This is a genomic window from Psychrobacter sp. T6-6, from assembly GCF_052258185.1.
Taxonomy (GTDB): domain Bacteria; phylum Pseudomonadota; class Gammaproteobacteria; order Pseudomonadales; family Moraxellaceae; genus Psychrobacter.
In genome coordinates this window covers 57,672-173,014 of sequence record NZ_JBQQEX010000003.1, presented here as the reverse complement: position 1 = coordinate 173,014, position 115,343 = coordinate 57,672, and the positions used below count along the sequence as shown (strand labels likewise).

101 protein-coding genes, 1 tRNA gene and 1 pseudogene (2 of these 103 cut by a window edge) are annotated in these 115,343 nt (G+C 43.4%); 47 read left to right on the top strand and 56 right to left on the bottom strand.

Going from position 1 to position 115,343, the window contains the following annotated elements; genetic code table 11:
- Window positions 1-465, bottom strand: the 5' portion of a protein-coding gene (locus tag ACTXGL_RS06640) for a UPF0149 family protein (RefSeq protein ID WP_443525711.1). 189 nt of this gene lie to the left of the window's left edge; 465 of the gene's 654 nt are visible here — the first part of the coding sequence; it begins with the start codon at window positions 463-465; the stop codon falls past the left edge of the window.
- 212 nt (window positions 466-677) lie between these two features.
- Between ACTXGL_RS06640 and ACTXGL_RS06635 the strand changes: the two genes are divergently transcribed.
- Complete coding sequence (locus tag ACTXGL_RS06635; RefSeq protein WP_319051389.1) at window positions 678-1,118, top strand: hypothetical protein; 441 nt, start codon at window positions 678-680, stop codon at window positions 1,116-1,118.
- A 106-nt stretch (window positions 1,119-1,224) separates the two neighbouring features.
- On the top strand, window positions 1,225-1,686 hold the full coding sequence (locus ACTXGL_RS06630) for a cell division protein ZapA (protein WP_443525709.1): 462 nt from the start codon (window positions 1,225-1,227) through the stop codon (window positions 1,684-1,686).
- An 86-nt stretch (window positions 1,687-1,772) separates the two neighbouring features.
- Here ACTXGL_RS06630 and ACTXGL_RS06625 read toward each other — a convergent pair whose 3' ends face one another.
- From ACTXGL_RS06625 to ACTXGL_RS06610, 4 genes are all read right to left on the bottom strand, one after another.
- Entirely contained in the window at window positions 1,773-2,081 is a 309-nt protein-coding gene (locus ACTXGL_RS06625) for a hypothetical protein (protein WP_443525707.1), read from the bottom strand.
- Window positions 2,082-2,357: 276 nt separating this feature from the next.
- On the bottom strand, window positions 2,358-4,451 hold the full coding sequence (gene glyS / locus ACTXGL_RS06620; RefSeq protein WP_443525705.1) for a glycine--tRNA ligase subunit beta: 2,094 nt from the start codon (window positions 4,449-4,451) through the stop codon (window positions 2,358-2,360).
- A gap of 9 nt (window positions 4,452-4,460) precedes the next feature.
- Window positions 4,461-5,423, bottom strand: coding sequence for a glycine--tRNA ligase subunit alpha (gene glyQ, locus ACTXGL_RS06615; protein ID WP_443526048.1), 963 nt, complete (start codon window positions 5,421-5,423; stop codon window positions 4,461-4,463).
- Between the two features lie 481 nt (window positions 5,424-5,904).
- Window positions 5,905-6,117 carry a PspC domain-containing protein gene (locus tag ACTXGL_RS06610; RefSeq protein WP_443525704.1) on the bottom strand — a complete coding sequence of 71 codons (213 nt, stop codon included), beginning with the start codon at window positions 6,115-6,117 and terminating at the stop codon, window positions 5,905-5,907.
- A 609-nt stretch (window positions 6,118-6,726) separates the two neighbouring features.
- On the opposite strand from ACTXGL_RS06610, the gene nadR reads away from it, so the two are divergent.
- The 3 genes from nadR (at window position 6,727) to ACTXGL_RS06595 (ending at window position 9,313) form a co-directional block, all read left to right on the top strand.
- Window positions 6,727-7,791, top strand: coding sequence for a multifunctional transcriptional regulator/nicotinamide-nucleotide adenylyltransferase/ribosylnicotinamide kinase NadR (gene nadR, locus ACTXGL_RS06605; protein ID WP_443525703.1), 1,065 nt, complete (start codon window positions 6,727-6,729; stop codon window positions 7,789-7,791).
- Between the two features lie 109 nt (window positions 7,792-7,900).
- Window positions 7,901-8,632 carry a nicotinamide riboside transporter PnuC gene (pnuC, locus tag ACTXGL_RS06600; protein WP_443525701.1) on the top strand — a complete coding sequence of 244 codons (732 nt, stop codon included), beginning with the start codon at window positions 7,901-7,903 and terminating at the stop codon, window positions 8,630-8,632.
- 243 nt (window positions 8,633-8,875) lie between these two features.
- Window positions 8,876-9,313, top strand: a complete 438-nt coding sequence (locus ACTXGL_RS06595; protein ID WP_443525699.1) for an Mpo1 family 2-hydroxy fatty acid dioxygenase — start codon at window positions 8,876-8,878, stop codon at window positions 9,311-9,313.
- Window positions 9,314-9,490: 177 nt separating this feature from the next.
- On the opposite strand, the gene ACTXGL_RS06590 is transcribed toward ACTXGL_RS06595, so the two are convergent.
- The 3 genes from ACTXGL_RS06590 to ACTXGL_RS06580 form a co-directional block, all read right to left on the bottom strand.
- Window positions 9,491-10,102 (bottom strand): nitroreductase family protein, encoded by a 612-nt coding sequence (locus ACTXGL_RS06590; RefSeq protein WP_443525698.1) that lies wholly within the window; start codon window positions 10,100-10,102, stop codon window positions 9,491-9,493.
- Between the two features lie 148 nt (window positions 10,103-10,250).
- The gene (locus ACTXGL_RS06585; RefSeq protein ID WP_443525697.1) at window positions 10,251-11,201 is read right to left on the bottom strand and encodes a pirin family protein; all 951 of its coding nucleotides are present in this window, start codon (window positions 11,199-11,201) and stop codon (window positions 10,251-10,253) included.
- 89 nt (window positions 11,202-11,290) lie between these two features.
- Window positions 11,291-12,004 carry a pirin family protein gene (locus tag ACTXGL_RS06580; RefSeq protein WP_443525695.1) on the bottom strand — a complete coding sequence of 238 codons (714 nt, stop codon included), beginning with the start codon at window positions 12,002-12,004 and terminating at the stop codon, window positions 11,291-11,293.
- A 159-nt stretch (window positions 12,005-12,163) separates the two neighbouring features.
- Between ACTXGL_RS06580 and ACTXGL_RS06575 the strand changes: the two genes are divergently transcribed.
- Window positions 12,164-13,069, top strand: a complete 906-nt coding sequence (locus tag ACTXGL_RS06575; RefSeq protein ID WP_443525693.1) for a LysR family transcriptional regulator — start codon at window positions 12,164-12,166, stop codon at window positions 13,067-13,069.
- A 27-nt stretch (window positions 13,070-13,096) separates the two neighbouring features.
- Here ACTXGL_RS06575 and ACTXGL_RS06570 read toward each other — a convergent pair whose 3' ends face one another.
- Window positions 13,097-14,500 (bottom strand): Na+/H+ antiporter NhaC family protein, encoded by a 1,404-nt coding sequence (locus ACTXGL_RS06570; RefSeq protein ID WP_443525692.1) that lies wholly within the window; start codon window positions 14,498-14,500, stop codon window positions 13,097-13,099.
- A gap of 223 nt (window positions 14,501-14,723) precedes the next feature.
- A tRNA-Gly gene (locus ACTXGL_RS06565) sits at window positions 14,724-14,798 on the bottom strand.
- A gap of 563 nt (window positions 14,799-15,361) precedes the next feature.
- On the opposite strand from ACTXGL_RS06565, the gene ACTXGL_RS06560 reads away from it, so the two are divergent.
- The 4 genes from ACTXGL_RS06560 (at window position 15,362) to ACTXGL_RS06545 (ending at window position 17,706) form a co-directional block, all read left to right on the top strand.
- The gene (locus tag ACTXGL_RS06560; protein WP_443525690.1) at window positions 15,362-16,174 is read left to right on the top strand and encodes a M48 family metallopeptidase; all 813 of its coding nucleotides are present in this window, start codon (window positions 15,362-15,364) and stop codon (window positions 16,172-16,174) included.
- A 266-nt stretch (window positions 16,175-16,440) separates the two neighbouring features.
- Window positions 16,441-16,761, top strand: coding sequence for a BolA family protein (locus tag ACTXGL_RS06555; RefSeq protein ID WP_443525689.1), 321 nt, complete (start codon window positions 16,441-16,443; stop codon window positions 16,759-16,761).
- 74 nt (window positions 16,762-16,835) lie between these two features.
- Window positions 16,836-17,195: a SirB2 family protein gene (locus tag ACTXGL_RS06550; RefSeq protein ID WP_443525688.1), complete on the top strand. Its 360-nt coding sequence runs from the start codon at window positions 16,836-16,838 to the stop codon at window positions 17,193-17,195.
- A gap of 109 nt (window positions 17,196-17,304) precedes the next feature.
- Complete coding sequence (locus ACTXGL_RS06545; RefSeq protein ID WP_443525687.1) at window positions 17,305-17,706, top strand: hypothetical protein; 402 nt, start codon at window positions 17,305-17,307, stop codon at window positions 17,704-17,706.
- Between the two features lie 140 nt (window positions 17,707-17,846).
- On the opposite strand, the gene trxA is transcribed toward ACTXGL_RS06545, so the two are convergent.
- The 3 genes from trxA to ACTXGL_RS06530 all read right to left on the bottom strand — a co-directional run bounded on the left by trxA (window position 17,847) and on the right by ACTXGL_RS06530 (window position 20,025).
- Window positions 17,847-18,284 (bottom strand): thioredoxin, encoded by a 438-nt coding sequence (gene trxA / locus ACTXGL_RS06540; protein ID WP_443525686.1) that lies wholly within the window; start codon window positions 18,282-18,284, stop codon window positions 17,847-17,849.
- Window positions 18,285-18,414: 130 nt separating this feature from the next.
- A complete protein-coding gene (locus ACTXGL_RS06535; RefSeq protein ID WP_443525685.1) occupies window positions 18,415-19,035 on the bottom strand; it encodes a class I SAM-dependent methyltransferase in 621 nt (206 codons plus the stop codon).
- A 117-nt stretch (window positions 19,036-19,152) separates the two neighbouring features.
- Window positions 19,153-20,025, bottom strand: coding sequence for an MBL fold metallo-hydrolase (locus ACTXGL_RS06530; RefSeq protein WP_443525684.1), 873 nt, complete (start codon window positions 20,023-20,025; stop codon window positions 19,153-19,155).
- Window positions 20,026-20,322: 297 nt separating this feature from the next.
- Between ACTXGL_RS06530 and ACTXGL_RS06525 the strand changes: the two genes are divergently transcribed.
- The 6 genes from ACTXGL_RS06525 (at window position 20,323) to ACTXGL_RS06500 (ending at window position 25,630) form a co-directional block, all read left to right on the top strand.
- Window positions 20,323-20,685: an ArsR/SmtB family transcription factor gene (locus tag ACTXGL_RS06525; RefSeq protein ID WP_319050881.1), complete on the top strand. Its 363-nt coding sequence runs from the start codon at window positions 20,323-20,325 to the stop codon at window positions 20,683-20,685.
- A 54-nt stretch (window positions 20,686-20,739) separates the two neighbouring features.
- Window positions 20,740-22,449: a SulP family inorganic anion transporter gene (locus ACTXGL_RS06520; RefSeq protein ID WP_443525682.1), complete on the top strand. Its 1,710-nt coding sequence runs from the start codon at window positions 20,740-20,742 to the stop codon at window positions 22,447-22,449.
- A gap of 258 nt (window positions 22,450-22,707) precedes the next feature.
- Window positions 22,708-23,034, top strand: a complete 327-nt coding sequence (locus ACTXGL_RS06515; RefSeq protein ID WP_319050883.1) for a protein tyrosine phosphatase family protein — start codon at window positions 22,708-22,710, stop codon at window positions 23,032-23,034.
- Window positions 23,035-23,101: 67 nt separating this feature from the next.
- The gene (locus ACTXGL_RS06510; protein ID WP_443525681.1) at window positions 23,102-23,434 is read left to right on the top strand and encodes a protein tyrosine phosphatase family protein; all 333 of its coding nucleotides are present in this window, start codon (window positions 23,102-23,104) and stop codon (window positions 23,432-23,434) included.
- A 398-nt stretch (window positions 23,435-23,832) separates the two neighbouring features.
- The gene (locus tag ACTXGL_RS06505) at window positions 23,833-24,690 is read left to right on the top strand and encodes a bile acid:sodium symporter family protein (RefSeq protein WP_443525679.1); all 858 of its coding nucleotides are present in this window, start codon (window positions 23,833-23,835) and stop codon (window positions 24,688-24,690) included.
- Window positions 24,691-24,868: 178 nt separating this feature from the next.
- Entirely contained in the window at window positions 24,869-25,630 is a 762-nt protein-coding gene (locus ACTXGL_RS06500) for a glutathione S-transferase family protein (protein WP_443525678.1), read from the top strand.
- A 107-nt stretch (window positions 25,631-25,737) separates the two neighbouring features.
- Here the strand turns inward: ACTXGL_RS06500 and ACTXGL_RS06495 are convergent, their stop codons facing one another.
- On the bottom strand, window positions 25,738-27,186 hold the full coding sequence (locus tag ACTXGL_RS06495; protein WP_443525676.1) for an alanine/glycine:cation symporter family protein: 1,449 nt from the start codon (window positions 27,184-27,186) through the stop codon (window positions 25,738-25,740).
- 293 nt (window positions 27,187-27,479) lie between these two features.
- Complete coding sequence (gene ahpF, locus ACTXGL_RS06490) at window positions 27,480-29,054, bottom strand: alkyl hydroperoxide reductase subunit F (protein WP_443525674.1); 1,575 nt, start codon at window positions 29,052-29,054, stop codon at window positions 27,480-27,482.
- Between the two features lie 360 nt (window positions 29,055-29,414).
- Between ahpF and ACTXGL_RS06485 the strand changes: the two genes are divergently transcribed.
- On the top strand, window positions 29,415-29,663 hold the full coding sequence (locus ACTXGL_RS06485; protein ID WP_443525672.1) for a YdcH family protein: 249 nt from the start codon (window positions 29,415-29,417) through the stop codon (window positions 29,661-29,663).
- A 187-nt stretch (window positions 29,664-29,850) separates the two neighbouring features.
- Here the strand turns inward: ACTXGL_RS06485 and ahpC are convergent, their stop codons facing one another.
- Window positions 29,851-30,417 (bottom strand): alkyl hydroperoxide reductase subunit C, encoded by a 567-nt coding sequence (ahpC, locus tag ACTXGL_RS06480; RefSeq protein WP_319050890.1) that lies wholly within the window; start codon window positions 30,415-30,417, stop codon window positions 29,851-29,853.
- A 267-nt stretch (window positions 30,418-30,684) separates the two neighbouring features.
- On the opposite strand from ahpC, the gene ACTXGL_RS06475 reads away from it, so the two are divergent.
- Window positions 30,685-31,599 (top strand): hydrogen peroxide-inducible genes activator, encoded by a 915-nt coding sequence (locus ACTXGL_RS06475; RefSeq protein ID WP_443525670.1) that lies wholly within the window; start codon window positions 30,685-30,687, stop codon window positions 31,597-31,599.
- A 39-nt stretch (window positions 31,600-31,638) separates the two neighbouring features.
- Window positions 31,639-32,310 (top strand): HD domain-containing protein, encoded by a 672-nt coding sequence (locus ACTXGL_RS06470; protein WP_443525669.1) that lies wholly within the window; start codon window positions 31,639-31,641, stop codon window positions 32,308-32,310.
- On the opposite strand, the gene ACTXGL_RS06465 is transcribed toward ACTXGL_RS06470, so the two are convergent.
- The 7 genes from ACTXGL_RS06465 to ACTXGL_RS06435 all read right to left on the bottom strand — a co-directional run bounded on the left by ACTXGL_RS06465 (window position 32,288) and on the right by ACTXGL_RS06435 (window position 41,201).
- The gene (locus ACTXGL_RS06465; protein ID WP_443525668.1) at window positions 32,288-32,890 is read right to left on the bottom strand and encodes a methyltransferase domain-containing protein; all 603 of its coding nucleotides are present in this window, start codon (window positions 32,888-32,890) and stop codon (window positions 32,288-32,290) included. The two genes, ACTXGL_RS06470 and ACTXGL_RS06465, sit on opposite strands and share 23 nt — an antisense overlap.
- Before the next feature lie 206 nt (window positions 32,891-33,096).
- Complete coding sequence (locus tag ACTXGL_RS06460; protein WP_443525666.1) at window positions 33,097-33,723, bottom strand: M48 family metallopeptidase; 627 nt, start codon at window positions 33,721-33,723, stop codon at window positions 33,097-33,099.
- Between the two features lie 173 nt (window positions 33,724-33,896).
- A complete protein-coding gene (locus ACTXGL_RS06455; RefSeq protein ID WP_443525664.1) occupies window positions 33,897-35,453 on the bottom strand; it encodes a DUF1513 domain-containing protein in 1,557 nt (518 codons plus the stop codon).
- A 3-nt stretch (window positions 35,454-35,456) separates the two neighbouring features.
- Window positions 35,457-36,608, bottom strand: coding sequence for an imelysin family protein (locus ACTXGL_RS06450; protein WP_443525663.1), 1,152 nt, complete (start codon window positions 36,606-36,608; stop codon window positions 35,457-35,459).
- A 93-nt stretch (window positions 36,609-36,701) separates the two neighbouring features.
- Entirely contained in the window at window positions 36,702-38,327 is a 1,626-nt protein-coding gene (locus tag ACTXGL_RS06445) for a di-heme oxidoreductase family protein (protein ID WP_443525662.1), read from the bottom strand.
- A gap of 358 nt (window positions 38,328-38,685) precedes the next feature.
- Window positions 38,686-40,143, bottom strand: a complete 1,458-nt coding sequence (locus ACTXGL_RS06440) for an imelysin family protein (protein WP_443525660.1) — start codon at window positions 40,141-40,143, stop codon at window positions 38,686-38,688.
- 401 nt (window positions 40,144-40,544) lie between these two features.
- On the bottom strand, window positions 40,545-41,201 hold the full coding sequence (locus tag ACTXGL_RS06435) for an OmpA family protein (protein WP_319050898.1): 657 nt from the start codon (window positions 41,199-41,201) through the stop codon (window positions 40,545-40,547).
- Window positions 41,202-41,724: 523 nt separating this feature from the next.
- On the opposite strand from ACTXGL_RS06435, the gene ACTXGL_RS06430 reads away from it, so the two are divergent.
- The 5 genes from ACTXGL_RS06430 (at window position 41,725) to minE (ending at window position 46,576) form a co-directional block, all read left to right on the top strand.
- Window positions 41,725-42,690: an acyltransferase gene (locus tag ACTXGL_RS06430; protein WP_443525657.1), complete on the top strand. Its 966-nt coding sequence runs from the start codon at window positions 41,725-41,727 to the stop codon at window positions 42,688-42,690.
- A 374-nt stretch (window positions 42,691-43,064) separates the two neighbouring features.
- Complete coding sequence (locus tag ACTXGL_RS06425) at window positions 43,065-44,150, top strand: hypothetical protein (protein ID WP_443525655.1); 1,086 nt, start codon at window positions 43,065-43,067, stop codon at window positions 44,148-44,150.
- A gap of 80 nt (window positions 44,151-44,230) precedes the next feature.
- Window positions 44,231-45,064, top strand: coding sequence for a septum site-determining protein MinC (minC, locus tag ACTXGL_RS06420; RefSeq protein WP_443525654.1), 834 nt, complete (start codon window positions 44,231-44,233; stop codon window positions 45,062-45,064).
- A gap of 406 nt (window positions 45,065-45,470) precedes the next feature.
- Window positions 45,471-46,283, top strand: coding sequence for a septum site-determining protein MinD (minD, locus tag ACTXGL_RS06415; RefSeq protein ID WP_319050904.1), 813 nt, complete (start codon window positions 45,471-45,473; stop codon window positions 46,281-46,283).
- A gap of 2 nt (window positions 46,284-46,285) precedes the next feature.
- A complete protein-coding gene (gene minE / locus ACTXGL_RS06410; protein ID WP_319050905.1) occupies window positions 46,286-46,576 on the top strand; it encodes a cell division topological specificity factor MinE in 291 nt (96 codons plus the stop codon).
- Window positions 46,577-46,766: 190 nt separating this feature from the next.
- Here the strand turns inward: minE and ACTXGL_RS06405 are convergent, their stop codons facing one another.
- From ACTXGL_RS06405 to pilG, 9 genes and pseudogenes are all read right to left on the bottom strand, one after another.
- The gene (locus ACTXGL_RS06405; protein ID WP_443525653.1) at window positions 46,767-47,288 is read right to left on the bottom strand and encodes a cytochrome b; all 522 of its coding nucleotides are present in this window, start codon (window positions 47,286-47,288) and stop codon (window positions 46,767-46,769) included.
- 145 nt (window positions 47,289-47,433) lie between these two features.
- Window positions 47,434-47,931 carry a hypothetical protein gene (locus tag ACTXGL_RS06400; RefSeq protein ID WP_443525652.1) on the bottom strand — a complete coding sequence of 166 codons (498 nt, stop codon included), beginning with the start codon at window positions 47,929-47,931 and terminating at the stop codon, window positions 47,434-47,436.
- Between the two features lie 13 nt (window positions 47,932-47,944).
- Window positions 47,945-48,949 carry a chemotaxis protein CheB gene (locus ACTXGL_RS06395; protein WP_443525651.1) on the bottom strand — a complete coding sequence of 335 codons (1,005 nt, stop codon included), beginning with the start codon at window positions 48,947-48,949 and terminating at the stop codon, window positions 47,945-47,947.
- Window positions 48,939-55,886: an Hpt domain-containing protein gene (locus tag ACTXGL_RS06390; RefSeq protein WP_443525650.1), complete on the bottom strand. Its 6,948-nt coding sequence runs from the start codon at window positions 55,884-55,886 to the stop codon at window positions 48,939-48,941. Before ACTXGL_RS06390 ends, ACTXGL_RS06395 begins: the two co-directional genes overlap by 11 nt.
- Before the next feature lie 30 nt (window positions 55,887-55,916).
- On the bottom strand, window positions 55,917-56,855 hold the full coding sequence (locus ACTXGL_RS06385; RefSeq protein WP_443525649.1) for a CheR family methyltransferase: 939 nt from the start codon (window positions 56,853-56,855) through the stop codon (window positions 55,917-55,919).
- Between the two features lie 116 nt (window positions 56,856-56,971).
- Window positions 56,972-58,033, bottom strand: a pseudogene (locus tag ACTXGL_RS06380) (methyl-accepting chemotaxis protein); the annotation flags it as partial.
- 528 nt (window positions 58,034-58,561) lie between these two features.
- On the bottom strand, window positions 58,562-59,092 hold the full coding sequence (locus tag ACTXGL_RS06375) for a chemotaxis protein CheW (RefSeq protein WP_443525647.1): 531 nt from the start codon (window positions 59,090-59,092) through the stop codon (window positions 58,562-58,564).
- A gap of 3 nt (window positions 59,093-59,095) precedes the next feature.
- Window positions 59,096-59,458, bottom strand: a complete 363-nt coding sequence (locus ACTXGL_RS06370) for a response regulator (protein WP_319050912.1) — start codon at window positions 59,456-59,458, stop codon at window positions 59,096-59,098.
- 170 nt (window positions 59,459-59,628) lie between these two features.
- Complete coding sequence (gene pilG / locus ACTXGL_RS06365) at window positions 59,629-60,006, bottom strand: twitching motility response regulator PilG (protein WP_114701589.1); 378 nt, start codon at window positions 60,004-60,006, stop codon at window positions 59,629-59,631.
- Window positions 60,007-60,704: 698 nt separating this feature from the next.
- Between pilG and ACTXGL_RS06360 the strand changes: the two genes are divergently transcribed.
- The 7 genes from ACTXGL_RS06360 (at window position 60,705) to ACTXGL_RS06330 (ending at window position 69,383) form a co-directional block, all read left to right on the top strand.
- The gene (locus tag ACTXGL_RS06360; protein WP_443525646.1) at window positions 60,705-61,982 is read left to right on the top strand and encodes an efflux RND transporter periplasmic adaptor subunit; all 1,278 of its coding nucleotides are present in this window, start codon (window positions 60,705-60,707) and stop codon (window positions 61,980-61,982) included.
- 292 nt (window positions 61,983-62,274) lie between these two features.
- The gene (locus tag ACTXGL_RS06355; protein WP_058025471.1) at window positions 62,275-62,997 is read left to right on the top strand and encodes a response regulator transcription factor; all 723 of its coding nucleotides are present in this window, start codon (window positions 62,275-62,277) and stop codon (window positions 62,995-62,997) included.
- An 81-nt stretch (window positions 62,998-63,078) separates the two neighbouring features.
- Window positions 63,079-65,232 (top strand): ATP-binding protein, encoded by a 2,154-nt coding sequence (locus ACTXGL_RS06350; RefSeq protein ID WP_443525644.1) that lies wholly within the window; start codon window positions 63,079-63,081, stop codon window positions 65,230-65,232.
- Window positions 65,233-65,486: 254 nt separating this feature from the next.
- Complete coding sequence (locus tag ACTXGL_RS06345) at window positions 65,487-66,257, top strand: methionine ABC transporter ATP-binding protein (RefSeq protein ID WP_443525642.1); 771 nt, start codon at window positions 65,487-65,489, stop codon at window positions 66,255-66,257.
- A gap of 19 nt (window positions 66,258-66,276) precedes the next feature.
- Window positions 66,277-66,963 carry a methionine ABC transporter permease gene (locus ACTXGL_RS06340; protein ID WP_443525641.1) on the top strand — a complete coding sequence of 229 codons (687 nt, stop codon included), beginning with the start codon at window positions 66,277-66,279 and terminating at the stop codon, window positions 66,961-66,963.
- Between the two features lie 167 nt (window positions 66,964-67,130).
- Window positions 67,131-68,096, top strand: a complete 966-nt coding sequence (locus ACTXGL_RS06335) for a MetQ/NlpA family ABC transporter substrate-binding protein (RefSeq protein WP_443525639.1) — start codon at window positions 67,131-67,133, stop codon at window positions 68,094-68,096.
- A 438-nt stretch (window positions 68,097-68,534) separates the two neighbouring features.
- Entirely contained in the window at window positions 68,535-69,383 is an 849-nt protein-coding gene (locus ACTXGL_RS06330) for an aldo/keto reductase (protein ID WP_443525638.1), read from the top strand.
- A gap of 109 nt (window positions 69,384-69,492) precedes the next feature.
- Here the strand turns inward: ACTXGL_RS06330 and ccmE are convergent, their stop codons facing one another.
- The 5 genes from ccmE to ccmA form a co-directional block, all read right to left on the bottom strand.
- A complete protein-coding gene (gene ccmE, locus ACTXGL_RS06325) occupies window positions 69,493-69,993 on the bottom strand; it encodes a cytochrome c maturation protein CcmE (RefSeq protein WP_443525636.1) in 501 nt (166 codons plus the stop codon).
- A gap of 260 nt (window positions 69,994-70,253) precedes the next feature.
- Window positions 70,254-70,475, bottom strand: coding sequence for a heme exporter protein CcmD (gene ccmD, locus ACTXGL_RS06320; protein WP_319050921.1), 222 nt, complete (start codon window positions 70,473-70,475; stop codon window positions 70,254-70,256).
- 16 nt (window positions 70,476-70,491) lie between these two features.
- Entirely contained in the window at window positions 70,492-71,280 is a 789-nt protein-coding gene (ccmC, locus tag ACTXGL_RS06315; protein WP_319050922.1) for a heme ABC transporter permease CcmC, read from the bottom strand.
- A gap of 205 nt (window positions 71,281-71,485) precedes the next feature.
- Window positions 71,486-72,232: a heme exporter protein CcmB gene (locus tag ACTXGL_RS06310; RefSeq protein ID WP_372863650.1), complete on the bottom strand. Its 747-nt coding sequence runs from the start codon at window positions 72,230-72,232 to the stop codon at window positions 71,486-71,488.
- Between the two features lie 45 nt (window positions 72,233-72,277).
- Window positions 72,278-72,907, bottom strand: coding sequence for a heme ABC exporter ATP-binding protein CcmA (ccmA, locus tag ACTXGL_RS06305; protein ID WP_443525634.1), 630 nt, complete (start codon window positions 72,905-72,907; stop codon window positions 72,278-72,280).
- 161 nt (window positions 72,908-73,068) lie between these two features.
- Between ccmA and ACTXGL_RS06300 the strand changes: the two genes are divergently transcribed.
- The 4 genes from ACTXGL_RS06300 to ACTXGL_RS06285 all read left to right on the top strand — a co-directional run bounded on the left by ACTXGL_RS06300 (window position 73,069) and on the right by ACTXGL_RS06285 (window position 76,329).
- Window positions 73,069-74,136, top strand: a complete 1,068-nt coding sequence (locus tag ACTXGL_RS06300) for a hypothetical protein (protein ID WP_443525633.1) — start codon at window positions 73,069-73,071, stop codon at window positions 74,134-74,136.
- Between the two features lie 55 nt (window positions 74,137-74,191).
- Window positions 74,192-75,034 carry a type III secretion system chaperone family protein gene (locus tag ACTXGL_RS06295; protein WP_443525632.1) on the top strand — a complete coding sequence of 281 codons (843 nt, stop codon included), beginning with the start codon at window positions 74,192-74,194 and terminating at the stop codon, window positions 75,032-75,034.
- Window positions 75,035-75,180: 146 nt separating this feature from the next.
- Window positions 75,181-76,110 carry a histone deacetylase family protein gene (locus ACTXGL_RS06290; protein ID WP_443525631.1) on the top strand — a complete coding sequence of 310 codons (930 nt, stop codon included), beginning with the start codon at window positions 75,181-75,183 and terminating at the stop codon, window positions 76,108-76,110.
- A 12-nt stretch (window positions 76,111-76,122) separates the two neighbouring features.
- Entirely contained in the window at window positions 76,123-76,329 is a 207-nt protein-coding gene (locus ACTXGL_RS06285) for a DUF2905 domain-containing protein (protein WP_319050928.1), read from the top strand.
- A gap of 165 nt (window positions 76,330-76,494) precedes the next feature.
- On the opposite strand, the gene ACTXGL_RS06280 is transcribed toward ACTXGL_RS06285, so the two are convergent.
- Both ACTXGL_RS06280 and coaBC read right to left on the bottom strand, forming a co-directional pair.
- The gene (locus ACTXGL_RS06280) at window positions 76,495-77,277 is read right to left on the bottom strand and encodes a TSUP family transporter (RefSeq protein WP_443525629.1); all 783 of its coding nucleotides are present in this window, start codon (window positions 77,275-77,277) and stop codon (window positions 76,495-76,497) included.
- A gap of 57 nt (window positions 77,278-77,334) precedes the next feature.
- A complete protein-coding gene (gene coaBC, locus ACTXGL_RS06275; RefSeq protein ID WP_443525627.1) occupies window positions 77,335-78,744 on the bottom strand; it encodes a bifunctional phosphopantothenoylcysteine decarboxylase/phosphopantothenate--cysteine ligase CoaBC in 1,410 nt (469 codons plus the stop codon).
- Window positions 78,745-78,986: 242 nt separating this feature from the next.
- Here coaBC and radC point away from each other — a divergent pair, with 242 nt between their 5' ends.
- The 3 genes from radC to ACTXGL_RS06260 all read left to right on the top strand — a co-directional run bounded on the left by radC (window position 78,987) and on the right by ACTXGL_RS06260 (window position 84,835).
- Window positions 78,987-79,670 carry a RadC family protein gene (gene radC, locus ACTXGL_RS06270; protein ID WP_443525626.1) on the top strand — a complete coding sequence of 228 codons (684 nt, stop codon included), beginning with the start codon at window positions 78,987-78,989 and terminating at the stop codon, window positions 79,668-79,670.
- Between the two features lie 360 nt (window positions 79,671-80,030).
- Entirely contained in the window at window positions 80,031-82,961 is a 2,931-nt protein-coding gene (locus ACTXGL_RS06265) for an acyl-CoA dehydrogenase (RefSeq protein ID WP_443525625.1), read from the top strand.
- Between the two features lie 497 nt (window positions 82,962-83,458).
- Window positions 83,459-84,835, top strand: a complete 1,377-nt coding sequence (locus ACTXGL_RS06260) for a dicarboxylate/amino acid:cation symporter (RefSeq protein WP_319050933.1) — start codon at window positions 83,459-83,461, stop codon at window positions 84,833-84,835.
- Between the two features lie 96 nt (window positions 84,836-84,931).
- Here ACTXGL_RS06260 and ACTXGL_RS06255 read toward each other — a convergent pair whose 3' ends face one another.
- The gene (locus tag ACTXGL_RS06255; protein WP_443525624.1) at window positions 84,932-85,687 is read right to left on the bottom strand and encodes a TSUP family transporter; all 756 of its coding nucleotides are present in this window, start codon (window positions 85,685-85,687) and stop codon (window positions 84,932-84,934) included.
- Window positions 85,688-86,164: 477 nt separating this feature from the next.
- On the opposite strand from ACTXGL_RS06255, the gene nhaA reads away from it, so the two are divergent.
- The gene (gene nhaA / locus ACTXGL_RS06250) at window positions 86,165-87,367 is read left to right on the top strand and encodes a Na+/H+ antiporter NhaA (RefSeq protein ID WP_319050935.1); all 1,203 of its coding nucleotides are present in this window, start codon (window positions 86,165-86,167) and stop codon (window positions 87,365-87,367) included.
- Between the two features lie 442 nt (window positions 87,368-87,809).
- The gene (locus tag ACTXGL_RS06245) at window positions 87,810-89,150 is read left to right on the top strand and encodes an oxygenase MpaB family protein (protein ID WP_443525623.1); all 1,341 of its coding nucleotides are present in this window, start codon (window positions 87,810-87,812) and stop codon (window positions 89,148-89,150) included.
- Between the two features lie 147 nt (window positions 89,151-89,297).
- On the opposite strand, the gene ACTXGL_RS06240 is transcribed toward ACTXGL_RS06245, so the two are convergent.
- Complete coding sequence (locus ACTXGL_RS06240; protein ID WP_443525622.1) at window positions 89,298-90,032, bottom strand: NUDIX hydrolase; 735 nt, start codon at window positions 90,030-90,032, stop codon at window positions 89,298-89,300.
- A gap of 345 nt (window positions 90,033-90,377) precedes the next feature.
- Here ACTXGL_RS06240 and ACTXGL_RS06235 point away from each other — a divergent pair, with 345 nt between their 5' ends.
- Entirely contained in the window at window positions 90,378-90,941 is a 564-nt protein-coding gene (locus ACTXGL_RS06235) for an NUDIX hydrolase (RefSeq protein WP_443525621.1), read from the top strand.
- Between the two features lie 71 nt (window positions 90,942-91,012).
- Here the strand turns inward: ACTXGL_RS06235 and ACTXGL_RS06230 are convergent, their stop codons facing one another.
- Window positions 91,013-94,093: an insulinase family protein gene (locus tag ACTXGL_RS06230; protein WP_443525620.1), complete on the bottom strand. Its 3,081-nt coding sequence runs from the start codon at window positions 94,091-94,093 to the stop codon at window positions 91,013-91,015.
- 331 nt (window positions 94,094-94,424) lie between these two features.
- On the opposite strand from ACTXGL_RS06230, the gene ACTXGL_RS06225 reads away from it, so the two are divergent.
- The gene (locus ACTXGL_RS06225) at window positions 94,425-94,886 is read left to right on the top strand and encodes a universal stress protein (RefSeq protein WP_443525619.1); all 462 of its coding nucleotides are present in this window, start codon (window positions 94,425-94,427) and stop codon (window positions 94,884-94,886) included.
- Window positions 94,887-95,027: 141 nt separating this feature from the next.
- A complete protein-coding gene (locus tag ACTXGL_RS06220; protein WP_057761630.1) occupies window positions 95,028-95,489 on the top strand; it encodes a universal stress protein in 462 nt (153 codons plus the stop codon).
- Between the two features lie 102 nt (window positions 95,490-95,591).
- Here the strand turns inward: ACTXGL_RS06220 and ACTXGL_RS06215 are convergent, their stop codons facing one another.
- Window positions 95,592-96,527: a LysR substrate-binding domain-containing protein gene (locus ACTXGL_RS06215; protein ID WP_443525618.1), complete on the bottom strand. Its 936-nt coding sequence runs from the start codon at window positions 96,525-96,527 to the stop codon at window positions 95,592-95,594.
- 246 nt (window positions 96,528-96,773) lie between these two features.
- Here ACTXGL_RS06215 and ACTXGL_RS06210 point away from each other — a divergent pair, with 246 nt between their 5' ends.
- Complete coding sequence (locus ACTXGL_RS06210; RefSeq protein ID WP_443525617.1) at window positions 96,774-97,898, top strand: YeiH family protein; 1,125 nt, start codon at window positions 96,774-96,776, stop codon at window positions 97,896-97,898.
- A gap of 194 nt (window positions 97,899-98,092) precedes the next feature.
- Here ACTXGL_RS06210 and ACTXGL_RS06205 read toward each other — a convergent pair whose 3' ends face one another.
- The 3 genes from ACTXGL_RS06205 to ACTXGL_RS06195 form a co-directional block, all read right to left on the bottom strand.
- Window positions 98,093-98,302, bottom strand: coding sequence for a cold-shock protein (locus ACTXGL_RS06205; RefSeq protein ID WP_045453470.1), 210 nt, complete (start codon window positions 98,300-98,302; stop codon window positions 98,093-98,095).
- Between the two features lie 232 nt (window positions 98,303-98,534).
- Window positions 98,535-98,957 carry a YbaN family protein gene (locus ACTXGL_RS06200; protein WP_443525616.1) on the bottom strand — a complete coding sequence of 141 codons (423 nt, stop codon included), beginning with the start codon at window positions 98,955-98,957 and terminating at the stop codon, window positions 98,535-98,537.
- Window positions 98,958-99,298: 341 nt separating this feature from the next.
- Window positions 99,299-100,246: a DUF2971 domain-containing protein gene (locus ACTXGL_RS06195; protein WP_443525615.1), complete on the bottom strand. Its 948-nt coding sequence runs from the start codon at window positions 100,244-100,246 to the stop codon at window positions 99,299-99,301.
- A 637-nt stretch (window positions 100,247-100,883) separates the two neighbouring features.
- On the opposite strand from ACTXGL_RS06195, the gene ACTXGL_RS06190 reads away from it, so the two are divergent.
- Window positions 100,884-101,780, top strand: a complete 897-nt coding sequence (locus tag ACTXGL_RS06190) for an ABC transporter substrate-binding protein (RefSeq protein ID WP_443525614.1) — start codon at window positions 100,884-100,886, stop codon at window positions 101,778-101,780.
- A gap of 89 nt (window positions 101,781-101,869) precedes the next feature.
- On the opposite strand, the gene ACTXGL_RS06185 is transcribed toward ACTXGL_RS06190, so the two are convergent.
- The 4 genes from ACTXGL_RS06185 to ACTXGL_RS06170 form a co-directional block, all read right to left on the bottom strand.
- Window positions 101,870-102,001: a hypothetical protein gene (locus ACTXGL_RS06185; protein ID WP_265088134.1), complete on the bottom strand. Its 132-nt coding sequence runs from the start codon at window positions 101,999-102,001 to the stop codon at window positions 101,870-101,872.
- 122 nt (window positions 102,002-102,123) lie between these two features.
- Complete coding sequence (locus ACTXGL_RS06180) at window positions 102,124-103,104, bottom strand: DUF4435 domain-containing protein (RefSeq protein ID WP_443525613.1); 981 nt, start codon at window positions 103,102-103,104, stop codon at window positions 102,124-102,126.
- A 3-nt stretch (window positions 103,105-103,107) separates the two neighbouring features.
- Window positions 103,108-104,454 carry an AAA family ATPase gene (locus tag ACTXGL_RS06175; protein WP_443525612.1) on the bottom strand — a complete coding sequence of 449 codons (1,347 nt, stop codon included), beginning with the start codon at window positions 104,452-104,454 and terminating at the stop codon, window positions 103,108-103,110.
- A 578-nt stretch (window positions 104,455-105,032) separates the two neighbouring features.
- Window positions 105,033-107,966 (bottom strand): valine--tRNA ligase, encoded by a 2,934-nt coding sequence (locus tag ACTXGL_RS06170; protein ID WP_443525611.1) that lies wholly within the window; start codon window positions 107,964-107,966, stop codon window positions 105,033-105,035.
- Window positions 107,967-108,278: 312 nt separating this feature from the next.
- Between ACTXGL_RS06170 and ACTXGL_RS06165 the strand changes: the two genes are divergently transcribed.
- Complete coding sequence (locus tag ACTXGL_RS06165; RefSeq protein WP_443525610.1) at window positions 108,279-109,445, top strand: formate/nitrite transporter family protein; 1,167 nt, start codon at window positions 108,279-108,281, stop codon at window positions 109,443-109,445.
- A 167-nt stretch (window positions 109,446-109,612) separates the two neighbouring features.
- Here ACTXGL_RS06165 and ACTXGL_RS06160 read toward each other — a convergent pair whose 3' ends face one another.
- The 6 genes from ACTXGL_RS06160 to ACTXGL_RS06135 form a co-directional block, all read right to left on the bottom strand.
- Complete coding sequence (locus ACTXGL_RS06160) at window positions 109,613-110,536, bottom strand: bile acid:sodium symporter family protein (protein WP_443525609.1); 924 nt, start codon at window positions 110,534-110,536, stop codon at window positions 109,613-109,615.
- A gap of 422 nt (window positions 110,537-110,958) precedes the next feature.
- Window positions 110,959-111,456, bottom strand: a complete 498-nt coding sequence (locus ACTXGL_RS06155; protein WP_443525608.1) for a YbjQ family protein — start codon at window positions 111,454-111,456, stop codon at window positions 110,959-110,961.
- A gap of 76 nt (window positions 111,457-111,532) precedes the next feature.
- On the bottom strand, window positions 111,533-111,967 hold the full coding sequence (locus ACTXGL_RS06150) for a YbjQ family protein (protein ID WP_443525607.1): 435 nt from the start codon (window positions 111,965-111,967) through the stop codon (window positions 111,533-111,535).
- A gap of 158 nt (window positions 111,968-112,125) precedes the next feature.
- Window positions 112,126-112,683 carry a YecA/YgfB family protein gene (locus ACTXGL_RS06145; RefSeq protein WP_319050953.1) on the bottom strand — a complete coding sequence of 186 codons (558 nt, stop codon included), beginning with the start codon at window positions 112,681-112,683 and terminating at the stop codon, window positions 112,126-112,128.
- A gap of 264 nt (window positions 112,684-112,947) precedes the next feature.
- Complete coding sequence (locus ACTXGL_RS06140) at window positions 112,948-113,184, bottom strand: PA3496 family putative envelope integrity protein (RefSeq protein WP_057761656.1); 237 nt, start codon at window positions 113,182-113,184, stop codon at window positions 112,948-112,950.
- A 175-nt stretch (window positions 113,185-113,359) separates the two neighbouring features.
- Window positions 113,360-114,790 (bottom strand): hypothetical protein, encoded by a 1,431-nt coding sequence (locus ACTXGL_RS06135; RefSeq protein ID WP_443525605.1) that lies wholly within the window; start codon window positions 114,788-114,790, stop codon window positions 113,360-113,362.
- Between the two features lie 399 nt (window positions 114,791-115,189).
- Between ACTXGL_RS06135 and serB the strand changes: the two genes are divergently transcribed.
- On the top strand, window positions 115,190-115,343 hold the beginning of the coding sequence (serB, locus tag ACTXGL_RS06130) for a phosphoserine phosphatase SerB (protein WP_443525604.1). Its footprint extends 1,034 nt past the window's final position; 154 of the gene's 1,188 nt are visible here — the first part of the coding sequence; the start codon lies at window positions 115,190-115,192; the stop codon falls past the right edge of the window.

The window sequence follows — 115,343 nt, the reverse complement described above, 5'->3', positions numbered from 1 at the left end:
ATAAAGATAAGACTCTTCCCCACCTTCGAAGTCTTCGTCTTCCTCTAAACGAATCGCCCCAATCTTAGCCAAATCTGAGAGCATCTCGTTCTCTTCACTGGTCAAACCGCAATCGGTAATACCAAAACCGGTCATAAACCCGTTCGACCACTGTTTCAATGCCATCACGCGCTCGTACAAATCATGTTCATCATCAGGGATAAGCGGCATGTACGCATAGGCATCATCTTTGTCTTTTAACTGAAACACGGTGTCCTCTGCTTCTTCTGCCAACAAGGTCAATGCAGCCTCTGGTAGTGGTGCAAAGCTCAGCTCTTCGAACACCTTTGCCCATGTCGATTCGTCAGGTGCATTACAAGCGGTCATAAGCCCTGTCATCAAGCCATGCACTTCGCTGATGGACACATCAGTCCAGTCATCAAAAGCAGTCAGCCAAGTATTCCAGCCAGAAATATTATCGTTCATAACAGATGTCCTAGTAATTGAGTATGACTCATAAAATAAAAAGAAACTCGATAAAATGTCGGGGACAGATTACCGGTAAATAAAAGTAAAAAGACCAAATCTCGTGCTTGTAATTACTTTGTTGATATAGATATTATGCGGTCACCTATGGCATTATTAAATGCAGCGAACAAAATTCATTCACGCTTACTTGTTAAGGATAAAAACTGACTATGTATGATCAACTTAGAATATTAGAAAAAATGGTACTAGACATCAAAAAACAGTATCAGCTTGTCAGTGCTGAACTTAGCAGCCTAAAACAAAACCCTGTTACTGATGCAAAAGAAGTCACCGCCCTAAAGACTCAGCTTGATAGTAGCCATAGCGAACGTGATGGAGCCAAAAAACAACTGAATGATCTCGACAAACGCTATCAAAGTCTCGCTGAAGCGCATCATATGATCGGTGAAGAACAAGACAAGCTGCAAAAACAAATCAGCCAACTACAACAACAAAACAGCGAGCTGCAAAAACATAATAATGAACTAAAGCAGCAGTACAGCGATATCAAACATCAAAACAGTGAGCTACAAAAGAAAAATCAGCTGGCAGCTGAGCGCACGCAAGTGGTATTACAACGCCTAACTCGTATCGATCAGGCAGAGGGCTAATTCACCCTCTAGTAGAGGTAGCATGCAAAGAGATACTGTTTGTCAAACTGCCACTTGTTATATCTCACATCACTCATTTCACTGACCAGACATTGTAGGATTTATCATGACCGATGACCAAAGCAAATCAATAGAAAAGCAGCCAAAAAACAACCCAACACCGCACTCTCAAGCACCAAGCAAAGGATTGCCAGCCCAAAAATCAGCTCAAGCAGGGACCGCCGCCTCAAGTACAGTAGCGAAAGCCAATACCAAGACAACGAATACACCTGAACCACAAATCAAAAAAGTAGATATTGCGATTGCAGGGGTTACCTACCCTATTTTTTGTCCTGTACATGAGCAAGAAGAGCTACTATCAGCGGTTTCTTATATAAACAACTATGCACTTGACCTAAAAAGAGAAGCGCCAAGCTTGAGTCAAGAAAGCATACTAGTACTGTGCTGCTTGAACTTATACGAAAAAATCCATGCCAATCAGAGAAGCGATGAAGATCGCCTGCAACACGAGAAACAATCACAAGCATTGCTAAATAAAATCATGAAAGATGCACACTCGATTTTATAAACTGATAGATAATGTATAGTAGCGCTTAGGACATGACGACTAAGCGCTTTTTTATGCGACCAAGCATTGCTCTGTCATGACCCTAATTATGAGTAAGGCTGATAGGTTTTGCCCGCATGGAAATCCGCCTGATGCTCATAATTGCAAAAAAACAACTCCTGACTGCCTGCAATATCAGCTGCTGTATCACCATCGCTAGTTGTTCCTAAGCTAGGCTTAGTTTCAAGTACGCCGCGATATTCAGCCAAACTATGACCGCAAAAATTGCACTGTCGCGGTGTGGTGATATCTCCTTCTTGTGGCATCATGCTTTTGGGTGCTCGTGGGTACATAAACTTATAAAAAGCCCACATTGACGCCCAAATAATGAGAATGACAATAATAACGGCAAACACGGCTGTGCTCCTTTGATTACGGATAAGCGTGATGGCTATCAAAAGCAACCAAGCTAATAGCTGTACAAAAACTGGCTACGCTAATGACTGTTTCATACGCTTTGGTAACGTAAATTTTACCGTCAATAATGGTAATGGCACAATGCCTTTACCGTTTAATTACCATTGACCGTAGGTAACAACCCATGACAATAGAAAATGACGCTGGTCTATAACCACAAAAAACTGGCCACATTGAGCCAGTTTTTATCAAAATCTACGATTAAAGATTAACCGCTACAGCTGTAACTCACTGATATCAGCTACAGTCAAGAACAGCGCGCGAACCTGCTTTAATAGTGCCAAGCGGTTATTCTTCAATGTTGCATCGTCGCTATTGACCATGACATTATCAAAGAACTGTGTCAGTGGCTCATCTAAGCTCGCTAATGTCTGCAATACTTGGGTGTAGTCTGCTTGCTCAAGCAACGGTTGTACCCTCGTCTGTGCTTGCTTCACATTTGCATATAGATTTTGCTCAGCAGGCTCAGACAATAGCGCTTCATCAACCGTGTCAGCAACCTCGGTTTCTGACTTGGCCAATATGTTGGCTACCCGCTTATTAGAGTCAGCCAACATCGACGCTTGTGACATCTCGCTAAATGCTTGTACGGCACGGATACGCTGATCAAAATCGAGCGGCATATGCGGATTAATCGCTTGCACTGCCTGAATCGTATCAACGCTGACGCCTTGCTCTGTATACATCGCACGATAGCGCGAGTTTAAGAACGCCATGACCTGAGTAAAGGTATCGCCCATCTTAGCAATCTTGCTGCCTTCGGCATTGCTATAGGCTTTGATCGCCTGCTCAACGAGCGCTACCAAATTAATCGGCAACTGCTTTTCAATCAAAATACGCAAAATACCAATGGCAGAACGACGTAAGCTAAACGGATCTTTTGAGCCCGTTGGTGCTTGGTCAATGGCAAAAATACCAACCAATGTATCTAAGCGATCAGCCAATGCTAAGCAAATACCAATTGGTGTTTGCGGCAGCACATCACCACTGAACTTGGGCAGGTATTGCTCTTCTAAGCTTGCCGCAACTGCTTCAGGCTCCTCATTCAAACGCGCATAATACGTGCCCGCGATACCTTGCAATTCAGGATACTCACCAACGAGCGAGCTGGCCAAATCTGCTTTTGACAAAATACCAGCGCGTACGGTGTCATCAACATTGATGTCGTGACCTTGCTGCTGCATCAAAGTAGCAATAAATGCTGCAAGCTTAGCAATACGCTCAGACTTCTCCCAAATCGTACCCAATTTGTCTTGGAATACGCGCGTTTTTAGGCTTTCTGTGAGCGCAAACAATGGCTGCTTTTGATCTTGTAAGAAGAAAAACTCAGCATCAGCCAAACGTGGACGCACAACTTTTTCGTTGCCTTCAATGATCTGGTTAGGATCTTTTGATTCAATGTTAGTGATAAAGATGAAATACGGCTGCAGCTTACCTGCTTTGTCGGTCAAGCAAAAATACTTTTGATCGGCTTGCATAGTCGAGATAAGCGCTTCTTGCGGCACTTGTAAAAAACGCGCTTCAAAGCTCGCTCTTAGTGCAATGGGAAAATCAACCAACGCGGTCACTTCGTCCAGCAAGTCCTGCGGTACGATAGCGTCCGCATTGACCTCACCTGCCAATGCTTTGACTTGGTTATTGATCAGCATTTGGCGTTTATCAAAATCTACCACGACCTTTAGACTGTCTAGCAATTGCTCATATTCATTGGCATGAGCGATGTTATGATAGTCAGGGCTGTGGAAACGGTGGCCACGAGTTTGCGAGCCTGTTTGGTGCCCTTGAATAGTCGCATCAATAACAGCAGCATCCTGCATCAATACTGCCCATTGTACGGGACGGACAAACTCATTGCGGCTGCTACCTGAGCGCATACGCTTGGCTATCGGTAGGCTATCTAATGCTGTCTGAAAAATAGCTGGCAGTAGCTCCGTAGTTGCTTGACCAGTGATTGTTTGCTCAAAGCCGACATAGTCACCTTTATCGGTATTAATCGTCGTAAGCTCGCTGGCGTCAATACCTAGACCTTTGGCAAAACCCATGGCTGCACGGGTTGGATTACCCTCTGCATCAAAAGCGGCTTTGATTGCTGGTCCGCGTTTTTGCTCAGTACGATCAGGCTGCTTGTCGCTAATGCCCTCGATTTGAATCGCTAAACGGCGCGGCGCGGCAAAGGCTTTGATGCTGTCAAAGCTGATATCAGCGTCAGTCAGTTGCTGGGTGACACTGGCTTGTAAGGCATCACGTAATGGCTTTAGGCTTTTTGGAGGTAGCTCTTCACACCCCAGTTCAAATAGAATAGTACTCATGGGATGCTCCTATTTTTTATTAGTAGATTGATTGTTGTCAGTGTCTGCTGCTTCTTTTGGCAGATACTTCTCAAGTGCCTCGGCACGGTGTGCTTCATCTGCCAATGGGAAACCCAATTTGGCACGAGCTTCGACATAACCGATGGCAACTTTGCGCGCAAGCGTACGCACACGTAAGATAAAGCGCTGACGCTCTGTGACCGAGATTGCACCGCGGGCATCAAGCAAGTTAAACGCATGAGAGGCTTTTAATACCATCTCGTAAGCAGGCAATGGCAAGCCAGCTTCGACTAACTTGTCGGCTTGCTGTTCATAAAAGTCAAACATCTCGCCCATCATTGGCACATCAGCGTGCTCAAAGTTATAGGTCGACTGCTCAACTTCGTTTTGATGGAACACATCGCCATAAGTAACACGGCCAAACTCACCATCTGCCCATACCAAATCATAAACGCTATCAACGCCTTGCACATACATAGCCAAACGCTCAAGACCATAGGTAATCTCACCTGTCACTGGGAAGCATTCAATACCGCCGACTTGCTGGAAGTACGTGAACTGCGTCACTTCCATACCGTTTAGCCAAATCTCCCAGCCCAAGCCCCAAGCGCCTAGCGTCGGTGATTCCCAGTTGTCTTCCACAAAACGCACATCGTGCACCAACGGGTCAATACCAATGGCACGTAGTGAGTCTAAATATAGCTCTTGAATGTTAGGTGGATTTGGCTTTAGCACCACCTGAAACTGATAGTAATGCTGCAAGCGGTTTGGGTTGTCACCATAGCGCCCATCGGTAGGACGACGTGATGGCTGTACATAAGCTGCGTTCCAACGCTCAGGACCTAACGAGCGCAAAAAAGTTGCCGTATGAAAAGTGCCTGCGCCGACTTCCATATCATAAGGCTGCAATATAACGCAGCCTTTATCAGCCCAATAATTCTGCAGGGTTAGGATTAAGTCTTGAAAGGTCATCGGTTGAGAGTTTTTATCTTGTGTCATTGGGGTTGTCGCTTCGGATGTCATAGTTTGGGTATTCATAGTAAAGCCACTGTGAAATGAGTATTATTAACTAAATCTCTGATAGCACTCGCCACGCATTTTGGCAACGACTCTATTTGCCTGCTCACCTTACTAAAAATTGACTATTTTATCCATATTTACGTCAACTAAATTTGCATTGTGAACACAAACACGTCGCTATATGACTGTTTTTTGGTCGAATAATCACGAAAGGCAAATTATCATTAAAAGATGTGGTTAGAGATATGGTTAAGATAGACAAAAAAATACCCAAATGCGTGAGCATTCGGGCAGGAGGAAAGTTGTATCTTGGGCATCCTGATTATTCAGGCTTTTTATTTTTAAGGTACTGCTGTTCTTTTAACTGCATTTACAACTTAACGTTTTAACTTAGCGCTTTTAAATTCTAATTTCAAAACCTGCCAAAACACACTTACTGGTAAGACCCACTGCTGGCTTTTGGCATGATTATCCACAGTATGAGGTAAATCAAGATACCAGGTACTGCTGCACTCAACGATGAGATAATCACAAAAAGCAATCTAACCCACGTTGGCGACCAACCAACATACTCTGCGATCCCGCCCATTACGCCCGCTATCATACGATTGTTTTGTGAGCGATGTAATTTTGCTAACTTAGCCAAACTAAATACCTCTCTAACGTTTGTTTTTATATGTTTATTCTTTTTTTGCTTTTTTCTATATGTCAAAAAAACTTTGTGTTGCTAACTTATGAATAAGTATATCAACTCTTTAGTATTTATCTGTTGACGCTGTAGACGTACTTTGTGAGTTTATGATACCTAAGCTTACCCTAATCTGTCATAACTGCGCGCAAACCCCTGATTTTAAATAGTTATTTCAAAATGTTTCAAAATCACCTTTGTTGCTTAATCCTTACAACAACACCTTCCAATTCTTATTATTTTTTAATTTAATCAAAGAGATAAACAGTAATTTAATAACGAAAATAACCATCAATAGCTATCAAAAAATCTTCATCTGCCCAACCAGTTACCAGTAAATTACCAGCAAGCCACGCCCAACTTGCCATTGATAGATTCAATAAACTGTCCATTCAAAATAGCAAGTTGAAGATAGAATAATATGCAAAAAAGTCAGATATAGGTCAGGGTTACAATAACCTACCTGCAAATCCACCCAAACCTTTATACCATGCTGATAAACAACTCAGACTTTAGAAAACTCATCACAAAACTGAGACAGACTATAAAGATAAAACAAAAATAAGGATGACTATGTACGATACGGGATTGATGATTGGACATTTTGAGCCGCTACATTTGGGGCAAATGCGTAGCATATTAGAAGCAGCAGGACAGGCAAAAACCTTACACATTGTCATTATGGCGCATCCTTCCCCGCATCCAGATTTTGCTATTACGTTACAAGATAAGGCACGCTGGCTACAGATGGCCTGTGCAGACCTGCCATTTATTCATATTCATACGACTAATGAGCTCGAGTTGCCTCTTCATGAGCATCTTTATGATAGTAGTGAGGATATCCGTATTGATGTGGCTGCTAGCAACGCTAAATTGCAGCGTTTGATAGACGCACTAACACTACCTGCAGAGACCGTATTGTTCATAGCTGAAAACCACCCCCTTACGCAGAGCGATATACAGGATCAATTACTGTTTCCAGTTATCACCACTACGCTACAACCTGAGTTTGACTCTTATGCGATTGCTCGTGATCCAGTCGCCCACTGGTCAGCGATTCATCCAGAAGCCCGCGCTAACTATACCAAGACCGTTGCTATCGTTGGTGGGGAAAGCTCAGGTAAGACGACACTGGTACATAAGCTGGCTAATTATTACGGTGCTAGCTTTGCACTGGAGATGGGTCGTTTGTATGTCGGCACAGACTTGGGTGGTAGCGAAGTTGGCTTACAGTATAGTGACTATGGGCCGATTTCGCTTGATCATGCCCAGGCGATACGAGAAGCCAAAGTCCATGCAACTGCGCCTGTCACCATCGTTGATACTGACTTTGTGACCACGCAGGCATTTTGTGAAGAGTACGAGGGTCGCACCCATCCTTTTGTGGCTGCCTGTATTGATGAGTTTCGTGTAGACCACACCATTATGCTGGATAACAATACGCCGTGGATCGATGATGGCATGCGCTCTTTGGGTACGCCTGAGGCACGTGGACGGTTTGAACAGCGTCTGGTAGATATTTTTGCCCGTCACGATATCATACCGCATATGATAGACCAGCCTGATTATGATGCTCGTTATCAACAAGCGTTATTGTTTATCGATCAACATGTCTATGGCAAAAAGCCATAAAAAATTCAGAGTATATTTATAATAATTTATTTACGAGCGCATGTTATTCAGCTAGCGCATGAAAGTTAGCAACATATTGATATTAGTATTTATTTTAGAGGAAAAAATTATGCGTATTCAACTATTGGACAACATTACCGGAAAATGGGCAATGCAATGGATTATCATCTGGTTTATTTGCGGGGTCATTGCCTTGTCCGCAGGGTTTTGGCTCACCACCGACCATACCACGCTTGATTGGTTTTATTTGGCTGTCTCATTTATTGGCTTGGTTTGTGTGGTCTCGCTATCATTTCGCAAAAACGTCATGGGCAATGGTTTTGGGATGGGGGCAACCGCAGGTGAGGTTATCGTACAGGCAACGTCTGGCGCAGTGGGCTTAATGCTGGCACCACTTTTTAACTTTTTTACACACGTCTACGGTATTTTCTATTGGTCCAAGCACACGGATCCTGATGGCGATATGATCCCCAAGTCAGCGAGCAAAGCGGTTTGGTTGATCACTGCAACATTTATCATCATTGGTCTTGCGCTATTCCCTACTATCAACGATCTGCTAACGAGCTATGGCTATGCGGTCGTAGAAGATGACAACAGTAAATTTTTAGGGTTTATCTCCTTTTTTTGGATCAACGTCATTGCATTTGTGTTATCTATTACTGCACAGGCTGCCATGATTTTGCGTTACTCGTTTAACTGGTGGCTATGGATCATCGTGAACTTTGTCTGGCTCATTGTGAATCTCATGTCTGGTAACTATATTTTTGCTATTCAAACCATGGTTTATCAGGTCAATGCATTCGTCGGTCTGTACGAGTGGCATCGTAGCGAACGCGGTTAATAACATCAGTTACAAAAAACTGTATTAGACTTTAAGACACATAAGATTTGAAAATACATAAAATATTGAGTCAAATGTTGCCAACATGACATTAGCAACCTGTCCAAATTTGACTGTACCGTCTATGAGATAAAATGGTAGATACACGCGATTAATGCTACAACTGATATCAAACATCATATTGATATTTGAGTGAGTAACAAATATCAGCCCTCTATTTTAATCACTAACAGGGAGGTTAGTATGTCACGTCATCAACCCAAAATGTCTAAGCGTACGCTTGAGCAATGGCTTAGTGAGTACTCTGTCAGTCATCAGAACTTGGTCAATAAGAAAATCCATTGGCTATGTGTACCAACGATTTTTGTCAGCCTGTTAGGTATGGGCATGTCACTGTCTGTTTGGTTTACCTTAGTGCTCAGCGCCTTAGTGCTACTGTTCTATATGCGCTTATCGACGCCGCTGTTTTTGGCGATGGGTATGTTTATTCTTATCTGTTTGTCAGTAATGGCAGCTATGCCTTGGGGATTTAAGGCATGGGCAGCTGTCTTTATCGTCGCTTGGATTGGGCAGTTCATCGGTCATAAAATCGAAGGCAAAAAACCTTCATTCTTTAAAGATCTACAGTTCTTGATGATCGGTCCAGCATGGGTAGCCGACAGTTTAATGCAGCGCAAATAGCTATTATTCTGGCTGATGAATTTCGTAAATACCAAATTTTGCAAACATTCAGTATCGCTGCGCCGTCTTTAACCTTTATCATCAATAAAAAAAGCGCCACCTAACAATCAGGTGGCGCTTTTTTATATGTACTTAATCTAGGACGTTTTTTAAGTAAAAACAATAACGCCCTATATTTTAAGCACCAAAAACTTTTAGACGCTCGTCAACTGGCTTGAACGCTTTATCGCCTGCTGGCTGCTCGATTTTACCAAATACCAACTGGGCTTTGAGCTCCCAGTCTGCATCGATGTTCCAAGTGCTTGCAACTTTTTGATCAATCACTGGATTGTAGTGCTGTAAGTTTGCGCCAACCTCAATACTTGCAAGCGCCGTCCAAATAACGTACTGGTGCATTGCATTGGTCTGGGTTGACCAAATCGGAAAATTATCAGCATATAAAGGTGCCGCTTCTTGCATGCCTCTGACGACAGCCTGATCTTCAAAGAACAACACCGTACCAGCACCCGCTCTAAAACCAGCAATTTTATCTTTGGTAGATTTGAATGCTTCCTCGTCACCGACGATTACGCGCAATGCATCTTCAGTCATGTCCCACAATTTATGATGGTCATCACCGAATAACACCACAATGCGTGTTGACTGTGAGTTGAACGATGATGGTGTATGCAAGATAGCATGCTCCACTACTTTTACAACTTCATCATTAGATACTGGTAGCTGGTCGCTAAGGGCATAGATTGAACGGCGTTTTTCTGCTAACTGCTGTAATGTTTTTAGGTCTGACATAGTGTTGCTCCACGTTGTTAATATTAATAGTTGTTGGTATAAGTTATCGTTTTTTCTTTATTATAGGCTTAATGGTATTAAACCCATATGTCGTTTTTATCAAAAAAAATTATGAGTGTTCGTTGGATGGAAACTATCATTCGTGACGTTATCCTTTGAACCCTTCAGGCAATTCTGGCGCCACAAGACGGTTCATATCAGAATCGATCTCACCAAAGCGTTCATGACCATTGTTCCAATCGCTAATCGATTGCTTGAGCGCTTCTTTATTGTCAGCGACAAAATTCCACCACAGCAGTACCTTGTTATTCAAAGGCTCACCGCCAATAAACATCAGACGTGTGCCTTTTTTTGCTACCAATCTTATGCTGGTACTATTGGCGACATCTGTACGATGAAAACGTAACAGCTGGTTTTTTTGATAGACCTTACCTTCGGACTCCAGCTCACCAATAATAACCAAAACACCGTACTCGAAGCTGGCTTCTAAATCCAGTGTCACATCCCCATCTTCTAGGAAGTGCACATCGACACCGACCATCTTAGAGTACTGCAATGTTGGCGCTTGATAGTGCTCGCCTGAGGCAGCTGTATAGTCACCTGTGGTCAGAGTCAGCTCAACATTGTTTTCAGTCCATGTTGGCAGCTCTGGATAATGATTGAAACTGCGTTCAATCTGTTGGTCAGTAGGTAGGGCTATCCACAGCTGTACCATGTTCATATTGCGTATAGCTGTGCTTGAGTCAGTATCGCCTACATCATCACGTAAAAAGACGCTTTGTTCTGTGTGACTGATGCCTTGATTCAGTCCAGTACCTGCCGTCATGACATTAACTTGGTGTTTGGTGATGACTTGCTCACTACCTAAGCTATCTTTGTGTAATATCTCACCCTCTATCATCCAACTAAAGGTCTGTAGATTGGTGTGCGGATGACGTCCAACTTGCACCCCTGAATCATCTGACGCGAATTCGACCGGACCTGCATGATCCAAAAAGCACCAAGCACCGATGGGTTGTTTGCCTTTGTTCGGTAGCAATCGAGCGATAGGAACGCCGCCAACATCTGTCAATCGTGGCTCTAAAGTGCTAATAGTCATGACCCACCTCTTGGTATCTATAACATCAATACGGTTATTAATAATGAGTTGTTGATCGCTATCGTTTCTCTATAAAAAAGCAGTACTTCTTATAAAAAAAGCGGTACTTCCATCACCAATACTGTTGCAGCTGCTGGCACATCCATCGTAAAACTCTCAGTATCCCAAATACCCAAACCATCTCGACTGGCCAGAACATTATTATCTATCACGACTTGACCACTGATAACAAAAACATAGACACCGTTGCTAGGGTTTTTTAGTTGATAACTGCTCATCACCCCTTTATCAAATTCCCCTATGCTAAACCAAGCATCTTGATGAATCCAAACGCCTGCATCGTCAGCATTAGGCGACAGCACTTGATTGAACGCATTGGGTTGCATGATATCGCCCATAGGTATTTGCTGATATCGAGGGGCCACACTCATTTTATTTGGTATTACCCAAATTTGTAGAAACGCCATGTCCTCTTCATTATTACCATTCATTTCACTATGAGTAATGCCCGTACCTGCTGACATGACTTGGATCTCACCAGTCTCGATCATGCCTTCATTGCCGATATTGTCTTTGTGTGCAAGCTTGCCAGATAAAGGAATACTGATGATTTCCATATCACGGTGCGAATGCCTACCAAACCCATGACCACCAATGACAAAGTCATCATTGAGGACACGTAGAGCACCAAACCCCATACGCTCCCGGTTATGATAGTTAGCAAAGCTAAAGCTATGACGGCTTTTGAGCCAGCCATGATTGGCATCACCACGTGAGTCTGCTGCATGATAGATCGTTTTCATAATTTATCCTTAGCTATCAACACGTTTATCAGCTATGTATTTATTATTAATTAACGTCATTGAACAATAGATTCATTATAATTGTTGACTACAAAGAGATAAACAAGGATAAATGCAATTAACTATTCTCACTTTTAGAACAATCATAAGGTACCGATAATGGGACAACTAGAAGATATGGCGATGTTTGTACGCATTGTCGAAGCAGGTAGCATTACCAAAGCGGCTGAGCAGTTAAATATCGCAAAGTCAGCCGTGAGTCGCCGCCTCAAAGAATTAGAAACACGCCTAGGCAGCCAATTGATCAGCCGTACCACTCGCCACTCTAAATTAACTCAAGCAGGTGAGCAGTATTATCAGCAGGTAAATCATATCTTGCGCGCAGTCGATGCGGTCAACGAGCGTACCAGCGATGCACCTATGCGTGTCGAAGGCACGCTCAAAATGACAGCACCATTATCGTTTGGAGTCAGGCATCTAAATGATGTGATTGATGAGTATGCTAATCAGCACCCCAACCTAAGATTTGATTTAGATTTTTCTGATCGGCGTATCGACTTGATTGAAGAAGGCTATGAGTTGGCAATTCGCATCGGCGATCTGCGCGACTCTAGCTATCAGGCAAAACAGTTGGCGTTGATACGCTGTGTGATTTGTGCCAGTCCTGACTATCTGGCAAGGATGGGTGTACCCGAAACACTAGATGATTTGGACAATCATGAGCTGTTGCAATATAGTCTTGGTCAGACGAACAGTATAGAGCTAGTGGATGCTGAGGGCAAAAAACATTACCGTACTATCGATGCCAAAATAAAAGCCACTAATGGCGAGTTCTTAGTTGATTTGGCGGTAAAGGGACACGGCATTACCTTTGTGCCCACGTTTATTGCCTACAATGAACTGGCACGAGGTGAACTCGTACCTGTCTTCCAGCAGTACCAGTTGCCTGTGTTAAAAGCATATGCCGTTTATCCAAGAAACCGATTCTTATCGCAGCGTTGTCGTTATTTGATTGACTTTATTGCAGAGCGATTCGGCGATCATCCCTATTGGGATGAGTATTGATAGCACTATTAAATAGAACTGTAAGGGTTACGCTTCAATGCTCTTACCCTCTTTCATCCGACTAATCGTCAGCCCCGTAAAGCCAAACAGCAGCGTCAGTAACAGTGACAAATAACAGAAGAACGCATAAGGTAGATACTCTAATACTGGCACCCCTAGTGCCTGACTGATAAACACCCCGCACACACTCCAAGGCACCAGTGGATTAATCACCGTTCCTGCATCCTCAATCGTCCGCGACAAATTCTTCGGATGCAATTGCAGGCGCTCAAACGTCGACCGAAAGGCCGTACCTGATAATAGAATACTCAAATACTGCTCACCGATTAATACATTGATACTGAGCGCCGACATCGCCGCCGCAAAGATCGCTCGTCCTGAAGTGGTCAGTGTCTCTTTAATACCTGACAGCAGTGCTGGCAGAATCCCTAATGCCGTTAGTAACCCACCTAAACTTAGTGCCAGTATCACAATCGCCTGGGTAAAGAACATACTCTGTACACCGCCGCGCGACAGCATACCACCGACCTCCCCTAGCTCTAATGACTCAGCGGGTGCATATCCTGCAAACAGATACCCACCCAACTGACCAAAGCTTGGCGAGCTGTGTACATAAGTGATGATTAGTGCTGCTGCTATGGTACAAATAATCGTATAAATCGCATTAACCCGAAACAGTGCCAATCCTACCAATATCACAAAGGGTAGTACCGAATACCCATGTACCAAACCACTGTCTATCAGCTGTCCTTGTAATATAGTCACTTGACTCAGATCAGCGCTGGTCGTCTGCCCTGAGAACATCCAAAACAAGATGACTGTCAGTATCCATGCCGGTACAGTGGTATACATCATATTACGAATGTGCTCAAACAAATCAATACCCACCACTGAGGACGCAATGGTACAGGTGTCAGACAAGGGCGACATCTTATCACCGAAGAACGCGCCTGATACTACTGCCCCCGCCGCTATAGCCACATTGGCATCAAAGGCGTTACTCATCCCAATAAAGGCCACACCCAATGTGGCAGCAGTCGTCAAACTACTGCCTAGAGCAATACCGATAATAGAGGTTAAGACAAAGGCAGAGATATAGTAGTACTCAGGCGATATCAGCTGAAAGCCCACATACATAAGCGTGGGAATGGCCCCTGACATCATGAGAGCCGCCACCATAAGACCAATAAAGAAGAATAGGTAGATGGCACCGATACCGCGCATGACACCTGAGGCCATTTGCGCTTGCATGTCATCAAAGCTGAGTCCTTTAACCATACCGATAGCTAGCAATACACAGATGGCAAGGATAAGAGACAGGTGCGGTACCCAGCCAAAGCCAATCATGGTGATGCCCATAATAGCGATGACGATGGCGGATATAATAAAGGCGAGCTTGGCGCTGATCTCGGTGAGGGGTTTTGGTGGCATGAGGTGCCCTTATGTTGCCTACAGGTTTAAACTACGTATATGTCTAGGTTTATACGCCTGATCTGTCGCGATCATGACGGCTACTCTCTTTTGCTCTGTAGAAATTCCATTTTGACTTGCTATGTCTCTACTAGCTGCTTAGCTTATTTTTCAAGACAAATTTTAAGCATAAAAAAAAGCCTCACTATGAAGTGAGGCTTTTTGCGCTTTTTCAAGCCATATTTGGAGCGGGAAAAGAGATTCGAACTCTCGACCCCAACCTTGGCAAGGTTATGCTCTACCACTGAGCTATTCCCGCTTATTATCAGATCGTCGTGTTGTTAACAACTACTTCGTCTCGATAGGCTGGCTATTCTAGCAAATATTCTGTATGTGTCAACACCTTTTTTAAAATTTATATCTAATATTATCAACTAAGCCCCCTATAGTTTAGGTAAATAGACACAAACAATTGATTTAACAAAATAATTTATTTTTAAAAAATATAAATTATTTTGCATTAAATATCACAAACTACAGTCTCGCCCTGATGCTTCCTGCTATTACAACTTTCTATTCATCTAGTACTTTTCTTTCATATGGACTAATACAACTCTTATAAAAAAGAAGCAAAATCAGACCTTACTCACAGCAACATCTTGCTCACTTACAATCATAGGCTCTATTGTTACTTTTTCTACCTTGGTTTTAGTCAGTTAACATTATTATACTTATCTACAATAAGAGTTCAGGTAGACTTTCACTATCTATATGGATGAACAAACGTCAATAAAAGAGCAATAACAAACAGCGTTGTCATCTATTTTACTGTTATTTATTTTGTATGATTTTAATTTTACCGCTTATCGAGAGGATATTTTTATGAAAAAATTATTGACCACCACAGTGATGGCGGCTTCGTTGTCGGCACTGACATTAACCGGTTGTACGAGTACCACCAATACGGGTGCCGTTGGTGTTGATCGCCAGCAGTTATTATTGGTCTCTAGCGAGCAGGTGCTACAGCTATCAGCACAGAGCTACGCGCAGACATTACAAGAAGCAAGATCAAAAGGCGTGTTAGATACCAACACGGCTCAGCTCAATCGCCTAAAGAACATCGCGAATCGTTTGGTTGGTCAAGTAGGTGTTTATCGTACAGATGCGGCAAAATGGCAGTGGGAAGTCCACACAATCAAATCTGATCAGCTAAACGCCTTTGTAATGCCAGGCGGTAAGGTTATGTTTTATTCAGGTATTATCGATCGTCTAAACCTGACCGATGACGAGATTGCCGCTATTATGGGTCACGAAATCTCTCATGCATTGCGCGAGCACTCACGTGAACGTATCTCACGCGAGTATGCCACTCAGACAGGTATCGGTGTGGCAGCTAGCATCTTTGGTCTATCACAAGGTCAAGCTCAGATCGCAAGCGTAGCTGGTGATCTAGGGTTGAGCCGTCCGCACAGTCGTACTCAAGAAAGCGAAGCTGACCAAATCGGACTTGAGTTAATGGCGCGTGCAGGCTATAACCCGCAAGCTGCTATTACGCTATGGCAAAAAATGCAGCGTGCCAGCCAAGGCGAGCCACCTCAATTTTTGAGCACTCACCCAACGAGCAGCAGCCGTATCTCTGAGCTACAGTCGTTGATGCCAAAGGTTACGCCACTGTACCAACGATCGCGTCGTTAATACCTGATCGATTAATTACTCTGATGCATACTTAAGAGGCAAAGCTCAAGAGATGAAGCTCAAGAAGCTAAACTTAAGAAGCTAAGTGTATATAGTCTATAAAAGCAAAGTACAGCCAGTGCGCCGTGCTTTGCTTTTTTACTTGGCGCTAGGCATTGTATGCTTTTTAATCGTACGCTATACCGACTGCTGTCTCTGCTATAATGCCAGTAGATATCATTTGCAGATTGCCAATAGACTTGGGCAATATATATTGAAGGATTGTTATGAGTACCACACCTACCGCCGATGCACTTCATACTGAACTACAAGCGCTAGAGCCGCAGTATATCGAGCTAATCAATGAGTCGATGTCCCATGCTGGCTACTTTGAAGGCAAAGAGAGCCACTTCAAACTGACTATCGTCAGTGATGCTTTTGAAAGTAAGCGACTGGTCGGGCGTCACCAACTAATATATGGGTTAGTCAATTCCCTATTAACCTCACAAGGCGGTCAGGTACATGCGCTAGCCATTCACGCCTATACGCCAACAGAGTGGCAAGGTCAAAGCCCAGACAGTCCATTATGTGCGGGTCAAAACAAATAGCATGATGCACGTTTATAAAAATCAAACAGTTTAAATATGCCCGCATATCATAATGCAAAAGGGAGCAAGATTCGATGAAACATCTACACATGTTAATGGCAGCGCTGACCGTTATATTATTTCTATACCAAAGTTATTTAGTACTGAGCGCTGACAGGCGTGCACCGCGTGTGGTCAAAATAGCCACTCATATTATCTACGCTGTGCTCATCTTGTCAGGTGCCATAATGCTGATGCAGTTAATGAGTGCTAATGCCCCTGTACAGTGGGTGTTTGCTAAGATTATTTTGCTTGTTGCTGCTATTAGCTCTAGCATCAAAGCCTTTAATGCTAACGCAACCCCTGTTCAGAGAAAAACAGGCATTCTTATTGCTGCAGTTGCCTATCTTGGCATCGTGATACTTGCCTTTGCCAAACCAGCAAATTTATTCTGATTGTCTCTACCCTTTTAGTGAGTATTCGATATTTTTTAATATCTTAATGATGCGGTATTTGTTATCTTAAATAGACATAAATACAATCACTTAGCCTAATGGAGCCCTCATGAAAACGTTTACGACAGCGACCCTACTGGCAGCAGCTGGCATCTTTGCGCTCTCAGGCTGTGCTTCTACTGGTAATGTCACACCGCAATATGTCCCGCCAAGCACTTATCAAAATTATAATTGCCAAGCACTCAGTCAAGAGTACGCGCGCGTCAACCGTTATGTTGAAGCCGCTCGCAGTGAGCAATCTACCTTGTCAACTTCAGGCGTGGGTGTGGGCATTTCTGCAGGACGTTGGGGTATCTCTCCCAATATCAGCTTTGGTGTTGGCAAAAGCAACAACACCAAAGCACGCGATGCAAAACTCTCGCGTCTCTATGGTGAGCGTGATGCGATTGTCCAATCTGCTCGTATTCAGCGCTGTAGCTTTGCCAATGGCATCAAAATTTATGGTGAATAAAATCAAGCAAAAGCTCTCTACATAATTGAGACAGTGCGATAACAAGAAAAAAGCCAATACGCGATCCGCATATTGGCTTTTTTCTTGTTATCGCTTTTATGAGCACTGTCCTAATTTGACGCATACTGCTTTACTAAGCGCTACGCCTGCAAGCTTTGCACCCACTGCACTATTTGATGGCTTGGCAGTGCGCCTGATTGACGCGCAATCTCCTTGCCATGCCTAAAGGCCACCATCGTTGGCAGGCTGCGAATATTATAAGGAGCAGCAGCTTGCTCGTATTTATCCGTTTGCACTTTGGCAAAGACCACTTGCGGCAATTGACCAGCAGCCGCTTTGAATTCTGGTGCCATCATAATACATGGCTGGCACCAGCTCGCCCAAAAGTCTACGATGGTTAATACATCATTTTTTTGAATGACTTTACTGGTCGTTTGCGCGTTCAGCTCATGTGGACTGGCAGTCAATAATAGCTGGCTACATTTACCACATTTTGGTGCAGCACTTAGCCGTGCGGCAGGTACACGGTTGGTTGCTTGACACTGCAGGCATACTAAATGGAAACTTTGTTCGCTCATCATCTGATTCCTATTTTAATTATTCTAATCACTTTACTTTTTATAAGTTCGATATTGGTATTTATAACCCAAGCTCAACGTATAATCTACGCAGACAAATAATTTTAGCACAGTTCACTATTTTCCTTCTCTATGCTATTTGCTGTGCCACACCGCTATAGACATAGCTCATCGGTCGTGGACCAGGCAAATACGCTTCGCTCAATTTATCAATAGCAAACCCACCCGCTCTGATCAATGCTGGAATATCACGGTCTAAGTGACAACCGCCTGCTATTGGTTTCCAAAAAGGTGTCAAACGATGCTGCCAACGCTCAACAGTCAAGTCTGGTGCTAGCCCGTGCTCACAAAATAACAAGCGTCCATTAGGTTTTAGCACACGTGCCATTTCTTGAAGTGCAGCTACTGGATCGTCGATACTGCATAGGGTAAAAGTCATCACAATGGTATCGAATTGATCAGTTTTGGCATGAATACCTTGTACATCGACGGCTATTACCTCAACTGGAATATCAATGTTAGCCGCTCGCTCATGTGCAAGTGACTGCATTTGAGCTGCTGGATCGACACCGACAATGGCAGAGACTTTTTTGGTATCGTAAAATTGTAGATTCAGACCGCTACCAATGCCAATCTCCAACACCTCGCCGAACGCTTGCGGAACAATTTTGGAACGCGCTTTCATCACATTGCCTGTACTACAAGCGACATCTATCATTTTTGGTAGTACATAGCGCTCATATAGGTTCATTACTCTCTCCCTTTATCAACACCCTGAGCGCTTATAAGCATCTATACCAAACATACTGTATTGTGGAAAGAAGCGAGTCCCTCTTGTTGCTAACGGTCACTCATGACCCTGTCTGACTTACTCACCAAGCACATTAATCGGTACTTTCAGATAACGCGTACCGTTGTCTTCTGGCTCTGGCAAATGCCCTGCATCTATATTTACTTGTACTGCAGGAATAATCAGGCGCGGCATATCCAAAGTCGCATCACGGCGCTCACGCATATCTACAAACTCCGCTTCGTTGATGCTGTCTTTGACATGAATATTTTCTAGTTTTTGTGCCGCAACAGTAGTCGTTGGACAATGCTGACGCCCCTTGCTTGGATAATCATGACACAAATACATCACCGTATCTTCGGGAAGTGCCAATAGCTTTTGAATAGAGTGATAAAGCGTTTTGGCATCACCGCCTGGAAAGTCACAACGGGCAGTACCCACGTCAGGCGCGAACAAAGTATCACCAACAAAAATCACTGTTTTTTCTTCATCAGTAGCCATATATGCCATATCGGCACGGGTATGACCGGGTACATATAGCGCAGTAATAGTAATACTCCCCAGCGCTAGCGTCTGACCATCATCTGTCAAAATATCAAACTGACCAGCATCAGTACGGAACCTGCTGTCAAAATTAAATATTTGCTTAAATATTTTTTGTACTTCGGTAATATGCTGACCGATAACCAGCTCACCGCCAAGACTTTCTTTGACATGAATGGCAGCAGATAGGTGATCGGCATGGGCATGGGTCTCAATGATATATTTGAGTGTCCAGCCATGCTCACGGACAAATTCAATGACTTCATCAGCGCTACTGGTATTGGTTCTGCCCGACTTTGCATCAAAGTTTAGGACTGGATCGACAATGGCGCACAGTTGCTGCTCGACATCAGCGAGCACATGAGTATAGGTTTCTGTATCACTGTCTAAGAAAGAATGAACTTGCATGGTTACCTCTTTACTTATCTATGGAGTGTTTTCGTTATAGGGCGTTTATTATCTTTAATTAACCCTTAAGTATGATATTGAGTCGTATATAATGCTTGTTTGAACTTATAACTTATCTGTTATCACCAATATAACAACTGCAATACACTTTATCAATTTATATAATGTAAATAATGATATCTTGATATGCGGCGTGATATCATTGATAATCAAACATATATTATTGAAAATAATACGGTAGTCACTACCCTATTATATAAGGAGCTCACTCTGGCTACTTCACCTGCAGCAGCGGATATGTCTGCTCATAGCGCTAATGATGATATGTCATCTGATAACGCAGATTTTGCCTCTATTGATCTTGCCAAACAAATGCAACAAGCATCCATGCAAGCGAGTCAGTTGTTAAAATCACTCTCACACCCTGATCGACTGTTACTACTTTGTCAGTTGACCCAAGGCGAGTACTGTGTCGGTGAGCTTGAAGGCTTGGTCGGTGTTGGACAGCCAAGCTTGTCGCAGCAACTGGGTATCTTGCGTAAAGACCAGCTGGTAGCGACACGGCGCGAGGGCAAGCAGATTTACTATAGCATCGCAAGTGACGATGCCTTGGCTGTATTAGAGCTGCTTTATCAAAGATTTTGTGCCAAAGCGGAATAATGCCGTACTCGCCTAGCTGTCTTATGATGATTTTTATTTTGGTGATGTATTGATATGTCTTCTATCACTGGCCGTCTTATTCCTACTTGGCTGCGCCAATACCAGCTAACCGCATTGCCGACTGACCTTGTCGCAGGACTCGTGGTAGGCGTATTGGTGATACCGCAGAGCTTAGGCTACGCGGTACTTGCAGGGCTGCCACCTGTGTATGGTCTGTATGCAGCGATCGTACCTGTAATCGTCTATGCATGGCTTGGCTCTAGCAACGTACAGGCTGTCGGACCTGTCGCTATTACCGCTATTATGACGGCGAGCGGTCTGCTACCCTACGCTGAGCAAGGCTCAGAGCAGTACGCACTGATGGCAAGCCTACTGGCATTGATGGTAGGCGCACTACTATGGATTGCTGGACGGCTGAAGCTTGGCTGGATCATGCAGTTTATTAGTCGCGGCGTTTCAGCAGGATTTGTGAGCGGAGCTGCAGTACTGATCTTTGTCAGCCAACTCAAGTACCTGATGGCAATTCCCATCACTGGTAACAGCTTGGTCGGTTATTTATCTACCATGCAGCGCTATGCCAGTCAGTTACATCCTTTGACTTTGGTTATTGGTGTCATTGCTTTTGCGCTCTTGGTGGCTAATCGCTACGCCAGTGAGTGGGTATGGCGAACGTGGCTATCGGCATCGTATGCCAAATGGGCAGAGCGTCTATTTCCACTCGTCTTACTTGGCTTTGCCATCGTTCTGAGCATCGTAATGCACTGGAGCGCACTGGGTGTTGCCACTATTGGTCGTATTCCGCAAGGATTACCGAGCTTTACGCTGCCGCATGTGACAGACTTACAAGAAGCGCTCAAGCTCTTGCCAACAGCAGGCTTGATGGCGCTGATCGTATTTGTATCTAGTAGCTCAGTGGCCAGTACCTATGCACGCTTACGGGGAGAGCGGTTTGATGCCAATCATGAGCTGACTGGCCTTGGTCTGGCCAACCTATCTGGCGGACTGTTTCAGAGCTTTGCTATTGCAGGCGGTTTCTCACGTACGGCTATCAACGCAGATTCAGGAGCCAAAACGCCGCTTGCCAGCCTAGTGACGGTACTGGTGATGATTGCGGCCTTGATAGCCTTTAGCAATGCGCTTGCCCCTCTGCCTTACGCCCTACTGGGTGCCACTATTATGGCATCCATCATTGGGCTGATAGATATCACGACTCTGAAGTCTGCTTGGCAGCGTGATCGCTTAGATGGCGCCAGTTTTTTGGCCGCGTTCATTGGTGTGCTGATATTTGGACTCAATACAGGTCTGGTCATTGGGCTGATGGTGTCGTTTGCGAGCCTTATATGGCAATCAAGCAAGCCGCATGTGGCTATCGTTGGACAGTTGGGTGGTAGCGGACATTTTCGTAATATCAATCGTCATGATGTGGTGACTTTTGATAATTTACTGATGCTACGTATCGATGAGAGTCTATTCTTTGGTAATAGTGAGTCCGTACATCGTCGTATTCTAAATGCTATGCAGCAGTATCCAGCAGCACACGAGGTCGTATTGATTATGGCGGCGGTCAATCATATCGACCTGACCGCGCAAGAAATGCTCAGTACTCTAAACCAAGAGCTTGCACTACAAAATAAGCGTCTGCATTTTAGCTTTATCAAAGGGCCTGTCATGGATGTTATCGGTCAAACGCCACTGATTAGTGAGTTATCAGGGCAGGTCTATCTGAGTACCTTAGATGCCGTCGATGCTTTGAAAAACATTTGACGATGACATGATGTGCATCTTCTTTAGAATGTGTGTGTCTTTTAGAGCATAACTGGCCATAGCATCCATCGCACAATATCGCTACGATAGAGCCTGTGTTATGCTATACCGACTATACAGAGCTCACAGTACACAGCTAACCATACACAGACAGCTACTGGCTCACAGCTTTAGTCTCAACGAGACTGACCTGTCTTTTGATTGTCATGACCTACCCTTTAATACTATAACTATTCACAACAATAATTGACGCGACTTATGACCGACGACTTAACGATTTACAAGCAGATATATCCAAGCCAATGTATCAAAATTGCCGAGCTTGGCTACCGCTCAGTGCTCAATATACGTCCAGATGCTGAGATTGAGACACAACCTGATAGCTGTGATTTGGCAACTGCGACCAAGGAAGCAAACCTAACTTATCATCATCTCCCATTTGATGATGAGCGCCTAAGTATGCTGACCGTAGAACAGTTTGCTGACTTTTATCACGCAATGCCGAAGCCTATATTGATGTTTTGTGGCACTGGGGCGCGTGCCAAACTACTGTACCAAAGCGCATTGATGCAAGGTCTACTATAACCAACTCTATTGCCCAACCGATTAATCTAATTATAATACCAACCAAACCCATAAAAAAGGAGCTCCTATGAGCCATGAAGTTAGCTTTGCCGGACAGATCACCCCTGACCAAATGCCTATGATTGCCGAGAACGGTTTTAAAACCATTATCAATAATCGTCCAGATGGTGAAGAGCCGGGTCAGCCTACCAGTGCAGAGATTGAAGCCGCGGCTAAAGAAGCGGGGCTCGCGTATAAAGAAGTATCATTCGCTGGTAGCGAGCTCAATCAAAACCATGTCGAAGAATTCGCTGATTTCTTTAACCAAGCTGAGCAGCCAATGCTCATCTTTTGCCGTACTGGCAATCGCTCAACGGGTATCTATGAAGCTGCGAAACGTATGGATTTGTTAGATGACTAGAGCCATAAGAATCTTAGGTGATTAAAATATTTAGCCCACAAAACCTTGTGGGCTTTTTATTATGCTTAAAAACGCATTACACGCAGACAGCGCAAAAGGCTCTTAATACTACTTAAGAACCATCATAGTCACAACAAGTGGGTTACTAAGTAAGTGTAATAGAGCTATTATCATTCAGAGCACTTAATCTCTTTGAGTGATTAAGACAACTAAGTATGTCATTAGCATTAGAATCAGCTCTTTTATACTTAAATATCTATGTCACTCAATATCTGGACAATCAGTTGTTTAAAAACATGGAATGTGAGTAGCTGCATAGGGGGACAATGCCCTCCCGCTACTATTGATTCTCAACGAGCCATCTTTATATGGCACTTTAGTTTTACAAGGAATGTTTAATGAATAATACTGCGCTAGCATTACTCCCACTAGCACTTGCCTATATTATGTTTACCCTAGGAGCAGGGTTAAAACTTAGTGATTTTAAAGTCATTGCTAAATATCCAAAAGCGTTCTTTGTCGGCTTGATTAATCAAGTTGTGCTGGTACCTTTGGTTGCATTAGCAGTCGTATTAGTGATGACGCCGCCGCCCGCCATTGCTTTTGGGATTATGCTTATTAGTTTTTGTCCAGGCGGCGTCACCAGCAATATGCTGACCTATTATGCCAAAGGCAATGTCGCACTCTCTATCGCATTGACAGGAGTGGTCAGCATATTGTCTGTGATTACGCTCCCTATTTTAATCACGTTGGCTTTCGATCATTTTATGCAAGATCAAGCGAACTCTATTAGCGCCATCAAGATTGGTCTAGTCATGTTCTTATTAACCACATTACCAGTGACGCTTGGTATGCTCGCTCGCTATAAATTTACTGATTTTATGGTACGTCGCAGCAGCCTTCTTAATGGTTTAGCTAGTGTATTTTTTGTATTGATTGTCTTTGCTGCTATTGCCTCTAACTGGCAATTACTACAGTCACAGTTCACCCAAATTGGGTTAGAGCTGGTCTTTATGATTGCTATTTTATTTGCTATTAGTATCCTAATCTCTAGAGTCCTAAAGCTCAGCTGGTTTGATACAAAAACCATCTCGATAGAGACCAGTATTCAGAACAGTACAACCGCCATTACTTTAGCGCCTATTATTATGGGTGTAAGTACTCTGCCAGTGATTGCACTGCCCGCTGCCTTATATGGTGTGCTGATGTATGTGGTTGCGCTTCCCATCATTGCTTTGATCAAAAATAAAAACTGATGATAACGTACATAGAAAACACAGAGCGCTCACCTTGGTATTGGATGGGCATCTTTTATCATCGTATAACTTAAATAATCTAAGTAATGATATGAATATTACTCAGATTATAGACTGGTCAACCCTTGATATTGAGCACATAATGACACTCTCTACTATGACCTAATGGGACGATATGATGCAAAAACCAATACTGATTATCGGCAATAAAAACTACTCGTCTTGGTCACTACGGGCCTGGCTACTCTTAAAGGCATTTAACATCGATTTTGAGGAGCAGCTAATCGAGCTGTTTGATTCATCAGCACGTCCAGTATTGGAGGCGCACTCACCAACGGGAAAAGTTCCTATATTGGTCTATGGTGAGGGGGACAAACAAGTAACTGTCTGGGATACGCTGGCCATTGCGATACAGGTTAATGAGTATTTTACGGATATTGATATTTGGACGGGTGTCAATAAATCTAGCGCTAACACATACGATACTCAAAATAGAATAAACAGTGCTTATTGCCAGAGCATCATTGCTGAGATGCATTCAGGGTTGTCAGGTATACGTAATGAGATGCCGATGAATATCAGAGCAATCGCTAAGATACAACCGAGTGTTGCTTGCCTAGCCGATATTGCTCGTATTGAGGGTATTTTTGCAGATTGTTTACAAGGACGTTCAGAGGACAGCTATTTGTTCGGACACTTTACAGCAGCTGATGTGTTTTTTGCCCCGGTAGTGCTGCGATTACAGACCTATGCCGACGCGTCCAATATTGTCTTGCAGCCGCTTACTAAGCAGTACTGTCACACGATGATGAATCACCCAGATATAGAGACTTGGGTTCAGGCAGCCCTACAAGAGACGCGAATCGTTGAAGAAGATGAAGCGGGTGAGATTGTCTCGTTATCAGGTATTTTGGCGAATAGCGAGCATATGAGCGAATAACCGTCATTTCGGGCATAATTTGAGCATGGACAGTATCTTGCACAAAAAAACCACTTCAGCTCAGCTAAAGTGGTTTTTGCTTTCATAAGACATTAAGCGTATACGTACTACTGTTTTTGATCTAACGCTTCTTTTACCGCTTTTTTACCCCATGCACTCATATCGAGATCTAACTTTTCATACTCTTGTGCATCGAATAACGGTTCTTTAACCCCTGATTTTAATTGTCTTGCAAAATCGTCAAGTAGACGTTTGGCTCGCGGAAATAGCATAATCAAGGCCAATAAGTTGGCTAGTGCTAGCACACCCATTAATGGATCAGCGAAGAAGAATACCGCGGTTGCCGTAGGGGCTACTGCGCCCAAGAACAATATCGCAATCACGACAATTCGTAAAATCAAAGTCGCTTTTTTAATGTTCTTTTTAACCAAAAAGTTAATCGCGTTTTCGCCCATATAATAGTTATACATGATAGAACTAAGTGCAAATAGCAGCAGCGATATGGTCAGAATATACTGTGCCCAGTCTCCAAGCTGAGTCGTTAGCGCCTGCTGAGCAAGTACGATACCATCGACCTCGGCACCTGGTTGATAGACCCCGCTTAACAAAATCATAAATGCTGTGGCACTACACACAACTAACGTATCGATGAACACAGATAGTGATTGTGAGATACCTTGACTCACAGGGTGCGTGGCGTAAGCGGTAGCTGCAATATTAGGAGCAGAACCCAAACCGGCCTCATTAGAGAACAACCCGCGCTTCATACCCTGCTCAATCGCTACACCGATACCACCGCCCACGACAGATTCAATACCAAACGCATTTTTGACAATCATTACCATCAATGCAGGTATCTCTGTGAAGTTGAGTGCGATAATAATAAGCGCCATCCCAAGATAGATCAGTGCCATTACTGGAATGACAACGTCGGCTACTTTTGCAATGCGCTGGATACCGCCAAAGACAATGAACCCACCTGCAATGACCAGTACTACCCCTGACATCCAGCGTTCAATCCCAAAGCTCTCAAGCGCAGAACCTGCCACCGTGTTGCCTTGGAATGCCACAAAACCAATAGAGAAAGACAGTAGTAGAGAAACAGCATAAATAACAGCAAGCCAGCGGTAGTCTTTACCTAAACCATGTAGGATATAGGTTGCAGGGCCGCCACGAAAGTTACCATCATTGTCTCTACGCTTGTAAAGCTGAGCCAAACTACACTCAACAATACTGGTCATCATGCCAATGAGTGCGACAACCCACATCCAGAAGACCGCACCGGGGCCACCTAACGAGATTGCAACCGCAACACCAGCAATGTTACCACCGCCCACACGTCCACCGATAGAAACGAGCAACGCCTGACGGGCAGAAATCCCATCTTCTCCTACTTCATCCGTTTTAAACACACGGAACATACGTTTGAAATATCTAAACTGGGCGAATCTGCCCACGATGGTGAATAATAAACCAAAAATAACCAACATAGGCACGAGTGCCCAGCCCCATGTTAAATCCCCGATTAGGGCAAAAAAAGCTTCAATATATTCCATGCCTACTTTCCTTATAGTTCATGATGCTTTGAAAGGTTCTATTGAGCTCATTATTGCATCAACAACGCGAATTTGTAATGCGAATGACAAATTTGTAACGTAAATGTTGATATTTTCTAGGAATGACTACTTTATTAGCTCATTTAAACGGCTATTTTCTATTTATTAAACTCTCCTTTGTAGAGAACGGTTTATACAACGTCATAAAAAAAGCCACCTCAAACAAGGTGGCTTTTTATTTTTAATTGACAATTTAATGATCTACTACATGACCCGCTTACTGCATAACCCGCTTATTGCATGACTAAGTATTCAAACGCTGACAACGCAGCTTTACTACCTTCGCCCATCGCGATATTGATCTGCTTGAACGGTACGGTCGTGACGTCACCACAAGCAAAGATACCTTTACGATCTGTATGGCAGCGCTCATCAATTTCAATCTCGCCAAAACGGTTTAAATCAACAAAACCTTTGATGAACCCAGTATTTGGTACTAGACCAATCTGTACAAACACCCCTGACAAGTCACGCTCGTGAGTCTCACCTGTACTGCGGTCTTGGTACACGATAGAGGATACTTTGCCATCAGTTGCTTTGATTTCTTGAGTCGCGGCACCTGTGATGAATTCAATATTGGCTTTTTCTTTAGCTTTGTTAATCAATACTTGGTCAGCTTTTAATTCATCAGCGAATTCCAGTACAGTCACGTGTTTGACGATACCTGCCAAATCTAGTGCTGCTTCAACGCCTGAGTTACCACCACCAATGACTGAGATGTCCTTACCCTTGAAGAATGGGCCATCACAATGAGCACAGAACGCCACGCCTTTACCGATGTTTTCTTCCTCACCTGGTACGCCAAGTTTGCGCCACTGGGCACCTGTTGCCAAGATAATACTACGCGTCTCAAAGGTCTCACCAGTGTTTAGATTGATACTATAGTTCTCTTCTTCGGTCTCGCCGATGTCTTTTACGCTGACATGCTCTTTTAGCGTGATATTGTACTCGGCCAAGTGTTTGACGAAATTACCAGACAGGTCGGTACCATTGGTCAAGGGTACAGAGATTAGGTTTTCGATATCTTGCGTGTCTTTGACCTGACCACCGATACGATCAGCAACCATCGTCACTTTTAGACCTTTACGAGCAGTATAAATGGCAGCCGCTACACCTGCAGGACCCGCACCGATGATAGTGACGTCTTGCTGCTCTAGTTGCTCAGCATCTTCTACTTCTGACAACAAGTCAGGGAACTGCTCTTGTAACTTACCGATTAGTTTTGCAGTATCTATTAGACCATTAGCAAATGGCTTACCGTTCAAGAATACTGCTGGTACGCCTTGGATCTTGTTTGCGTCTACTTGTTCTTGAAACAGTGCACCATCGATCATCTCATTGCTGATACCGTCATTCAATAGCGCAAACTGGTTCAATGCCTGAACGACTTCTGGACAGCTATGGCATGACAACGACACATAGGTCTGGAACTGTAATGGCTTGTTGAAGCGCTTAACCAGCTTTTGAATACCTTCGTCCAGTTTTAGCGTATGACCACCCGCTTGCAATATTGCAAGGATCAGTGAGGTAAACTCATGACCGCCTGGAATACCGCTAAATACAATACCAGTATCTTCTGACGCACCATCTACATGACTAACTACCTTGAAGCTGATTGCGCTTGGCAAGCTGTCATCAGTTGATTCTGCACTGAAGTTGATTTTGTCAGTGGTACCAGCAATTTTAGTCAAAAAATCGATCAGTTCTGCGCGCTTACTGTGCTCACCATTACCCAATACAAAGGTAATCGGACGTGTCATATTTTCACTATAGCTCTTAACGGCATCTAATAAATTTTGGTCTATCATGTTTGTTCCTCATTATGACTGAATATGTAACGGCAACGGTCATGCTGCACGTCTAAATATAAGATTCTAAAATTAATAGTTTTATATAAAATGTTGTATCTATCGAGTTATTGCCCTTGAATGTCCCTATTATCATGCGTTTGAGCAAATTCAGCAAGCTGAGAAACTCAAATATCAAGTTTTATAAAACCAATCATAAATAGTTTTATTGTATTAAATATAAATACACTGGTAGATAATAGTCATGGTGTCTGTATGTTTTTTTCGCTACAATCGAGAATAGTTCTTAAGTTAAGCCGTTTTTTAAAACAATTCGCGACTATGTGTAGCAAGGTTGCGTTTAATGACAAGGATGAACACATGAGAAAAACAGACACGCTCCACGACAACAGAGAGATCATCGCCGAGCTCAAACTCAAAGACAGTCATTTTGCGAGTATTTTTGAGGAGCATACTCAGCTTGATCAAAAAATCAACTACCTCGAAAAAGACCTAGTAAAGCATGCTAGCCGCGAAGAAGAAATAGAAAAAATGAAGCGCCATAAACTACATCTTAAAGATGAGATTTATAAGATTATCGATAAGAATAAAGAAGACTCTCCTATTTAGTAGTATGTTTACTGTCAATCTATACAGATTCTGTAGACTAGTGGAAATGTCATCAATAAATTAAGCTTTAACTCATATAAAAAAAGACCCCATCAACATACGCTAATGGGGTCTTTATATATAGCACTGATTCAAACTAACAGCGTAAGATTCAGTGCTACTGTTATCTAAGTGATGAAATAACTACTTAGATTTTACCAACTAGGTCAAGACTTGGCTTCAATGTATCGCCACCTTGTTCCCAAGCTGCTGGGCATACTTCACCGTCGTTTTCACGAACGTACTGTGCTGCTTTTACTTTGCGTAGCATATCTTTTGCACTACGGCCGATACCACCTGCATGGATTTCAGCAACTTGAATCAAACCATCAGGATCTACTAAGAACGTACCACGTTCAGCAAGACCAGCTTCTTCAATCATAACGTTAAAGCCGCGAGTGATCTTACCAGTAGGATCGCCGATCATTGGGTATTGTACTTTGCCGATAGCATCTGAAGAATCATGCCATGCTTTGTGCGTGAAATGCGTGTCAGTTGATACTGAATATACTTCAACACCAAGACCTTTTAGCTCTTCGTAATGACCTGCCATGTCTTCAAGTTCAGTTGGGCAAACAAACGTGAAATCAGCTGGGTAGAATAAGAAAATTGCCCAGTTGCCTTTTACGTCTTCTGAAGTAACAGTTTTGAACTCACCGTTTACATATGCATCTGCTGAAAATTCTGGGATTTCTTGATTGATGATAGACGCCATGGTTGGCTCCTCTATAATTAATTAAATTAAAAGTTATTTGTATGGTTTTTCGACTAACCCTTTATCTTTCTGGGCTACCCGACAAACTATACGCGAATTCTATGGTTAATCTAGTTAAAAGTTTTTAATGTGATGTTTTGTTTTATTAAACTTGTTAAACTATTATCTCTAGAGCTTATCATTGGTTCAAAATTGGTAATTTGCCACCCCATAAAGGTTGACGACACATAATAAACTGCATGAAAAACCCACTAAAAGAGAGGTTTTATGATTACTTTACGACAACTTGAGTTTGCTTTGGCTGTAGCCAAACATCGCCACTTCAAACGTGCTGCTGAAGACTGCAATATTTCACAGTCTGCGCTGAGCTTAGGTATTGCAGAATTAGAAAAACAGCTGGATACTCAGATTTTTGAGCGTAACAACAAACAAGTGCTGATCACGCCTATCGGGCAAGATATCCTTACGCGCGCACAACGCGTGTTTTCTGAAGTGAGTGACTTGACCACGCGTGCGCAAAGTCACCAGACGCCACTTGCCTATCCTATGACGGTCGGTATCATCCCAACGATTGCGCCTTATTTGCTACCAAAGGTATTGCCTGCGCTACGTGCTCAATATCCAGAGTTTCGTATGACGATCGTTGAGCAACAGACTGAGCGCCTGCTTGAACAAGTCCGTTATGGTCATATTGATACCGCTATTATTGCACTACCTTATGCGGTCGATGGTCTGCACAGTTTTGAGTTCTGGAGTGAAGACTTCTTTGCTGTATTCCCAAAAGATGACGTACATGCCAAACTCGAAACCATTAACGCTGATGAGCTGGCCACTGCCAACCTTATGCTACTTGGTGAAGGGCACTGTTTGACCGATCAGACACTATCGGTCTGTCATTTCGACCGCTCGCAAATGAAATCGAGCTTTTCGGATGCCAGTTTAAACACGCTAATTCAAATGGCGCTTGCCAATATGGGCACGACGCTAGTGCCTGAAATGGCATTGGATCAGCTGCACCTGCAAAATCAAAACGCGGTTGCAGTACCATTGGCTGAAGACGGACCACACCGCCGTATTGCTTTTGTTACCCGTTTGAACTATGCGCGTGTCGATGATGTGAGCTTACTTGGGGACGTCTTTAACAAAGCATTTAAAGATGCCGTGGCTAACGACGAAGACTAGTTGCACCATATTTAGCATAGCAACAGTGAAAAGTGATAGATGACTGACTTTTTATATAGACATGATAATCTTGGCAAATGCTTTGCACAGCACTTATCGTCTATGAGTAACGATATCTTGCCACAGCAGATAGAGTTGCTGTGGCAAGATATCGCAGTACGCTATACTGAGCCACAGCGCGCTTATCATACGTTTGATCATATCGAGCAATTAATGATGCAGCTTAAAAACATCAAACCCTCTCTATCTAAGCCAAATACGATAGCGCTGGCACTGTATTATCATGACATCGTGTATGACCCAACACGTTCAGACAATGAGCAAAAAAGTGCTGAATATGCGGTAGAGGCGTTGAGCCCATACCTGAATTCGACGCGATGCCAAGATATCTACGCACTTATTATAATGACTGCTGATCATCAGATAGATGCACTGATAGACGAAGATAACCGTAACGATGCCGCCTATCTATTAGACATGGATTTGAGTGTTTTAGGTGCGCCTTGGTCTACATATCAGCAATATACACAAGCAGTACGTCAAGAGTATGTTCATGTGACAGACGTGGATTATCGTCATGGTCGCACTGCGATATTACAAGGATTACTAGCGCATCCAAGACTGTATTTGACTGACTACTATTACGAGCGACTAGAAGCACAAGCTCGGGACAATATCGAACGTGAGATTATTTTGCTCGCAGCTTTATAAACAGCTCGCTACCCTGCCGTGCAGGATATGAATTGTAGCTAGGCGCCATGGTCTCGATACCAAAATGGATTTGAAAACGCTGCTGGTACTCTTCCTTAGTACCACCAAATGGTGGCTCTTCTCGTCCAAAGTCTGTATTAAATAACAAACCCACCAGTTTGCCTTGAGGCTTTAGTAGTCTCGCCATCTGCTGCACGTACTCATCACGGCGCGCGGGATTGATCGCACAAAAAAACGTCTGCTCCAATATCCAATCAAATTGATACTGCTGCTCTGACAAACTAAAAAAGTCTGCGCAGATCAAATGCTCAGAGGGAAAATCAGGATAACGCGCTGCAAACGCTTCAATCGGTGCTGGCACAAAATCAACCAACGTGACATTGGTAAATCCTTGCTCATATAGATAGCCTACTTCATAGGCATTACCTGCACCTGCTACCAACACTGCTTGATTTTTGGCGTTGTCAGGTAGCTGGTCAATATAAGCTTTGAGTGGTGGCGATACCTGTCCCATATCCCAGCCGATGCTATTTTTTTCATAGCGCTGCTGCCAAAATTCTGCCTGATTGACATTTTCCATGTGACATCCCTGTATAGTTCTATTTAAACGACACGTTTTGTACCGTTATGTCTTATCATATCAGGCTTATGAAGGCGTGTCCTTATGTCAATCATGCCAGTAAAACTCAGTCCGAGTTATCTATCTTTGATACAAAAGAAAGATGCGTAGGCAAAAACTGCTATGAAGGCACTGATTTAGATAGCTAAAATCGCAGGCTGTTGAACTCAATCCAACTGACCCGTCTTGCCTGCCAGCAGATTGTGCCACTGCTGATAATCCGGCATTGCCGCCTCAACGGTTTGCCAAAACGCGCGACTATGATTGGCATGATGTAAATGACAGAGCTCATGAACGATAACATACTCGGTGCATTCGATAGGATAAGCAGGAAGATAGACCGAGAGCCAGATGCGGCGGGCGCGAGTATTACAGCTACCCCAGCGCGTGTGCATTTTCTTTAATCGTACCTCATTGGCATAAGCGCCGACGATAGGCTGCCACTTCTCAAATAGCGAAGGCATGATATTGGAGAGCTGCTGTCGATAGTAAGCCATTGTTTCATCATGGCTCAACGTCAATGCTTGTACTTTGCCCCATAGATAGATGGGCTGATCAGCATCTGAGGAATCTACCGGAGCGCTGGGTTTACGATGGTATTGCGCCAGTACTTGCGGGTGATGAGCAATCGCCCAAGACACTCGTCTGGCTACAGCATACAGTGTTTGCGAGGCAGTGATACGCAGTGGTACAGAAACCATCAATAAATAAGGCTTTAAGCGAAAGTTGATATTTTTGACACGTTTTTTACTGATGCACAGCTCGATACCTGCCTGTGCGAGCTGCTGTCTCACAGTATCTAAACTGATATCTGAGCTGATGCACTGTCTCCTTTTTATATGGTCATAGCAGCTATAAGCTGCATCGCTGAAGTCACGGACGCAAAAGTTATGAATGTGAAAGGTATGGACATAACCGTGTGAATCATTGCTCCTGACTACTGATGCGCTTATAACATTTACAAAATCTACAACGCTTGCAAATGGTTGTCAAAGGACATCATGTGCAATTTACTGTCCTTTATAATACGCTCACGGTGCTCAGTAACTTTCGTCTCTGACTTTGTTTCTGGCACAGGCGTGACTCTCAATGCCGTTAATTGTCCTTGACCGTCACTGACGATAAATCCTGAATCCATAGGATCACTGGCTCTGTGAGTTGGTATATTGGAGTCAGCTAGCATTGATGCCCCTGCACAGTCTGGTAGGTTTACATCATCAATCAACTCTCGAGTATGTAAATCATAAATCGCTGCACAGCCACCAATTGGTGTGGTCACACAAAGCAAATTGCGATCGCTATCGACGGCTACGCTCGCAATATATTGATGAAAACGTTGCCATTGATTGTTTGGCATAGTCAATGGTGTGAAATGGCTATCACCGCGCTTGTGGGTCAATACCAATGGTACATTGATGTGCTTTTCACCTTGGAACTGAATACCGATCATCACTGAGCCATCCTTGTGCATCGCTAAATGACGCACGCTCATCTGGTTATGTTCAGGAGTCACTTGCTCAATTAATGACCCGTCATGACGGTTTAGATAAGTTAGCGAGGGTCGCATGCTATCTAGATTTAACTCTTCACGTGAGGCTTGCTCGGTCTTGATACCACCATTTGCGATCACTAATGTATCACCATCTGGATGCATAATCAGCTCGTGCGGGCCGATACCATGCGAGTCAAACTCTACTACTTTGTTATAAGCATTATTGGCATCGTAGATACCGATTTTACCCGCTAGGCTGACAGTGTCATTTTCAGTCACATAGAGCAAACTGCCATCTAGGCTATAACAGGCATGACCATAAAAATGGCGATTTATATCAGCTTTGATTGCATGCTGGACCTGTCCATTTGCTGTACTCAGCACCCAGAATTTTTCGCTAGGGCGACGACCCATTACAATAACGTGCCGACCTTGGTGGTCACTGCTATGCTGAGCTTGCTCTTCAGGTACATTGACGGATACAGGTTGAACGACGATGTCATGAACACGTTCAGGCATAGTGGTCTGCCACACCATTTGCCTATCAGCATCGATACCCACCACACCAAAATCATGCTCGTTTTGGTTCAGTGATGTGTGGTTTTTTGGCATGGATGCAACACCGCTAACCCAGCTAACTGGTCGTGCTAGCAACGTCGTCGTATGCATATCAGTAAAACTGGAGGCATCATACTGATCAGCATTATCTATAGTATGATGATAAGCCTGCCGCCATGTCGCCGCCCCTTGCTGACAAGCATAGCGCAAGCGCGTGAGCATTGGTGTTGTCTCATCAGCCGATTGCGATACCCGTAACTGCGTGCGGAGACCTGTCATATAATCTTGCAGGCTAGCATTGGGGTTCTGCTGCTTGCGGTAACGATGGTGTAGCCCAACAAGTGCTGTCGTGCCAATTATAGACAGCACGGACGTCGTCAGTAGCTCATGGCTTGCTGATCTTGCTCCTGACTTATATGCTTGATCGCGCGCTTTGGGCATTAACGCTATTGTGTTCCTATTAATAGTAGACATTGTCTAATCGCCATCAGTGCTATTGAATCCCACACGGATACCGAGTGCTGGGATTAACTCGCGTTTGATTAGGCGAGTGATGGTGGTCAGATGATCATAGAGCGCCTGCTGGTCATCTTTATCTGCGGCTGATATATCTTCTGGCATCTGTGCTAGTAGTGTCGTCGCTTCGGCAAGCGCAGTCGATAGGTTATCAGCAACTGTATTTTCATCATTACTACCAAGAATCGCTGTCAATACGGGGTCAGTCATGGCTTTATTAATCGCATCTAGTTTTGCATTGATAATAGCGCGGCTTTGACCCGCGGTAGCAGCTGGCAGGTGACCTTTTGCTTTGCCCGTCAGACCCAGTGGCTGATCGATCGCATTGGACTTCATCGTTTCAATCAATGACAGTAAAGAGTTAAACCATTGGTTTAAACCTTGGTCGCTCTCCCCTGTCTTATCTATTGCCAATAAGTTAGTCGCGTTCTGCTGCCAGTTGTCCTCGATGGCTTTTAGACGTGTGCTCAGAGCACTACTGGCACTGATTACATAAGCACATTGACCAGCATCCAAGCTCTCATTGGCAAACAGCGCTTCTTCTAATCCTGGTACACCCTGCACAATCGCACTCTCACCGGCGAGCTGCTCTGGCGTTAGTTTTGGATTAGCAGCGATTAGGTCGGCGACACCGCTATGCACCAGACCGCGCTCGTCGGGATAGTAATTGATATATAAGTTACTCATACTGGCAGTAGCGGGACCAAAGTTGACCATTTCAGCACTTGACCATGCTTGTGCTAGTACCAGCCACTGCTCGCGCAATGCTTGCAACTCATCACCGCTTACTGGTGATTGTTGACAATATTTCTGCGCCAATTCATTGAGCAGATCGCTTTGTTGTGCTGCATCGGCATACGCTGGAATCACGATATCCTCTGCCACATGTGTCAAATATGTCTTTTGGGTCTCAGGACTGATGTTTACAGCAACGATCTGCTCAGCAGCTTCATTACTGCTTTCTGCTGAGCCATTAGCAGCGCTATTCTCTTGCACTACTTCTTGGCTGTCCACTTCTGCAGTTTTATTTTCGTCGGCAGGTTTGACACAGCTGATTAGCAGTCCAGCACTTAATGCAGATAGTGCCATTGCCAAAGCGTGGTTCATTTTCATAGGGTTCTCGGTAATTTTATAGGTAGTAATTTATATCGTTGTTGCATGACTGCTCAAAACAGGTGGCGCACGATAGTACGCAGTAAAATCACGCTATAGTGACCTTAAGAATGCATTGAGCTCTGTACGACCTTGCTTGTCTAGTTTCAATACCTTTTGTTGCTGCTTTTTGGCTTCTCCGCCATGCCATAGTACGGCTTCCATCAGCGTGCGCGCGCGACCATCATGCAAGAACGTCGCTTGCGGATCAACCGTTTGAGCAAGCCCGACACCCCATAAGGGCGGTGTGCGCCACTCATAAGAGTTGGCTAAAAATTCAACTTGAGCATCTTTTGATGGTAGCTTACCGGAAACTGTACGATCAGCAAGCTCATCACCCATATCATGTAGCAGCAAATCTGTGTAAGGGTAAATCACTTGACCGTGTTGCTCAAGACGATCATCGTCGGTTTTTGGCAACTGATATCTTGGGGTATGACAGCTTTGACACCCCATGTCATAGAAATGCTTTTTGCCAGCCAGCACCAACTCACTATCCGCGTCACGGCGATGTGGCACCGCCAAATTACGGGTATAAAACTCTACGAATTTTGCCACGTCATCGTTCACTTCGACAGGAGGCTTGCCATTCCCTTGCTCATCAGCGCCAGTAGTCGCATTTAGGCAGGCAGTCTGCGTGGGCATGCAAGACTCATGTGGACGGATATTTGACGTCAAACCCATGTCTTCATTAAACGCACTTTGGTTCTGGGTCAGCAGCCTCGTTTGACCTGCTTTCCACCCAAAACGTCCAAGCGCACGCTTACCGGTTTGTGGATCCATAACCCAATTGAACTTACCACTGATATCACTATTGTTCTTGGCTTGTTTTTTAATATCATCGTCAGGGATTTGTTCTAGCAATCCAAGTCCAATCATCGGCGGTGCCACTCGCGGCGATACCATCATCGCCTCATCAAGAGCACCGTATCCAGGGGTGGTCAAGTTAAATGTGGGTGCGCGCAGCGTCTCAATATGTCCGTCAGCAAAAGTGACTGGTTTATCAGTCCACTGTACTGCTATTCTCGCTTCAGCAGGGACGCCCTGAATACCTCGATCTTGCAGTTGCCCACCATACATCGGGTGAACGACTTTTTCAATGAGCGAGTCCTGCAACTGCTTACGCTGCTCATCGGTCGTCGCTGGCATAGACAGACGTACCAGCAAGCTGTCCGCATCATCATCGGCATCCATCGGTGCATGACCACGTCCATCTTTGATGTGGCAAGACTGACAAGCCGCAACGTTAAACAGCGCACCCAGTCCATCACGGCTATCTGTACTAGCAGGAGCTACAACCCAAGGCTGACGAAAGAACGCATTACCAATAAAAAACATGCCTTTGCGTGAAGCCGCCAAGTTTGATGACGGCTTTGAATAGCTCTCAGCACTCGTGATGCTGATCCCGGTGTCACCGCCCTGTTTAATCTCTTGTGGATCAAAGCTGACAAGCTGTTGCATGGGCATGCCAGCAAGTGCCTCAATATTTTGAGCACGCTCAGAGGTTATTGGTTGGGAGCTATCACTAGTAGCGGTCGCCCTTTGACTCTCCGAAGTATTACTTGGCGTACTATCGGTTGGTTGACACGCACTTAGTGCGACCGTACTCATTATGATGAGCGGCAAACTGCGCATGAATATAGAAGACAAACGAAAAGATGGGATATCAATGGCTTTCATAAAAATTGTGTGCCTTGGTTTTAGAGTAGAACCACTGTAATCGATACCTATAATATGATAGGTATCCATATACGGATTCAGAAGACCGATGTATCTGGTCTATTTTAGTACTTACAAACTTGATATTTACAGGCTTAGTGATTACAAACTTAGTGATTACAAACTTAGTGATTACAAACTTAGTGATTACAAACTTAGTGATTACAAACTTAGTTCTTACAAAAATACGTTGCCGACTGTGATCGACAACGTACGTATAAAATCCAATCTGCATTTTTATAGCAGTAGGTTTACTCACTTACCACTATGATATGGATACCATCAATAGAATAAAAGACCTTAATCGCTAAAACTGAAATTAAAACTGCGATCCTGCATCCGCATCTAAGTTATCGATACCGACTGCTTTTGCCGCATTTTCGATACCAGCAGTCAATTCTTGCAAGCTGTTGATACCAGCCTCAACCCAACCGCGACGAATATTTTGCTCTTCAGCAGAGATACCTTCTTGACTGGCTTGACCAACAGTGGCAATCATTTGGTCAATCTTAATCCCTTCTTTCTCGCCTTTGTTAGCGATAACGTTGAACGCACCTTCAACTTTACTGAATTCAGCGGCCAGTTTTTCGGCTTCTTCTACATGCCCATTATCAATGAGATACTCTTTGATGCCGTAGCCGCCGACAGTCTTTCCAGTGACAGTCTGATAGCTACCATTAAAGACATTTTGGATACCGCGTGCATTATTGGCATAGCTCAAATGCGTCAAATCACTAAAGCATTCGTGCTCATCTTCAGTAGATCCTGTGACAAAAGCGACCTGCATACGCTCAGAAGCCAACTCGCCTAACGCTAAGCTGCCCATTTGGTACATAATCTGACGTAGACCATTATCGTATTTGCGCGCTAGCAAATCACTACGTAAAGTATTATCTGTTTCAGGTTGCCACTGGGCTTCCATCGCTGTCAGGTCATCAACCAATAACTGGGTCGCAGCTTTTAAGAATTCACCGCGGCGCTCACAAATGTTAGCATCTTCATTGACCGCATCACCACTAGTACATTGACCAGCTTCCGTGACGTAATCTGTCACTGGGCGATTGCCCGCGCCTTCTTTTACCCCATTGGTATCCTGACCCCATAGCATAAACTCAATCGCATGATAACCAGTCGTTACGTTGGCTTCGCTACCACCGATCTCGTTCATTTCTGCAAGTAGCTCAGGCGTGATCGTACTGGTGTCTTGATTAATACTACCGACTGTCACGCTGTCACTGTTGATGATGTTTTCTTGGCTGTTGTACTCGCCCTCATAATCATCACTGACATAGTCAATTAGCGCCTCATCTAATGGCCAAGCATTGATCTGACCTTCCCAGCTATCTATGCTGTTGATCGCGCGCTTGTCATTTGCTGTCACAAACCCTTCATCAAAACGGAAAATCTCGGTTTGTGAATACGGCTGGCGCGCTGCTTTGTAGGCAGCTTTTGCCGCATCAAGGTTAGCTTGTGTTGGCGTCGCAACGTATGTATCTACCGCTGTCTGTAGTACTTTGGCGGTATCCAACGAGTCTTTGTAAGCGGCGTGAGCCATATTGGCATAGCTGATAGCCAGTCTGTCAATATGTGCTTTTTCGGCAGCTGACATCTCAGTACTATCGCCCGCTTCTGCACTAACAACCTCTGTCTGCGCTTCAGCAGTAGCCGTATCTTCATCGGTTTTTTTGGTACAGCCCGACACCATTAACAATCCTGCAAGGGCAACAGCTAACGTAGTTGGTAGAATCTTACGGTTTGTTACTGTGGTAATCGTCATACATATCCTCAAAAATATAGCAAAAAGTTTGTTTGGTTAGGTAGCATTCTTACATCGATAAGCAAGCCATATATAGCAAGCTGGTATGGTCGTACACTTTTATCGTTTATCCCACACAATGATGCACACGACCTTATAGCGATAAAAATATTGATAAATTATAGTGTTATTGATAATCATTATCAATGATTAATTTTATATTAATAATAATTAATCTGTGGTTGATATTTATGATGTCATAAAAGTTTCGCCTTACATCGCTGTGCTGTAATGACCAACCTGCATTCCCATCTTTAACTTTTTCCTACCAAATACAACACAAAAAAAGAGCCAGCATATTGCTGGCTCTTTTTGAAAACACATTTGAGAATGTGTATGCGATAACTAAATCAAATTACTGATTAGTTTACGCTTTGCGGTGCATTAACCGTTAGTTCAACACGGCGGTTTTGCTGACGACCATAATCAGTATTGTTATCTGCAACTGGGCGTGACTCGCCATAAGCAACAACATTGATACGGTTAGACGCAACACCGCGAGCGGTCAAGTAGTTAGCAACTGAGTAAGCACGGTCACGTGATAGACCCATGTTATAAGAGGCAGTACCTTTGCTATCAGTATGACCAGCGATGGTGATCGTGTTTTGATTGTACTGGTTCATCGTTGAAGCAAGCTTGTCTAGTGTTGGCTTGAATGAAGAGCTAAGTGTTGCATCATCAAACGAGAAAGTGATGCTACCTGGCATTACAAGATCAATGTTACCAGTTGTTGGATTTTGCTCAACCGTTACGCCTGTACCAGCCATTTGCTGTTCAAGCTGACGAGCTTGACGCTCCATGTAGTAACCAACGCCTGCACCTAATGCTGCGCCAATTGCTGCATCACGACCAGTTTTGTCGCCACCAGTTGCTTTTGAGATAGTTGCGCCGCCTGCTGCACCGACCAAACCACCTAAAGCGGCTTTGTTCAAACGTTGCTGTCCAGTGTTTGGATCAGTAGTACAACCGCTCAATGCTAGACCTGATGCTACTGCTGCAATCATTAATGTATTACGCATAATATTTCCTCTTAAATTCAAAAATGTTATAAATCGTGCTTTTTATAAAGATTGTCCATTAATCTTTCATAAGTACTTATTTACTTTCGTCATTATTATGGCAATTCCAATCTAACTGTGTGTAATATTTTGTCACACCTATGTATGAGAAGTGCAGGTTGTCTTGCAACCAGCTGTAGGAGCTTTGGCTGTCTCATAGTAATCACTTGCTATCGCTAGTCACGTTTACAGTCGTACACTACCAATTGTTTCTGCTAAAATTATCTAAGCGAATTTATCATGGCTAAACGGCTCATACATCAGGTGTCGACTGTCTGTATGCATCTAACAATAGTTATCGAGTTGTAGACATCAAATTGTAGACATCGAATGACCGTTTACATAACGTTAGCTTTTGTCTGACTACTATTTAGTTGACTGCTATCAGTCGTCAATCATGAAGATAGATTCGGTAGACCCCAAATACATTGACACCCACAATGTAAGACTCATTTATTAATTAGATTGAACAAGAGGATCAAGCATGCGCCTGACATCTACCATTCGAAAAATGCACAAACGTACTCCTAAGCTGGGTAAGGCTGTGTCATTAGCCACGGCTACGGGCGTCATTGCTGCTAATAGCTTTGGTGGTAGTATTCCCTTATGGTTAATGGGTGTTGGCAAGGTCATTACTGGTGCTCCCATCGCGGACAAAGCCGTTATCAAGATTGCTACCTACTGGATCAGCAGCAATAGCGCTTTGATTGATGACATGTTACCTCGTAAGGACTGGCGCATTAGCCTACCTGATGATATCCATACTGAGGGCAAATACCTCTTGGTTAGCAATCATCAATCATGGGTCGACACCAGCATCGTGCAGTATATAGGCGAAAAGCGCCTGCCACTCACGCGTTTCTTTACCAAGTTTGAGCTGATTTATATTCCTATCGTTGGACAGGCTTTCTACTTTTTAGACTTCCCTATGATGCGTCGGCACTCCAAAGAAGCCATCGCCAAAAACCCTGCACTAAAAGGTAAAGATATTGAAGAGGCCAAACGTGCCTGTGCGCTATTAAAGGACAAGCCTTTTACTTTGCTCAACTACTTGGAAGGAACACGCTTTACCAAAGCCAAGCACGCAAAGCAGCACTCTCCATATACTCATTTGCTAAAACCACGTGCAGGTGGCTTATCATTGGCAATCAGTGCGTTAGGAGAAGACATTGACGGCATATTGGATGTGACTATTGTCTATCCAGACGGTGTACCAAGCTATGGTGATCTATGGAAAGGTAACATCAAGCGTTTGGGGGTAGATCTAAGATATATCGATATACCGGATACTTTGTTCGATGGTATCAAAAAAGGTGGTTACGAAAATGATGATGATATAAAAGCGCAGATGTTCGATTGGGTTGAAAAAATCTGGCGCCAAAAAGATCAGCGTATCACCGACATGTTGGCTGATTTTGAAACCAATCCTGAGCCTCAAAACGCTAAATAAACCATCACTTGGCAACGTGATAGGCATTTTCTATGGGGGTGTCATTTCCTATAAGGGTATTACCTCTATAAAAATACTGTAACTTAGAGTGATATAGATAATTAAAATCAGCCATCTAGTAATACGCTATCCACAGCGGTTGCAGACCATTCCAATGTGATGAAGTACGTTTTTTATTGATGAGGCATATTTATTTCCTATAATTGTATAAAACATCTTTAACTAGGATACGTAAATTTTACTCATAGATGGGTTGTTTTTTGGTCTTATTCATTGATAATGTGACTATTCGTGAACTGATAAATTTTCGATAATTGTTTTTAGTCATTATCGAAAATCTGCTCACTCTTTGTGTCATTTATCACTTATAAGGTATGACTGTGCCCGCCTCTCCTACTAGCCCGCCTCTTGCAGCACCGGTTTCGCCTCACCTAACACCTAGTGAGCCGCCAAGGCCAAATCGTCCAAAGCCAAGCCGCTTGAAGCTTACCTACGACATCGTGATGCTCATCGTAATCAGTATTGATCTATTACTGATCAGTATTGATGCGGTGTTGATGAGCGATTTTAGTAATAACGCTGCACAGTGGCTGTCTGTGAATGACGGACTAAACTGGTATCAAACCACTTTGCATGAGCCATTGCGTACTGCTGGTGGGTTTTTTACTATATTTTTGATTGCCGAGCTGTTATTACGCTGGGCTATCGCCATCAAAAACAAAGTCTACTACCGCTGGTTCTTTTTTCCTTTTGTCCACTGGTATGAAGTATTAGGTTGTTTTCCGCAATTACGTGCATTACGGTTGTTCCGAGCAGTCATTATCGGACGCCGACTCTATCAGCTTGGCTATCAAGTGCTACCACAGCTCTGGATCAATCGTATTAAGTTCTATATCGATTTACTGCTAGAGGAGCTATCTGATCGTGTCATCTTAACGACCATCCAAAACTTTAGACAGCAACTGACCGATCCCAAAGCACATAAATCATTTATCGAATCGGCTATCACGCGCAACCGTGCTGAAATCGAAGCCGCCGTGCTGTCCATGCTACGCTCGGAGCTTGCCCCAAAATTACAAGAGCTCACCGCTTCATCAGGTGGTGGTAGTATATTAGCCGATGAGATGGGCAATGCTATTGAAGAAGGGTTGGCCAATACCCCTGAGCTACGACGCTATTTGCGTATGATCCCTATCGCTGGCAGCTTAATTGAATCACAATTGCAGAGTATCGGGCACAACGTCGGCACCAATGTCGTTTACGCATTAAATCAGCGTCTGCTTGACCCTGAGCGCCTCGACTCATTGATGGTTGCTATTGCTAGCGGTATTGCGCAAATAGATACCAATAATACTGCGCTCGATACTCTGATTTCGAGTATCATTGATGACAGTTTGACTGAATTTGAAGCGCAAGTAAAAGTACAGCAATGGAAGCATCAAGATATGCTAAATCTGTAGTATATCTATCGACTCGCATGACGCAATTATAAAAATGACGCTGTGGATACAGCGATAGAATTATTCTTAAGGGTTTATATATGACAGTTTCAGATAATAAAAACCAAACAACAAACACAGCCCCTGCCTTAGCCTTATACGGCAAAATGTTGACTTTTTCGCGTTTACAGTTCAGTACAGATGACCTAAGTGCTATTGAAGCCCAGCTGGCTGACACGCTAAGCAACAAGTCGAGTAATATCCCCATCCTTATTGATAGCGACGTTGAGCAAGATTTATCTGCATTGGTAGAGTTGCTATGGTCATGGGGACTACAACCTATCGGTGTGGTCACAGGTGTACTCGATGACCAAGCTCGCGAACAGCGCTTGGCTATATTTCCAGCAGATGGCAAACGCATTGAGCGTATCATACCTAGTAAGAAAGCACTTGCGACGCCCAATAAGCCAGCAGAAGACAGCAACAAAGACTCAGCTAGCGACGATAATGTAAAAGACGTTACAGCGACCAATGAACGAGAGACCAAAACGACTATATCTGAGATGCCAGCTGATACCCTTACTAGCGCTCAGCATATTACCAGTTTGATCTATGACCAGATGCTACGCTCAGGGCAGAGCTTAAACCATGTCGGTGGTGACTTGATTTTGACAAACAGTGTCAATAGCGGTGCTGAAGCGATTACTGATAACAGCTTGCACGTATATGGCCGCGCTCAAGGTCGCTTGGTGGCAGGCGCAACAGGTGACAAAGACGCGCGTATTTTTTGTCAGGTTTTTAATCCTTCGCTGGTTTCTGTAGCAGGCACTTATTGCTTGCGGGACAACCTACCTGAGCACGTGATTGACAAGCCTGTACAAGTAAAGTTTATAGAAGGTGAAGGCTTGGTATTTACTGTGATGGATGAGGCTTAGAATTTAATACTGTTAAAAACAATACACGATTAAGTGATGGTTTAGAAAAGTAAACTGAGTAAGGTAGGTGTGCTTGATTAAGCTATAGTATAAGACGCGCGAGGTACATAGAATCAATTATTATAGTTGGTCTATTATCAGCTGCTATTTTTGCTATTATTTTTAGTGCCATTATAGATTTATGAAGCGAATAGAAATGATCATTATTAGCAGTGTGTTTTTTTAAGTAGAAACTCTCTATAGCTCATATATCAGTTGTTTTCCTGCTTTAGTATAGACTTGCTATAAATATTTGTTTATTTATGCTAGGCTAGCTTCGCAGATAGTACATATATAGTAGATAAATACCATGCAATTGTGCTATTTATATAACAGATATCCCATTGATTCATAGGAGTGTGCCATTGTGGCGAAGATAGTTGTAATCACTTCAGGTAAAGGCGGTGTGGGAAAAACCACGACAAGTGCCTCTTTTGCCGCTGGTTTAGCATTGCGTGGCTATAAGACGGTAGTGATCGATTTTGATGTAGGTCTACGTAATCTAGACTTGATCATGGGTTGTGAAAACCGAATTGTTTATGATTTTGTCGATGTCATTACTGGTAGCGCACGTTTGTCACAAGCACTTGTCAAAGACAAGCAGCTTGAGAACTTGTATATCCTTCCTGCTAGCCAAACGCGTGATAAAGACGCGCTAACAGACGAAGGCGTATCAGAGGTTATGGCTGAGCTGTCTAAACAGTTTGACTATATCATCTGCGACTCACCTGCTGGTATCGAGCGCGGTGCGCAGCTGGCTATGTATCACGCTGATGAAGCCATTATCGTCACTAACCCTGAAATCTCTTCAGTACGTGACTCAGATCGCATCATTGGTATCTTGCAGAGCCAGACCAAAAAAGTCGAAGAGAACCAAGGCTCTGTACGTGAGCACCTGGTGATCACTCGTTACAATGCGGAGCGCGCCGCTGCAAACGAGATGATGGACATCGATACCATCTCAAATGATATCTTAAAAGTACCACTGCTCGGCGTTGTGCCTGAGAGCCATTCAGTGCTCGAAGCGTCTAACCATGGCGAGCCTGTCATTCATTATAGCGACTCTGTGGCTGGTCAGTGTTATGATGATATCGTCGCTCGCTTTTTGGGTGAAGAGCGTCCGTTACGTCATATCGATGTGAAAAAGAAAAGTTTACTGCAGCGCTGGTTTGGGGGTTAATGATGACTAAGAAAAAAGGATTTTGGAGTAGCCTATTTGGTACTGACGACAGCAGTAACGCTGGTAGTGCTAATTTGGCAACTGAGCGCCTCAAGGTTATCGTAGCTAGCGAAAACCGTCTGAATAACCGACTGACAGTTGATCGTATCGAAAAAATGAAACGTGAAATACTAGAAGTGGTTAATAAGTACGTCAACGGTGTACAGATTGATGATGTGAACATTAACCATCGTTCAGAAGACAGCCTAGATGTATTAGAGATGAATATTAATTTACCTGAACACAAAAAGTAAGTTTATGTATTCAGACCATTAACGTCTCAATTTATGTCTGATATAGAAAAGCCCTAAGTCATATACTTAGGGCTTTTTTTGGCTGTATTTTCTTTATATAGATTGCTTTATATGAGCTTCTTTGTATAAGTTTATCAATATATTTTTTCATATCTATGTGCATATTAGAAAAATGAGTAACGATAATGGCTTATTTCATACGCGCTATTAGATTGTCTTTTTTGATAAATTGATGATATAGGGCTGCACCAATATGAAGTGCCGTAAAACCAATAATCATAGGCCAGATGATATCAGTATGTATATCATTATAAAAACGTGCCAAACTTCTATCAGGAGTCACAAAAACAGGTATCTGAAATAGCCCAAAGATGTCGACAGGGCGTCCACCGTATACAGACATGAGTAGACCAGCAAGCGGCATAGCGATCAAAATGGCATAGAGGGCAAAGTGGGAAAACTTAGAGACCAGTGACTGCCACTTTGGCATTGGTACTGATGGTGGTGCTTTAACAAACAGGCGATTGATGACTCGTGCAATCATCCAAAATAATAAACTTATCCCGAACGATTTGTGAAGTCCGATGTATAAGCTGCCATCGAGATTCTCGTATAGCAACATCATAATCCACGTGACCAACAGCAAAAGCGCACTGATCCAATGAAATATGCGACTACTAAGAGACCATTTTGATACGTTAGAATTATTCATGAGCGGCTCTATTGTCTTTATCTTTATTATAAGTTATTACTACTCAATATTATAAATAGGATGGCTACCCCTCACAAGATAAAAAACAACCGATATGTCAAGCTGTAGCGATAAAATGATAAACACCTTAACGCTAAACGAGCATTTAACTGTCTAAATTAGCCAAGTTATGCGCGATTTTATCTAAATCTGGTACTAGGTACGTCTTATCACCAATCATGACCGTTTGATATAAATAAGAGAGCACGATGTCTTCATTAGACTGCCCCTCCAAGACGTCAGTACTGCTATTCAACATCTGCTTAGGAATATCAACATCTTTAACATCAGAGATACGAGCTTGTAACTGCTGCAGCTCACCTGCTGTTTGTAGAGCAAAACGATGTTCAGCTGTATTGCCTTCTAACACAATAATTCGCTCTGGCACCTCATCTTTCGACAACAAATGAAACACAGGCAGCGCTTGCTGTTGCCAGTCATATATAGTGGTGCGTTCTTGATGATCCTCTACGCTCAAAATTAGAGCGCTTGGAATAATCCAGTCAGGCTGGTTAGATGCTGGCACGATAGTGACTTCAAGCATACCATTGTTCGTGGTCAGTAGACTTACCGCTTCAAACGAATGTTTTAAAATTTGTTTCATACGTCGCTCACAATCAGTTAGCGTGAATGGCTTGCTGCCTTTCACCAATATAATCAGACAGTTTTTGTGCCAACTCTTTGGGGCTGCCAATAAAGCTACAGTATCCTGAGTCGATAATGGCTTGGGGTTGGCTTGGACACGCACTTAGAGCAGGATCTTGTGCCCATAGTTGGCTATTATTATCTTGAATTAGGTCGAGATACTGAGAACCATCGTTACCCATACCTGAAAAGACAATATTTATCAGCTCGTTACCGTAAGCATCGCTAGCATTTTTGATAAGCTGACCAATGGCAGGTTTATATTCACCGCTCCACCCCTGCTCTAGTAGTATCACCCGACCTGTCGAGTCGCAGACAATCTGCTTATCAATAGGGGCTATAAGGCACTGCCCTGCTCTCAAACGTTGTGAGGAAGCAACTACCTCACAGCCCCAATCATTATGGCGATTGAGTATGCGGGGTAATGTACCAATCATCGTCTGATTAAAGTGATGCGCCAATAAGATACAAACTGGTAGGGTGGCTGGTACATTATCCAAAAACTCTTTTACCGCGCTAGGTCCACCCATAGAGGCTCCTAGAAACACGACATACTCCCAGTCCATTTCGGTGACGTCACTTTTACGGACTGGCGTATCTAATAGCGCCGGTAATGCCAGTAGTTGTGCAAACTTACGTTTTAGTTTTCGTTGCCATTTGGCATATTGCTGTGCCTCATTGAGATAAGGGGCTTGACTAAAGCCCACCAGCACAGCTGCTGGTTTAGATACTAACGTTGCTGTTGCGACACTGTCATCGTAGTCACTATCTATCAGCCAAATATCAACAGGTATATTAGACAGCTCACTTTTTTCTTGCCACTGCACTCGTGACACACATCCTATAAGCGTGAAACCGCAACTACGCACGGTATCCGAAAAAGCCACACGCTGGCGATGATCTTCTGCCACCACCAGCACTTTGATATCACTTTTGTTTTTCTCTCGCAGTGCTAAAACACGTGCATTATCCTTCATTAGTCAGGCTTGCCTCTTTACCTAGCAATTTCTGTATTTTTTCAAGCAGCTCTTTTTCTTGGAATGGCTTACCCATATAGTCATTCACACCAATCTCTAATGCACGCTCACGATGCTTCTCACCCGTACGTGATGTGATCATTATAATTGGAATATGCTGCAATCGACCATTGTGTCTGACTTGGGTTGCAACCTCAAAACCATCCATACGCGGCATTTCAATATCTAGCAAGATCATATCTGGCGTCGTGTCTTGTAGTATCTCAAGCGCATCAATACCATCTTTTGCGACTGCCACATTGAAGCCTTGACGCTCTAAGAAGCGTGAGGTCACTTTGCGTACGGTAACAGAGTCATCGACTACTAGAACAGTCGATTTGGACTCTATGCGTCCTCGTTTAGCATTCGCGGACTTTAAGGTGTTTTTGCCCAATTGTGCATTACGCATTAAAGCAATCAAATCTAAGATAAGCATCACTGAGCCATCGCCCATAATTGTAGCGGCCGAGATACCTGGTATATTCGATAACTGCTGTCCCAAAGGCTTCACAACCACTTCAATACGTGACCCTGCAATCTGATCGACCTGTAGAGCAATATTCTGCCCTGTACGGTTTTTGATGATGATCAGCGGTAGGCTGGTATTGGTATTCACCACCAGCTCATTTAGCTTATTGCCTGATAAAATCTCATTTAAATAACGTACTCGGTAATCAGTATCTTCAAAGTTTAGCGTCGCATCATTTGATTGATAGTAATCATAGAGCTTTTCTGGGTTGACACGTACCACACGCTCGATCTGTACCAATGGTATGGCATAGTAACGATCTGCTGCACGTACCACCAATGCATCAGATACTGCCACCGTCAATGGTAAGCGCATTGTAAAGCTAGAACCTTTACCAAGCTCCGATACCACTGAAACCGAACCGCCCAGTTGGCGAATTTCACTGATTACAACATCCATGCCAACACCGCGACCAGAGATCTGTGTCACTTGCTTACTAGTACTTAAGCCTGCATTAAAGATGTATTGCATGATATCTAGATCAGAGAGACTGTCATCGTCTGCATCGATAAGACCTTGAGAGATTGCTTTATTGCGGACTGCCTCTACATCGATGCCGCGACCATCATCCGATAGCTGAATAACGATCTCGCCACCTTCTCGGTGTACCTCGAGAGTAATACGTCCACTACGCTCCTTGCCTGCTTTCAATCGCGTCGACGTCGTTTCAATACCATGATCGACCGCATTTCGTAGCATGTGCTCAAGTGGCGAGGTAATACGCTCTAGAATGGTTCTGTCCATCTCGTCATCAGCGTTGATGATTGTTAGATCGACGGATTTGTTCAACTCATTGGCTGTCTGACGTACAATACGCTCAAGACGAGGTGTCAAACGCGTAAATGGAACCATACGCGAATTCATCAATCCATCTTGTAATTCGGTCTGTGTTCGTGAAAGCTGTAGCAACAGACCTTCACTATCACGGGTCTTTTCTAATAGCGTATGGTTAATGTCCACCAAATCCGAAGCCGACTCTGTCAAAGATTTAGACAGCTGGTTCAATGATGAGTACTGATCCATTTCTAGAGGATCAAAGTCTTCATTGTTAATCAACTCCTCATCTATCTGGGACAAAATTTGAGCTTCAAGCTCGATCTCCATACGGCGTAACTGATCTGCCAGTCGCTGTACTGTGGTACCCATCTCTTCGATACTATTGGTTAAGCTACTGATGCCCATATCAATACGCGCACGGTTAATCGCTGACTCACCAGATAAGTTAATCATGTGCTCGATCAGCCCGCCTGAGATACGAATCATCTCATTGTTATTGGCGTTTTCATCTTCGTCGTTAGTACTTCTAAGCATAGAAGGCATTTCGCCGATATCTTTGGCAAGATACTGAGAGTCTTGGTTTTCTTTAGCAATCAAAATTGCTTCGCGCTGAGACTGTAGCGACTCTTTAGGTATTTGTTTGAGACTATCAGGGTTTTTACCGAACTGCTCTAATGCCCCAATCAGCAATGTAGGCGTTGGTGGATTGACCTGTTGTTGAAGAATAAATACGGCATCAGCGAGCCAGTCATGACTGGCTACTAAGAGCTCTAGAACTTTTTTGGTCGCTGGACGGCGATTACTGACAAAGTCTGTATACACTGATTCCATCTCGTGAGCTAAATCTGCGATACCAGAGGCTGTCACCATTCGCGCACCGCCCTTGATGGTATGCAAATCACGCTGGAGTGCTTGTAACGCTATAGTATTGCCTGTATCTTTTAAGAACAAATGCAGATACTTATTTCGATTGGTTAGCTCTTCAGCTTCTTCCAAGAATACTGCTAGTATATCTGGATCAGGTAGCCCATTAGCCCATGACTGCTTAATCATCGTCTCTAGACTTACGGTCTCTAACACTTCGGTACCAGTATCAACATCAACCACTGGAGCGGCAACAGCTGGCTCAAAATGATTATTTGGAACTGGTATGATTAGCTCCACTGTTTCTGGTAAGCTTGGTGCTTTTTCAAATGCTCTTAATTGCTCAATGAGCTCTGAGGTAAAGAAAGATTTTTTGTGACTGACGATATGCATGACCTGCAATGACATCGTGTCTTGCACCATTTGCATAATCTCAAGCCACTGTGCAGTCGGCGCTCGTCTGTTTTCTACAAAAGACTCATACACACTTTCTGCTTCGTGGGTAAGATCGCCAATACTGCGGATACCCGCCATACGTGCCCCACCTTTGATGGTGTGCAAGTGACGCTGCAAGACTTTGAGTGCGTTGATATTGGTGATATCGTCACGCCACTTATTAAAGCTTTCATCTAGCGCATTATCAAGCTCCTGCGCCTCTTCTAAGAATATCTCTAATAGCTCAATGTCGGTATCAATTGTCTCAAACTGTAGCTCAGGCGCTGCAGTAGTACGAACTGTAAAGCTACTATCTGCATCTTCGAGACTATTATCACTTTGATAGATACTCTGTAGCTCGTCGATGACCTGCTGGTCGATCTTCAATGAAGTACTACCGGCCAAGGCATCAAATAGCCCTACTAGCTGAGCATGACCAGCGTGCAGCGTCGCCTGAATATCTTTGTCACCTGCTCTATCGATATTGTCATTTAGATAGCTATATACATTACCTAGCTCATTTAGAACCGTCACAAACTTCGGAAATGCCTGCGCCTTATTAGAGAGAGCGTCTATCTGTAAGATTTGCTGAGCTATATAATCTTGAGTATGCGCGACTTCTGTATGATTCAAGGCATCATCTAATTCCCATTCAGCATCCAATAGCGTGTCAATATTACTATCCAGCAACTCTTCTATCGTCGGTTTATCATCAGAGATCACTGCCGTATCACTGATAATGTATTGCTCACCAAGCATGGCTTGCAATGATGCTATGTCTTGCTGACTTTGCGAGTCTTCTACGGCCACGCTATGCTGTTCTAGGTTCTGTTTGTAACTATTTAAGTACCCATCTATCAATGTAGAAGATTGGGCCAACGCTTCTAGATGCTGAGTATTCATAGGAATATCTTGCTGTTGTAACAGCTCTAGACTATGCTCTATCGTTGCACCCACTTCACTGATGGCCGCTAAAGCACTTGAGCCAGAAGCACCGCGTAGGGTATGGAATGCACGTACGATATCATCTGTTATCTCAATACGGTACTGATCTTGATTGTCGCTGACAAACTGATCGATATGATGAAGTAGCTCTTCTGCTTCATCAATAAATATCTTACAAAATGCTCTTTCCTCTTCACTTTGAGGCGTTAGAACGACAGCGGCTTCTGCCATTTTTTCGTTGACAGAATTGATCGTCTGTAGCGTGGTATCCATCGCGCCATCATTATCATCAACATTATAGTGAACAGTAGTTTCATCTGAGTCCGATACCAGTATCGGCTCTTGAATGGCTTCAGTTTTCAGACTCTCACTTGCTTGTTCAGGGCTCGTAGTTATTTGCTCATACAAGTTAGAATAGCTGAATTCATCGCCATGCTGCTTACTATAGGCATTAGCACAAGCAATCCACAACGGTGTTACGGCTGGATAATTTTGGCTATTATCTTCAAAGGCGGTTAGCATCTTAGGATACGTACTCAACACATCTGAAATCAGCTGACGCATCTCACCTGAGGCGACAACACTATGATCCAGTACGCGATTGAGCATATTTTCTATTGCCCACGCCAGCTCGGCAGTATAGTTTGCCCCTACCATGCGACCAGACCCTTTTAGCGTATGGAAGCCGCGGCGGATATCTTTTAAACCATCTAAATCAGATAACGATAGCTGCCACTGTTCGTATAGTGGAACGATTTCCTCTAATACCTCATTGGCTTCTTCTAAGAATATTTCTTTAATATCAGGATCTGCATCATTTGCATCAGCTGGTAGCTGCGTCGCCTCTTGCATGAATGGGATAAGTACGGGCGGAATCTCTAAATCAGATAATGATGTCAGCATATTATTACTTTCAGAGCTCGATAGTTCGTCATTACCGCCTATTGAGAGTAACGTATCCAGCTCTATGTCATCCATCATAGCAGAGTTGTTTATATCAGATTCAGCTTCTGTTTCAGTGCTTTCTATCTTGGCACTCTCTATCTCAGTAGCTTCTGTTTTAACTTCTGCCTCAAACACAGTAAGACCTGCATTGATAGGCTGCTGCGTCATCAAATTACTACTTTGTAGAATCGTAATCGCAGGATCGTAACTTGGCGGTTGTTGATCTTCAAAATCGGTTACTAAAGCTGGTAGACGTTTTGCAGTATCAATGACTAAATTGACGACCTCATCTGTTACAGGCAAGGTCTTATCTAACAGACGATTGAGTAGATTTTCGATTGACCATGCCATCTCACTAATACTAAAGGCGCCAACCATACGACCAGACCCTTTTAGCGTATGGAAACCGCGACGCACTTCAGTTAATGGTGTTAAGTCTTGTGAGTCTTGCTGCCAGATAGGAAGGAAGTCTTCTAGATCGGCAATTACCTCTGTGACTTCTTCAATAAAAATATCACGAATATCTGCATCGATATCAAAGTTATCAGGCTTGACCTGCTCACGAGCATGTATCAATGCATCACTACTCTCTGTATCAGCAGTGGCATTTGCACTGGTATCCACTATAGCCTGTGCTAACACTGGCTCATCATTTTCATCAGCAGGCGCAATCTCACCACTATCATCATAACGAACAACATCCATTGCTACTGATGCTTGCATTGGCCACGTCTCACTGACTGTGTCTGGTGCTTCTATGTGAGCATTCAAAAGCTGAGTAGCTCTCATCGTATACTCATTAGCTTGTGTCAGCAGCTTTTGATCAAAGACTTGCTGCGCTAGGTAATCTAGTAAGAGCTCAATAGAAGTCAAACCCTCAGCCAATGCTTGAGTCAAGTCCCAGCTAAGTACTGTGACATCGCCGGTGCGTAATTGCGCAAATATATGACCTATATCATTAATAGTCTGTCTAACGTCTGACAACCCCATATTCTCGAAAGCTTGAGCTATATTGTCAAACTCAGCAATCTCTGGCAATAACTGAACCGTTTGACGTTGTAGGTACTCATTGAATTTTTGTTTGATATTTTCAACGGCAATACGTAGCTCACGTAATTCACTATCGGTAGAGACCGATTTAGGTTCGCCCTCTAACTGCTTTTCGGTACTATAAGAAGCTTCAGGTATTGTAGCAAAAGAAGCAGCGTCACCGATTTTGAGCGATATAGTCTGTTCAATATCATAGATATCGTTATACAACTCTTGTAGCTTACGCTCAATTTGTAATTGTTCTTGCGCAGCATCTGTCTCTGAAAAGATAACTTGTTCTAAATCGGCAATGATTGATTCAGCTTGCGAGACATACTGTGTCCAACCTCGACTCTCAAGCTGGTTCTTCATATATTTTAGAGGGTTTATTAGAGTAACTGGCTGGTCCAAATCAAAAATGAGCGTCTCAAGCTCACTGAGCATTTGCGGTAAGAAACGTGATATCGGCGGTATGCTCTGTGATACATTATCAAGAACAGACTGAGTGCGATCGCTACTCGTTACTAAGTAGCTGAGCTCAATGTAGACAGTCGTAATTAAGCTTTTGACAAAGCTTGAGGATAAAGTCACTGATTGACCATAAGACTCTATAACATGATCCAACTGACTGAGAAGTTGTGCATAACTTTCAGGTAATGGCGTGTCGTTGTGCGCAAGATCATTTAGCCACAATTGAGTCAAGTACCAAAGACGTTGTAGCTCTCTATCTTGAGTCGTCTGCCAGAGATATTGAACTACTTTTTCTAGAACGCTCAGTACTGATGGCTGATTCACATTAGCAGTCAATAACTTCTGTACTTGCTGTCGCCATACTAATAACAGTTGCTGATATTGCTGATCAACTAAACGGGTTGTAACTTCAGTAATGGGTACTGTCACTTCAATACTTTTGATAATACTGTCGTCAATATCACCATTACCTAAATATTCATGCTGAGCATCAGTATCATCGACAATGAGCTCTGTTGCTATACCTCTTTGAGACAGTACCTGCGTCAGCTCATAAGCAGCTTTGTCTATTACAGCAACGTGATAATTGCCTGTACGCGTATAGTAATTCAACTCACGCTGCAGCAGCTTATGAGAAAATTGTCCTATCCGGCAGTCTTTACTAGAGAAGCTGTCATCGTCTCCTAAGCTCGCAAGCAAACCCAGCTTATTAGCAAGACCTGCTAATAGAGGAAGACGAACCATAATCAATGCACCACTTATCTGATGATAGTACGATATCATCTGCTCATAGCTAGCGATATCAGCCTCTAATTGCCAGCCATCAGATATCTGTGATAACTGCTGATCAAACAGTGGCAACAACCACTCAAGCGTCACTATGTCATTGGGCTGGTTTTTCATAGGTTTATCCTAACTCGTCTAGGCACTAATTTAGGCACTGATTTTTTGCCACACATTAACCTGTGGGTGCGCAATACGGCGCATATTTGAAGGACGCCAAAACAACGCCTCACCTGGAGCCAATATAATATAACCCGCTAACGCACACTGCTCTGAGAGCCGTGCCAAAATATCACGCTGATCAAACTTACGAAAATATAGCAGCATATTTTGACAGATGATCACATTTTGAAGATGCGAAGTGGGAGATTGTTGTTCAATGATGTTATGCACAGCAAAATTAACATACGGTTTTAAGACTGATGCTATCTGCCAGCTGGACTGGGTACTATTTGACATGTTTGACTGATCAGCTATGCCACCTGTGTTCAGCCTACGACTTATACTCTTAGTAGTTATAGGCTGAACGAACTGCTGACACCGCTCAGGTATTAAAGACTGCTGCCGTTTGTCATATTGTGCTAAACGTGCGTCTATAATCGCCTGTTCACTCACGTCGGTTCCCAATATACAGTAGTTTGACAACTGTTCTGCTGACAGACTCATAGCTAAAGACCATGCTTCTTGTCCACTTGCACAGCCAACGCTCCAAATACGAAATGGGCTATCTACTTCATTTGCATTTTGATGCTGTAATGCATATTTTGTGACAAAATCTATGGAAGGCTTGTGCCGAAAAAATCGACTTTCGTGAATCAAAACTTTGTCTAAAAATTGCTGACGCAGTTCACTATTTTTTGGCAGCTGAATCCATAGCTGCTCGAGGGTCAGTCCATTTGATATTGCCGTACATTCAATTGCATTGATCAACCACTGCAGCTGCATGTCTGGGAGTACAAAGCCAATCTCGTGCTCTATGTACTTTTGCCATTGACCCGCATCAAAACGACCTGATTGCCTCAGAGCTTCGCTCAATGCAAATTCAGCGTTATTGACTGGAGCTCTGTCTGGTTGAGTACGATTGTTCACGTCACCTGCTATGATTGCTGCTGTACATCATCATAGCCTGTACAGCATTTTAGTTAATAGTCTCATCGAGGGAGCGCTATATGAAGCAGCGACGCTCTAATGCTAACAACAAATGATTAAACAGTTTCTGATAATACTTCTTCAGAATTCATCATGTCATCATCTAACAATGCATCATCATCTGATACTTTAAAACCAGTAACCGATTCCTGTAGGGCTGCAGCCATTTCACTCAACTCACCAATAGAACGTGCGGTTGCCATCGTACCAGACGATGTTTGTGAGGTGATGTCCTGAATAATATTCATGGTGTGAGAGATGTGTCCAGCAGACTCAGCCTGCTGTAATGCAGCGTTTGAGATACTTTGAATCAAGTCAGCCAACGTATTAGAAACGCTCTGTACTTCTTCTAGTGCCTCACCTGCATCTTTTGCAAGACGTGCACCGCGTACTACTTCAGAAGTTGTTGATTCCATCGACATAACAGCTTCGTTAGTATCTGCCTGAATGGTTTTTACCAATGTTTCAATCTGTTTGGTCGCGTTTGCTGAACGCTCAGCCAGACGCTGAACCTCATCAGCAACAACAGCGAAACCTCGTCCCGCTTCCCCTGCCATCGATGCCTGAATGGCAGCATTCAATGCCAAAACGTTGGTCTGATCTGCAATATCGTTGATTAGACCAACGATATCACCAATCTCTTGCGAAGACTCACCCAAACGTTTGATACGTTTTGATGTTTCTTGAATCTGATCACGAATAACGTTCATACCTTCAATCGAACGCTGTACAACCGCAGCTCCATTATGCGAGATAGCAACTGAACGCTGAGCAACGGTTGCAGACTCTGCAGCGTTGTTCGAAACTTGGTCAATTGATACGGTCATCTCGTTAATCGCAGCTGATACACCTGCAATCTCTTGCGCTTGATGCTCAGAGGCTTCGGCCAACTCAACCGCATTCATCTGGGTTTGATCTGAGGACTGTGATACACGATCAGCGGTACTGTTAATAACCAAGACCAATTGGCGTAGTTGGTCAATTGCAAAGTTTACCGAATCAGCAATGGCGCCAGTAAAATCTTCTGATACCGTAGCATTGACGGTCAAATCACCCTCTGCCAAGTCACCCAATTCATCAAGTAGACGTAGAATAGCGATCTGGTTACGTTCGTTTTCTTCTTGAATCTGACGAGCGCGTTCAGACTCTGCTTCTGCTTCTTGACGACGACGTAACGTCTCTTTTTCAATAAGCAAACGCTCTGAACCACCGCGCTGCTTAAGCAACTGATACGAGGCAAACATAATACCTAGGGCACCAACCGCAAATATCACGGCTGGTAAGATAACAGACTGATTGAAGCTGCCAAAATACTGACTCACTGATGATAGCGAATTGATCAGCCAGATCAGGCAGGCTATGCTCAATAAAACGAAAAACCCTAATAACAGCTTCCATGTATTATTAGCATCTTTACCGTCCGCTGTTGTATTACTCATACCAGCTACAGGTTTTCTTATAACATCACTCATCTTGCATATCCCTTTCAAACAATCGTCAAAGTCTTATCGTGACTGACTTTGACAATCTTATTGTTATCAAAACAATGATTAGCAAAGCCTGTATAAATGCTGACATTTCACTAAATCGTGTCAGTCGCTATTAATCTGCCATTACTTCACAGACAGGTATTCTATTGTCGATTACTATATTGCAGCATCTGAATATTGTAGATCCTGTGCAAGCAAGCTTGGCATGAAGACATACCACTCTTGCTCTTCTTTCAAAAACTTACCATGGTTATAAGGCGCAAATGGTGAATTAGGATCAATCGCTTCTGGGCGGTACTGATCCTGAGTAAACTGCTCAATACCGAGCACTTGATCGACCAGTAGTCCTGAAAAACTATTATCATGGTCAACAACCATAACTTTTCGCTGGCTTAACTGAGACAGTCGACTCGGAACTTGCAAAAAATGTGACAAATCCGTGAGCGGTAACAAACGTCCACGGATATTGGCAATACCTAGCATCCAAGGCTTTACTAGAGGTAAGCTTGTGTATTCTGGCATGGACAACACCTCTGATACCTGACCCATAGGGGCAACCAAGCGTTGCCCACCAATTTCAAATACCACACCCTGCCAATCAAATGCTTGACCACCGCGGCGACCACTTTTACGCGCACGTGCCAAATCTGCTATACGCAGAAGCTCAATAAATCCTCTAGAAGCCACAAGTTACTCCATCACTTTGCGAATCATATTGACCAATCCATTTTCGTCAACTGGTTTACTCATATACTCTTTAGCGCCTTGGCGTTTGCCCCAAACTCTATCGGTTTCCTGATTTTTGGTACTGATCATAATGACAGGAATATGCGCGGTTGTTTTGCCACGAGTAATCTTTCGCGTGGCTTGAAAGCCGTTCATCTCAGGCATAACCACATCCATCAAAATAACATCTGGCAAATGATCAGCGGCCATTTGACAGCCTTGCTCGCCGTTTGAAGCTTCTAGTACTTGAAAATTATTTTTGGCAAGCATGTCGCGAAATTTCGCCATTTCTGATGGCGAGTCGTCAATGACTAAAACTGTAGCCATAGGGATTTCCTTTATTTCTAAGATATCCATGAGGATATATTGTTGAAGTAAAACGATTGAAAACAATACCCAAAATTTATTGGTGGTATATTTTTTATCATAATTACTCAAAAATTGAGCAATCACTTCCAATCTTAACAATCATTACGGTTAAGTCTAGCTATACCTGACTAGCGGTACTGATTGATAGCATCAAAAAGCTCATCTTTACTAAATGGCTTGGTCAAATACTCATCAGACCCGACAATACGACCACGTGCTTTATCAAACAAACCATCTTTAGACGACAACATAATTACAGGCTTATTGGCGTAATCTGGGTTATTTTTTATCAATGCGCAAGTCTGATAACCATCCAAACGAGGCATCATAATATCGACAAAAATAATGTCTGGATTATTATCAACAATTTTTGCTAAAGCATCAAAACCATCAATAGCAGTTACTACTTCACAGCCTGCCTTTTGTAACAAGGTTTCTGCGGTACGGCGAATGGTTTTTGAGTCATCAATTACCATCACTTTTAGGCCATCAAAATTATTTTCCATTATCATTATCCTATGAACAACTATTTATACGTAACGCTCTTCTGTCTATACAAAGTCTTAACCATTAATCTCAGACCGTAACGACAGTCAGCATTAAAACGATACAGAAGATTAAGCATATATCAAAACTTATTCTGACAGCGGCTATTTTTTATCAGTGTCTGCCCATCAAACACAGCGTCAACATGGGTTACTATACGCACTTTGCAATTAATAAGCTCACATAATCGAGCGTTATTCTTAGTATATTGGGCTTGTCACCCTACTCTTGTTTGTGGATATCAATCAAACTCATGTAAGCGCTGAAGACACTTGGGCATATTTTTAGGCATATTTTAAAATCAATCATCGCCAAAGCAAAGTAATCAAATCAATGTAGTAAACAAATTTACGATACTTTTGCATTATATAGAATCAATAGCCACATTGCTGAATAATTTGCATTTGTGATAAAAATGTATCAGTGTATTTCTTTATGTTTGTTTTAGCACAGTTATTAACCCTTTTCCAGTTATTCACGAATTAATATTCAGACTATTGAGTCTTAAAAACATCTGTTCTTATCTGATAAATGAATAACTTTTGTTGCTGATCTGGCAAAAGGGCTTAACCTACTTAAGTTTGGTAAGTAGGCTGCACTCATTCCACCACGTGACAATTCACTATATAATAAGGTAATGACTATAATGGTAACTGCTATGACAGCCTATAAACATTCGAAAAAAAGCCTATACTTGCTTGGTGCTTTATTGCTCGCTGCTTGTCAGCCATCACCATCCAATAGTGAGCCAGTCGCTGCTGAAAATGAAGCCGCTATAGATACGCCGCTTGTCATTACCAGTGATAGCGTCACCATGACACCAGATCATATACTCAGTGTAAAGCCTTCACGATATCAGCCAAGTCTTGGTCTGCAAGGTAATATCGAGCCTATTAAACAGACCTCATTTGTGGCAGTACATCCTATAACCATCGAAGAAACCTTAGTCAGTGAAGGTCAATGGGTAGAGAAAGGGTCACCGCTGCTTGTTTTTAGGCGTGCAGGTACTGCTAAAGATGTAGCATCTACAGATGATTCTATAGACAACGATACAGCAGCTACTGAAACCAAAGAGTCAACGCTAGCAGACAAACAGCAAGCAAATGCAAGTGCCAAAGCTGTACAGCCAACTAAAGATAAAGATATTGCGGTCGCAAAAGAAACTACCAATGATATAAAGTCACCAGCAACAGACTTAGTAACCGCAAAAGCTGACGATGGTGCTAATAGCAATAGCACTAACAGTAGCGGATCTACCAACAATGAATCCGATAGCAACAACGTAGAGAGTAGCGCCGCAACACCAAGTGGACAATACAATTTGATTACCATACATGCCAGCTTCTCAGGTCGCGTAGAAAACCTAAATGCGAAAGCTGGGCAAAAGATGGCAGCGCGCGCGTCTTTATTGCAACTTAGTGATGAAACAAAACTGCATTTTGCAGCGACCCTGCCTATCCAAGCAGAACCTCAGCTTTCAGTGGGTCAAACCGTTAACTTTACGGTCGAGAGTATGACTGATAAATTTACTGGACAAGTCAGCAAACTGGTCTCAACCAGTCAACCAAAAAAGCTCTTGGTTTATGTTAACGTCATTGACAATGAAGCCAGTCGTGACAAACTACTGCCAGAGATGAAAGTCACTGGGCGAGTCAACTACGGACAAATAGATGTCGGTACAATCGTACCCAAGCGCGCTTTGCATGACGTTGATTTAACAGAGCTACAAAAGCCGCCATATATGCCACTTAGACCGTTGGCTGCTAATGTTTGGGTTATTGGGCAAGACCAGCGCTTAACACGCCAGCCTATTGAGGTTGTTGAATATGATCCGAATACCCAGCAGTATTTAATCGCTGGGGTGAGTAACGATAGTTTGATTTGTTTGGCTGATTTACCTGTTGATTCTGAAGGGAAAAAAGTCATCGTGTCATAGCAGCTTACCTTGACAGTTACATTATGTAGAAACATTAACAAAGCTTCTCTTGTTTTGTAACAGCATAATTAGGCACTATGACGTACCTTATATAGCGTTAACCGAGTATTTTAGACAGCCTTTTTATAATGGCTTAGTCTTTTATACATTTAAAAAATTAGAGGCTCGCCTGTTTAATTATATTAATGATTTAATTGCTTTAAAGTCAAAATCATTCGAACAATTATCATAATTAGGCAATTAGCGCGTATTAGAGTTTTAGCAAATCATAACAACAACTAGAGGATATCCCATGAGCAAGCAGATTTTATTGATTGAAGACGATCCAGATTTAGCAGAGCTGATTAGTGATTATTTGACCATGAACTACTATGATGTCCATCATGCTGGTCTTGGTCAAGAAGGTCTCGATCTATTAGATACCAAAGAGCGTGATATTGATTTGGTCGTACTGGACTTGATGCTGCCTGATATGGATGGTATGCAAGTGTGCCAAAAAATCCGTGGCAACAAAAACAATATGACCAACAAAGTACCTATTATCATGCTAACTGCGAAAGGTGATACTACCGACCGCGTACTAGGATTAGAGATGGGTGCTGATGACTATATCGCCAAGCCTTTTGAGCCACGCGAGCTTCTCGCTCGTATCCGTGCTGTCATTCGTCGTCACGAACAGCCAAATCAGGCAGACAGCCAATCAGATAGCCTAACTTTTGGTCGTTTGAGTGTGTTCCCTGATAGCCATGAAGTGACTATCGATGATGAGCCTGTACGTCTGACAACGCATCAGTTCCAACTGCTGCATTATTTTGCCACTCATTCTGGCAAGGTACTAAATCGCGAGCAGCTATGGCAGGCAATGCCAAATGATGACAGCTCAGACAATATCGACCGTGCTATTGACGTTCATATCTCGCGTCTGCGTGCTCTGATTGAAGACAATCCGCGTCAACCAAAACGCATCATCACGGTACGCGGCGTTGGCTATCAATTTGCTACTGATCAGGTTTAATCTAACACAGTCGATTAATCAGCAACTTGTTGAGCTCAGTCGTACCAGTCCATATCAGCGTCCGATAGTAGAGATTGTTTAATGCAGCAATTGGGTTTTCGTTCCGTATTTGCCAAGTTATTTGCCAGCGTCATGCTGGCACTTACTTTATTTGCCGTAGCGATGGTGTTGTTGACCCAATTGGTCCATGACAAAGATGCAGGCATACGGTCGGAGATATTAGCGACGCAGATCTTAGGACAAATCGATCCATTTTTACATGAATTAAATATCTCTATTAGTAAAGATAACCGTCTACAGTCGCGGTTCATGCTCGCTGTTGTCAAAAAAAGCTTTGATATTTTTGATGAGTCTCTTCAAGCAAAAATGGGCTTGTATGACAGTGAAGGTCGGATGCTCATGCAGACTGACAACAGTGACTTACCACTAGAATTACCGCCAACGCCTTCTTTGTTTTCACGTGTTTTTCCTTCGTTCGCAGATACTCCGCCTACCAAACAGGCGCAAGTATATAGTAGTACGGGCTATACGCTACTGTATGAATCACGTTTGCCACCCAAAAAACCTGTGTTGTCTGCTGCGCTAAATCTGTTTACTGGTACTCTATTGCTGCTCATCATTATGGCAGGTGTTCTCTGGCTCATAGCCCGTACCATGACCTGGCGCATCGATCAGTTGAGCCAGCAGATGACTCAACTGGGTGATGGCGATTTTACGGTTCGCGTGAATGCTCGGGGTAATGATGAAATCGCTTCACTCGCACGAGGCTTCAACCAAGCAGCGCAAAAAATCGAGCATCTCGTCGATGCCAATAACTTATTACTGGCACATGCCTCCCATGAGTTACGTACACCCATCACGCGTATTCGCTTACAGATCGAAATGATGGACATGTTAGCTGGTGCGTTGCCAACTGATACCAAAGCCAAATTTGATAAGCGCGCTCATGCCATCACTCGAGACTTATCGGGGCTCAATGACTTGGTAGAGAGTATCTTATTGGTCAGTCGTCTAGATGCGGGCCATGCCTTGCAACAGATTGAAGATTTAGACTTATATGACCTTGTCAATCAAGAGCGTCAACACTATCCTGAAGCGACCTTGATTGGTGAGCACATTATGATTGATGGTCAATCATCAATGTTGACTCACCTCATCCGTAATCTATTGACCAATGCTATGCTGCATGGCAAGCCGCCTGTCACTGTGCTTCTTTATGGGGTTCAAACTATCGAAGACGCTGGAGTAGTCCCTGATTATCTGTTGCAAACGGTACTCGCCAACAGTTTCACTGATTATAATAGCTTGGAATTTGATTCTTATGATAATCAGACTGATGTCACTGCGAACCATCAAAATAATCCAAGTGAACATGATGGCTATGATAATTATGAGCGAAACGATACTGATAAACCTGAATCAGTCGACCTCATAGATAAGTTACCAGCACCGCCGATATATATGAACGGTGAAAATGTGCCCGTTAGTGAAGACATAGACACTCATATAGACACCAATACAACGACTAGCGATAGTATAGATACTACTCTGACAGAAGATAATACTGATACTAGTAGAGGCTCAGCAAACCATTTAGGTATGCCAAAATCGGCTAATGACTCGTCATTACTTGCGAACTACCATAGCTTCACCAATGAGTTGACTGATAGAGTCAAAAAAGTAATGTGGAGAGCTGTTCCTGACTCTGACTCCGAAGCAACTACTAAAAATACTGACCACCCTATTCCTAATGGTACAGTCCAGTCTACAGATAACAAAACATTCATTAGCAAAGACACTCTCGAGAGTCACCGTCAGCAGAACACTGAAAATATGCTCAATGAAACAGCTAACACTAAAAATGCCAGTAAAGACAGCGCTAAAACCAATACTAAAAACAGCAATGACATATCAGCGCCGCCGCGCAAAGAAGGACTTTTTGCCAAGCATATGAAAAAGGCAAAGGCTGAACCTGTACGCCCGCAACCTAAATATGCAGTACTGGCAGTGATTGATGAAGGGACAGGTATCCCTGAAGAGAAACGCGAAGAAGTGTTTAGCCCATTCGTACGCTTACAGCAGAAGAACAAAGGTTCTGGCTTAGGTTTATCGCTGGTTTCACAAATTGTCACCGCACATCAAGGTCGCATCACTACCGATACGCTAAATGGTCATACTCGGTTCTTGGTTGCTATACCTGTCAAGCACGATCCTCATTATCATCAGCATGATTGATCACTTATATTAAGAGTATAACGACTTTCGTTGTATTACCGCCCCTTCTACCTTCCAAACGCCCTATCCTTAATAGCTATTCATCATAAGCTGGACACGGATGTGCATATCCAAAGTGCCAGATAATATGCTATATTACCGCCCCTTATTATACGGTTATTGACCGTCGTTGTTTTAGTTAGGCTCCTCGCATAGCGATAGAGCCATAACGACGCATAATAATCACAAAAAATTTATTAAATTTTGAGCCCTCCATGAACGACATGATTGTCTTAAACGATGTGACCAAAAGTTTTTTAAGCGACCGCTCAATCAAAGACAAAGACGGCAAACCGCATTGGTTTACTGCTGTTGAGCCGACGTCTCTAACGATCAAGCAAGGCGAAATTTTTGGTCTAATGGGTTATTCAGGTGCAGGCAAATCGACCTTATTGCGTCTCATCAATATGCTTGAACGTCCAGACTCAGGTCAAGTCATGATAGATGGTACTGACTTGACCACGTTATCTGCTAGTGAACTGCGTATTGCCCGTCATAATATTGGTATGATTTTTCAGCAGTTCAATTTGATGTCTAATCATACTGTCTTTGACAATGTCGCATTTAATTTGAGAGTGTCAGGCTATCCTAGTCATGATATTCATAAGCGCGTTATGGACTGTCTTGAAATCGTAGATTTGACTGATCGAGCAGGTCATTACCCTGCTCAATTATCAGGTGGACAAAAACAACGTGTCGGTATTGCCCGTGCAATTGCCCCGAGCCCAAAAGTACTATTGGCCGATGAGCCAACCAGTGCACTAGATCCTGCAACGACTCGCAGTCTACTCACCTGTTTGCGCGATATCAATGAGCAACTTGGCGTGACTATCGTTATCGTAACTCATGAGATGAGTGTGATACGCCGGCTTTGCGATCGTGCCGCATTATTGCATCAAGGTCAGTTGTTAGAAGTAGCCGATGTACAAGATGGTCTGATTCAGGCAACCACCCCAATTGGCAAAGGTTTAGTCGTTGAGGACTAATGAGGCAGGAGAAATAGATATGTTAACTGGTACTGAATTATCCGCCTCTATAGACAAGCTGCTTGTTCTACGTAAAGAGATTATGAGCGCGTTCGTTGATACCTTTATCATGCTTGGTATCTCGACCACGGTAGCCATCATCATCGGTGGACTGTTTGGCGTATTCTTGTTTTTGTCTAGTGATCGACAGTTTTTGCAAAACAAGACACTGTACGGTGTACTTGGTGGTATCACCAACTTTATGCGTGCCTTCCCATTTGTAATTTTGATGATTGCGATGAGTCCGTTTACCAAGGCTATTGTTGGCACAGGTATTGGTCCTATTGCGGCATCATTGGTACTGGCAATTGCAGGATCGTTTTATTTTGCGCGCTTGGTCGAGCAAAACCTACGTGAAGTGCCGCGCGGTATCATTGAAGCCACTGAGTCGATGGGCGCCGGGCCTTTTACTATTATCAAAGTATTGCTCAATGAAGCACGCTCAGGCCTGGTACTGTCAGTGACTATTCTTTGTATCAGCTTGCTGTCTTATTCGGCGGCGGCAGGTATGATCGGCGGCGGTGGTTTGGGTGACTTGGCCATTCGTTATGGCTATTATCGCTATCAAACCGAAGTCATGATTTTTATTGTGATTGTACTATCGATCATGGTCATATCAATTCAAGCCTCTGGTAACTGGCTTGCCAATCGTTTGGACAAACGTTAAACCGCTTTAGAGAATACTTGACATTACGAGCGACTAGGTTTATTTTTGGCAACACTCAATCCCATCTCAGCGCTCATAAAAAGCAGCATTACTATTTATAATGTTGCTTTTTTAATGTTTAGACAATAAACATTTTATTTAATCCCATTCATTATTAAGGACATATTATGAAATTAACAGATATCAGCCGTCAGTTGGCCAGCGCATTTGCCGCTGTTGGTGTATCAGGTTTGGTCTTGGTTGGTTGCAGCAATTCATCAGCGCCAGAAGCGACCAAAGAACCAGTCACCGAAGGATCAACTGCTGAAACTGCCGCTAGCGATATCGATCCTGAACATACCAAAATCGTTATCGGTACCACTGAAGGCGATTTTGCTGATATGGTTCGTAACCAAGTGAAAGGTACACTTGAAGCACAAGGTTATGAAGTTGAGCTAATTGCATTTACTGACTATGTGCGTCCTAACCTTGCATTGGCTGAAGGCGATTTGGATATCAACATTTTCCAGCATAAGCCGTACCTCGATACCTTCAAGACAGAGAACAATCTTGATCTTGTCGAAGTATTCCAAGTACCAACTGCACCACTTGGCATCTACTCTGGTAAAAAAGACAGCCTTGATGCTGCATTTAAAGGCATGAGTGTTTCTGCGCCTAACGACCCAAGTAACTTTGCCCGTGCGTTGGTCATGATGGATGATCTTGGCTGGATTACCCTCAAAGACGATATCGATCCGCTAACTGCATCAAAAGCAGATATCGCTGACAATAGCAAATACGATATTGAAATCGTTGAGCTAGAAGCAGCCCAGCTGCCACGTGCACGTGACGAAGTAGACTTTGCAGTAATCAACGGCAACTATGCTACTGACTCTGGTATCGAGCTGACTGAAGCACTATTCCAAGAGCCAAGCTTCTCTTATGTCAACTGGTCAGCAATCAAATCTGCTGATACTGGCAAGAAATGGGTTGAGGATGTTACCAATGCTTATAACTCAGAAGCTTTCAAAAAGTACGCTCACGAAACGTTCCCTGGCTACAAGTACCCAAAAATCTGGGGTACTGACCACAGCGCGCATATGGGCACTGCCGAAACTGAAAGCGCTGACGCTCCAGAAGCTGCTGCTCAGTAAGACTTAGACTGCATATCCAAATCGTAAGTATTTAGGCTTTGAGTACCTGAGCTTTAAGTGCTTAAGTATATTTATGATTATGAACGTCCGTCACTTGATAGTGATGGACGTTTTTTTATGGCAATAACTATAAAACTTTTTTACTCTTGAATAGCCTGTGTAGATCCATCTGATTATTAAATATCACGTTACAGCCTGTTTGCCCTTTGTAGGGTTGCGTCACTCGACCTTCCACTTTGGGCTCGTTTTTCTTATAGTAGACGAGACTGATTAGTGACGCGTCGACAATTAAATATCGACCTTTTAAAAATGATGATCGAACAAAATTTTTATTGCTTTAACTAAGCCTATCAAATAATACCGATTGCCTTACTATCAGTAATTATATCGAAATTAATCAATAATAATAGAAACTACAAACAGAACAAGGATAATAATATGAGTGCCAAAAGCTATAATATTCGTACTGCTGGACAAGCAAATATTCCCGTTTTAGGATTGGGCACGTGGCAGTCAACGGGACAAGATTGTATCGATGTGGTCAAAAAAGGCCTACAGATGGGTTATGAGCATATCGATACCGCCCAAGCTTATGACAATGAAAAAGAAGTTGGTGAAGGTATTAAACAATCAGGGATAGCTCGCGATAAATTCTTTTTGACTACCAAGATTTTTCCTGACGATATGAAGTTTGAGCCAGAGAAGCTAAAAGCTGCTGCGCAAAAATCATTAGAAAATCTGGGCGTAGACTATGTCGATCTATTGCTATTACACTGGCCAGACGACCGCGTACCATTGTCTGAAACTATTCCTGCATTGTGTGAGTTACAAAAGCAAGGTTTGACGCGTCATATCGGTGTTTCGAACTTTAATATTGCCAATATTATTGAAGCCAAAAAATCTGCTGATGTGCCTATCGTAGTGAACCAAGTAGAGTTTCATCCGTTTATCAAGCAAGACACACTACAAACCTTTTTGAATAATCACCATATCTTGCTAGAAGCCTACTCACCGCTAGCGCGTGGCGATGTGTTTGATAACGATATTATCAAAGAGATTGCTGATAATCACAATGTAACACCAGCGCAAATATCGTTGGCGTGGATACTGTCAGACAAGCACCGCGTTGCTATCCCAAAAACCTCGAATCCTGATCACTTACAAGGCAATTTAGATGCTACCAAGGTAGAGCTGAGTGCAGACGAGCTAGAAAAAATTGGTAAGCTTGCAAGCTCTGATGGTCGTAAGATTGAGCATCCTGATTATACTCCTGTATGGGATGACTAATGTGGCGAGTACTTCGTTAATTGGTTGAATGTAGAACAAAAAAAAGCCACCGATCATCGGTGGATTTTTTTATATTCTAAATACTCTATAGCTTAAATGCATACAGCCACTACTGTTGTAGCGTGTCAGTCTCGTGAATTTTTACGGCAGGGTTATATTGCTCAGAGGAAGGCACTACCCCGCTACGATTGTTTTCTTTCATAGACTTGGCAACTTCTGGTGGCATGTAATTTTCGTCATGCTTAGCCAATACTTCACCTGCCACAAAGGTTTCGCCTTGCATTTTACCAGTGGCGACCACGCCTGAGTTTTCAGCAAACAAATCTGGCAAAATACCTTGATAAGTCACGGGTACTGTCGATTGAAAATCAGTGATCGCAAACTCGACATTTAGAGGATTATCCGCTGCGCGCTGCACACTACCTGCAACCACCATACCACCAGCACGAATACGTTTGTCTTGAGGCGCTTCTCCTTGAGCAATGGCAGTCGCATCAAAGTAGTAGTCAGTTTGCTGCCCGATAGCATAGATAACCAACATAACTGCTACGGCGGCACCTGCCAGCGTAAACATAACCCACGTCAGTTTTTTCCGACGAACTGCATTCATACCACTACCCCATTAACGAGTCGCTGTTTTATAAACCATAATCTGTCTATCAAACAGAAAAATTTGAAGAAACCACCATTAGAAAAACGTTCCGAAAATGTCTTTCTAATCGTACTCTTCTAATCGCTATATGGTAGCATTTTTCAGACAAATCAATAAGCCTCATCATTGCCTATAAAGTCATATTTTTGTCAGTGTAAGGATACGGTGCCTTACAGTAAAACTATGATATTAAGATGATTTTTTATTCAGAACTCTTTTTATTCAAAATTTTTGGTAGCAGGTGTTTGTGTTTTGGTAGTACGTTGTGCCTGGCGCGCTTGTTGGATAGTGAGCTGTTTGATGAGCGCTTGGCGTTGTCTGCGACTGTAGATGATAAAAGCCAATATTACACCGACGGTAATCGCCCAGCATGTCCATACAAAAACCCCATGCTTACCCATGGCAATGAACTCAGATATGCTATAAAAGTAGGGCTGCATAGTATATTCCTGACCGTTACTTGTGTTGACTACGAATGTATTCTTTGACCCATGCCTTGCCTTGATCACGGTTTAAAATCAGCGTATTGGTACGATAAATCGCTAATGTCGCAACCAGTAAATAGCTGCCTATAATCATTAGTAGTAGCGGCATCCACATATCTGCCGACATTTTGGGTGCTGCCGTCAAACTAAAGGTCGCCCCTTGATGCAAGGTGTTCCACCACTCCACTGAGTACTTGATAATAGGCAGGTTCACTGCGCCTACGATGGATAGTATTGCGGCTGCTTTACCACGATTGGCGGTATGCTCAAAAGCAGCAAACAGCGCCATGACGCCCGCGTATAGAAATGCCAATATGAGCATTGACGTCAGGCGCGCATCCCATACCCAATAGGTGCCCCATGTTGGCTTTGCCCAAATGGAACCTGTGAGTAAACTAATAACGCATAGCAAAAACCCCATTGGAGCAAGCGCCTGCGCGACTAAGCTGGCAGTCTTAATCTTCCATACCAAATAAATCACTCCCAGAACTGCAAGAGAAAAATAGATAGAAATAGCAAGACTGGCCGCTGGTACATGGATAAAGATAATGCGATAGCTATTACCCTGAAGATAATCAGGCGGCGCAAAAGCAAGGCCCCATACACTACCAATGAGCAAACAGATACTGGCTAATATCGCAAGCCACTTGACCCAAGGGCCAAAAATACGAAAAAACTGCTTGGTGCCTACAGTGGTTAAGAAACCCTGCCAAATGCGCTGCCACAAGCTAGGGGATGAGACGTTATTCAGGTTGGGCATGAGAATAAACCTATTACACAGCTTACTGGTTTTGACCGATATAGTGCAAAAAAGCACTCCTATTGGCTCACCTGCTGGCGTTAAACACTGGATAGAATCTACAAAGATCTGTGTACGTATTCAATAGACTATTATAGCAAAATTGCCCGTTTTCAACACGATGTTAATACGCTGGATTTGGACTACGGGGTTTCGAACATACCTCTTAATTGAGCCATGACATTTTGAGGGTTGTTGCAATCACCCAAGGCATCACCAATACTGAGATAATGCTTCCTGCCAATAGTAGTGCTAATATAGGCAAACCGTTAAGTCCCGTGGCAAATAAGTCGACCGCGCCTGTCGCAAAAATCAATACGGGTAACTGCATAGGCAACGCAATCAAAGGCACCAGCACTGCACCATTCTTTAGTGATAGTGTCAGGCTACTAGCGACCGCTGACAGCATCAACAGCATCGGACTGCCTGTCACGATAGATGCCATCAACACCCATGCCTCAAACCAGCTCAGCTGAAACAAAGGCACCGCAAGCAAGCTCAGCATTGCCACAATACCACTACTAAATATCCAGTGAATGACCAGACGTATCAGCACCCATAACGGTAGTGACGCTTTGGCGACGACCAATTGCGCAAGCGTACCATTATCAAGCGCAGGCTTAAATAAACCATCAACACCCATGACCAGTGACAATAATGCCGCGATCCAGACTGCCGATACACCAAGGCGCTGTAACAGCGCAGGCTCACTACCCACCGCTAGCGGAAATAAAGTAATAATCACTAAAAACAAGACTAGCGGATACAACCATTGCACCGCTCCTTGCTGCTTGACTTGCCATTCGCGGCGCCACAGCTGACCAAACCCAATCCCACGCGGTGTGGTGACGATACTCACGGGTTTTTTGCTTGCCACTGCAGCTGAGTTTGCTTGCGTTGGACTGTCTGTCATTATTCGTCCTTTTACCTATACTGATAGTACTGCTAGCAGTCCCATTTAGACCATATAATCTGACAAATCGAGTACCTGATTGGCCACACCGACCGTCTGATGACTGGTCATGAGTATCGACCCACCAGCCTGTGCAAAGTCACATAGCCGCGCCTCCATTCTCGCCACCATATCCACATCCAGCGCTGTAAAAGGCTCATCAAGCAGCCATAATGGCGTCACATCAGGGGTTAATAAATATAAGCGTGCCAGCGTGATACGCCGCGTTTGTCCCGCAGACAGATGACTTGAGCTGATCGTCTCAAACCCTTGTAGACCTACCCAAGTGAGCGCATCATCAATATCGGATGCGCTTGGGCTGATACCATACAAGTTCAGTAAGAACGTCAGATTTTGCGCGACGGTTAGATTAGGATGAATACCCAACTGATGCGAGACATAAAGCGGCTGGATAGGCAAGCTCGATTGATCCTGATAAGCAACTCCACCTACCAGAACTGGCAACAATCCTGCTAACTGCATGAGCAACGTCGTTTTTCCCGTACCATTTGCCCCAATAAGATGGCAGATACTACCGGCAGATAAATGCAATGAGACCCCTTCACACAGCGGTATCTCACCGCGCTGAACCGTCAGCTCGTCAAGTGTAAGTAAAGGCGTATCCAAAACCGTCATCCAAACCTCTGATTATTTATCAAGTGGCAGTCAACATTCCTCACAAATAAAGGTAATGTTCGTGGCATAATACCCTATGACCACCACAAACACACAGTATAACAAATTGTCGATTACTCTGACTTTAAAAAGTACAACCTCAAAAAATACGACCTCAAAATATGACTTTGAAACCTATGCAGACTTTACCAGATAGCCAAAACGACACGACTAATACCTCACCAACCAGCCGTTTAACAGTAGATAGCTTGATTGATGCTCAGATTGATTTTATACAGCAGTGGCTGCATCAGCAGGCTGAACCTCTAGCGATGGAGGCGTGGCAATGGTTTGGGGCGCAGCCCTTGAGCAAATATATTAAATGCGAGCATTTGCAGCATGTGATGAAGGACTGGCTATTAAACCAGCCGATGACTGAGGTAATGCGCAAAGACATACGTGATATTTTGCACACCCTCATTTATCACCCGGTCAATGACAACGTGCCTTTGTCTGAATTGGTCGATGATGTACAAGTTGAAACCCTTGCTAATTACATCGGTAGCCATGAACAGCAGCGTAACGTATTGATTCATACGCTGGTCGGCAACGAAACCTTTGCAGACCTACTGACCCAAACGCTCTATCATGCTATCAATGACTTTATGGATACCACACTTGATAAAGCAGGCGGCGTCGGTAAATTAATGAAGCTTGGACGCAGCTCTTTTGAGAAGGCAACCAATAGAAACCTCGATGAAAAACTGCAAACGTATTTGCATCGTAATATTAAAGATTTGACACGAAAAGCCGAATTTAACGCACAAGAACACTTATCGAATAAAGAAGTAGCGCGTCTAATGGTCATGGGCTGGGATCGTATCAAAGATCAACCGATCAGCGAGCTGCAAACCTATCTAAGCGATGAGCCTGGCAATAGTAGTATTGATCATATCGAAGCCAGTATTCAGCAAAGCTACAACCGTCTCAGAGTATCACCGTATTTGCACAGCTTGGTGTCAGCAAGTATCGACACATGGTATGCCAATCATCAGTCTGACACGATGGCAACTATCGCTGCGGGTCTGCACATTGATGACGATGCGATGCGTCAATGTAGTGCTTCGCTACTGCCTATCGTCAAAGATGCTATTGATGCGCCTTGGTTTACCGCTCATCTACATGACATGCTAGAAGCATTTTATGCGCAGCCTACTATTAAAGAAGGACTCGCGCTGAACCAAGATTAAGCTGTCGTTTTGCTTGTTTGCTATTTTAACTTTACTTACTTGTCAGCATACTATTATGGGTCAACGCAACAAACTCAGCCTGTGGCAAAAAATCAAACGGTTACTGACTGCATCCGCGCCGCAGTCGGTTATCGATGGTACAGGTGAGCAAGCAGATTTATCACTCGCTGATAGTAACGCTGACCACCATGCTAACACTGCTAACGATAAAACTGGTATATACACTAATGTCATTGCCCGTAGTTCTGAGACTACTGATAATAACTCCTCTGCCGCTACCTCTGAACCAGATGCCAGCCAAGTCCGTGAGCAACTAAACTCCTCTCGTCTAAAGCCTGATCATTCAGTAGCAGAAACACAGCGCCCCAGTGACACGCCCATTGTCGACTGCTTAAAACAATATTTCAGCGATAAGCAATGGCACTATACGCATTATCGACCCAAGACGAATGATAGCCAGCAATCACATCACTTATCCTTGAGAATGCGCCACAAACAGGTCAACTGTGGTTATCTGTTTCGTGTACAAGAAAAAAATAAGCTGCTGGCTGTTTATGGTATCTTGCCATTTTTGATACCAGAGAGTCATCAAAACGCGGCACTACTACTCATTACCCAGATCAATTATGACATGCTGATCGGTAATTTAGAGATGGATATCAATGATGGGGAGATACGCTACAAAAACGCTATCGACGTTGAAGCCGTCGGTATTGATAATGATATCATTGAGCACTTGCTGCAAAGCGTGGTCGCGATGACTACCGTTGCCAATGAGCTGTTTGATAACCTAATCAACAATCAAGATCCTGCTGAAGATATGCAAACGCTGCTTATCGAGCTACGTCAGCAGTCAGATGCGCGTACATTCTTCTTGCCGACCCAGTTTGTTCAATAACTCGGTTTATTCAGTAAGCCAGTTTTTTCAGTAAACTGGTTGTTTATCAAGCGATAATTAGCGATAGCTCGCCTCTGTCTTTGTGCTTATCTATCTAAAATAACCACCCTATCTACAACAACCCTCAATATGAAGCTAGAATTTTTATGCTAAAAATTGCCTACTCTGATGTCTTTCGTTATTCTGTGCCCGAAAAACATCGCTTCCCCATGCAAAAGTACATCTTGATTCCTGAGCGCCTACTGGCAGAAGGAACCATTACCCAAGACAATTTCTTTGCCCCTGCCCGCTTAAGCGAAGCTGAGATTCTGACCACACATACTCCAGAATACTGGTATCAGCTCAAAACGCAAACCCTACCACGAAAGGCTGCGCGAGCTATTGGGTTTGAGATGACGCCGCAGCTGGTGGAGCGTGGCCGCTATATTGCTCATGCCACCTATGAGTGCGCACTCTATGCTCAGCAATATGGCGTGGCCATGAATGTTGCAGGTGGTACTCATCATTCTTTTGCCGGTCATGGAGAAGGGTTTTGTGTCTTTAATGATGTCTGTATTGCCAGCAACTTATTATTAAATCGCGGACAGGCACAAAAGATTTTGATTGTAGATTTGGATGTTCATCAAGGCAATGGTAACGCCAGTATCATGACGGATGAGCCACGCGTCTTTGTCTTTAGTATGCACGGTGCCAAGAACTATCCATTTCGTAAGCAAGTGTCCGATCTAGATATCGAGCTGGACAACGATGCAGGTGATGAAGCGTATTTGCAGATATTAGAGGAGACGTTACCTCGTTTAATTGCTGAAGTTGCGCCAGATATGATTTTTTATCAGTCTGCCGTTGATGTGCTTGCAACAGATAAGCTTGGCAAACTTGGTTTGACACCAGCAGGTTGCAAAGCACGTGATGAATACGTCTTGCAACAAGCAAAAGCTGCCAGCATTCCTGTTGCTATCGTGATGGGCGGTGGCTATTCAGAAGATATCGAAGATGTGGTCGAAGCGCACTGTAATACTTTTCGTTTGGCACAGCAGATATATTTTAGTGAGACTGTTCAACTTACAACGACATAAGGCAAAGTTTATATGGCGAAACTATTGATAGGCATAGGTATTGTGCTGGTTATTATCGGTATTATCTGGTTGCTGTTTCCAAGTGCTTTTTCTTGGATAGGTAATATGCCAGGCGATATCAAACATACTTCAGGCAATACGCGAGTGTATTTCCCAGTAGTGACTATGATAGTGATTAGTGTCGTCGCGACTATTCTCTTAAATATGTTTAACCGTTAAACCATATTGAGAGACTCGATTGTGCCGACTAAACCAACTCTTGCAATCTCAGTAGCCTTGGTAGCTTCAGCAAGATTTTGAGCTAGCCTTTCAGCTGACCATTGTTATGTTGAGCGTCCCTCCTATATTGGCTCTGACTTAGCATAGTGCATTAAGACAACGATACTACAATAGTGCTGTGATCCCCTGCCAGCCAACGCGTACGCCAAGCACGATTAAGATCAATAAAATAAGCTGACGAAAACGTGCTTGTGGCAAATAACGACGTAAACGAATACCAATCAAAAGCGTGGTTATAGACAATATACTCAAAAAAGCAATTAACTGCCACTCGCCGCTACTGAGCGCCATGATAGGCTCGCGTAAGACGATAATTTGGGCGATTTTTCCTAAGAAGTAGCACATGTTGCCCACTTTGGCGATAGTGTTTTTATCATCACTTGCAGACAATAGATACATCATCAGGATGGTAGACATGGCATTGGTCGAACCGCCGATAACGCCTGCACTAAAGCCAACAGCAATCAGTACCGGCTTGGTATCTGGTAGACGGATTTGTTTTCCGAGTAGACTACTCACCACATAAAAGGCTATCACCGCCGCCAATAGCAATAAAATATAAGCGCTATTGATCCATAGCAACAGCTTAGCGCCCAAAATACTACCGAGTAAGCTGGTAAGCGCAAGCAGCCAATAGCGCCTGCCGTAATAGATAAAGTTTTGCCAAATAGTGCGCTCACCACCTGCCAACCATGTCATTGCATTGAGTAGTAAAGAGGGGAAAATAACCAAGACAATGGCGTGTGGCAACGGGTAAATACTGGCAAGCGCCGTGGTCGTCACCAAGGTCACACCCAGCCCACTAATACCATGTAACAGCGATGCCAGCGCAAAAATAATCGTTAGCACTAGCATCTGAGTGCTATCGTTACCAGCCATATCTATCATATCGGTCACACCATTTTAGGCTCTGCGCTCATGTCTACTGGTTGTAAGCCTGTACCTTTAGCCGTTTTTGCGTTGACCGATTACTTCACCGATGATGCCAGCCAACTGCTCAGCGATTTTGTCTTTGCTGGTCTTTTCTAGTGCTATCGCATCACGTGCATAATACTCTGAGAAGAATACCTGCATTGCATTATCATCGCTGGCAAAACCAATATCTGCGCGTGAGACATCGTTACAAGCAATCATATCGAGATCTTTTGCGACCAATTTACCACGTGCATAACGCTCAACATCTTGCGTTTCTGCGGCAAAGCCGACGACAAACAGCTCTGGATGCGCAAGAGAAATGGTCGCTAAAATATCAGGGTTTTTAACCAGGCTAAGCGTCATCGCATCTTGCGTTTTTTTGATTTTTTGCGGTGCGGCTTCTTCAGTACGATAATCGGCAACTGCTGCAGTCGCGATAAAGACATCTGCCTTTGTGACTGGGTTGTGATCATGAGAATGTAGCGAGTCGTGGTCATAGTCGTGATTATGATTGCCATCTTCACCGCAACCACAATCGCTATGATGGTGTTCTTTGGATTGGGTATGAGAATGATCGTGCATATGCTCATGAGAATGGTCGTGTTCTTCTTCAAAATCCAGTTGCAGCTCACTGTGCGTGCCATCCACACACTGCTGTGCAGCAATCAGCATATCTTCGGCAGACAGCACATCGATACGTGTGACATTGAGCGGTGTAGGCAAAGCGACTTTGCCGCCTGCAATCAAGACGACATCTGCACCAGCTGCAACGCAGGCACGCGCTAAAGCAAAACCCATTTTTCCTGAAGAGTGGTTGGATAAGTAGCGTACAGGGTCAATTGCCTCTACCGTTGGACCTGCAGTAATAACGACCCTCTTGCCTGCTAACAGCTGGGGGGTCGTTTGCATTGCATTGAATAGCAATACTTCGGCTAATAACTGCTCAGGCTCAGGCAATCGCCCTGCGCCTACATCACCGCACGCTTGCTCACCGCTAGCTGGTTGGATAATTTGATAATTCATATCCCGTAGGGTTTGTACATTTAAGTTTACCGCTGGATGCGCCCACATCTGCTGATTCATCGCAGGAGCAACAATGACAGGTGCTGTAGTGGCAAGGCACACTGTCGTCAACAAGTCATCTGCCATACCCATGGCCAGACGTGCGAGCGTGTTGGCAGAGGCAGGTGCGATGACAACCAAATCAGCCCATTTAGCCAGCTCAATGTGACCCATGCCAGCCTCTGCTTGCTCATCAAGCAATGAGACATGCACTTCGTTACCTGTCAACGCTTGTAGGGTTAGCGGCGTGATAAAAGCTTGTGCGCCTGTCGTCATAATGACGCGCACATCAAAGCCTGATTTGATTAATAAACGGGCAAATATGGCAGATTTATAAGCGGCGATACCGCCAGTAATAGCAAGCACAATATTGGACATAAGCGTGGCATCAACAAAAAAGTAAAAAGATAAAATTGCGCTTATAGTAACAACTATGAGATAAATTGGGTAAGATTTTCCGTATTTACCTCGTTATAGTCCACACGCAATAAGACAATACAAGAAATTGAGTATCAGTGGCACATGAGTCTGGCTTGCTATATTGATGCCGCCACCGAGTTATTGACCGTGTTATTGTAAGTAGGCTACAAGCAGTATCAATCCATTTTCAAGGAGTGACAATGGCAATCAAAGACTGGCATGAAGACGACAGACCACGCGAAAAACTACTGAAATTTGGCGCAGCTCATTTATCCGATGCTGAGATATTGGCTATATTTTTGCGGACAGGGACTCAGTCTCTATCAGCGATTGAGCTGGCGCGTCAATTAATCGATCAATTTGGCAGCTTAGCTGAGCTATTGTCTGCGCCGCAACAGACCGTTCTCGCCTGTCACGGGATTGGGCCTGCGAAATACGCTCAGATACTGGCATCGCTTGAGATGGGCACACGCTATCTAGATAGCAAGCTCAAGACAGGTCAGGCGCTTGGACGCTCGCAGGTGGTCAAAGATTATATCAGTACCCAGTTGCGCGGCGAGCATCGTGAAGTGTTTGCCGTACTATGTCTCGATAATGCATTGAACCTTTTGAACTTTGAGATACTGTTTACTGGCGGTATCTCATCTTGTTCTGTCTGTATCAAGCATGTATTGCGACATGCCCTGAGCCACGCTGCCAGTCAGTTGATTATTGCTCATAACCACCCTCATACTGACGCAAAGCCATCGAATGCGGATAACCTACTGACTTATGAGCTAAAAAAAGCATGTGAATTATTAGACATATCACTTGTCGATCATATTATTGTTGGTCGTAATGAAACCTTATCCTATGCCGAAAGCTGTCTTGTGCCTTTTGGCTAGTCTATAACGCTAGTTGCTTAGCAAGTCGCCATATTTTAGTCACTCTTAAGGCTTAATCCATCAGAGTCTAATAGCTATACACTGCTTGATACATATTGTCGACACAGCGTAGCATTTTGGGTCTTGATAGTCATCGACAACTGTCTCATATTAGTGACCATTCTTTTCATTTATTTATCGATCACTTACTAGACCGTTAATACTGGCATTTAAAAAATGTAGAACCGGACATTTAGTAATTAGAAAGTCATTCGATTTATTTATAAGATAGTGAGTTGCAAAACATAACGATAATTACAGTTACCTGTTTCACTCAAATACTTTTCACGCTTTTTATCCAGCATTTCAAAGGAGATAGTCATGGCAATTGGCTTGTTTATTTTGGCAGTCATCATTCAATTAGCCGTGGTCTTGGCCATCTTTTTGTTGTCCTTATCAAGGGTTACTGGCAGTATCGTCGCTCTAATAACGGTCATCGTTACGGCAGTTATTAGTCCCTGGTCGCTCATCTTGGGTGTACCAATGGCGTTGCTATGCTTGGTCTTACTCGTTGCACCACTGCGCCAATCCTTGATTACAAAGCCTGTCTATAAGGCACTCGGCGGTGCGATGCCAAGTATGAGTGATACCGAACGTGAAGCGCTTGATGCGGGTACTAGCTGGTGGGAAAAAGAGCTGTTCATGGGTGCGCCAAACTGGGATACTTTTGCCAGCTACCCTTATCCGAAATTATCAGAAGAAGAGCAAAGCTTCATTGATAATGAAGTAGAGGCCTTGTGTACCATGCTCGATGAATGGCAAATTCAGCACAAGGATAAGGAGCTGTCACCTGAAGCATGGCAATTTATCAAAGACAACGGCTTTTTAGGTTTGATTATTCCAAAAGAGTTCGGTGGTCTAGAATTTAGCTCTTATGCGCAAAGCCGCGTGATGAGTAAGATTGCGTCGCGCTCACCGACTGCTGCTGTGACCTGTATGGTTCCCAACTCGCTCGGCCCTGGTGAGCTACTAATGCACTATGGTACAGATGAGCAAAAACAGCGCTGGCTACCAGGTCTTGCCAAAGGCGATGAAGTGCCTTGCTTTGGTCTGACTGGTCCTGAGGCAGGATCTGATGCAGGTGCGATTCCTGATACTGGTGTGGTGTGTTACGGCATGTATGAGGGCGAGCAAGTACTTGGCCTGCGTATGAACTTCTCTAAGCGCTGGATTACCTTGGCGCCTATCGCTACTGTAGTCGGTCTGGCATTCAAAATGCACGACCCAGAAGGACTGCTTGGTAATCCTGAAAAAACTGATTATGGTATTACCTGTGCGCTTGTTCCTGCTAGCCACGAAGGCGTCGTAACAGGCCCACGTCATAATCCGATCGGCTCGCCATTTATGAATGGTACAGTCGATGGCAAAGATGTCTTCATCCCGTTAGATTACATCATCGGCGGTGTCGAAAACGCTGGTCGCGGCTGGCGTATGCTGATGGAATGTCTCGGCGTCGGTCGTGGTATTTCTTTACCAGCTCTGTCTACATCAGCCAGTGAAATGACGTATTTGTCTGTCGGTGCCTTCGCAAAAGTACGCGAACAGTTCAAGATCTCAGTCGGTAAGTTTGAGGGTGTGCAGGATGCTACTAGCCGTATGGCAAGTAACACTTATATGTTAGAAGCGTTCCGTCATTTGGTGACTTGCGGGTTGAACCAAGGTGGTACGCCGTCAGTCATGACTGCTATGGCAAAATACTACGCGACTGAAACCATGCGCAGTGTGGTCAACGACGGTATGGATGTGGTCGGTGGCCGCGCCGTACAGATGGGTCCACGTAACTTCTTAGCGACACCTTATCAAGCGATCCCTGTATCTATCACCGTTGAGGGTGCTAATATTCTGACGCGTTCATTAATGATTTTTGGTCAAGGTGCAATGCGCTGTCATCCTTATCTATTTGACGAGCTGCAACTGCTACAAAGCGAAGATAAAGCTGCGGCAACCCAAGAGTTCGATACTCTTTTCTTCAAGCATTTAGGCTATACCTTCAACCGTGGTGCAAAAGCGTTTGTAGCAGGGTACGTTGGTGGTAGTAATGATGCACCAAGTTTTGCTGATGCTTTCACTCGTCCTTACTACAAGCACATTAACCGTTTAAGCGCGAGCTTTGCACTAACTGCGGATATGGCGTTAGGTTTGCTAGCAGGTGATCTAAAACGCAAAGAGATGCTGTCTGGTCGCTTAGCAGATATTCATAGCCACTTATTCATTGCGACTGCCATCTTGCAGTTTTATGAGTATGGTAGTAAATCAGAGTCTGAACGCTTACATGCCGAAGTTGCGCTACAAAATAGCTTATATACGGCTCAAGAAGCCTTTGTCTCTTTCTTTGCCAACTTCCCGAATCGTATGGCAGCCAATGTGGTTAGCTTTGTGACCTTCCCTAGCGGGCGTATTTTTACGCCAGCGAGTGATGAGCTCAAGCGTCAATTGGGCGATACGTTCATGGATGATTTTGCGGCAAACCCATTTCGTGATTATCTGAAAACCATGGTCTATTACAATACCGATGCAGACGATGTGACTGGTCGTATGGAACATGCTTATCAGACGTTAGTTGAAATTGAACCGTTGTGGCAGAAGTTCAAAAAAGCAGAACATCAAGACAGCTTTGAAGGACTGACGTTTGAGGATCATGTGGTACATGCCAGCCAAAACGGCGGTATTACCGAAGAAGAAGCGGAAGTACTGATTCAATATAATGCCATGCGCTTTGACTCGTTATTGACCGATACATTTGACGAGCATCTATCAGAAGCGCTAGAGCGTGACAATCCACACGCTCTTGAAAACGCGGTTCATCAACTGACGGACTACGCTCAGCTAAAACAACAGGCTCAAAGCAAACGCGGTATGTCTGACGATATTGATACGGCAGCGGATACTGACGCTCCAGCTATCGATGCTCTAGCTACTGGTAAGCTGAATGATACTTCAAATACAGACACAAAAACGGGTGACGAAAACCCCAATCACGGTTACGAGAGTGATGGTGACGTAGAGATGGTAAGCGAACAGGATACTGCCGAAGAAGTAACCTCACAGACAGATTTTAAGAAATCAAAACCGCAAGCAGACGCATTAGATCATCGTTACCGTGATGCTGAGTCACATCTCAGTGAGCGTATGAGTAACAATCACAGTCGCCACATTGATCCACCCGATGAGGCTCATAATAGTGCTGAAGCGAATACCCTCAAGCATTCGGAGCAGCCAGTGCATGTACCACACGAGGATGATAAAGTATAAATAAGCATTTATTGTAGATAGCGCCACTATTACGCTTAGTACTTATAGTGGCGCTATCTACCCTCAAAGAGCCAGACTGTCCCTATGCGACCGTTTGGCTTTTTTTATTACTAAAATTTAGGGGCATTTAAAGTCGATACTGAGTCCGTTGCATTAGGTTGGTCCGATATCCGATATAAAATCTCGATGTTTAGCCAGCCTCAAAACTCTTTCATAAATATTTTGTTTCATATAAGAAACAAACGGTTTAGAATAAATAATGATTATTTTATGGGCACATCGTTGTGAAAATTATCATCGTCTCAGAATAAAATGGTAAAAAAATCTTGCAGTGCCCTTAACTATTCTTTTATATTGTCCCCGAAAACGTGACATCAAACGACAATCATAATAACTTAATAGTCATAACACGCATTATAGTTAGATAAATAAACACGATCATGATCTCTGAGTGATTGCTGACTATAGCGCTGTTGTGCACACAAAGGATATGAATTATGTGGAAGAATTTGGGACTGACGGGCAAGATTATTGTTGCCATGGTGCTCGGTATTGCACTGGGTTTATTTTTAAACTATTCGGGATTGAATGGCGAAGGTGGGTTTGTTAATACCTATATCACTAATGGCTTTCTTGCCATTATCGGTAAGCTATTTGTTAACTCACTAAAAATGTTGGTCGTACCATTGGTACTTATCTCACTGATCTGCGGTGTGTGCGGTATTGGTGATATTCGTCTATTAGGACGTATCGGTACCAAAACATTTATGATCTATATGTTCACCACCGCGCTTGCGATTGCAACAGCGATTGGACTGGGTTCACTATTTGGTATTGGTAAAGGCATGAACATTGGTACTGATGCGACTTTTGAAGCCGCGTCAGCACCGCCTTTACTTGATGTATTCTCAAACATTGTCCCATCGAACCCTATCAGTGCGATGGCCAATGGTGACATGTTATCGATTATCTTCTTTGCGATTTTGATCGGTGTGAGTATCTTGATGGTTGGCAAGCCTGCCAAAGGTTTGGTTCAGAGCCTAGAGCTTATTAATGAAGTCATCTTGAAGATGGTGACGATCATTATGAACCTAGCACCTTATGGTGTGTTTGCACTATTGACCAAAGCAATGGCAGAGCTGGGACTAGACTTGATCTGGTCACTACTTGGTTATGTTGCGGTATTAGTTGGCTCATTAGCATTCCACTTCTTTATCACGATGATGATTGTACTCAAAGTCGCATCAGGTCTATCTATCAAGACCTTTTTGGCAAAAATGCGTGAAGTACAGATCTTTGCTTTTAGTACGTCAAGCTCGAACGCGACGATTCCTATTACGCTGCGTACCGTTACCAAGCGTATGGGTGTTAATAACTCAGTTGCGTCGTTTACCGTTCCTTTTGGTGCCACCATCAACATGGATGGTACTGCCATTATGCAAGGTACTGCGACCATTTTCATTGCCAATATTTATGGTATTGATCTGGGAGTTACCGAATACTTGACCGTTATTTTAATGTCGGTTCTTGCTTCTGTTGGTACAGCTGGTGTGCCTGGTGTTGGTCTCATAATGCTGTCTATGGTATTTGCTCAGGTTGGTCTACCAATCGAAGGTATTGGTCTAATCTTGGGTGTGGATCGTATCCTTGATATGTTACGTACCGCTGTAAATGTCGGCGGCGATGCTGCTGTTACGACTATCGTAGCAAAATCAGAAGGCAAAATGGATTTGGCTATTTATAATGATCCTAACGCTGGTGCAAAAGACGTATTCGATGGTCATATCGACGAAAACAACGAGCGTGAATTCTCTGAAGTATTCAGCGATGGCATCATGGGTAGTGAGTACGATGACGTAGATCGTCGCCGCTAATCACATCTATTGGATAAATAATGTCATAAAAAAACCTCAGTCACCTATGCACATGGACTGAGGTTTTTTTGTGATGAGTATATTTATTATTTTTATTTAGCCAAAAACGTACTTGGTCAGCATGGCCAAACATACCACGACAATCATCGGACGAATGAGCTTGCTGCCGCCCTTTACCACCATATGTGAGCCAAAATACGCACCAATAGTTTGACCTACCATCATCGCCAGTCCTACTTTCCACAGTACATTACCGCCCAAAATAAAGAATATGAGTGAGCCGATATTGGTAGATAAATTCAATACTTTTGCGGTACCTGTCGCCTCGATAATCTGTCGCCCACGCAGTGCTACATTGCCAAGCGCAAAAAACATCCCTGTACCTGGACCAATATAGCCATCATAAAAACCAATGAGTGGCGCCACAATCTTTTGCCATTTACCCTCTGAGATGCGCGGTGCAGCTTCCACTTCCCCAAGCCTAGGCGCAAACAACGTATAAATACCGATAGCCGCAATCAAAAAAGGAATCAGTTTTTCGAGTAAATCTGGTGGCGACATCTGCACCGCGATGGTACCTATGACTGACCCGATAAAAGCGGCAATAATCGCCAATTTTATACGCTGTGGTTTAACGACTCCTTTTTTGATCATGGTAATAGAAGCTGCAAGCGCACCTGAGGCCGCTTGGAGCTTGTTGGTGCCTAGCGTGAGTACCGGTGGGATGTTAGCCAGTAGCATGGCAGGTATGGTCAGTAGTCCACCGCCCCCAGCAATAGCATCAATAAATCCTGCTAATGCTGCCACCGCAGTGAGCATCAAAATGATCTCTAATGAGAATGTTAAATCCATAACGCTGACCTGCAAAATATCGTAAGAAAAAAGTGAGCTTGAAAGATGAGACTAGCATGTCACTGATGTGAGGCTACTAGCAGTCAGACAATTGAGTCATTGAAATCGACAAGGGAGCCGGGACAACCTCGTAAAGCGTCGATCATTATAGAGATAAAACTGCAAAAAAAGCCAAAAACCTACCAAAGTCTGCTAAATTTGTTTAATAACGACTGGGGTATCATTTATAAAAGACCTTTTGTTAAAAAGATTTAACGACTTACAACTATGTTGCTCAGCGTATCACCTTTATAATGTCACTATAATGAGTACAACAAAGTGGGCTAGCAGGTTTGTTTGGGCGTATTTTGTTGTCTATATCGATAAGAGTATGAGAAACTGTTGCTGTCTATTTGCTACCCTCGCATTGTTGGTAGCGCAGACATTGATGGATATTTGAGGTTATTTAGTAAATTGTATTTAGCGAATGAGGATGATATGGCAATACGAAGGATTAAGGCATTTTTTGAATTTGAGGCAGCAGGCGGTATCGTCTTAGCATTGGCTGCCGTTGCTGCAATGATCATTGCCAACTCCCCTCTTCATGTGTGGTACGAAAGTTTCATTCACGCGCCAGTTGCGATTCAGATTGGCGATTTTGCTATTGCCAAAGATGCGCACCACTGGATCAATGACGGCCTTATGGCGGTTTTCTTTTTCTTAGTTGGACTTGAGCTCAAGCGTGAAGTACTCATTGGTGAGCTGTCTAACGTCAAGCAAATCATCTTGCCAGCTGGTGCAGCATTAGGTGGTATGATTATGCCAGCAGCGGTGTACATACTTTTTAATCTCAATGAGCCTGAGTACTGGAAAGGCTGGGCAATTCCTGCAGCAACTGATATTGCGTTTGCACTGGGTATTCTGAGTCTATTAGGTAGCCGCGTACCCAACTCCCTAAAAGTATTCTTGGTCTCTATCGCTATTTTTGATGATATTGGTGCGATCTTAATCATTGCTCTATTTTATACTAGTGAGCTGTCATTGGAGTCATTGGCAGTAGCCGGTCTATGTCTGCCATTCTTGTATCTGCTCAATCGTCGCAACGTAACCAGTATTACGCCTTATCTGCTTATCGGTATCGTTATGTGGATTGCGGTACTCAAATCAGGTATCCATGCCACATTGGCAGGCGTGGTTTTGGCCTTATTTATCCCTATGTTTGACCGTACTGATCCTGAGCACTCTCCATTAGAGGAGCTAGAGCACGATCTCCATAACTCTGTTGCCTTTGGTATTTTGCCAATATTTGCTTTTGCCAACTCGGGGATATCACTCGAGGGCGCAGGTCTTGCTGAGCTATTCCACTCAGTGCCGCTAGGTATCGCTGCAGGCCTGTTCATCGGTAAACAAGTGGGTGTTATGGTCATGTGCTGGTTAATCTTCAAGCTTGGTCTATCAACCATGCCAAAAGGGATGGACTATAAGCAAATATATGGCGCAGCATTATTATGTGGCGTTGGCTTTACCATGAGCTTATTTATTGGCGGCTTGGCGTTTGCTGGTGATACAACGATGTTTGATGAGCGCTTGGGTATCATCATGGGTTCTATCGTCTCTGGTATCGCAGGTTATATCATGCTCAAAGTGAGCTTAAAAGACAATGTCAGCGGCACGTCGGTCGACTTGACCCGCTCTCATTAATATCAAAACGAGCGACTTATGAGCCTTTAGCTTATAAGTCGTTTTTTATTATGTACAGGTCGCTTGTTATCGTGGATAGATATACTGCAACCAGCTGACTCATAAAACCTCAGTAACTATCTATTAAATGGCTATCTATTAAACGATAAATTTAACAGCGGTCAAAGGCTTGTTAAGGATTATCATACAGAAATCGATAAGCTAAAAAATGGCTCGAATTTCGGTCTTGCTAGCGAAAAAACGCTTGTGCAACACTGTTATCACTATTGGCTGAAAGGCACTATATCAAATATCGTATCAAACACCATATTAAGCAGACGCAAAGACAGCTGGATGCATCAATTCGGTTTTATGAGGGATCGCTATAGACGGATTCGATGTTGCAGATATTAGATCTATAGCTAAATCAAGCTATAACTTAATCATAAAGGCACTTGATCATATGAGTAAGAAAACCACCAATACTGCAAGTATCTCTACACAACCTCATCATCAATCAAAAAAATCCTATCAGCGTCACGGGCGCACCACCGCCATCAGTGATCATAGTGATTTACAGGTTTTAAAGCGGATCAAACGGTATCTATTACCGAAAGATTTTAAAATCTCGCCTACCCTACTTGATGAAATAGTTGCCGGCTACGATATTGGTGATCCACTTGCAGATGCATTTGCCGCTGAGAACATTCGTTTTGCGAAGCCTTTGCAGCAAGTTATTCTTGGTGACGATATATCTGGCGATCACTTAGCTCACCCCTCATTTAGTACATTAGCCGAGCAGTTCAGTACGCATCCTGACTGGTTCGACCCCAAACTGGCTCAGATTGGTGCCGTTGCTTACAGACGCTATCCATTGATGCTCATTTGGCTACTGCGTAATGTAGCACTCATGGCAGGCTATAGCATCCCCGCCCTATCATTGCCACTGATTCAGACTGGCGCACTGATGCATGACGCACTGCCGCGACTCATGCGCACCTATGCCTATATCTTGGCCGTGTCTGAGCATCCGCAGTTAGATATGAGTACGCGTAATCATCATAACGCTATTGATCAAGTATTGGCCATCGGCTCTGAAGGCTGGCGACAGTCCATCAAAGTACGTCAAATTCATACTTTGGTACGTCAGAACTTACTCAAAGGTAAGGGCAATGCCGCGACAGGTGTGATACTAAATGCTGACCAGCATCATAATCCTGATGGCAGCTGGAACACCGATTATTGGGGTGTGCCCATCAATCAAACCGATATGATTGCCACGCACTTGCAGTTCTCTTTATTGATTATGCGCGGTCTACGTCTGCTGGGTGCCCGTATTAGCACCGAGGAAGCAGAAGGTATCTTGCATTTATGGAATCTTGCCAGCTATTGGATGGGCGTTGATTTAGATCGTCTGCCAAAAGATGAATCAGCCTGCTGGGAATGGCTGTATACCTACCTATCCATTCAGCAGCTTGATTTTAAGATGGGGCAGCCACTTGCAAAAGCCTTGCATGATTTACCACGTCAGCTCATGGGCGAAGACAATCGCCGTGGGCGGTTTGTGGAAATGGTCAACGCCAGTGTGACTCGTACCTTAGTCGGTGATGATATTGGTGATGGCTTAGATTTACCAAAATCAAAAATACGTTTTGGCGTATTATCTTCAGTGCCTATTTTGTTTGCTCTAGATACCGCGCGAGGACATAACAAAAACATTGCCGATAAGTTAGAGGCGTTCCGTGCCAAACGTCAAGATAATATGAACTGGTGGCTCAAGAAAAACGACGATTACTATAAATAAAGCGGTCTATAAGACTCTAAATGATTTATCAAATATAGCAGCCGTACTTATATAGTATCATTTGGATAGTAGTACTTAGATAAGCAGCCCTATTTAAGTACAAACTCGTGAAGGAATGCTTTTGATGCTATAAATCTAAATGTTATATTATCGGTTGTTGTCCACGCGGTAATACCACTCTAACTGTCGATCGAACCCTGTCTCTAGCAGGTTAGCTATGACACGTCCTGTCAGCCCCCACACCGTCTCACCATCGACTTGCCAGCTTGGTGTCAGTAAAGTCGCTACTTGATCTTGCATTTTATACTCTACCGCATACTCTACTGTGGGCTGAGTGACTAACGACTCAAAGTCCGCCCAGAAAATACGTGATATCTCTCCTACCTCAGGTACCAGTACCAAGCCTGGCGCAATAAGTGCAACGATAGGGCGTACACTCATACCGCTTTTGGACGTTTGGATAGGCAACTGTCCAAGCAGTTGGACTTTGTTGGGTGGTAGTGCTGTTTCTTCACAGGCTTCACGCAGTGCTGTGACGACATTGTTACCATCGCCTCGATCATGTTTACCACCCACGCAAGACACCTCACCCGCATGACTGTTCATATGGGCGGCGCGGCGTGTTAATAGCAGTTTTGGTCTACGCTCATGAGTGATCGCGACCAGTATTGAGGCGTCAGCAATCGGTGTCTGGTACAAGCTATCTAAAATGCGCGTGCTGTGCGAGGTGTTGTGCGCTTCATACATCGCTGGGCTGGTTAGCGTATTTAGGGTTTCATGTTGCACACGCTCAGCTAATTTTCTGAGTGTGGGATGTCGTATAAAGCTCGGTACAGCGACTGACAGGTTATTGAAGTTTACAGTCTCTGGAGAAAGTAACATTATAATTGCCTTGTTTTTTATCGTAATTTCGCTTTATCAAAAGCGTTTTCGCTTGTTTAATTCTAGCTTATTGCTGACCATCATTAACCAAAAACATAAGTAGTGACTATCGATACGACTGATTTGCAGTCTAAAAAATAGCAGCTAAGCACATTTATACCAGACTACAGCATACTTATCAGTGAAATGATGCGTTACTGTTATCTTGATTCTGTATGCCAATAATATGTGCTATCTTAAGATCACAGCTGTTTCTTAAAATAATATCTTACAGCATCTCAAAATATGGGCCTTACAACCTACAAAATCACTATGCATCATAACTTTTCTAATAAGGTAGTCGATATGAGCTATTGTCTCCAATGCGGTCATAAAGCAGAACGAAAAATCCCACCTACAGACAATATGCCGCGCTTGGTGTGCCCTAATTGCCATTATATCCACTACGAAAACCCAAAAGTTATCTGCGGCTCACTAGTGGTACACGAAGATAAAGTACTGCTATGTAGGCGAGCGATCGAACCTCAATATGGCTTGTGGACCATACCTGCAGGCTTTATGGAAAATGGCGAAACCATGGCTGAAGGTGCAGCACGCGAGAGCTACGAAGAAGCTGATGCCACCGTGATACATCCGCATCTATACTGTGTTTACGACCTGCCAGATATTGGACAGATTTACTCGATTTATTTGGGAAATCTAAAAGACGGTGCTTATGGTACTGGTTCAGAGAGTCTTGAATGTGCGCTATTTAGTGAAGAAGAGATTCCATGGGACGAGCTGGCTTTTGAAGCCATCCGCCGCACCCTAAAGAGCTATTTTGCTGATCGCAAGCAGTTTGACGAATGGTCCGACTTCCCAGTTCACCAAGAAAAAATTGGTAAGGATTTGAGCATCAAGCGCTATTAATTCATATACTAAATCACAAAAAGCCAAGCATGATGCTTGGCTTTTTTGTTATTGATAGCAGTCTTGCTGATTTAGCTCTTGATTTTGCAAACCTCAAAGCCCAGACCTTTTACCGTCTCTTCTTTGTCATAAGGGGCTAGCACTGCACGTACGTGTTTTTGACCCTGCAGATATTGCTTAGCAACACGCTGCAAGTCATCAATGGTCACGGCCAAAATCGCAGCGCGCATTTTACGCTGCCAGTCAGCACCGCGATGATGTAAGTTGGCAAAGCATGCTTTGATTGCTTCCCCTGCAGGAGAGCCTGGCTTATCCATACCTGAGATAATCCCTAAGATTGCCTCTTCTAACTGCTCATCGGTTTGCGGTTCATTCAAGACCCACTCGATACTGGCCTCAAAGTGCTCAAAAGTCTCTGCACACTGTGGATCACGGTAGCTAAAGAACTTAAATGCACATGCATTGGCGTCATAGCCTGCACCGCCGCCATACGCACCGCCGCGCTCACGAATCGCACTGTGCAAGTAGCCGTTACGCAAATACGGCGCTAATACCATCAGAGCCGCAGTATCAGGATGATCAGCCGCTGGTACCGTATAGGCGCTAGCATTATGATAGACGTTGGTTGGCACCAGCCACGCTAGATCTGCAACATCGAGCACATCGTTTTTAACATCATCGCCACTCTCTAATGCCTTGACTGCATCAGTCTCACCATTTAAAGCGGTATCTAACTGCAGATTTGCAAACTCACTAGGAATATTTGCTTTAGTATCAGTTTCTTTTTCAGTAGACGTTGCTGCTTGGCTATCTGTCCAGCTATCGACAATTAAGCTGCTCAAACGTTCTGTTTGCTCGGCTTCACAGATAATAACGGCATGCTTAGGTAAGCTGATTAAGCGTTGATGTAAGTCCATCAAGCTGGTTGCCAACTGATCCCACTGTGCATCATCAGTACTCGCGTGCGTCAAGAAGTCCTTGAGCGCATTTAGTGCTGGTAGACCACTACGTACATACTCTAGCTGCGCTTGACGACTCATACCGCGACTGGCAATTTGCATCGCATACGAGTGACCAGAGCCTGCTAGGTTTGACTGCCAGCTGGCTTGACGCTGCTGTAGAATCTCTTTGATGCGATCATGCTCAGTAAAGATACTGTGCTCCATGACTTCTTTGAGCAAATCAATCGCTTCAGGTTTGCGATTGAGCGCACGTGTTGCGACCACAAAGTAGCTACCGATGGACTGACTGTCATCAACATGGGTTCGTTGACTGATACGTGCTGTCACACCTGATGAGTGCGCGGCTTGCTTGGCTTGCATTTCATGGGCACTGAGCGAGTCAGTCCCTAGCTCAGATAGCAAACTTAGATAGATCGGCAGCAATGGATGATTGATGACATCATTCACTGGTAGCTCATCGGCGCTCGCGTTACCAATCGCCTCAGTCAACGGTACGATCACTTGGTAATAATACAGACCATTGGTGCCCGCTTCGTACTCAAATAAAGTACTGTCCTGCCCACTCAGGCGCACTTGTTTTTGTTTGCCTGCTTTAAAGCTAATATCCGCTGGTACGTCTTCTAGACCTACCTTTGGTAACAGGCTTAAATCATCGGGCGCGGCTTGACGCGCAGCCAAATCTAGTGCTTGTTGCTTCAAGATAGCCTTGTCATCAGCAGTCAAATCCATCGCTATGGTATCAAGGCGAGTCTGTTCAGCTGCTGCTAGACGGGCGGTTTTTTCGCTGTCAGGTGTCATCGTCACACGGACTCGATGCTGATTGTCTAGTAGATGCGTTTTGATCAAATTCGGTAGCCACTGCGGATCGACGACTTGCGCGCGTAGCCACTGTAGATGCTCGTCTACTTCCCATACATCGATAGGATTACCATCATGGATAGCGGTGCTAAAGCCTTCTAGCATAAGGTTTAGACCATAAGGTACGCTATCACCACCAATATGACGCTGATCAATCTCAATCTGATGGAGGATGGTTTCAATGGTTTCATCATCGACTGGCGTGCTTGCCACTTCAGTCAGTAGATCAATGATACCTTGCTCTACCGCTTCGGCATGCTCAGGGTTAGAACCACGCAGACCGGTATAAAAGACCATTTCGTAATGGCTGTCATCAAGTCCCAACAACGGACTTGGGGCTTTACCCAGTGGGTGACTGTCAAGATAAGCACGTAGTGGTGAGCCTGAATGCTCAATCAACACGCCTTCCAGCAGACGTAATGCCAAGCGCTGCTTTGGATCGGTAATCGATGGTAGCAACCAAGCGACCACGTGATGGGTCTGATCTGGACCGGCTTCGTCAGCAGTATAAGTATCGACCGCACTGATTGGCGCAGACAAACGCTGCTCTGGGCGTGATACGTGCTTTTTGCCTGCTTCGAACTGAGTCAATGCGTCGTCATGTATTTTTGCTTGTGTCTCGGCGACAGGGATATTACCAAAGCTCATGATGACACTATTTGACGGATGATAATGGCTCTGATGGAACTCGGTCAGCTCAGTATGTGTCAGGTCAGGAATCTGGGCAGGATCACCACCTGAATTATAGTGGTACGTCGTCGTTGGAAATACATGATGCGCCACCGTATGATAGAGCTGATCAATCTCGCCGCTCATAGCCCCTTTCATCTCGTTAAAGACAATGCCTTTAAACTGCGGTTTATCGTCTTCGTCCAGCTCTACTCGGATGCCCTCTTGAGCAAAATCAAGCGGATGAATGTTGGGGAAAAACGACGCATCAAGGTATACAGACAGCAAATTAAAGTAGTCGTTTTTATTTTGCGTGGCATAGGGATAGGCTGTCCAATCCGCCGCGGTCATCGCATTCATAAACGTGTTCAATGAACGTTTTATCATTGAAAAGAACGGATCACGTACTGGGAATTTCTTAGAACCACATAATGCGACGTGCTCTAAAATATGCGCCTCGCCTTTTGAATCCATTGGCTGAGTACGAAAGCCCACCAAAAACGCATTTTCGTCACTTGGATGCGCAAGATGATAATGCATCGCGCCTGTCTTTACATGCTGACTGATCAGCACATCCATCGATAGCGCCTCAATATGGCGATGCTCGAGCAGCTCAAATGCTGGATGCAGCGTTAAATCCGCAGTAAATGGGGTGTCAGTCATAGTTATCCTTATCGCTTACAATGCGTATAGTGCCCTGACTATCAGGGTAAATAAAATGGTAATAATTATTAATCTATCAGTTATAAAAAGTGGCTAAAAAGTCTTGGCTTAGCGCTATTAGTGGGGCTGCGGCATCGATAAGTCAAGTCAACCCTCACGCAATAATCGATGACATCGAACTCAGCAACCCTCTACATACTAAAACAGCCCTAGCAAAACACAAAGGCAACAATAACTATAGATAAACAATGGTTGAGTCACTTAACAAAAATAGCCTGCACTGCTACTATAAAAATGGCTATTAAAAAGTAAACACCAAAAGGAGCCACTTATGAGCTATCAACACATTTTACTGGTGACTGACTTATTATCTGATGCCGACAAGGTCGCTCTAAAAACCAAACGTATCCTTGCAGGCTCGCCTGAGGCTAGGTTATCTGTTCTGCATATTGTTGAAGATGATATGGTGCGCTTCGGTTACGAGCTGGTACCTTCATCTAGTCTTTCGGGCGATTTCGATGGCGAAAAATGGCAAGAAGCACGCGCTAAACTGGCACGCTTCCTTGAGTATAATGAGTTAGAAGCCGCCAACTCTGAAGTGACCGCTGCTATCTCTAACAGTAAAGGTATCGTTAACTACTGCAATAAAAAAGAGGTCGACTTACTCATTATCGGGCGGCATGACCGTCAAGGTATCGCCGCTTGGTTGGTGCGCGCGACCGCCGATAGTATATTGCCAAACATCTCTTGCGACAGTTTGGTTGTCAAACTGAGCGAACCCGTATCGGAATAAGCAGTGTATTGAGTCTTTGGTTTGATAAATATTAATACACCTGAACTCATATTACGGAGAGCCTCAAAGATAGGCAAGCACCACTTAACAGCGCTCTATAGTAGTGCTATAGTAAATACTATCTGACATGAGGAAGACGCTATGAGTTACGAACATATACTACTGGTCACTGACTTACTCTCTGATGCGGATATCGTCGCGCAAAAAGCCAAGCGTATCGTTGAAAACCGTCCAGGATCTAAGCTATCGGTGCTACACATCGTAAAAGATACGATGGTTGGTTTCGGTTACGAGCTGGTACCCGCCTCCAGCCTATATGATGAGATTGATGATGAGCGTTGCCAAGAAGCACGCGCCAAACTGGCCCAGTTCTTAGAACGCAATCAGCTGAACGCAGCGACATCAGAAGTCACTACGGCCATCTCTAGTAGTGAAGGTATCGTCAGTTACTGTCACAAACACGATGTAGACCTATTGGTCATCGGTCGCCATAAGCGTACTGGTATCGCGGCATGGATCAGTGGCGCGACAGCAGATAATATTTTACCCAATGTGCCTTGTGATAGTTTTGTGGTGAGACTAGACAAGCCCGTTTCAGCATAGCGTTGAGCCACAATGCTCTGATATGAATAACGTATACAATTAAAATTAAAAGCGCAGCGCCGAGATAGACGCTGCGCTTTTTTATGATTTACCTTCTCTTATTCATCTCTGCTGAATAATATCTATAAAGGTTTGCCATATCGGACTTTGATGCCTTGCCTTATGCCAGACCAGCCACCACGTCCGTGACAAATCAATCCCAGCAACATCGACTTGTACTAGTTCACCTGACGCAAGTTCTGTCTCAATCACATGCTGTGATAGACAGCCAAGTCCAATATCTGCACTCACCATATGCTTGATAGCCTCTGACTGATGTATCGCCTTAACCACCTCGGCATTGGGCAGATATTTTAGCAACTGCTCATCGATAATTTGCCGTGTGCCCGACCCTGCTTCACGTACCAATAATGGTAACTGTTCGAGCTGCTCAATAGTCAGACGATAGCCATCCTCGTCTTGGTGATATATAGCGATATCCTTTAGCCACTTGCTATCACGTTTAGCAAATATCATCAGCGTATCTGTTCGCCATTCGCGCAGCTCAATGGCTTTCATATCTATCGGTCGCGGCATCCCTTCTACTAGCGCAATGTCAATATTTAACTGCTCAACCTCACCCACGACCTCTTGTGTGTTGGCAATATATATATCGACATTGGCATCTGGCAGCGCCTCATAGAGCTTACCAAGCAATGACGGCAGTACATAGTTACCGATTGTGGTACTCGCCCCAATATGAATCTGTCCTGCTTGGTACTGATGATAATGCTCAAGCGTGAGTGACTGCCCTAGGATGGCTTGCGCCTGTACATAAATAGGATGCGCATTGGGGTGCTGATTGAGCCTGCGACCAACGCGCTCAAACAATGGCATCTGTAGTCTAGACTCAAGCTCTGTCAGCGCGCTACTGACCGCTGACTGTGATAGATGCAGCGCTTCACTGGCGCGGCTGGTACTGCCTGTCTGATAAATACTGACAAAAACCGCAAGCTGCTTGAGCGTAATCTTTGGTAATGTTTGCACAGATTTTTTCATGACATCGATGGCCTTGCGTCAGTTTTTGAATGCTCTTATAGGCTAAGTATATTTAGTGTGTAGCAGCAGCCTTTTATCAATACTTTTAAAATTCAACACTCTCAACATTCAATACTAAAAACACTGTAACCTAAAAAATCGATAGCTTGTATCTTATTAATCTGTTTTTATTATAAATGTAGCAGGCATATACTGTCTACTCATAAGCTCATGCTTATCTTACTATCAGTAATAGGGTGCCGCGTCATGCATACACTACTCCAATTCATCAGCAGCTCAGCTCATAACTACGTCCCGAGCCAACGTCACTTGGCAGGTTTGGCTGTGGTATTGATCGGTAGTTTGTTCTGCTTATGGTTGGATAGCAGTTTAGATGTGTGGTCGAACGGGCGCATTATCGGCTTGTCATCCTTAACGCTTGCGATATTGCTTGGTATGGTATTGGGCAATACTATCTACCCCAAATTCACTGAACGTTTAAACGGCGGCGTATGCTTTGCAAAAGGTCAAATCCTACGACTTGCCATCATGTTTTATGGGTTTAAGCTGACCATGACACAAGTAGCAAGCGTTGGTATGCCAGCGATTGCGACCGATACTCTGGTACTGACGTCTACTTTTTTATTAACCTACTGGCTGGGTACTAGATGGCTAAAAGTCGATAAAGAAACCGTCATTCTGATTGGCTCAGGGGCAAGTATTTGCGGCGCCGCTGCCGTCATTGCAGCAGAGCCAGTCGTCAACGCGCAAGCGCACAAAGTCACTATCGCCGTGGCAACGGTTGTGGTTTTTGGTACTATCGCAATGCTACTCTACCCTTTTCTCTATCATCTTGGCTGGCTACAACCTTGGCTGAGCGCCCAGCAGTATGGCATGTATACAGGCTCTACTGTACATGAAGTGGCACAGGTCGTGGTCGCTGGCAACGCCATTAACACTGAGATTGGTGACACTGCTGTTGTGACCAAGATGATACGCGTCATGATGCTCGCGCCTTTTTTACTCGTGTTGTCTTTTGCGCTAACCAAAGATCGCACCGTAGATAATTCCAATATAGAAGATAAAAGCAATAAGAACGAGACAACATCATTTATAACCCGCGTCAAACAAGTCAAGGTGCCATGGTTTGCGTTTATATTCATTGGTATTGTGTTGACACATACGTGGGTACCGATGCCTGAGAGTATCGTACGCAGTATGGTGATGTTAGATGATGTACTACTGACAATGGCAATGTTTGCGTTAGGTCTGACCACACATCTAAACGCGATTAAGCAAGCTGGCGTCAAACCTCTAGTCTTAGGCGCAGTGATGTTTGGTTGGTTGTTGCTGGGCGGCGGTCTGATTAATATTGGTATCAGCTTAATATAAGAAGTCGATTTTATATTTTAGCGACTGATATCACTTTCTATATCATAGCCCAAAAACAACACCGCCAACTATTCACACAGTTGGCGGTGTTGTTATATCTATCATGTCGTTTGATATCAAACAGCAGACGAAAAAAAACGAACCCGAAGGTTCGCTTTTCTACATCTATTCATCTATCTGTCTATAAAGACAAATTAGATAGCAACGATGTTATGTGCTTGTGGGCCTTTTTGGCCTTGAGTTACAGTGAACTCAACTTCTTGGCCTTCAGCCAAAGTTTTGAAACCTGAACCAGTGATTTCGCTGTAATGAGCAAAAACGTCTGCGCCAGTTTCTGGAGCGATAAAACCGAAACCTTTAGCTTCGTTGAACCACTTAACTGTACCTTTTTGAACGTCTGACATAGTATAATCCTACTTTTAAATTTATTAATGGTCTAATGACCGGTAACGCTTGCAAATAGCTACTGAACGATAAATATTAAAACGAAGGATTATAACTAATACTACGAGGTAATGATTTGGTGCAGAACTGCTCTTAAGCTTGGGCGTATTATAAGGGGTACATCCTAGTATCGCAAGCCTTATCTCATCTTTCGTGTAACTGGCGCCATATTTGGTACAAATTGCAACAATTTTAGGCGTTTGGCAGACGGAATAAATATATCGCGACCCCGCTACAGACAGCGGCTACCAGCCATGCTATCCACATCATATCCGTAGGTAAGCGATAAAATAACATAGCGGTTGATGCTGCCATCATGACCGTTGCCAGACACTTGGCATATAGAGGAACGGCATGGCTCTCCTCCCAATCGCGTACAAACTTACCAAAATACTTGTGATTGATCAGCCAAAAATGAAAGCGCTTAGAACTACGCGCCCAGCACCCTGCTGCTAGTAGTATGAATGGTGCTGTCGGCATAACCGGCAATAAGATACCGATAATTCCTAAAACAAAAAATATCCAGCCGAGCGTCACAAACGTCCAACGCATCATTGGGCTTTTGGATTGATTGGTCTTTGGCCTATGATAAAACGCTTTTTTATTATTGCTCATGACAGCCGTATCGTATGGTTAGCAAGTGAGTAAAAGAACGACATCAATCAACGCGATCATCTATCAGCGCTATTGATATCAGTCCAGATGAGCATTCATCATGCCTTAGACACTATAGGCACACAAGATTACTTTTGCGTCTTTAGTTTGTCTTTTGTTTCATATACCGAGTCGTTTTCAGAAAAAACCATTAATGAGCTCACTAACCGTAAAAACCGCTCCCCATTGAATGATGAGCGGTTTTTTATGTCTAAAGAGCGATTACTTTTATAAGATCGAATGCGTCTCAATGCTTGAATATTTTTAAGTTTATATTATCTGCCCTCGTACGGGCTGATCCCTTATATTTTCCTTAATTGACACTCTGACTCACATATCTCAAAGTCCAAATTATACCGGCCTCTTAACAGCTCGATCCCTTTTCGTCTGAGGGTCGCATCATCTGTCGGCGATATGATCACTTTGGTAATGCTCTTTAGATCGATATGGACAGGAATATACGGAATAATCACGCCTGATTTTGAGCGAAACTTAATCGATTTGTCATGCTGATTAATCACCGTCAGTATCAATCTTTTCTCTTTTTCATCAGAGAATTGTGGATTCCTTATCAGCGCAAACTCTGTTAGCGCCTCAAGTATAGAAGAGAACAGTAAGTCAGCGGTCGCATTATATCTATACTCCGTACCTGTCTTTCTGAGCGCACTATGCTCCCTAATACTGCGCACATTATTGACCAGTGCTTGTTTTCTATTTAAGAACACCTCTCTTATTTTATGCTTATCAAAATACCTTTTTATACTATTGGAGTAACTATAGATAATACTATCGAACCTGTGATGCGCTTGAGAGTGTCGATTGAATTTATTGTATTTAAAACCATCTGACAGTACGTGCTCATCGAACTCTATACAGATACCGTCATTGTGTTCACAATAAGATGTCCACTGTCTCAGGTAGTCTTTGTTATGTGTAAAAGAGGTGATATAAAACTGCTGACTGAGCCCCACCAGCATCTCTAGCAGATAGTTGGTGAGCGACAACTCTGCATCAGCCTCCAGACTGTAGTGATCGGTAGATATCTCCTGCAATCTTTCGATAATTTTTTGATAGTCCTGCGACATAGACTCAAATAACTTTTCGTCTTTTAGATTTTTTCTGACGTAATCAATACCTTTTTTCATTTCTTGATAATCATTCAAAAAAAAGATATTGGTCGCCCATATGCTTGAGTCATTGACTATACCCAAAAATCCAGCGGTACTCGTATAGTGATAGACTTTACTCATAACTTAACTCATTAGGTCTCACATATAGATGACAGAGCATTTCTAGCTGTAATAGCAAAGACAGACAAACCTTATCGTTATATTCGACTTCAGTTTACTAATCATACCTTTTTTTGCCAATATTTTCGATCGCCTATCAAAGGCATAACATATAACAACTGCACAAAGCATACCAACTCATGACTCAATCCAATACCTTGCATTACCGCTCGTAGGTCGTCTATGATGAGGCAATAGCCATATGGTAATAACCATCAGTAGTAACTATTTGGTAAAAGCTATCTACAGTCGCCGTTAGCGGTACTGATTCAGTAGCGCTACTGCTTAAAAATACTGTAATACCACTCAATCTTGTCGGGGTGCTTTGCTTTTGACGTTCTAACGTCGTCAAAACCATCGCTGAGAGACACCCGTGAACCTGAAGCAGTTAGCACTGACGTAGGAAACAAGCATGACATACCTTATCGTCTATGGATAAGGTACGTAAATAAGGAACGCAGATATGCGATATGGATAAATGAGGTACCAATACCCATACGCCTATCATATGTAGATTTTGCTTTTCTTGTTTCGCCTTTCATGTTGTATTTGAACAGCATCAGTCTGATTGTTTTCTATCATTAAAAAGGAAACAACCATGCAATCGACTACTAAACTGATCCTCACTCTCGAATGGTTCTTGAACCCTGATCACTTGCCTTTTATCGCGGGTGTGATCACAGGCGCATACGAGCAAGCAGGGTTAGATATCACTATTATTGAGCCAGATGACCATTATGATGGTTTTGCTGAACTACAGAATCAAAGCATCGATCTACATGTGAATGAGCCGATTCATCTGTTTGAACATTACGCACCTAATCTGCGCGCATTGGGCTGCTTTTTTGAGACCGATGGTGGCATATTGATGCAGCAGTCCAGTATGGATAAGCTCAAGAACCATCAGCCGATTCGCATCTGTACCCCTGCTGCTGAAGAAAAAACCAATCGTATTGGCTTTGAGATATTGGCGCGTTATGCCAAGAAAAATGGCTTTACTATCAGCCGTGATAATGTGACGTTTGTGCAAAAAGACTTCTATCACATCAAAAACCTGCAAGAAGACCCAAGTCTCGATGGTGCGTGGCTGTGCTTTTATAACTTTGAGGGCGTTGAGGCAACTCATGAAGGGTTGGACTTTACGTTTATCGATCAGCATCTGTCACCTTATCCCAACTTTTCGGCGTTAGAGATTCTGACGACGGATGAGATCTATAGCGCGAAAAAAGACGCGATAGATACCTTTATCGACGTGACCAACCAAATGACAGAGCTGTGTAAAAACGAGCCAGCCACCGCTCACCGCATGTATTACGACTATAGCAAAACCGAAGCAGATGCGCTGATGGGTGCCATCATTGATAATACGCTGGGCAGATTGATCACGCCAATCACACCTGATGCAAATAAGTGGGAAGAACTGCGCGAGATGCTAGCCGAGATCGATATTGTGACGTTGACTGATGAGCAGTATCAATCGCTGTGGGCGCTATAGAGATTTTAGAAGTTAAGTTATTTTGAATAATAAAAAACCGCCATAGTTTTGCTGTGGCGGTTTTTTTATTGTTTTAAATAAGAGCGAAGTTAAACTAATACTAAGCAGCTGATGTCCATCTCTATCGGGCTTTGACGAGTGAACTTAAGCGTGATGGGTGCGGTATCGTCAATAGCAAGGTTGCTTAGAGGCGCGCGTTGTCCGACGGTGAGATGGTTCATGGTGTTCCTTAACGTTAACGTATTATTCCTTTAAAGATAATAAGCTAATTATTGGCAGTAAAAAATTGCTCTCAAAGAAGACTGGAATAACTTTTAATCAATCTATAGCATTAGTTAAAAGCTCAAATATAGCTGGCTTTTATATTTTCGATAAAATCTCTCAAACCTTTTGGCTCTTCTGTATAAGCTGTAAAATCACATATGAAATCTTCTTCTTTAATCTGCTTCTTAAATTTTAACTTAGTATTTATTCTGTCACTTTTTTTATGAAAAGTACTTTTAGCTAAAGACAACACCCTATGAGCGATGAAAACTAACTCTTTTCCTCTGTATGAATCCAAAGAAGTGACTCTACTGAAATACTCTTTAGAATCTAAAATGTTATTTTCCACATAGCCTATTTCTGCTTGACTCAAATATTCTAAGTCAAAAATATTTTTGAAATTAGGTATAATTAACTCATTATTATCATTAATTAAATTTTTATCTTGGACTAATTTAGGTAATATATCTTTAAAAGACTTAAATTCAATTTCTGACTCACCAGTTACTATTGCTCTAAGACATATCATATAGTCTTCCAAGAGTAACAATAGATTGTCTCTTTCGCTTAGAATAAAGTTCCTAACTTTAATAAAGTCTGAATCTTCAGATATCTCACCAGTCTCACTATCTCTTTCTTTCTCTAACTTAGTTAAGGACTCTAATATATTACAAAAGAAATCGTCGGTTATGTAAAAATTTTCTATACTGTATTTATTCAAGTAAAAAACTCTAGAATCTTCTAATTTATTTTGCAAATTTAGACCGAAATCAGAATCTAAAAATATTATAAATATACTACCTGAGTAATAGTTACTTTCATTTATAACATTTAAAAATTCAATAGCTTTATCTATACCGCCACTTATAATTTTCTCTAGACTCATTTCTAGTAAAGGCCTTACTTTAGGTTCATAAAAACTATAATCTTCATCACCTTCTACAATACAGGGAATCAACTCTTTCTTTTTATAAGCTTTACTCTTCGAGATATCCATAAACTTGCTTAATAATACAGAAGTATCTTCAAGCTCAGATAACATAGCTTCCACCATACTCATAGACTAGGCTCCAATTTTTTCTTCAATATCTACTGTATACTTCTGCAATCTATTTGAAAAAATAAATGGAGAATGTGTTGAAGCTATTAAAAAACCGCAATTTTTTAAATTATAAATATCTTCTAAAATCATTTTTTGCCACTTAATAGATATTGATATTTCAGGCTCATCAAAAATTACAGCTATATTTTTATCATCAGTCAAAATCAACCTTGCGAAAATAGATATTATTTGTTTTTCTCCAGAGCTAAGTAAGCTAAAATCTATCTCTTCGTTATCTATACCTTTCAGTACTTTTAACTTTACCTTTATTTCATCATATTGGATTTTTTTGTTTTTAAGATACTTATTACAAACCTTAGAAAAGTCTTTTAATTTATTATCATTCTTGTTTTGCTCTTTGTATAGCTTAAGCATGTTATTCAAAAAATATACAAGAGTCTCATTCTCATCAATTTTTCCACTTTCAATCAATTTAAATATTTTCTCTTTACTTGCACTATTGAGATGTCTTTCATCAATCCTATTTAGTGTTTTTTTTATTTGCTCTTCATTACTTTTATCAAATATTATTATTTCGTCTTCGATATTTATTATTTCATTTATTATTTCACCATTGACTTTAGATACCCAGTTAATTGAAGACTGAATAATTTCGTTTGTAATTTTCTTAATAGCAGTCTTTACGTCATCCATTCCAAAATTTATATTATCATCCTCTACTTCTTCTAGCCCGAAATACTCAGAATTCTGTTCAATTCTTCGATATGTAGGAAGGAATAATGTTTGAAAATTTAGTTGGTCTTTAGCTCTGGTAATCTTATTTTTGATTTCTTCATATTTATCAAAAATACTTTCTATAGAATCTTTTGATTCCGACTCATTAACTAAGCTAGTTATCACTTCATCATGATAGTGATCTGAATCTACATCCAAATATTTACTAATTTTTTGATTATAAAAATGTTTAATAATTTTAGAACTTTTTGAGTTAAAAGAAATAGTGGTCTTATGATTACTTATATTACTGAATTCTTCATAGATTCTAAGTTCTATCCTACTAATACTTATAGAACTAGGTTTATTCGTTTTAGTATCCGTAAAATATAACCCAACTTCTGAAAAATTTACATCTTTTAAGTGTTTCATGTTACCACTTAAAATAGAATACACTATATTGAGTACACTAGTTTTACCAAACCCGTTATCTCCAACTATGATTAAACAATTATCATATATATCTACATTTAAGTCTTTATCGCCATGTAATTTTTTAATGACTAATTTTCCTATAGGTGTTGTTTGAAAATTCACCTCCTCTTTAGATATATCGAACTCATTATTTCTCATAATCATTACCTTTGCGTAGACTATTATTATAGATATTTATTAAAAAAACTAATAGAATTAATATTAAATTACAGGAATATTAAAGCTAATATCAAAGTGCAGATATAATTAGAACATAGTAAGAAAACTGCAAAATCGCAAGCAAGCTATTTTAAATTTTCATAATAATATCTTTAACTTTTTTACTTTTCATGGTAATGCACAATATAAGTTTCAAGTAGATAATCCATTAACCTACCCTAAAAACTTTTCAATTAATCATCACCCCAATGAGTCTCGTTCGGCATCGTCATCTCACCTTGTAAAAACCCAAGTTTGCGTTTTTACTTAACGGATTGAGTATTAACTTCTGTTTCATTCTCTACAGGAGGAAACACGATAACAAAAACCTGAACAGAGGTAGACACAGGTTAAGTATCTAGCCACTTGACCCATATTTCCTCTATCAATGATAGGTTCTTGCGCGAGGGACGAGCGCCGAGCTGAGTGATTAAAGAACAACGCCCCATGCATCGCATATTTGCCCATTTTTAAAGGACTCCGATGCTGAGGCCATGCTTTTTAAGCTTTTGCTTTTCTTATAATGCTTTTAACTGCTCCATCTGCGCCGTCGTCGCGGTCAACTGCCCTTCTAGCTCAGCCAGTTTCGCTTTCTCAGCATCGACCACTTCCGCAGGTGCTTTACTGACAAAGCCTTCGTTACCTAGCTTACGCGCGATGCCGTCGGCTTGCTTTTGTAGCTTTTCATGCGCTTTGCCCAGACGTGCTAGCTCAGCCGTAGGATCGATTAGCCCTTTCATCGGTACGAGTACCCGTAGCTGACCGACCATACTTGATGACGATAGCGGCACATCATCGCCTTCTTTGACGATGGTTAGGCTCTCGACTTTAGCAAGCGCTTTGAACTGGTTTTTGATACGTGATAGACGCGCTTCTTCATCGCTAGAGACGTTTTGTAGTAGCACTGGCAAACGTACCGCATTGCCCAATTTCATCTCACCACGGATGTTACGGACGCTCGCGATTAGCTCCTGTAGCCACGCCATATCCGCTTCAGTTTGCTCGCTGATTTGGCTGTCATCGGTCTGTGGATAGTCAGCGACCACGATGCTGTCGGTGTTTTTACGACCCAGTAGTGGCGCGATGGTCTGCCAGATTTGCTCAGTCAGATACGGCATGATTGGATGGGTGAAACGTAGCGCCGTCTCTAGTACGTGCAGTAGCACATAGCGGATTTGCGCTTTACGCTCGTCAGATACTGAGTCATCATTTAGACTGGCTTTGGCAAGCTCAACGTACCAATCACAGTATTCGTTCCAGATGAACTCATAGATATCTTGGCTGACCATATCGAGACGATACTGAGCGAAATGCTGATGGATATCGGCAACGGTAGAGTTCAGACGACTCATGATCCACTTTTCTGGTAATTCCCACACGTCAGGGTTCGCCGTTTGGTCGATAGGCTTGGCATTGCTGTCACCATCGACACAGTTCATGAGTACAAAACGGCTGGCGTTCCAGATTTTATTACAGAAGTTGCGATAGCCTTCGACACGCTTAAGGTCAAAGTTGATATCGCGACCAGTACTAGCAAGCGAGGTAAAGGTAAAGCGTAGTGCATCCGTACCATAAGCTGGGATACCCTCTGGGAACTCTTTACGCGTTTGCTTCTCGATCTTGGCCGCGTCTTTTGGATTCATCATGTTGCTGGTGCGTTTTTCTACCAGCGCTTCTAGCTCAATACCATCGATTAGGTCAATCGGATCTAAGACGTTACCTTTCGATTTTGACATTTTCTGACCATTGCCATCACGTACCAGACCATGCACATATACGGTCTTAAACGGTACTTGCGGCGTACCGTCTTCGTTTTTCACAAAGTGCATGGTCATCATGATCATGCGCGCAACCCAAAAGAAGATAATGTCAAAACCTGTCACGAGCACGCTGGTCGGATGGAAAGTGTCCATCACGCGTGGATCGGCGTTGACGTCTGCCCAGTCAAGCGTACTGAACGTCCATAGACCTGAGCTGAACCATGTATCGAGCACGTCATCATCTTGGCGCAGTTTTACATCGTCGCTTAGGTTGTATTTAGTACGCACTTCCGCCTCATCACGGGCGACATAAATCTCACCTGTCGCATCGTCATACCATGCGGGGATACGATGACCCCACCACAGCTGACGACTGATGCACCAGTCCTGCAGATCAGTCATCCACGCCATATACATGTTTTTGTACTGTGCAGGGACGAACTCAATACTGCCGTCTTCTACTGCATCAATCGCAGGCTTAGCCAGCTCTTTAACAGCGACATACCACTGATCGGTCAACCATGGCTCAACGATCGTACCGCCACGCTCAGCACGTGGTGCTTTTAGCGCGTAGTCCTCGATATCTTCTAGCCAGCCTTGCTCGCCTGCTTGCTCTACAAGGAATTTACGCGCGGCAAAACGCTCAAGTCCTGCGTATTCGCTCGGTGTGGTCTCTAATTCTGGCTCACGCGTTTGCAAGTCAGGATAGACTTCCATCGCTGGTAGGATATTGGCGCGCTCATCAAGGATGTTAATCAATGGCAAACTATGGCGACGACCCAATTCATAATCGTTAAAGTCATGCGCTGGAGTGATTTTGACACAACCCGTACCAAAGTCTTTTTCGACATAATCATCAGCGACGATAGGCACGACGCGACCCGTAATCGGCAAAGTAATAGTTTTGCCAACCAAATGCACGTAACGCTCATCGCTAGGATTGACCGCAACAGCAGTATCACCGAGCAAAGTCTCAGGACGTGTGGTGGCTACGACCAGATAGTTTTTACCATCTTGAGTGGTCAGCTCTGTATCCGTGAAATGATAGCGAAAATGCCATAAGCTACCTTTTTCATCATGGTTTTCGACTTCGAGGTCAGACAGCGCAGTTTGGAACTTAGGATCCCAGTTCACCAGACGCTTACCACGATAAATAAGTCCATCGTCAAACAGGCGAACGAACACTTCTTTTACTGCGTTAGATAGACCATCATCCATGGTAAAACGCTCACGCGACCAATCAACCGAGCTACCTAGACGACGAATTTGGCTGGTGATATTGCCGCCCGACTCTTCTTTCCATTCCCATACTTTATCGATGAAATCTGCACGGGTCATGTCACGGCGCTTGATACCTTGCGCTTCCAGACGACGCTCAACAACCATCTGGGTGGCGATACCCGCATGATCTGTACCTGGTTGCCACAGCGTATTGTCACCATCCATGCGGTGATAGCGGGTGAGCGCATCCATGATGGCGTTGTTAAAACCATGACCCATGTGCAGCGAGCCTGTGACGTTTGGTGGTGGCAGCGCGATAGAAAACGACTCGTCTTTGTCAAACGTCGGCTGAAAATAGCCGCTCTCTTCCCAGCCTTGATACATACCTGCTTCGACTTGTGCAGGATTATAGGCATTTTCTAGTTGGCTTAGCGCCGCTTGGATAGATTGCGTGAGGGTCTGGTTACTCATAATAGGGTGATCTTATTGTTGGTAATGAATGTGGTCAAACTGAGATGGCACAGAATGCTATAAAAACAGAGAAAGTTATTGATAGTGTGATTTTAACGCAGATAGGCAGATTTTGTTAGATAGTAAGGCAATTTATAGGACGTGAACCGCATTTATTCCTCAATTAACAACCCCAGTCAGCCAAACGCGCAACAGAATATCTTACCCTCATACGATAAAATATGAATGGTAGCTGTATTTGAGCATACTAAAATTTAAAACTACCAAGCCTGAAACGTACTAAAACACTATATAACCAACAGTGAGCTGACCGTGCCCCAAGATACCGAGCAACCCTCTAACTCTCAAAGCAACTTGCCAAACGATAATGCTCTGCATACGAGTACCACAAGTCACGTAAATTCAGATGACGATGCGCTGAATGGCAGTCACAAAAATAACAGTATGGAGCACAGTCATACCCTACAGCACAGCCACGCCGTAGAAGACATTCACGCCGGCTCTCATATAGACAGCTCTGATGTGGACAGCCATCACTCAGATAACCACATAAAAGCCACAGAAGAACTGGATAATGATGACTTGCCAGAAGAAATCAGCGAAGAAGATAAAGAAACCATCAAAAAAGTCGCCAGTGATGACAATCTAAGCCAAGCAAAAAGCTACGCCAGTATCTTGGTAGAGCAAGTCATCCATGCCAAAGAAACCTTTCAGCGCTCACTTGGGTCGTTATTTACCAGTGCCTTTACCGCTGGGCTCGAGATTGGTATCAGTTTTTTTGTGATTTTATCCGCGTTTGCACTACTAAATGACGTATTGCCCAGTCGCTATGCGATGGTATTGTCGTCCCTACTCTATCCGATTGGCTTTATTATTGTGGTGATCGGTCAGTCGTTATTATTTACTGAACAAACATCCCTACTCAGTCTGCCTGTACTCAATAAAATCGAACCACTGCATAAATTGCTCAGGCTGTGGGGCATCGTTATTGCTGGTAATATCGTGGGCGGTTGTATATTTGCAGCCCTTATGATTGGTCTAGGTCTACACATGCACCTGTTTACAGATCATGCTATTGACGCCTATGCCGAGCATATTTTGGGGTTTGAGTGGTGGGTTATCTTTGGCAGTGCAGTGCTGGCAGGCTGGATGATGGGCGTCGCTGCATGGCTAGTGACTTCTGCCCGTGACACTCTGAGCCGTATCGTCTTGGTCACCCTCATCACTGGTAGTATTGGGTTCTTGGGATTGCACCATAGTATCGTGGGCAACATCGAGGTATTTTCAGCACTGCTATATGGCAATACCGTCAGCCTCTGGCACTATTTGGTATTTTTAGTCGTGGTACTGGTGGGCAATACGGTGGGTGGCGTGGTATTCGTTGCCGTACTCAAAAACCGTACGTTCTTATTTGAAATCGAAAAGGTCAAAGAGCAAACTGCCGAGGCGAGAGCAAAAATAGACAGACGAAGATTTTAGATTTGAGATAAAAAGAGGTACTACACACAAAAGCCCGCAACGCACTTCCTTATACGAAGCGTATTGCGGGCTTTTTTATTGCATCATACATTACTACTTTTTTGCCAAGTACTGTCTCAACTGGCGCAATCATACATTATTACGGTTATCTTAATATTTTAAGCACCTTACATTCTACGTGCTGCCAATACACTGTTTTCTATCTCGGTTTTTTTGGCTTTATTGTGCTGAGCTGTGAATACTCTGACCATGATACCAGCGGTCAAGAACATAATTAGCGTGTAGATAGCTGGCGTCAACGACATCTTATAGTTAGCGAGCAGCGTCAATGCCATAAACATCGATAGCGTACTGTTTTGTAGACCGACTTCCATGGTGATTGATCTTCTCTGTTCAGGATTGAGACCAAACCATTTACTCGTATAATACCCAAGTGCCATCGTTGATACGTTTAATATGAGCGATACAGGACCAGTAGCAATTAGGGCCTCTACAATGATGTCTCGTTGCACATAGCTCAAGAAAAGCACCAAGAAGCTCAAAAAGATCACCCCAAAACGGGATACCATAACCTGTGCTCTATCAGCAAAGTTAGGCTTATATTTTTTGATCAGCATCCCGATACTAACCGGCAAGATAGTCAGCGCAATCAGACTAATCATGGTCTTGGCGACTGGCAGTTGAAACTCGCTGCCCGCTCCCATGAAGTAGACGAGCGAAAAGCTAAGTACGATAGGAATGGTAAATACAGTAATGACGCTGGCAATAGCGGTCATTGTAACCGACAGGGCGACATCGCCTTTGGCAAGGTAAGTGAATAGGTTTGATGTGGTGCCACCAGGACACAGTACCAGCAACATAACCCCAACCGCATACTCAGGCTCTAATGACATAGACGCCGCTAAAGCAAAACCAACCAGTGGTAAAAATATAAGCTGATTGGTGAGACCTATACCGACGGCCTTGGGGTACTTGACGACTCGTTTAAAGTCATTGGTAACTAGGGACAGTCCCATTCCCATCATAATTAAAAAAATACTGATAGGAATAACTTTTGAATTTACAAACGTGACTAACTCCACACCTTCCATAACTACATCCTTGTAGATAGAGCCCTTACACGGGCAAGTTTATGACAACGTTGTGATGCTCAATCAGCCAATCCTGCTGATATCTGGGGTAACAGCCATCGATGTTGTCAGCTCTTTATATAATCTTGATTCACACAACTGTGTGCTTAGAACGACAATTTTTTGATGATACTCATCTTTTACGGTATTAATTCTTTATGGTACTGGTCTTTTACGGTATTGGTTTTTATAGTACGAGTACTTGTAATACTGATTCTTGTAGTACTAATTTTTGGCAATAACGATTTTTAGTCCATACGAACCGAAATAATAACGGAACGGCAAAATTCAGTATATCGTTGTAAAAGTGTATGTATTTGATTTTTTTGACTACTCGTCAGTCAACTATCAGTTTATATGTCTGAGACTGAGGTAAAAACGATCTAGACGGGTATCACGTGAGGTGTAGCAGATGTATGGTCAGTACTGATTACCGCTGTACCATAGGCTATGGCTTCTACCATACTGCCCAATTGGTTGACATTGGTGACTTCTAAGCGCAAACCATAGATATGTGTGTAGCCTTTGGCTTTTGCTTGGGTGCGCATACGGACGATCGCCTCACGGCGCGCGCGATCTAATAATGTCTCGTAGGTAGTTAGGTTTTTGCCAAAGACACTCAGTACACGGGCGATAATCATTTTAAAATAATCTTGCGCGATGACAACACTACCCAGTACCAGCTCACCCTCACTACCAGTCGCCAGCAGAGGACGATAGAAGCGTTCACTTGAGACGGTAATATCACCCAATGCTTGCTCTGCTACTCTTAGCTGCGCTAAATGCTGACGCTCGTGACGCGAGCCAAAAAACCAACCAGCAGCGAATAGAAAGACAAACGGCCCATAATTGATAAGCACTTGCATCAGTGAGTCATTCATGGCACGTCTCTCATCATAAACAGCACTACAGCTTTTAGCATTATATAATTAACCGAAATGAATTAATCAAACAAAATTAACCAAAGGGATTGAAACGCGGTAAATCATCGGGCGCGGTTGGGGTTTGAGGATTCATATGTTGAGCTGAGTGATGGTGGCTATCACTTGGCGGGTTTTGGAATTGTTGCTGCGGTACCGCTTTGACAGCCGTACCATAGACAAACAGCTCTGAGGCACCCTGTGCGATACTAGAAGTTGAAAAGCGTAGTCCTACAATCGCATCAGCACCCAGCGCCTCTGCCTTGACTATCATACGATCTATCGCCTCTTGACGTGACTCTTCTAACAGCTCGGTATAAGCCGTCAGCTCACCACCGACGATGTTTTTTAGTCCAGCAAACAAGTCTTTGCCTACATGCTTTGAGCGTACTGTGCTGCCGTATACCACATCTATGCGCTCGGTGATTTGATAATTGGGCAGGTGTTCAAGATTGGAGAGTTGCACAGCCATAACAAGACCTTATCAGTGACTTATAACGTATCTAAGAAAATGACCAAAATACATGGGGCAGCTTTAATATAAGTAAAGAGACTATGCTATTGTACTAGTGCGTGCCACTATATGCCGCTAGTAGTACCACACAGTGGTATAGTCTCCTAGAGTAACGACTAGTCATTGGTATGGAACAATAAGAACAGCTCGGTCAAATTACCCTCGATGCTATTAGCCATTTGTACCATCTTATCTTCATCTTTACGCATTTCAGACAGCTCTGGATCTTCATCATCGATGCCGCTTAGTACGATCATTGGCAAGGTCAGTACAGCAACGTCTTCTGCTGTCTCTTCGTCTTCGAACCAATCGCTCGCCTCATCGCCATACATCGCATCGACAAAACCAATCGACCAAGCCACGATATCCGACTCATCTGAAAAATCAACTGCTACCTCTTCGTCACCAGCATCTTCACCAAATGGTAACTCAATCGGCGTCTCGTTTTTTAGCTCAGCCATGATCGAGTCACGCCAGCGTTTGATGCCATCGATGACATTGTCTGGAATCTCACTCACATGTCCTTCAAAAAGCGCATCCATCCAGTTAGGCAGTGGACGACCGATGACAGTCGCTGTCAAAAAGCCATGCGCCGCGACACTATCGAGCACGAACTGGCTCTCTTGGTTATCCAAATAATCTAGTAATTCATCAAAACTTAGTTGGTTACTCATGGTTTGGTAGTCCTTGAAAGATAGGTGTCATCAACCGCAGCAATTGATCCGTTGTATGCAAGATGGTGGATGGTCTGAAAACAAAAGCTGCTTGAATCACTAAAACCAAGCAGCCTTTATGAAGTATGTATCATCAGATAGAAACGACTGCGAGCAACTGTAAATAACAACAAACAGCGAGTACTCTATATCAACAATTGAATAGTAATGTGTCGGTCGATCATTAAAGCACTTTAGTCAGCTTAGACGATCAAAGCATACAAATTAAAAGTCATCATCGTCCCAGTCATCGCCGTCTTCATCGAAATTGTCTATATCATCTAGATCGTCTTTTAATTCTTTAGCCAAACGCTTTTCTTCTAGCAAATTATCGATCAGTCGACGCTTCTCTAAACTACTCAAGCGCGTACGTACGCTCGTCTCAGCTTCTTCAACCATCTTTGCATCATCATCGTCGACAAAATCATCATCAAAATCGTCGTCAATATCAGCGTCACTCATGACTAACTCCTATCATTTTTAGGCAAGGGTATTAAATATACATTAATATATATATGCCTTATAAAGTCTCTGTTGAATGTTGTCAATGCTTTTTCTTAATATGTCACATTTCGGCCTCAGTGCCAAGACCGTGATATAGGTAATATAGCGGACAATTGTAATATAAATAATGCCTCTACATAGATGACTCATCGTCGTCTTCAATCATCAGCACCGCATTACGCACGTCTGCCAATCGCTGAATCAGGGAATCATTACCACCATCGAATATCGCACATTCTCGCTCATAAACTGTCGTTGGGCGCATGATGCTATGTACTTGTACATGATTGCTGATCTGTTTGAGACCTGCATTAGGTAATAGTATCAACAGCTGCTCTTTTTTGCCGATACTCTGTAGCAGATGTGTCATTGCTTCTGCTTGCGCCTCATCGCTGACACCTGCTTTTGCTGGTAAGGCAAAACGTGACAGCTCAATGTGCTTATCGTGAATGATTTTGTTAAGCATCAAGTACAATTTGGCGAGCATCACACCAGCCAGCGCCACTTTTGCATGGCTATTGTCCGCCTTTAATACCACGCTTGCGCCATCGTCCTCGAAACGTGCCTCATTGGTCGCACTGACGCCCAGCAATAGTGGCTGTTTGAGTAGCTCGGTCACTGCCTGATTGAGCAGTTGCGTACACAGCGCCAGATAAGGTAGGCGCTGAGCTGGTGCTAAACGCTCCAGCATATTGAACTCATCATGAAAGACGATTTGGACTCGTACGCTATCAACGTTTCGCGTCGCAGACAGTTTAGCTGTATGACTACTGGGCTGATCGTCGCTCGTCGCTGCTGCGCCAACGACACTATCCTCAGTCGTGGCGGTCAAGCTGCTCGCTTCGTCATTGACGCCTTGATTTTGCTGTGTTCTGAGATATTCGTTGACTTCGTTATGTACATTGAACGTACGTGTGTTCGTTGTGTCTTCGGTCAGCGCTTGTTCGGGAGCGGCGCTAGATGCTTTACTATTAGTGTCTGTGCGGCGCTCAAGATCACGATTGTAGCCTCGCTGGTCGACCTGATTATATTGCTCGCGGTACAGCTCTTGAATACTGCGACTTAGTGCGCTGATTTGCTCCTTGGTAGGGCGTGCAAGATAACCATAAATTAACCATAACAATAAATGCAGTAGCATTGTGCCGATCACGAACGGCCATTGCATGGTAATGATTTCGCCCTTACTGACATCTTTTAGGGTCAGTGCGACGCTACCAATCACCGCGTCACCGTTGGTTGCGATTTGGCGAATCGTATCCCCTTGTTGCATCGGCGCGTTACCTACTGGCACTAGGATCTCGTCGGTGTTGTCTTTGATAAGTATTCGCGTCACATCTTGCTCGCTGGTATAGCGATTAGCAATAACGCTAAGACTGACTCGGTCTTTGTTTTCTAAAGACAGTCTTGCTTCATCAATCAGCTGGGCGACCATCTGCTCGCCTTTTAACGCACGACTTTTGCTCAGCTGTTGGTCGGTACTGATGACCAACAACAGCGTCTGCAAACAAAAACTAACCAGAAGAATAATGGCAAACAACCCTTGCCGCGGCGCTAAATACGTCATGATATGGTAAACTTTTTTGGAGAAAAGAAATTAAAAAACGAGGCTATTGCTCATTTTTTGGCTATTTTTTAGAAAATGTTGATGCGGGCATACTGATGCAACTTCACTGAGGTTTATCAGCACATAGGCTCTGATGTCTTTGGCTTAGCGTTACTACCTATTGCTCAGTTTGTCTTGTCTACTATATCACCATAACAAACCTTATAGCGTGAGTCGCTTTATAAATTTATCATAATAACAGCAATGCATTTCTATCGCGTCTTACATCATAAGATCTGTTTTTGAGCATCATTTCTGTTTTTAAACATCATTGTTACTTTGCGCGTCATCTATAGGCGCTGCTCAGGAAAACTGTTATTATTCCCAATCTTATATGAGCATACAAGGGACAAATGAGCCATGCCAAAAAATACCTCTTATTCGTTACCAAAAGACAGCAAAGCATGGCAGCAAGCCGTCGACTCTATTGCGACATTATTGCCTGATGATACCAATCTGCAAGATTTTGATGCGCTACAATCGCTACCTGTTTTTGCACTTATCGTCGTACTAC

Excerpts from the sequence above, each read along its gene's own strand:
- ACTXGL_RS06635 (WP_319051389.1), top strand. The coding sequence starts at position 678 with ATGTATGATCAACTTAGAATATTAGAAAAAATGGTACTAGACATCAAA.
- ACTXGL_RS06630 (WP_443525709.1), top strand. The coding sequence starts at position 1,225 with ATGACCGATGACCAAAGCAAATCAATAGAAAAGCAGCCAAAAAACAAC.
- glyS (WP_443525705.1), bottom strand. The coding sequence starts at position 4,451 with ATGAGTACTATTCTATTTGAACTGGGGTGTGAAGAGCTACCTCCAAAA.
- glyQ (WP_443526048.1), bottom strand. The coding sequence starts at position 5,423 with ATGACCTTTCAAGACTTAATCCTAACCCTGCAGAATTATTGGGCTGAT.
- nadR (WP_443525703.1), top strand. The coding sequence starts at position 6,727 with ATGACTATGTACGATACGGGATTGATGATTGGACATTTTGAGCCGCTA.
- pnuC (WP_443525701.1), top strand. The coding sequence starts at position 7,901 with ATGCGTATTCAACTATTGGACAACATTACCGGAAAATGGGCAATGCAA.
- ACTXGL_RS06595 (WP_443525699.1), top strand. The coding sequence starts at position 8,876 with ATGTCACGTCATCAACCCAAAATGTCTAAGCGTACGCTTGAGCAATGG.
- ACTXGL_RS06590 (WP_443525698.1), bottom strand. The coding sequence starts at position 10,102 with ATGTCAGACCTAAAAACATTACAGCAGTTAGCAGAAAAACGCCGTTCA.
- ACTXGL_RS06585 (WP_443525697.1), bottom strand. The coding sequence starts at position 11,201 with ATGACTATTAGCACTTTAGAGCCACGATTGACAGATGTTGGCGGCGTT.
- ACTXGL_RS06580 (WP_443525695.1), bottom strand. The coding sequence starts at position 12,004 with ATGAAAACGATCTATCATGCAGCAGACTCACGTGGTGATGCCAATCAT.
- ACTXGL_RS06575 (WP_443525693.1), top strand. The coding sequence starts at position 12,164 with ATGGGACAACTAGAAGATATGGCGATGTTTGTACGCATTGTCGAAGCA.
- ACTXGL_RS06570 (WP_443525692.1), bottom strand. The coding sequence starts at position 14,500 with ATGCCACCAAAACCCCTCACCGAGATCAGCGCCAAGCTCGCCTTTATT.
- ACTXGL_RS06560 (WP_443525690.1), top strand. The coding sequence starts at position 15,362 with ATGAAAAAATTATTGACCACCACAGTGATGGCGGCTTCGTTGTCGGCA.
- ACTXGL_RS06555 (WP_443525689.1), top strand. The coding sequence starts at position 16,441 with ATGAGTACCACACCTACCGCCGATGCACTTCATACTGAACTACAAGCG.
- ACTXGL_RS06550 (WP_443525688.1), top strand. The coding sequence starts at position 16,836 with ATGAAACATCTACACATGTTAATGGCAGCGCTGACCGTTATATTATTT.
- ACTXGL_RS06545 (WP_443525687.1), top strand. The coding sequence starts at position 17,305 with ATGAAAACGTTTACGACAGCGACCCTACTGGCAGCAGCTGGCATCTTT.
- trxA (WP_443525686.1), bottom strand. The coding sequence starts at position 18,284 with ATGAGCGAACAAAGTTTCCATTTAGTATGCCTGCAGTGTCAAGCAACC.
- ACTXGL_RS06535 (WP_443525685.1), bottom strand. The coding sequence starts at position 19,035 with ATGAACCTATATGAGCGCTATGTACTACCAAAAATGATAGATGTCGCT.
- ACTXGL_RS06530 (WP_443525684.1), bottom strand. The coding sequence starts at position 20,025 with ATGCAAGTTCATTCTTTCTTAGACAGTGATACAGAAACCTATACTCAT.
- ACTXGL_RS06525 (WP_319050881.1), top strand. The coding sequence starts at position 20,323 with ATGTCTGCTCATAGCGCTAATGATGATATGTCATCTGATAACGCAGAT.
- ACTXGL_RS06520 (WP_443525682.1), top strand. The coding sequence starts at position 20,740 with ATGTCTTCTATCACTGGCCGTCTTATTCCTACTTGGCTGCGCCAATAC.
- ACTXGL_RS06515 (WP_319050883.1), top strand. The coding sequence starts at position 22,708 with ATGACCGACGACTTAACGATTTACAAGCAGATATATCCAAGCCAATGT.
- ACTXGL_RS06510 (WP_443525681.1), top strand. The coding sequence starts at position 23,102 with ATGAGCCATGAAGTTAGCTTTGCCGGACAGATCACCCCTGACCAAATG.
- ACTXGL_RS06505 (WP_443525679.1), top strand. The coding sequence starts at position 23,833 with ATGAATAATACTGCGCTAGCATTACTCCCACTAGCACTTGCCTATATT.
- ACTXGL_RS06500 (WP_443525678.1), top strand. The coding sequence starts at position 24,869 with ATGCAAAAACCAATACTGATTATCGGCAATAAAAACTACTCGTCTTGG.
- ACTXGL_RS06495 (WP_443525676.1), bottom strand. The coding sequence starts at position 27,186 with ATGGAATATATTGAAGCTTTTTTTGCCCTAATCGGGGATTTAACATGG.
- ahpF (WP_443525674.1), bottom strand. The coding sequence starts at position 29,054 with ATGATAGACCAAAATTTATTAGATGCCGTTAAGAGCTATAGTGAAAAT.
- ACTXGL_RS06485 (WP_443525672.1), top strand. The coding sequence starts at position 29,415 with ATGAGAAAAACAGACACGCTCCACGACAACAGAGAGATCATCGCCGAG.
- ahpC (WP_319050890.1), bottom strand. The coding sequence starts at position 30,417 with ATGGCGTCTATCATCAATCAAGAAATCCCAGAATTTTCAGCAGATGCA.
- ACTXGL_RS06475 (WP_443525670.1), top strand. The coding sequence starts at position 30,685 with ATGATTACTTTACGACAACTTGAGTTTGCTTTGGCTGTAGCCAAACAT.
- ACTXGL_RS06470 (WP_443525669.1), top strand. The coding sequence starts at position 31,639 with ATGACTGACTTTTTATATAGACATGATAATCTTGGCAAATGCTTTGCA.
- ACTXGL_RS06465 (WP_443525668.1), bottom strand. The coding sequence starts at position 32,890 with ATGGAAAATGTCAATCAGGCAGAATTTTGGCAGCAGCGCTATGAAAAA.
- ACTXGL_RS06455 (WP_443525664.1), bottom strand. The coding sequence starts at position 35,453 with ATGTCTACTATTAATAGGAACACAATAGCGTTAATGCCCAAAGCGCGC.
- ACTXGL_RS06450 (WP_443525663.1), bottom strand. The coding sequence starts at position 36,608 with ATGAAAATGAACCACGCTTTGGCAATGGCACTATCTGCATTAAGTGCT.
- ACTXGL_RS06445 (WP_443525662.1), bottom strand. The coding sequence starts at position 38,327 with ATGAAAGCCATTGATATCCCATCTTTTCGTTTGTCTTCTATATTCATG.
- ACTXGL_RS06440 (WP_443525660.1), bottom strand. The coding sequence starts at position 40,143 with ATGACGATTACCACAGTAACAAACCGTAAGATTCTACCAACTACGTTA.
- ACTXGL_RS06435 (WP_319050898.1), bottom strand. The coding sequence starts at position 41,201 with ATGCGTAATACATTAATGATTGCAGCAGTAGCATCAGGTCTAGCATTG.
- ACTXGL_RS06430 (WP_443525657.1), top strand. The coding sequence starts at position 41,725 with ATGCGCCTGACATCTACCATTCGAAAAATGCACAAACGTACTCCTAAG.
- ACTXGL_RS06425 (WP_443525655.1), top strand. The coding sequence starts at position 43,065 with ATGACTGTGCCCGCCTCTCCTACTAGCCCGCCTCTTGCAGCACCGGTT.
- minC (WP_443525654.1), top strand. The coding sequence starts at position 44,231 with ATGACAGTTTCAGATAATAAAAACCAAACAACAAACACAGCCCCTGCC.
- minE (WP_319050905.1), top strand. The coding sequence starts at position 46,286 with ATGACTAAGAAAAAAGGATTTTGGAGTAGCCTATTTGGTACTGACGAC.
- ACTXGL_RS06405 (WP_443525653.1), bottom strand. The coding sequence starts at position 47,288 with ATGAATAATTCTAACGTATCAAAATGGTCTCTTAGTAGTCGCATATTT.
- ACTXGL_RS06400 (WP_443525652.1), bottom strand. The coding sequence starts at position 47,931 with ATGAAACAAATTTTAAAACATTCGTTTGAAGCGGTAAGTCTACTGACC.
- ACTXGL_RS06395 (WP_443525651.1), bottom strand. The coding sequence starts at position 48,949 with ATGAAGGATAATGCACGTGTTTTAGCACTGCGAGAGAAAAACAAAAGT.
- ACTXGL_RS06390 (WP_443525650.1), bottom strand. The coding sequence starts at position 55,886 with ATGAAAAACCAGCCCAATGACATAGTGACGCTTGAGTGGTTGTTGCCA.
- ACTXGL_RS06370 (WP_319050912.1), bottom strand. The coding sequence starts at position 59,458 with ATGGCTACAGTTTTAGTCATTGACGACTCGCCATCAGAAATGGCGAAA.
- pilG (WP_114701589.1), bottom strand. The coding sequence starts at position 60,006 with ATGGAAAATAATTTTGATGGCCTAAAAGTGATGGTAATTGATGACTCA.
- ACTXGL_RS06360 (WP_443525646.1), top strand. The coding sequence starts at position 60,705 with ATGACAGCCTATAAACATTCGAAAAAAAGCCTATACTTGCTTGGTGCT.
- ACTXGL_RS06355 (WP_058025471.1), top strand. The coding sequence starts at position 62,275 with ATGAGCAAGCAGATTTTATTGATTGAAGACGATCCAGATTTAGCAGAG.
- ACTXGL_RS06350 (WP_443525644.1), top strand. The coding sequence starts at position 63,079 with ATGCAGCAATTGGGTTTTCGTTCCGTATTTGCCAAGTTATTTGCCAGC.
- ACTXGL_RS06345 (WP_443525642.1), top strand. The coding sequence starts at position 65,487 with ATGAACGACATGATTGTCTTAAACGATGTGACCAAAAGTTTTTTAAGC.
- ACTXGL_RS06340 (WP_443525641.1), top strand. The coding sequence starts at position 66,277 with ATGTTAACTGGTACTGAATTATCCGCCTCTATAGACAAGCTGCTTGTT.
- ACTXGL_RS06335 (WP_443525639.1), top strand. The coding sequence starts at position 67,131 with ATGAAATTAACAGATATCAGCCGTCAGTTGGCCAGCGCATTTGCCGCT.
- ACTXGL_RS06330 (WP_443525638.1), top strand. The coding sequence starts at position 68,535 with ATGAGTGCCAAAAGCTATAATATTCGTACTGCTGGACAAGCAAATATT.
- ccmE (WP_443525636.1), bottom strand. The coding sequence starts at position 69,993 with ATGAATGCAGTTCGTCGGAAAAAACTGACGTGGGTTATGTTTACGCTG.
- ccmD (WP_319050921.1), bottom strand. The coding sequence starts at position 70,475 with ATGCAGCCCTACTTTTATAGCATATCTGAGTTCATTGCCATGGGTAAG.
- ccmC (WP_319050922.1), bottom strand. The coding sequence starts at position 71,280 with ATGCCCAACCTGAATAACGTCTCATCCCCTAGCTTGTGGCAGCGCATT.
- ACTXGL_RS06310 (WP_372863650.1), bottom strand. The coding sequence starts at position 72,232 with ATGACAGACAGTCCAACGCAAGCAAACTCAGCTGCAGTGGCAAGCAAA.
- ccmA (WP_443525634.1), bottom strand. The coding sequence starts at position 72,907 with ATGACGGTTTTGGATACGCCTTTACTTACACTTGACGAGCTGACGGTT.
- ACTXGL_RS06300 (WP_443525633.1), top strand. The coding sequence starts at position 73,069 with ATGACTTTGAAACCTATGCAGACTTTACCAGATAGCCAAAACGACACG.
- ACTXGL_RS06295 (WP_443525632.1), top strand. The coding sequence starts at position 74,192 with ATGGGTCAACGCAACAAACTCAGCCTGTGGCAAAAAATCAAACGGTTA.
- ACTXGL_RS06290 (WP_443525631.1), top strand. The coding sequence starts at position 75,181 with ATGCTAAAAATTGCCTACTCTGATGTCTTTCGTTATTCTGTGCCCGAA.
- ACTXGL_RS06285 (WP_319050928.1), top strand. The coding sequence starts at position 76,123 with ATGGCGAAACTATTGATAGGCATAGGTATTGTGCTGGTTATTATCGGT.
- ACTXGL_RS06280 (WP_443525629.1), bottom strand. The coding sequence starts at position 77,277 with ATGATAGATATGGCTGGTAACGATAGCACTCAGATGCTAGTGCTAACG.
- coaBC (WP_443525627.1), bottom strand. The coding sequence starts at position 78,744 with ATGTCCAATATTGTGCTTGCTATTACTGGCGGTATCGCCGCTTATAAA.
- radC (WP_443525626.1), top strand. The coding sequence starts at position 78,987 with ATGGCAATCAAAGACTGGCATGAAGACGACAGACCACGCGAAAAACTA.
- ACTXGL_RS06265 (WP_443525625.1), top strand. The coding sequence starts at position 80,031 with ATGGCAATTGGCTTGTTTATTTTGGCAGTCATCATTCAATTAGCCGTG.
- ACTXGL_RS06260 (WP_319050933.1), top strand. The coding sequence starts at position 83,459 with ATGTGGAAGAATTTGGGACTGACGGGCAAGATTATTGTTGCCATGGTG.
- ACTXGL_RS06255 (WP_443525624.1), bottom strand. The coding sequence starts at position 85,687 with ATGGATTTAACATTCTCATTAGAGATCATTTTGATGCTCACTGCGGTG.
- nhaA (WP_319050935.1), top strand. The coding sequence starts at position 86,165 with ATGGCAATACGAAGGATTAAGGCATTTTTTGAATTTGAGGCAGCAGGC.
- ACTXGL_RS06245 (WP_443525623.1), top strand. The coding sequence starts at position 87,810 with ATGAGTAAGAAAACCACCAATACTGCAAGTATCTCTACACAACCTCAT.
- ACTXGL_RS06240 (WP_443525622.1), bottom strand. The coding sequence starts at position 90,032 with ATGTTACTTTCTCCAGAGACTGTAAACTTCAATAACCTGTCAGTCGCT.
- ACTXGL_RS06235 (WP_443525621.1), top strand. The coding sequence starts at position 90,378 with ATGAGCTATTGTCTCCAATGCGGTCATAAAGCAGAACGAAAAATCCCA.
- ACTXGL_RS06230 (WP_443525620.1), bottom strand. The coding sequence starts at position 94,093 with ATGACTGACACCCCATTTACTGCGGATTTAACGCTGCATCCAGCATTT.
- ACTXGL_RS06225 (WP_443525619.1), top strand. The coding sequence starts at position 94,425 with ATGAGCTATCAACACATTTTACTGGTGACTGACTTATTATCTGATGCC.
- ACTXGL_RS06220 (WP_057761630.1), top strand. The coding sequence starts at position 95,028 with ATGAGTTACGAACATATACTACTGGTCACTGACTTACTCTCTGATGCG.
- ACTXGL_RS06215 (WP_443525618.1), bottom strand. The coding sequence starts at position 96,527 with ATGAAAAAATCTGTGCAAACATTACCAAAGATTACGCTCAAGCAGCTT.
- ACTXGL_RS06210 (WP_443525617.1), top strand. The coding sequence starts at position 96,774 with ATGCATACACTACTCCAATTCATCAGCAGCTCAGCTCATAACTACGTC.
- ACTXGL_RS06205 (WP_045453470.1), bottom strand. The coding sequence starts at position 98,302 with ATGTCAGACGTTCAAAAAGGTACAGTTAAGTGGTTCAACGAAGCTAAA.
- ACTXGL_RS06200 (WP_443525616.1), bottom strand. The coding sequence starts at position 98,957 with ATGAGCAATAATAAAAAAGCGTTTTATCATAGGCCAAAGACCAATCAA.
- ACTXGL_RS06195 (WP_443525615.1), bottom strand. The coding sequence starts at position 100,246 with ATGAGTAAAGTCTATCACTATACGAGTACCGCTGGATTTTTGGGTATA.
- ACTXGL_RS06190 (WP_443525614.1), top strand. The coding sequence starts at position 100,884 with ATGCAATCGACTACTAAACTGATCCTCACTCTCGAATGGTTCTTGAAC.
- ACTXGL_RS06185 (WP_265088134.1), bottom strand. The coding sequence starts at position 102,001 with ATGAACCATCTCACCGTCGGACAACGCGCGCCTCTAAGCAACCTTGCT.
- ACTXGL_RS06180 (WP_443525613.1), bottom strand. The coding sequence starts at position 103,104 with ATGAGTATGGTGGAAGCTATGTTATCTGAGCTTGAAGATACTTCTGTA.
- ACTXGL_RS06175 (WP_443525612.1), bottom strand. The coding sequence starts at position 104,454 with ATGAGAAATAATGAGTTCGATATATCTAAAGAGGAGGTGAATTTTCAA.
- ACTXGL_RS06170 (WP_443525611.1), bottom strand. The coding sequence starts at position 107,966 with ATGAGTAACCAGACCCTCACGCAATCTATCCAAGCGGCGCTAAGCCAA.
- ACTXGL_RS06160 (WP_443525609.1), bottom strand. The coding sequence starts at position 110,536 with ATGGAAGGTGTGGAGTTAGTCACGTTTGTAAATTCAAAAGTTATTCCT.
- ACTXGL_RS06155 (WP_443525608.1), bottom strand. The coding sequence starts at position 111,456 with ATGAATGACTCACTGATGCAAGTGCTTATCAATTATGGGCCGTTTGTC.
- ACTXGL_RS06150 (WP_443525607.1), bottom strand. The coding sequence starts at position 111,967 with ATGGCTGTGCAACTCTCCAATCTTGAACACCTGCCCAATTATCAAATC.
- ACTXGL_RS06145 (WP_319050953.1), bottom strand. The coding sequence starts at position 112,683 with ATGAGTAACCAACTAAGTTTTGATGAATTACTAGATTATTTGGATAAC.
- ACTXGL_RS06140 (WP_057761656.1), bottom strand. The coding sequence starts at position 113,184 with ATGAGTGACGCTGATATTGACGACGATTTTGATGATGATTTTGTCGAC.
- ACTXGL_RS06135 (WP_443525605.1), bottom strand. The coding sequence starts at position 114,790 with ATGACGTATTTAGCGCCGCGGCAAGGGTTGTTTGCCATTATTCTTCTG.